The organism is Bradyrhizobium sp. USDA 327, from assembly GCF_041262065.1.
Taxonomy (GTDB): Bacteria; Pseudomonadota; Alphaproteobacteria; order Rhizobiales; family Xanthobacteraceae; genus Bradyrhizobium; species Bradyrhizobium liaoningense.
This window is the reverse complement of record NZ_JBGCCW010000001.1, coordinates 5446260-5560295: the sequence shown is the minus strand read 5'-3', so window position 1 is coordinate 5560295 and position 114036 is coordinate 5446260. Positions and strand designations below refer to the sequence as shown.

The following is a 114036-nucleotide window of genomic DNA, read 5'->3' as shown; positions in this document are numbered from 1 at the left end:
TCTTCCCGCTGGCGCCGTTCCTCTACGCCGAGTTCAAGGCCCGCGAGTGGCGCTGGTGGCTCGACGGCATCCGCATCGGCGGCGTCAGCCTGTCCTCGGATCTGCCGCACGACGCGTTCTACGGCCTGTACTGGAAAGTGGTCGGCTGGTGGACGCTGCTCTCGGCCGCGTTCGGTGCTTACATGGTCGGCGGTACCTTGCTCGTCGTCCAGCTCACCGGCGTGCCGGTCGATCAGGTTTTCGAATCTGGCGACGGCGCGAACAGCATCCCGGTGGTGGCAATGATGGTGATCGGCTATTTCGCCGTAGCGCTGGCCATCAACATCGTCATGCGCGTCTATCTCCAGCGCGATCTCTGGGCGAAGGTGCTGGAGACCGTCGAGGTGCACGACATCGCGGCCGCGGCGGATGTACGTGGTCGCGGCGAGCTTGCCGGCGCGCTTGGCGAAGGGTTTGCCGATGGACTGGATGTTGCAGGATTCTGAGCCGTGAGTGACGTGTCCACCGAGGTCCCGGCAGGGTCCTCAAAGCCGACCATCTTCTTCGACGGCGTCTCGAGCCGCAGGCGTCGGGTGATGCTGACGCTCGGCGATTCGCTCGAAATCGCCGAGGACGGCGAAGCACCCGTTCGCTGGGCCTATGCCGATATCCGCCGCGCCGACGGCCCGGCCGGCGTTTTGCGTCTGGCCTGCACATCGGCCTCGCCTCTGGCGCGGCTCGAGATCCGCGACGCGGCAGTGGCGGCAGATGTGACCGCGCGCTGCCTGCACCTCGACGAGCACCGGACCACGCGCCGCGGCACTGCAAAGATCGTGGGCTGGTCGGTGGCCGCCGCCGTCTCCATCGTCTGCGTCGTCTTGTTCGGCGTGCCGCTCGCCGCCGATCGTCTCGCACCGCTGGTGCCGAAACCGGTCGAACGGCGCATCGGCGATGCCGCCGAAGTGCAGATGAAAACGATCTTCGGCCGCAGCGTCTGCGAAGATGCCGCGGGCAAGGCCGCCTACACCAAGCTCGTCAACCGGCTGCGCGATGCGGCCGGCCTCGACGACACCATGACGGCGGGCGTGCTGCCGACCTCGGTGCCGAATGCCTTCGCGCTGCCCGGCGGCAAGGTGTTCGTGCTGAAGGGCCTGCTCGACAAGGCCGAGAATCCCGACGAACTCGCCGGCATCCTCGCCCACGAGCTCGGCCATCTCAAGCATCACGACAACATGCGCGGCCTGATCTACAATGGCGGCACCTCGTTCCTGATCGGCCTCTTGTTCGGCGACGTCACCGGCTCCTCGGCCGTGATCTTCGCTTCGCGCAGCCTCGTCGAGGCTTCCTATTCGCGCGAGGCCGAGACCGGCGCCGACACTTTCGCGATCGAGATCATGCACAAGCTCGGCCGCTCGCCCAAACCCGCGGCCGAATTGATGTTCCGCATCACCGGCAAGGAGGGCGGTTCCGGTCTCACCACGATCCTCGCCAGCCACCCGCTGACCGAGGACCGCCTCGCGCGCATGACGAAGGAGGATCGTCCCGCCAGCGGCCCGCCGCTGCTGACCGACAAGGAGTGGCAGGCGCTGAAGGGCATTTGCGGCAGCGGGAAGGTATGACGGCCCGCGCTCAGCGCATCACTTCGCAGGTGCAGCAGGTGGATTCGATCCGGTGGTGACGTTCGGCGCCGTATTCGGATCGGAGGTCGTGGTCTGTGGCCCCACCTGGCGCCCATTGTAGAAGAAGACGGTCGCGACCACGGCGATCACGAAGATCGCGCCGACCGCCCAGCCGACCGGGCTGTTGCGGCGTGCTCTGTCGGCCCTGCGGTCGTCATCCTGATAGGTCATCGTGCTCTCCATCGCAATGCAGGAGAACATCGCGCGACGGAAGCTGTTCCTAAGGCATGACCCGGAAAAGTGTGCAGCGGCTTTCCGAAAAGATCATGCTCGAACAATATAGGTGCGTGCAGCGCTTACCGCGTCCCGTAAGCGCGGTCGCCGGCATCGCCAAGGCCCGGCAGGATGAACCCGTTCTCGTCGAGACCTTCGTCCACCGCCGCCGTCCAGATCGGCACGTCCGGATGCAGTCCGCGCAGCCGCTCGAGGCCCTCCGGCGCGGCGATCAGGCAGGCGAGGCGGATGTCCCTGGCGCCGCGCTCCTTCAGCCGGTCGATGGCGGCGACGGCGGTGTTGGCGGTGGCGACCACCGGCGTCACCACGATCGCCAGGCGCTCGCTGAGATCGGACGGCGATTTAAAGAAATACTCCACCGCGGCAAAGCTGTGCGGCTCGCGGTAGAGCCCGATATGCGCGACACGCGCGGTCGGCACCAGATCCATCATGCCGTCGACGAAGGTGGTGCCGGCGCGCAGCATCGGCACGAACACGAGCTTCTTGCCGGCGATCTTGGCCGAGTGCATCGTCGCCAGCGGCGTCTCGATGACGGTGTCGGCGAGCGGCAGGTCGCGCGTCACCTCGTAGCACAGGAGCATGCCGATCTCCTTGATCAGCTCCCGAAACGATTTGGTCGAGATGGATTTGTCCCGCACCAGCGTCAGCTTGTGCTGTACCAAGGGATGATCGACGATCGTGACGCCTTCCATGATGGGATGCTCTCTTCTTCCCTTCTCCCCTTGTGGGAGAAGGTGGCGCGAAGCGCCGGATGAGGGGTCTGCTTCCACGAACTCAAGCGAGAGATATGCCCGCGGAGACAACCCCTCACCCGGCTTCGCTTTCGCGAAGCCACCCTCTCCCACAAGGGGAGAGGGTTAGAACACGGTACCGTCGCTGATCACCTTGAGCGGCGGCGAGCCGTCGGGACGGCGCGCGAAGGCGATGGCGCGGCCTGCGGCCCAACTGCCGCCTTCCAAAATGCTGGCGAGCGGCAAGGTCTCCGGCGTGCGACCGAGCTTGGCGCGAACCAGTTCGGCAAGACGATCCAGCAGCGCGACCGTCAGCGCGCGCCACTCCACGACGAGCAGCGAATCCACCGCATGCGCAAGCTCGGCGTCGGCGGCGTCGCGCAGGCGCAGCACCTCGTGATCGACGAACAGTCCGCCATTGCGATATTCGGCCAGCCCGGTCAGGCCGTCGATGTCGGTGACCGCGAAGCCGGCGCGCTGGAGCGGCTCGATCAGCGAATAGCTCAGCCATTGCGACAGCTTGTGCAAGGGTACGAGGCCCGCAGTTGCGTCGTCCGCCGTGATGGCGGGATGACGCCAGCAATCGCCGAGCGGAATGCCGGCGAGCTCGATCCGCGACGGCCAGATCGGTCCGAGCTGGGTCAGCACCGCCGACAGGATTGCGGGCGCGGCAATGGCGCCCTCATTCGCTTGCGCCGCGATGTGATCGAACAGGCCGCCCGGCCGCGGCGTGTCGTGCAGGCCGAACACGTCCGCACGCTCTTTCACCAGCTTGCCCAGTCGTCGCAGCAGATCGGTGCGCCCTTCGAGGCCGAGCAGCGGATTGGCGTCGCTCGCCTGAAAGGCGGATGTGAGTGCGGCGGGCGGCAGCATTGCGAGCACATCCGCATCGGCCCGGAATGGAGCACGCGCATCGCGCGAGAAGAGGCCGCTCGCGAACATGTCGAGACTTGCGATCGCAAGCCCCTCGGAGCGGCCGATGGCGTCGCCGGTCACGGCGTCGCGATATCGCCATGCAGCGCCCGCGCCGGCATCGAGCAGCACGCTGATGATCGCAAGATCGAACTCCGCGCGCGCCCGCGCGGCGCGATCCGGCCAGGACGCAGCATCGGCAAGCCGCGCCCAACGGTCGACGCCGCCAAGCACAAAATGCCGCCACCGCGCGTGGAAGGGGATATCCAGCGTCGGATAGGCCTTGCGCGTGACCGCAAGCACCGCCTCCGCGACGCCATCCATGCGGTCGAGATCGATCGTGAAATGTGAGAGCTTGCCGGCAAGGCCGAGATCGAGCATCTGCCCCGCCCGCGCGCGCACCGCCTTTGCGGTGAGCAGCGAGCGTGCCTGCAGTTCCAATGCGTCCGCCATCGCGCGATCAGTATTTTTCCAGCGAACGTCCGACCACGGCGTTCACGTCCTTCTCCGGCGCGATGTCGGCCGAGTAGTAACCGGCGGCCTTCTTCGCGGCGATCTCGACATAGGCGTCGGCCGGGATCAGCTCCGGCGGGATCGGCACGCGCTCGACGATGTCGATGCCCTGCGAAGTCAGCGCGTCGTATTTCATGTCGCTCATCGACAGGAAGCGGTCGATGCGCTTGAGGCCCAGCCAGTGGATCGTGTCTGGCATCAATTGCTGGAAGCGTGCATCCTGGACGCCGGCGACGCATTCGGTGCGCTCGAAATAGGCGGCGGCCGCATCGCCATCCTCCTGGCGCTTGCGCGCGTTGTAGACCAGGAATTTCGTGACCTCGCCGAGTGCGCGGCCCTCCTTGCGGTTGTAGACGACGAGCCCGAGCCCGCCGTCCTGGGCGCCGCGCGCGGATTCCTCGATGCCGTGGATCAGATAGGGCCGGCAGGTGCAGATGTCGGAGCCGAACACGTCGGAGCCGTTGCACTCGTCATGCACGCGGCAGGTGATCCTGGTGCGATGGTCCGGCAGCTTGGTGACGTCGCCGAACAGATAGACCGTGGTGCCACCGATCGGCGGCAGGAACACTTTCATGTCCGGCCGCGTTACCAGCTCCGGGAACATGCCGGCGGTCTGCTCGAACAGCGTACGCCGCAGCTCGGTCTCGCCGGTGCCGAAGCGCGTGGCAAGCCCCGGCAGGTACCAGACCGGATCGATCGCGATCTTCACCACGGAGACGCTGCCATTGGCATGCACGACCTCGCCGTCGGCACGGAGCCGCTTTGCGGCCAGCGCCTCGCGGATTTCCGGCAGGTCGAGCCGCGCCCGCGTCACCGCGATGCTCGGGCGGATATCGGCGCCTTCGGCGATCTCCTGGCGGAAGTTCTCGGCGACGAGATGCCCCCAGGGATCGAGCGCGACGATTTTGGCGGGATCGCTCCATTGCGGGAACGGCCCGATGGTCGCGGCGGGAAATGTGTTGGTGAGGTCGGGGCGCCGGATGGGATCGAGCGCGCCGGCGGAGACGGCGAGCGCGCGGTACATCGCGTAGGACCCGCCATGGCTGCCGATCACGTTGCGATCCCCGGTGCGCGACACCGTGCCGATGATCGGTCCGCGGGCGCGCGCGTCAGTGGCGCCCCAATGGATCGGAAAGGCGGCCTTCCTGCCCGGCTCCGGATGGGAGGTGAGGCGGATGTGGTCGGTACGGTTGGCGCGGCTCATGTCCAGGCTCCCAAAAAGCCAACGGCCCGCCGCTGGGACGGGCCTGGCTCGCTTGCGTTGCCTGACAGGAACAGCGGCGGCGCAAGCTCAATCCAACATATTGTAGCGGCCGGCGACGACAGACAAGTTAATCGTGTCGGGCGAGCACGGTGGTTTGCGACCAAATTCCCGTCATCACCGGGCCTGCAGAGTTCGCCTTGCGCGCCGGGCGCTCGCGCTGGCCGAGCGCGCCGCACTGCCGGCGGGATCGGCTAAGGAATTGAAGTATTTATACTTTTCATTTTTTCAAGGGGCTGTGTCGTTTCGCTCGGCCAGCGTCGAATCCTGGACTAAACGTGTCATCCGTTCCGATCGTAGAATCGTCCTTGTCTTGGAGACCCCAATGCCCGCCGCCAGCTACATCGACCCTCGCAACGGAAAACTCTATCCGCTGGACCCGCCGCGCTGGTGCTCGGACGAGCGCACGCCGCTGCTGGTGACGCCGGGTGCCGGCATCTCGCGCGAGGATATCGATAGCCGGACGCGGTCGCTTTGGCGCTACCGGGCGGCATTACCGGTCGAGATCGCCAATCCAATCTCGCTCGGCGAGGGCTGCACGCCGCTGATCCAGCAAGGTTGGGGTGACCTGCGGCCCTTCTTCAAGCTCGAATGGTTCAACCCGACCGGCAGCTTCAAGGACCGCGGCTCTTCCGTGATGCTGTCCTTCCTGCGGCAGATCGGTGTCGATGCCATTCTGGAGGACTCGTCGGGCAATGGCGGCTCGTCGATGGCAGGGCTGGGCGCCGCCGGCGGCATGCGCGTGAAGATCCTCGCGCCCGCCTCGACCTCGCCGGCCAAGATCGCGCAGGTGAGGGCCTATGGCGCCGAGGTGCAACTCGTCGAAGGGCCACGCGAGGAGTCGGAAGCCGAGGCCATCCGCCAGTCGAGCCAGACCTTCTACGCCAGCCACAATTGGCAGCCGTTCTTCCTCGAAGGCACCAAATCGCTCGCCTACGAGATCTGGGAGGATCTCGGCTTCCGCGCACCCGACAACGTCATCGTTCCCGTCGGCGCCGGCAGCAGCCTGCTCGGCTGCGCCTTCGGCTTCCGCGAGCTTTTGAAGGCCGGGCAGATATCGAAGCTGCCGCGCCTGTTCGCGGCGCAGCCGCTGAATTGCTCGCCGATCGATGCGAGCTTCAAGGCCGGCGTCGATACGCCCGTCGCGCGCGAGGTGCACAAGACCATCGCCGAAGGCACTGCGATCAAGAATCCCCTGCGCCTGCGCGAGATCATCGGCGCCTTGCGCGAGAGCGGCGGCGGCACCGTCGCGCTCACCGAGGACGAGATCGTCGCCGCCTTGCGGCGTCTCGCGCGCCAGGGCCTGTTCGCCGAGCCGACCAGCGCCAGCGCGGCGGCGGCACTGGACAAGCTCGCAGCCGCTGGCGGCATCAAGGCGACCGAGACCATGGTCGCGGTCCTCACCGGCACCGGGCTGAAGGCCGCGACGATTGTGGCTGATCTGGTGCAATAGGTCGGAGCGGGCGCCGTGCTTACCCTCCCCTGGAGGGGGAGGGTCGATCGCGCGCCAGCGCGAGCGGGGTGGGGTGATCTCTCCACTCGGGCAGTCCCCGTGAGGATAGATCACCCCACCCCGTCTCACATTTCGCTGCGCTCAATGCGAGCCGACCCTCCCCTCCAGGGGAGGGTAAGAACGACCTCACTCCTTCAGGTCATTCACCCGCTTCACCCAGGCGCGCACATCTTTGAGCACCGCGGGCAGCACCGCCTTGACCTCCGCCACGGTCATGCCCGCCTTGATGCGGGGGTCGTACAGCAGATTGAGGATGTACTGGTCGTAGACGTCGAAATAGCCCATCGAGACGTTGTCGTTGAACATGGTCCACGGCACGCTCGCGGTGTCGTTGATGGGCCCGAGCGATTGCAGGAGCTCCTCATAGGCGCAGTCGAGGAAGACGAAATCGCCGTTGTCCACGGTGAGGATGACGTCGGAATGCTCGATCTCGAAAGCGTCGTTCTTGCGGAAGCCGGACAGGCATTGCGGGTCGAGCGAGGTACGAATCTCGCGCGCCTTCTCGGCGCCGTAGAAGCTCGAGATTGTGCGGTAGAGGTCGCGGTCGCGCACCAGCTTCACCCGCACATTCGCCGCTTCGTTGGTGTCGATCATGGCGATGTCGAGATGCTGTACGCGCCTGCCGATGTCGGCCACGACCTTTGCGAGCTGCGTCTTGCGGTCGGCGCGGTCGCTCTCGGCGAACACGCGCACCGGCCCGTCGAACTTGCGAATGCGGTCGACGCGGCCGGCGAGGTGATATTCGGCGCCGAATGCCGTCTTCAGGAAGCCTTCGATGATCTCGCCGTCGGTGAAGCTCTTCTTCTCGGCGCGCTGGCGCGAGGAGACCGCGGGCAATTCGCCCGCGGCGGCCATGGAGGCGGTGTCAGGCACCAATATGAACGCGGCGAGCGCCAATAGGGCGAAGCGAAGGGCAGGCGAGGACGGAGTCAATGCGCTCATCGTTGCCCGACGCTGCCGCATTCGCCCCGCGCACACAAGTCCGCAAATTCACGCGCCCTGCGGTTCCGCCGCGTTCAAGCCCCCGGTCTTGCTTCAGTTGTTCAGCACCACCACCGTGGTGCCGACCGCGACACGGCTGTAGAGATCGGTGACGTCGTCATTGGTCATGCGGAAGCAGCCCGACGAGACCGCCTGGCCGATCGTCTCCGGCTCGTTGGAGCCGTGGATGCGGTACAGCGTCGAGCCAAGATACATCGCGCGAGCCCCGAGCGGATTGTCGACGCCGCCCTTCATGTGGCGCGGCAGGTCGGGCCGGCGGGCCAGCATCTGCGACGGCGGCGTCCAGTCCGGCCATTCCTTCTTGGCGGTGATCCTGTGCACCCCGCCCCAGCGGAAGCCGTCGCGGCCGACGCCGATGCCGTAGCGGAGCGCCTGGCCGTTCTGGAGCACCAGATAGAGCCGGCGCTCCCTGGTGTTCACCACGATCGTGCCGGGGGCGTAGTTGCCGTTGTACATGACGGTGGTGCGGGGAACGGGATTGGCGCCGGAACGGAAGAAGTTCGGGCCGCCGCCCATGATGTCGCGCGTGTCGAACTCTTCGGCGAACGCGCCACCCGCCGTGGCCGACAGCAGTGCGATGGCGGCAATCGGCGCGGCAAAAAACCGGATCATTGTCTCCCCCAGAAAGAAATCGATTCAATGAACGTCACAGGCCATATTTGCGGGGATTCCGCAAGCCACGGGCCCGTGAGGGCCGCCATGCTCGACGATCGGCGTTACCAAATCGGCAACCACAATTTGCCGAAAACCATTAGCCAAACCGGCGCATCGTCACGCGGGGCAGGGCGGCGATGCCGGCTATTGCTTTGACGGGACGCGCGAACAATGATTGATCGGACGGATATCTGGACATGGCCGGTTGCGGGAGCTTTGGGATGAACGGTGCGGAAAGCCTGGTGCGGACGATGGTCAAGGGTGGGGTGGACGTCTGCTTCACCAACCCCGGCACCTCCGAGATGCATTTTGTCGCGGCGCTCGACCGCGTGCCGGGCATGCGCTGCGTGCTCGGCCTATTCGAGGGCGTGGTGACGGGCGCTGCCGACGGCTATTTCCGCATGAAGGGAACGCCGGCCTCGACGCTGCTGCATCTCGGCCCCGGCCTCGCCAATGGACTTGCCAATCTGCACAATGCCAAGAAGGCCAATTCCGGCATCGTCAACATCGTCGGCCAGCACGCCGTCTACCATATCGGCTACAATGCGCCGCTGACCTCCGACATCGAGGGCCTTGCCCGGCCGATGTCGTCCTGGGTCCGCACCTCGCCGGATGCCAAATCGGTCGCCGCCGACGGTGCCGCGGCGATTGCCGCCGCCAAGAGCGCGCCGCCGCAGATCGCGACCCTGATCCTGCCCGCCGACACCGCCTGGAACGAGGCCGACGGCATCGCCGAGGTTCCGGCCGAGCAGCAACGCGCGAGCTATTCACCGCAGGCGGTCGAGCAGGCCGCAAGAATCCTGCATGGCGACGGCGAGGGCACGCTGCTCTTGATGACCGGCAGCGCGCTGAGCGAGCAGGGCCTGGCGCTTGCCGAGCGCATCGCCGGCAAGACCGGCTGCACCGTGATGGGCCCGACCTTCCGCCCCAAGATGGCGCGCGGCCGCGGCCGTTTCTCGATCGACCGCATCCACTACGTCATCGATCAGGCGCTGCCGATGCTGGCCAAGTTCCGTCACATCGTGCTGGTCGAGTCCGACGATCCCGTGGCCTTCTTCGCCAATCCGAACAAGCCGAGCATGCTCAAGCCGCAAGGATGCGAGGTCCATCGCATGACCTCCTGGGGCGAGAATTCGGTCGCGGCGCTGGAGGCGCTCGCCGGCGCGGTGAAGGCCAGCTCCAGGGACGTCAAGCCGCAGGCTTTGCAGGAACTGGTCAAGCCGACCGGCGCGCTCACCTTCGCCTCGATCGCGCAGGCGATCGCCTGTGCGATCCCCGAGAACGCGATCATGGTCGACGAATCCCTGACCACCGGCCGCGGCTTCTTCCCGCCGACGGCGGCAGCCGCCCCGCACGACTGGCTCCAGAACATGGGCGGCTCGATCGGCTTCTCCACGCCGCTGTCGATTGGCGCTGCGATCGCCTGCCCGGATCGCAAGGTGATCACCATGGTCGGCGACGGCAGCGCGATGTACACGATCCAGTCGCTGTGGACGCAGGCCCGCGAGAACCTCGACATCGTCACCATCGTGTTCGCCAACCGCATCTACCAGATCCTGCGCGGCGAGTTCGACAATGTCGGCGCGGGCGAGCCCGGCCAGCGCGCCAACGACATGCTCAGGCTCGACCGCCCGACGCTCGATTTCGTGGCGCTGGCCAAGGGCATGGGCGTGCCAGGCCGCGCCGTCACCAATGCCGAGGAGTTCAACAAGGCGCTGGCCGAAGCGGTCGCCGAGCCCGGGCCGCGGCTGATCGAAGTCCAGATGTAGGACATCAACAGACAGAGCGCCGCGAGCCCGGAGGCACGATGCAGACCGAGCTGAATAAGGTGATCGCGGCGCTCCAGGACTTCTACGCCCACGAGGGTTTCCTGTTTGAGAAGGACATCGGCGAGCGGGCGGTCACCCACCGCTTCGCCGTGCATCTGGAGAAGCAGTTTTCGGGCTGGTCAGTCGATTGCAACTACGACCGGCTCGGCGAGCGCACGCTGCATCTGCCGCACGGTACCATCATCTCGACCGACGACCATCTCGGCAAGTCGATCTACCCCGATGTCGTCGTGCATCAGCGCGAGATCCCGAACAATCTGCTCGCGGTCGAGATCCGCAAGGCGAACAATCATACGCCGCTGGAGCATGACGAGCACAAGCTTCGGGCGCTCACCGATCCGAATGTCTGGTTCGCCTACACGATCGGCGTGCTGCTGGTGCTGGATAGAACCGGCGTCATGTTGTCGGACGTCTATTTCGGCGGCGGGCCCGACCGGGCATTGGCGGTGTGGTTCGCCAAGCGGCTGAATGACGCCGGTCTTGCCGGGACCTCGTGAGGGCGCAGGCGAAGAGAACGAATCCTTGGTCCCTGTTGGTCGGGGCCCCGCTCTTCCTCGCTCAGAACTTGAAGCTGCTCTGGATGAAGGTGCCGTATCGGTCGACCTGATAGGTCTGCGCCTGCCCCGCTCCTCCGTTCGTAGGCTCGGTGAAGTCGTTGATTCCGGTGTGCCAGTACCGGGCGCCAATTCCGATATTCGCGTTGGGCGTCACAGCATAGGACATGACCGTCTCGAGCTGGAAGCCATGGCCGTAGCCGCGAGAGGGCTCGGTGCCGAAGGTAAAGTAGTGCGTGTCGAAAGCTCTCACGTCGGAATAGGTGTAGGCGGCATCGACGGTCAGCTTGAGCGCCGGCGTAAACCAGAGATCGGCAACGGCGCCGGCGCGTACGCTGTGCAGGATGTCTCGCTCGGTGATGACCTTGACGTTGCCGGCGAGGGCGTCGGCACCTTCGCAGATCTGACCGCCAGACACGGTCTGTCGACAGCCCCATGCATCGGCCAGTTCGCCGCGGTAATGGTAGCCGACGAAGGCACCCAGACGAAGGCGCGGCTCCGCATTGACCGGGTGGGACTCGTAAAAGGAATAGCCGATATCGAGGTTGGCGTAGGCCAGAAAACCGCGGGTCTGGCTCTCCGTCTTGGTGTACGGCCCGTTGAAGAACGGAGGAAAATCCTCGTCGTTCATGGTGCCGCCGGTCATACCTCCATATCCCCCGTAGCCCTTTACGAAGAACTTCATGGGGCTGTCGATCCGGAAGAAAACCTCTCCCGAATGCGTGCTCATGTTGTGATAGTCGAGCCGTGAGATGACCGGCGAAGATCGCGAGCCGCTGGTGTGCAAGTCGTAAGCGGTGCGGCCGATGCTGTACCAGTACCGTACGCCGACCTCGACCTGCCAAAGATTGAGTGGCTCGGGAGCCCTGACAGCCTTGATCGGCAAGTCGGCGGCGACTGCCGGAGCGACCAGCATGAAGAGGCCGGATGCGATGAATGCTGCCTTGTGCACGACGTCCTCAGCCTGCTTGTCTGGATATCCTGCGAATCGGAGTGAAACTTTGAGGCGGATTGTGGTGATTTGCTGCGAACGGAGCAATCCGAAATCGCGCCCGCGCCGCGGGTTCTCGGCCTATCGTAACAACTTTGCACCACACGCGAGAGGCCGGTGACGATATAGCCGCGCGAATGGGCGGCGTACTGCTGGACAGGCGCAACGTCACGGCGTCGGAGGTGTATGTCAGCGGTCTCGCTGATCAGCGCTCTCGCGCTGGGGCGCGAGGTCGACCTCGGCTCGGGTCGCGCAGTAGCAGGCGTACTCACATAAGGGCAGCTTTCGAGGCCGGCATCGATCGCAGCCTCACGCTGCAGCCGTTGTGGATTTATCCTTCTCTGTTTCTTGCCCCTGTTCCCTTGCCCCCGTCGCTTCGATGCACAGCCTGACGGCCTCGCCGATGCTCGTTGCAACGAGGTCAGCCTTGGCGCCCTCCCGCAGCAATTCCAGGGCCGCCGGATCAATGTCCTTGACCCAGCAACCCAGGATGATGGTTGCCTTTGGCAATTTCCGCCTCAGACGCCGGACGGAGTACCGCATGTGTGCCGCGGCGCGGGCATCGAGATAGACCAGGCAAACGATCGCCACGCCCGTCGTATCCAGACGAAAGACGTTCGTCGTGGACAGCGATGCTGCCCCTTCGACCCGCGCAGCGAGCCCGTGCTCAGTCGAGATCTGAGCCAGCATGATCGCGGCCGCCTCGTCGATCAGCGTGCGTCCGGCCACGCACAGGACGGGGTGTTCACCCTGCCAATCCGGCGGAAGAGTTTCTCTGCGGAGGTAAGGCAAATGTTCATTGGCGGCATTCTCTGCGACGCCTTCCACCGCGGACGATGCTTCAGCATCGGTGGTTGAACTGCTCCTCGCCGGCGGCCGGTCGTCCTGATCGGCAAGATCGGCGCCGAATTCGCTGACGGCGTCGCGAATCTTCGTAAGACGTTCCTGGTCGAGCGCATGGCGATCGGCGTCGGCTTGCGCCAGCTGCAAACCCTTCAGGGCGACCTCATCATAATACGAGGCCAGCGAACGCTCCTTCAAGAACTCTTCGGCCTTTTCGGCCGCTTCCGTGGGATCCCCCGCCAGCATCCGCTGATAGAATATTTCCGGAGGAGAAAGCGCCGGTCGGTCTCCGAACATCACGTCGAGAAATTCCAATCGCTCCACATGCCGCCCGAGCACCACCAGGCAAATCGTGAGGGGGGTCGCGAGGACGAGCCCGATCGGTCCCCAAAGCGCTGTCCAGAACGTTGCCGAAGCGACCACGGCAACGGGAGAAAGCCCCGTGCTGCGGCCGTAAACCATCGGCTCGACGACATGGCCCACGATCGGTTCAACGACGAGAAACAGAGCGAGAGTCCAAAGCAGCATCGACCAGCCGGGATCGATGGCTACCGCCAGCGCCACCGGGAATGCGGCCGCGATGACCGCGCCGACATAGGGGACGAAGCGAAGCGCAGCCGCGAGGATGCCCCAGAGAATCGCGCTTGGAATTCCGATGAGCCAAAGGCCGGTGCCGATCACCACACCGAATGCGCCGTTCAGGATGAGCTGGGTCAGAAACAGCTTGCTGAGGCGGCTCGCTGCATCGTCCAGCGCGGCCGTCGTTCGTTGCAGATCCGACGAGCCCGCCAGCCGAATGAAGCGGTTACGAAGATCCTCGCGTTGAATTAGAATGAATACGACGAAAATGATGATGATGCCGGTAGTCGCGAGCGGATGAATGAGCGGAGAAATCAAGGTTCGCAGACTTTCCAACGCGCCGGGATCGGGCTGGCGCACTTCGACCGGTACCGGTGGCGCGGAGGTATTCGAGCCCGCGATAATGCCGGGGCTACGCGCGGATGGGGCGTCTTTCGGCTTATCAAGTTCCTTGCTGAGGTCTTTCAGCATGTCGGAAGCGCGCTCCAGCGTGCCCCTGCCGGCCTTGGTATCCCGAAACGCCTGGATCTTTTCGCTGATCGTCGATTGATATCGGGGCAGGTCACCAGCGAGTTGCGTCAGTTGGGCGGCGAGAAGGCTTCCTATCGCGAAGATCAGCATGAACGCAACGACAACCACGCTCACGACGGACAATCCCCGCGGGACACGGATGCGCTGCAGTATCCCGACCAGCGGCGCCAGCACGAAGCTGAGGAGAATAGCCAGCGCAACGGGCACGAAGATATCCCGGCCGAAATAGAGCATCGAGATGATGATGACGGTCAGAATTGCAGTCGCTACTGCGCTGAGCAGCGCCATCAGTTCTTCGGTGGTGCGTGGTTTGAAGGGCTGTCGCGCTACAGGCCTCATTTGCTGTCCCTGTTCCATCGTCCGCTGAGCGTGCACCGATTTCAGCTGCAAGGGCGCAGGACGACACTGCAGAGGACAGCCGCTCAGGGCACTCGTCCATGCGGTCTTCGTGAGTGGCGGCCGTACTCCGGTCACGCCATCGCACGCCAACCGCTTCGCCCCCAAAAGGTTCCTGGTTGCGGGCTAGACGTGTGCAATGCACAGAATGGGACCGTCGCGAACATTGGTGCTTGCTCTCGCGCCGACGGCGGATCGTTAGACGCCCCTATTCGCGTGTCTGTCTTACGACCGTATCCTTGCCGGCGCCTGTCTGCCCGATAGCTCAACCCGGCGACATGGGTAACACAAGCCTGGTTTCGTTCAGTCTGTTCTGGACGGGGCTGTGGCGGCGCGCGCGTGGTGTGCGCGCCGCCTTCTCGTCAGTGATAATACGGCTGCGAGTAGGCGTAGCGCGGATTGATGCCGCAATAGGCCGACGTTCCGGAAGCCGTGGCGGCACATTGCTGATAGCTGGCGAACTGGCAATTGCCGGGATAGCCCCAGTGGCGGCCTTGCAGGCAATATCTGTCGTTTGCGGCCTGGGCCGGTGCCGCCGACAATGACGCGGCGATCAAGGTTGCGAACGATGCAAGCGTGAGGATGGTGCGACGCATTTCAATCTCCTTCGATTGGAACGGCCGTGCCTTGGCGTTCCCACTGGACTGTCTGATGCACGGTCATACCTGTGTTGGTGTCCGCGACGTCGGATGCGTTCAAGGTGAGATGCATCGTGACCGCGGCCGGTGGCGGGCAATGTGATCTCCACCACAGTTCGCGCGCGGGTTCCGAGCTATTCGACGAACTTGCACGCCTCGATCCCGCGGGACTAGGCTTGCCTTCATTCGGATCAGGCATTTTGGAGGTTCTGATGCAGAATTCATATCTGCCGGCTGCGACGGCCGCGCTGCTGCTCATGATGCAGACGCCGCTTGCGCTGGCGCAGAGTGCTCCGGCCGCCGGCGGAACCGCTACGCCTCCCGCGACAACCGCTGCGCCTGCGGCGACGACGGCAGCGCCAAGCGCAACCACCGACAGCTCCAGCCAGCCGACCGACGCCAGGAAGAGCGCGTCGAAGAAGCCTGCGAAGAAGAAGATGACCCGGCAGCAGGAGATCGATCATTCGATCGATACCGGCACCGTGCCGGCGCGCTATCGCAGCTCAGTGCCGAAGCAGTACCAGCAGTATATTCCGTTCGACAAGCGGTAGCGGATCGCAAGCGGCGTGACGCGACCCAACGTCGTGCCGCCGGTGCCATCGCCGGTGGTGGTCTGCGAGAGCAGTGCTAGAGTAGACCGAAGTCCCGGGGGGAGTAATGAATAACGAGGTGAAGGACGCTGGCCTTGTGGCGATGATCAGCGGCATCCTTGGAGGCAACAGGCGCGCAGACAGTTTTGCACCGCTCGCCGATGGTCCGCCGACTGTGCCGGCGGATGGATTGGAGCCGGGCGAGACGCTCAGCTCCGATCCGGTACCGGCCACAGCCGGGAATGCGTCCGATGACGCGCCGGCTGCCACGAAGCCGGTTGAGCCGCCCGCGCAAATCGCAACCACGCGGGACGGCAAGCGCCTGCTGCCGGCCGAGGCGATCGCCGATCTCGTGCTCGGCGAGCTGCGCAAGCTGGAGGGTTTCCCGAGTTCTGGCGTCTCGGTCACGGTCTATGGCTACCGGAACTGGAACGCCATGCTCACCTTCGCGCCGTTTTCGACCAGTTTTCAGAATGCAACGCGGTTCCGCCAGGCCATGCCGGACCTTGTCTTCAAGCTGCGCCGTTTCGTCGAACTTGAGATATAGTTCAGTGCAATCGGCGGCGCGCGGCGTCGCCATCCCAAACAGCTCGACAGGATCTTCAATTGAGCGTCGCCTTTACCAAGGAAGAGAGCGCCGAAACCGCGTCCGAGACGCTGTTGCCGGATCGCCCGATCTCGCCGCATCCAAACCTCGTGACCGAAGCAGGCTACAAGGCGTTGCAGACGCAGCTTGCCGAAGCACGCGAGGCCTATGAAGCCGCGCAACCCATCGATGACGTCAACGAGAAGCGCCGGCAGTCGGCCGTGCCCCTGCGCGACGTCCGTTATCTCACCGAACGCTTACGCACCGCGCAGGTCATGCCCGATCCGACCTCGACCGACGTCGTCGCCTTCGGTAGCACGGTAACGTTCAGCCGCACCGATGGCCGCGTGCAGACCTACCGCATCGTCGGCGAGGACGAAGCCGATCCGAAAGCCGGCTCGATCTCGTTCGTCTCGCCGGTCGCGAGGTCGCTGATGGGAAAGGCGGTCGGAGACGTCGTGGGTTCGGGCAGCCAGGAGATCGAGGTTCTGTCGATTGCGTAGCGGCGCTCAGGGTGAGGCGAGGATCGCATGAGCAAACGGCACTCGACAGGAGCGATCTCATTCGCCTAAAGCAGGACCCGAAGGACTGCGTTAGCGCAAAGCGGGAAGCGGTTTTCCGGAAATATCATGCGCAGGAAGCTGAGGCGCAGAGTCCATTCAACCTGATGTCCATCGCGCTAGAGCTGTCCGGAACGGAGACCATGGTAACTGAAGCACGAAGGAAGCAGAGCCCCGGCAGCCGTGCCGGAATTCGGCCTGCGAGACGTCTCGGTTGTCTTCTGTTGGGACCGGTGGTCTCCGCTGTGCCCGCCAAACAGAGCGCGATGGTTGGATGAGACGGTTTCTGGCGGGAGCGTTGCCGTTTTACGCGCTGGCTGGACTAGCCATATGCATGTACCTCGTCCTGTACAGGACGAACCTCTTCGACCTGAACGCCATCGTCCAGGGTGCGACCGGTTCGTCATGGTTTCTGGTCTTCATGTTCGCCTGCGTGCTCATGGAGTCGGTCTTCCCGTATTTCGGCTATTTTCCCGGAACAGCCCTCATCCTGATGTCCGTGGCGCTCAATCCGAAGCCCGCGGATGCCTTCGTCTTCGTCATGGCGTGGCTCGCGATCATCGTCGGCGCCGTCCTGAGTTACGGACAGGCTCGTTTTTTCAGACCGTTCTTGCAGCGGGTTGCCTCAAAAGCGGCTCTGGGTCGATGTGAGTCCCTCCTCCACGCCTACGGTCCTTACGCGCGCATTGCCCTGTTCGTTCATCCCAACGCCTGCGCGATGTATTTCACGGCACTCGGACTTCTCGGCGGCAACCTGACGCGAGAGCTTGCCCATCTTTGCCTGGGAGCAGCGGCCTCCGTGGGTGTGCTGTTCGTCATCGTGACCAGACTTGTGTCGTCCGTAGGCGCCACCGATGATGGACAATTGCAGCTTCTGCTGGCGGCAGGGCTGGTCGCCATCGGCACCCTCGTCGGTCTCTACGCGGCCTGGCGGGCGGAGCGGGCTGTTTGAGGCTTGCTCCGACATTGTAAGCGGCCCGTCCGCCATAGCGCGAAGAGCGACGGCGGAAGCGACGCAATCCAGTCCTCGCGGTGTGTGCCGTGCCGACGATCGCGTGCGGGCAGGTCATAGAGCCGAGCATCCTCGGTTTCGGCCTCGTCGAGGAAGCCTGCGTGCTTGGGCAGCTTGGGACGGAGTTGACCGGCGTCCTTGCCACTGCGCCTGTGCGGCCTCGGGATCGTCCTGGGCAAAACCCGTGCCCTGACGTGTCGCCGAATAATCAACTCGAGCCAAACGCAGGCATGGCCCATTCATATCGATGTCGTGTCAACGTCACAGCCGTTGGTTAACGGAGCGTTCGTGCCAGTACCAAGCCAAACAGCCAGGGAGCAAGCATGTCGCACCATCACCACGACGATCATCGCCACGTCGGTCCGTTCAAAAAGATCAAGTTCGGAACCAACGGAGACGACGCCATTCCAGGGTCGAACCACAGCGACATCATCCTTGGCTTCGGCGGCAATGATACGATCGCCGCCGGCCTCGGCAATGACATCGTTTTCGGCGGTCGCGGCAATGACTGGATCGACGGCGGCAAGGGAAACGATGCGCTGTTCGGCGAAAGCGGCAATGATGCCCTGATCGGCGGCGATGGCAATGACGACCTGCATGGCGGCCGCGGCCGGGATCTGCTGCTTGGCGGCGCGGGCCGGGATCATCTGAGCGGCGATGAGGGCAATGACAGGTTCCTGCTCCGCAAGGGCATGGGCGTGGACACGATCGAGCGGCTTGATGCGGGCGATCGCATCGACGTCCGCGACTTCGACATTCCATCCTTTCAGACGCTCATCAATTCCGCGCGCCAGGTCGGTCATCATGTGCAGATCAATCTCGGCAATGGCGACGCGCTGATCATCGAGCATGCCCGCATTTCCGATCTTCACGCCGAGCAGTTCATTCTTTCCAACGAGGTGATGGGCACCTCGAGCTCCCAGACGCCCTACCTGCTCAGCAGCAACTCGCACGTCTATACCGAGTCGCTGCTGACGACCGGCGACAGCGTGAACGGCTACAAGATGGCCGGCATCCCGGACGGCCTCGGCGCGTTCGACAACGGCGACGGCACCTTCACCGTCCTGATGAACCATGAGCTTCCCGGAACGGCCGGAATTGCCCGGGCGCATGGCGGCACCGGCTCGTTCGTGTCGGAGTGGGTCATTGACAAGACGACGCTGCAGGTCGTCTCGGGCAAGGACCTTGTCCATGACGTCTGGATGTACGAGGGCGGCACCTATGTCGACCACAACGCCGGCAACAGCCCGGTGACGTTCAACCGGTTCTGTTCGGCAGACCTTGCCGATTCGGGCGCGTTCTACAATGCGCAGACGGGGCTCGGCTTCGACGGCAGGCTGTATCTCACCGGTGAAGAGGGAGGCGTCGAGGGACGGGCCTTCGCTCACGTCGTCGGCGGCCCGCAGGACGGTAACAGCTACGAGCTGGCTTGGCTCGGCAACATGGCCTACGAGAACGTGGTCGCCAATGCGCATACCGGAGACAAGACCGTCGTCGCCATGATGGATGACGGCCAGAACGGCCAAGTCTACTTCTATTCCGGCACCAAGCAGGCGACTGGAAATGTCGTCGAAAAGGCCGGTCTGACCGGAGGCCATCTGCTCGGAATTCACGTCAGCGAGTTCGAAGGTTCCGCGAACAATGCGCCGAGCAGCACTAGTGCGCTGGGTACCGACGAGAAGTCCGCCTTCACCATGATTGATCTCGGCGACGTCAGCGGCAAGACCGGCGCGCAAATCGATGCGGACAGCGAAACTGCGGGCGTGACGAGCTTCCTGCGGCCGGAGGACGGCGCGTGGGATACACTCAACCCGAACCGCTTCTACTTCGTGTCGACGAATGCGTTCAACGCACCGAGCCAGCTCTGGGCGCTGGACTTCACCGACGCGTCGCACCCCGAGCTCGGCGGCACCATCAAGCTGCTCCTCAACGGCAGCGAAGGACAGAAGATGCTCGACAACATTGCCGTCGATTCGCACGGCAAGCTCATTCTGTCCGAGGACGTCGGCAACAACGCCCACCTCGGCAAGGTCTGGCAATACGATCCTGCGACCGACTCGCTCACACAGCTTGCCGAGCACGATCCGAGCCGCTTCGTTACGGGAGCTGCGAACTTCCAGACCCAGGACGAAGAGGCATCGGGCGTCATCGACGTCTCGCACATCCTCGGTAGCGCCGGGGAGAACGTCTACCTGATCGACACCCAGTCTCACCTCAATGTAGGAGGGGAGCTCGTCGAAGGCGGCCAGCTGCAACTGATCCACCAATATCTCGTCTGACGCCAGTCGCCGGACGAGGATATTGCTCAATGCGGAGGTGTCGGCTCCCCGGCCGGCACCTCTGTTGTTGTCAAACGGCTGTCATGAATCATCGACAGTTAGGAGCAGTTTTCATCGCTTCTTCGGTGAAGGGCGGTCGGTTCGGGACAATCACCTCATCGTAAGCCGCGGAGTAATTGCGTGTGATGTTGGCTACGCAAGCAGGCCCTTCCACGGATGCAGGATCGGAACTGCGTGCCGCCGTTCGATCGTGCCGCACGGCCCTTGTGGGCATTGCAGCGTTCAGCGGATTGATCAATATTCTCAGCCTGACCGGCTCCCTCTACATGCTGGAGGTCTATGATCGCGTGCTGCCTGGCCGCAGCGTATCCACGCTGGCGGGCCTGACGATCATTGCGGCCTTGCTGTTCATCTTTCAGGGCACATTGGAAGTGGTTCGCGGCCGTATGCTGGTTCGCATCGGGAACCAGATCGACTGGCGCATCGGCGACCGCATCTACGATCTGGTGGTTCGCCTTCCGCTTCGGACACGCGGCGGTGGAGACGGAATGCAGCCGGTTCGCGACGTCGACACCGTTCGATCGGTGATGTCGGGCTCCGGTCTGCCTGCGCTGTTCGATCTGCCTTGGCTGCCGTTCTACCTCGCCATCTGCTTTGCCTTCCATCCGCTGATCGGCATGACAGCGCTCGGCGGTGCACTCGTGCTGGTGATGCTGACGCTGGTCACCGATCGACTGTCGCGGCAATCCGTCCGAAAGGCGTCGAGCTATGCCGCCGCACGCAATCGCCTTGCGGAAGCCAGTCGTCGCAACGCGGAAGTCTTGATCGCAATGTCGATGTCGTCCCGGTTTCTGGAGCGGTGGCGCAAGCTGGGCGATGCGCATCGCAGGCAGCAAAGGATCGCCAACGATATCTCGGGAGGTTTCGGCGTCACGGGACGGATACTGCGCATGATGCTGCAATCGGCCGTGCTCGGAGTCGGGGCCTATCTCGTCATACGACAGGAGGCATCCGGCGGGATCATCATTGCCAGTTCTATCCTGACGGGTCGCGCACTTGCGCCCGTGGACGTCACGATCGGCAACTGGAAGAACTTCATCGCAGCTGCCCAAAGCTGGCAGCGCCTGACCGGGCTCATGTCGGCGTTGCCGGCGTCAGCCGACAAGCTGCCTTTGCGGCCGCCGGAACGGCTCCTCGTCGTGGACAAGTTGTCCGTCACGGCTCCTGGATCGGAAAAGCTCCTGGTTGCAGATGTCAGCTTTCATCTGAAGGCAGGCAGCGCGCTCGGCATCGTCGGCGCCAGCGGCTCGGGAAAATCCTCGTTGGTGCGCGCCCTGGTCGGCGCATGGCGGCCATCACGCGGCGTTATCCGGCTCGACGGCGCATCGCTCGAGCAATGGTCGCCTGACGCACTGGGAAATCATATCGGATACCTGCCTCAGGACGTCGAACTGTTCGAGGGTACCATCGCCGAGAACATTGCACGGTTTGCGCCTGATGCCTCGATGGAGCAGATCCTTGCCGCTGCCAATGCCGCCGGCGTCCACCAGCTCATCGTCAGCTTGCCCGATGGGTACAACACCCAGATCGGCGAACAGGGCGCACTATTGTCGGCGGGCCAGAGACAGCGCGTGGCGCTCGCGCGGGCGCTGTATGGAGATCCCTTCCTGGTCGTGCTCGACGAACCCAATTCCAACCTGGATATCGAGGGCGAAGAGGCGCTGACTCGCGCAATTCTCGCCGTTCGGGCCCGAGGCGGTGTCGTCGTCATCGTCGCACATCGCTCCAGCGCGCTGGTTGCCGTGGACTTCGTGATGACGATGTTCCATGGCCGGCAGCAGGCCTTCGGGCCCAAGGAAGAAGTGCAGTCGCTGCTAGCGAGGCGAGAAGCCGGGCCGCCTGCCGCGCCGTTCAAGGTCGTCGTCCCTCAACCGGCCGCATCCACATGACCGCCGCGATACAGGGCGAAGATCGCAGCATGCGCCATCATCTGCTTGCCGGAATCATTCTGGCGGCAGTGTTGACCGGCGGGATCGGCGGCTGGGCCGCGACAACCGAGCTGTCGGGAGCGGTCACCGCCGCTGGATCGGTAGTCGTCGATTCCAATGTCAAGAAAGTCCAGCATCTCACCGGCGGTATCGTCGGAGAGCTGATGGTTCGCGAAGGCGACCATGTCCGTGCCGGTGAGACATTGGTGCGGCTCGACGAAACCGCCCTGCGTGCCGGCCTCGCCATCTACACGAAGGGATTGGACGAGATGCGCGCCCGCAAGGCTCGTCTTGCCAGCGAGCGAGACGGTGCCGACCATCTCGTCGTTCCGCAGGAGCTGCTCGATAACGCATCTGCGGAGTTCGCCGCCGCGCTCGGCAGCGAACGCAAGCTGTTCGAGTTGCGCGCCACCGCGCGTCGCGGCCAGAAATCCCAGCTTCGCCAGCGAATCGCGCAGCTCGAGGATGAAATCCGCGGCTATGCTGCCTTGCAGCAGGCCAAGGCGGAAGAGATCGAATTGATTCAGCGAGAGCTGACCGGAGTGCGCGGCCTCTGGGAGAAGAATCTCGTCCAGATAAACCGTCTCACCCTCCTGGAGCGCGAAGCTGCGCGTCTCAAGGGCGAGCTGGCGCAGTCGATCGCATCCACGGCCCAGGTCCGGGGCAAGGTCACCGAAATCGAGCTGCAGATCCTGCAGATCGACCAGGACCTCAGCAGCGAGGTTGCCAAGGAATTGCGCGAGATCGACGGCAAGATTGGCGAATTCGTCGAGCGCAAGGTGACGGCCGAAGATCAACTGAAGCGGGTTGACATACGCGCTCCGCAAGCCGGCGTGGTTCATCAACTCAACGTCCATACGGTCGGCGGCGTGGTAAGCCCGGCCGACCCCGTCATGCTCATCGTGCCGGAAGCCGACCTGTTGATGGTGGAAGCCAAGGTTGCTCCGGCCGACATCGACCAGCTCTACGTCGGTCAAACGGCAAGCCTGCGGTTCTCCGCCTTCAACCAGCGCACGACGCCGGAGATCGAGGGGAAGGTCAGCCGTATCTCCGCCGACGTGACGCCGGATCAACGCACCGGTCAGAATTTCTACACCGTCCGTGTCTCGATATTGCCCGAGGAGCTGGCGCGACTCGGCAACGTCAAGCTCGTGCCCGGCATGCCGGCGGAAGTCTTTGCCAAGACCTACGATCGCAGCATCCTGTCGTATTTCACCAAGCCCCTCCTGGACCAGGTTGCCCGGGCCTTCCGCGAGCGTTGATGCAGAGCGATGCAATTGGCCCGCTAAAGCATGATCCGGAAAAGTGCGCAGCGGTTTTCCGAACAGATCATGCTTAAACAACAAACTAAAGCGCGATGACGATTCATCCTAATCGCATCGCGCCTTAGCTCCGAATATGGCGAGTGACCCGTTCAGGTACGATTGACCGCCCGGTGACCCTCTCTCCTGATCATGCCATCCTGCTCCTGTTTTGCCCGACAAGTCAAATTCGAATTCGGAAAATTCGTAACCCATTGATCCGACTGATGCCGTCTACTGTGCATGGGGTTGTTTTGCGATTTTTGATGCAACGCTCTCGGCAAGCCGCCAGCTGAGCCCGTCAACTGTCCGGGATAGTTCGATACTGCAGGGGGCAGGAAGATGAATGGTGGGCGCACAAGGGATCGAACCTTGGACCTCTCCCGTGTGAACCACAATCCGTAGACCCGAGCTAACCAAATCCGGCCATAGTTGAGGTGTAAAAACTCCTTAAATTAATGAGAGTTATGGCCTACTGCGGCTATAAGAGCCCATACCTGACCTTACTACATTTTGTATGCCCCCGTTGTGCCCGCCGCGGATATTCCCTTGGGGCACACAAACGGGGGAGGTCTGAGACCCGGTTCTGTTCGAGGCTCACCGCCCTTCTTGCGGGGCACACTGGGGCACAGAGAGAGGGAAGGAATCATGACGGAGCCGGCCAACCAGCTGACACTCACCGATGCGGTGATCCGCAACGCAACGCTGCCGCCGGGTAAGGCGCAGCATTATCTCCACGACGACAAGCTGCCCGGCCTCGCCTTGCGCATGCGCGCCACCGGCGGCCGGACCTGGGTCTACCTCTTCACCAAGCCGGGGGTGAGGGGGACCCAGCGCAAGACCCTCGGCGCGTGGCCCAAATATAATGAGAAGGCCGCCCGCAAGGCCGCCACCATCGCCGCAGGCGAAGTCGTCAAGGGCTTGGACCCGAACGACGCGAAGCGCGAGGCGAGGCGGCAACAGGCAGCCGAGAAGCAGCGCACCACGCTCGCGACCCTCATTGTTGAAGATGGTCCTTACCAGACGTCTATGACCGAACGTCAAGTCGTCAACTGGAAGCCAGCAATGTCGGCGCTGCGGCGCGGGCTCAAGGATCACGCCGAGAGCGGCGTGGGGGACCTGACGCGACGGCAGATCATGGCTGCGGTCGATAAGATTGCCAAGACCGGCAAGCGTGGTGCAGCCAAGGACTTGCGCAAGCACGTGCATACTTTGCTCGAATGGTGCGTCGGTGAGGGCTATGTCGAGCACAACGTGCTCGCCGGCTATCGCGCGCCCAAGGAAACCCGCGCGCAAAGGGTCGGACGCCGAACGAAGGGCCGCGCGCTGACCGATGAGGAAATCATCAAAGTCTGGGATGCATCCGGCAAGCTCGGGGCTTTTGGTCTCCTGGCTCGCATGTGCCTGCTCGGTGGCCCGCGCCGCAGCGAGCCTACCATGATCGAGTGGCGAAAGCACATCATGGATGACCGTATCACCTTCGATGCGGCGTGGACCAAGATGGGCCTGCACCACGACGTGCCGCGCACCCACCTCGCAAACGAGGTGCTCGCGGCCGCCAAACACTTCCAGCGCGCAACGTCCGACTATGTCTTCCCGTCACCAAAGACCGGCGGCCAGATGTCCGGGTTCACCAAGATGGTCAACCGCCTGGTCAAGGAAGCGGGTGTTGCCAAGTTTACCATGCATGACCTAAGGCGCAGCTTACGAACCGTCATGTCTCGCTGCGGCTACGACAACGAAATCCAGCGGCTGTGTGTCGGGCAAAGGCCAAGCGGAATCGATCAGGTCTACAATCACGACGAACAGTGGATCATCCGCAAAATGGCGTTCGAAGCGGCTCACGACTACATTGCGGAGTTGGTCGGCGCGAAACGGGTCGGCAAAATCGTGCGCCTGCAGCGGACGAATCCGCTTGACCCGATCAAGGCCGAGCTCCTCGGCCGTCTCCGTGAGCATTATGCGGCTGAGGCATCTTAGTGGTCTTATCGCACTTGGCCAGATAGTCGCGTACCGCATCGACACGATAGAGGGGGCGGCCATCGACGTAGCGCCATTTCAGCGGGTGGCTCGGATTGCGCCGCCACTGCTCCAACGCGCCGGGCGTACGCCGGATGACCGCGGCCGCCTCAAATGCCGTCAAATTAGAGCTGCCCGGCAGCGTATCGATATCGAACGTCGCGGGCGGCGGCATGCCACGGTTCTTGCGACGGCGATTCGCCCGCGGTATTTTGCTGGAACCTGCCGACCCAAATGCCTCGATCCCAATCTTTTCGTCTTTGCCGCGCATGCCTCCGCCCCGAACCATGATCGGTCTGGGCAATAAGATCGTAGGCTGCTCCGGCAAGAAAGAAACCAAGTGCGCAGGTATGGTTGCTGGGTAGCTGTGGCGTACAAATAGGACGAACCGGTTCCAGCCCGGCAGACCTTCGGCCTCATAACCTGAAGGTCATAGGTTCAAATCTATCCCCGCAACCAAATTTCTGATGTAATACAACGGGTTGGCGAAAGCCTAACCCTTTAATTTTTCGTAAATGGCCTAGCACGCGCCTAGCACAAAATTCGACTTTTTGGTTGCCTGCGCTAAAATGCACGTGGAGGTGCATGATGGCCAGGCACGAGCTTCTAGGTGGTCTGATTCAGGTATACCGGCGAAACGGCCGGTATTGGCACTGTTCGGCCTCCATCGACGGCCGCCAACACCGCAGCACGACCGGAGAGGAAGATCTCTCCCTCGCCAAGCAGTTTGCGGAGGACTCGTTTATCGGTCTTCGTGGGAAGGCGCGGGCGGGGCTGTTGGTGAATGAGAAGACCTTTCGCCAAGCCGCTGACCAATTCCTGAAAGAGTATGAGGTGATCACCGAGGGCCAGCGCAGCGAGCGCTGGGTCCAGGGTTACGAGATCAGGCTTCGCCTGCACCTGTTGCCGTTCTTCAGGCAAGGTGCAGGAATATCGCCTGCACCGGATCGCAACGTCTAAGACCGGCAAGGCGCCCGCGCGCAGCACTATCCACGACGAGGTCGTGACGTTGCGGCAGGTGTTGAAGACTGCCATTCGCCATGAATGGCTCGCGCACCTGCCGGACTTCTCTCCTCCTTATAAGACTTCGGGGAAGGTGGTGCATCGGCCGTGGTTCAGCCCCGAGGAATACAAGCAGCTCTACGAAACCACGCGGGCGCACGCGAAGGCCAGCCAGATCCACCACCGTTGGAGTGCCGAGCAATTGCATGATTACGTCCTGTTCTTGGCCAACACCGGCTTGCGGCCGGATGAGGCCAAGAACCTCCAGCATCGCGACGTGACCATTGTTGAGGACGAACGTAGCGGCGAGCGCATCCTGGAAATCGAGGTGCGCGGCAAGCGGGGCGTCGGCTACTGCAAGAGCATGCCGAGCGCGGTGCGACCCTATGAGCGGCTGCTAGGCCGCGCGAAATACGTGAAGCAGGGCAGAGCGCGGGTGCGGGCGAAGCTGCCGCCCTCTAACGAGCCGCCGCAGTTGCCCAAGCCGACCGACCACGTGTTTCCGGGCAATCACATCAAGATGTTCAATGCCCTGCTTGATAGGAGCGAGTTGAAGCTGGATCGGGATGGCAATCGGCGGACCGCATACAGCCTGCGGCATACCTACATCTGCATGCGCCTGATGGAAGGGGCGGACAGCTACTAGATAGCGAAGAACTGCCGAACCTCAGTGGAGATGATCGAGAAGTTCTATGCGGCGCACATCAAGAACAGGCTCGATGCTTCCGCCATCAATGTGCGTCAGGCCAAGCCCGCTCCTCGCAGGCAGTTGAGTGAGGTCTACCAAGCGCCGGTTGATCCTGAGGCGCAGGATTTTGTCTGAACCTAAATCAACATAAAGAAGCGCCGAAACCGCTGGTGGAGGCTCTAAATTCTTACTGGGCCGAAGGGCCCGATCTTTCTTACGAACCCGTTTAGCGGTTCGCCTTTGGCGCGCAGGCGCTCTCCCCTTGATCTTGAAGGCGATATTACGTCAGTATTGCAACCACTGCGTTATCCACATTGATTCCCTACTGGTACGCGTGGGCAGCACTGGAGCCCAAATTCGCGTCACGTTGCTGGTCACTCAATTCTATTTGGAACAAGGTTATATATGCGCCGCGATTACCGCCTTTACGAACTTAGCGAGAGCGAATTTGAAGAGCTTGTCGTCAAGATCTGCGTGAAGTGGCTCGGGGAAGGCGTCACACCGTTCGCGCCAGGCCGCGACGGAGGTCGTGACGGAAAATTCAATGGCAAGGCTGAGTGCTTTCCCAGTACCACGCAGCCTTTGGAGGGGGATGTCGTACTCCAGGCGAAGCACGTCGCCGTATTCGACAAGTCGTGCTCGGATAAGGACTTTGAGCGGCTCCTGAAAAAGGAGCATGCCAAAATCAAACGGCTGGGGAAGAAAGGATTGTGTGACCACTACATGGTCTTCACCAACCGCCGCTATACCGGCGGCGCCGACGAGAAGCTGATAGCTGGTCTTATGGCGCTTGGCGTGAAGAGTGCTCATATCATCGGGATCGAACGCTTGAATACTGCGCTGGATGATATGCAGCAACTCCGAGAGTGGCTGCCGAACAGGAAGGACACAATCCCATTCCGGTTTGAGCCTGACGACCTCATTGAGGTTATCGGTGCCGTTCACGACTATGCTGATGGCTCGGTGATGAGCGCCTTCAACAGCGCGCGCGACTTTGAGAAGCTCAAGCTGCGAGAAGAGAAAAACAAGATCAACGGACTTTCAGATGACTACTATAACCAGGTCATCGTGAATAACTCATTCCCGCACTTTTCGCGGATAGACCATTTCTTGAGCAATCCACGGAATACGGAGATTGCCGCTCTCTATCACGATAGCGCTGACGAGCTGAAGCAAAAGATTTTGGCCGCGCGCCCGCAGTTTGAAACCTTTGATAGCGTCTTTGCTTTTCTAATTGAGGAGATTCAAAAGAAACGTGTCGCTTTGAAGGGCAAGCGGCGTATGATCAGCGTGATGCTTCACTACATGTATGCCAACTGCGACATCGGATCGAAAAAACTTCCAACAACACCGATGACCGACAATGCTCACGCCTAGAAAACACCTCAACTTGGATGTCTCCGTGCTGCGAATCGCGGCCATCATGCTCCGTGAGCTTAAGAAGCGCGGCGTGATGGAGTTCGAGCGTCTGCGGGGCATTGTCATCAGGCGCGTCGGCGGGGATGGAGAAATCACATTTTTGCCTGCACTAAGCTTCCTATACCTGATGGGCAAGATTGAATATCACGCAAAAAACGACGTCATAGAGTACAGGGCGAACTGACATGCAGATCAGTCGCATTTACTCCAATAAGGATGACCTCTTTCATCCGATAGATTTCAATTTCGGCAAGCATGCTGATCGTCTCAATGTCATTTTTGGCGATGTTAAGAAGCCTAAGGACAAGAAGCGCGACTCCCACAACCTCGGCAAGACCACCCTTCTTCATCTTATCGAATTTCTAATGCTCAAGGGCACCGCTCCGGAGCAGTTTCTGGTCAAGCATCAAGACCGCTTTGCTGGCTATCAGTTTTTTATCGAGGTAGCCCTAAACTCAGGTGAGTTTGCTACCATTCGACGGGGTGCGGACAACCCCAACAAAGTTGCTCTGACAAAGCACGCCGAGAGCGGCAGGCGGTTGGTTGACCTGCCTGACGACCAATGGGATCACGCCGAGCTGAGTCGCGAGGAGGCCGTCAAGCTGCTGGACGGCTGGCTCGACTTGAAGGTCCTAAAGCCATACGACTACCGAATGGCCATCACGTATTTCTTGAGGGCCCAAGGTGATTTCAGCGATGAGCTTCAGTTACAGAAGTTCCAAATGGGTAAGGACGCACACTGGAAGCCGTTCGTTGCTCACCTCTTCGGCTTTAGTGAATCGCCGGTGCAGCGCAAGTACGAGCTTGACGACTCCATCGGCGCGCTGAAGCAGCGCCAGGCTGAACAGGCGGCAGAAGTCCAGTACCGGGAAGAGGACCTTCCAAAGCTCCAGGCGCAAATCTCTGTCTTGCGGCAGCAGGTGGAAGAACTTGAGGCTCAGCTTGACGCCTTTGAGTTCGACGCTGAAGAGCGCCGTATCATGAAAAACCTCGTCGATGAGGTTGAGGGTGAAATCTCAGATATCAACGAGCGCCTCTACAACATCAACTACGATGTTAGGCAGATTGATGTGGCGATGGAGCATAAGGACCGGTTCGATCTGGACGAGGTCGCAACCATATTCTCCGAATCCAATATTTTGTTCGCCGGTCAGGTGAAGAAGCAATACGAAGACCTGGTGGACTTCAATAAGAAGGTCACTCGCGAACGAAACGCCGCCTTGAGAACCCGCAGGACAACGCTCGACAAGGAGCGGGTGGAGCTAGAGTCTCGCAAGACCAGCTTGGATCAACGGCGCGAGCAGCAACTTCGAGTTCTGCGCAGCACAGACACGTTTGATAAGTTCAAAACCTTGCAGCGCGAACTCTCCGAGCAGAAAGCGCAACTTGTCTATCTCGATGAGCAACGCAAGAAGCTTGAAGTGGTGGCGGCCACCGCGCTGCAGGTGCGTGAGAGCGAGCGGGAGCGGGGCAGAGTAGTCGATGAAATCAAGGCGATGGTTGCTAGGCCGACGCCGATCTATGAAAACTTCAGCCGCGTCTTCAACGCTTACTGTCAGCGAGTGCTTAGTCACGAGGGCATTTTCTACTTCCATGTAAACTCAAACGGTAATTTCGATTACACCATCGGTCTCGGGACCCCAGGGCAAACCGGGAAGACGTCCAGCCAGGGAGAGGGGACCAGCTACAAAAAGCTGGTTTGCGCACTTTTCGACTTGGCGCTGCTAAAGGTTTATGAGGACGTTGGTTTCTTCCACTTCGTGTACCATGACGGTATCTTTGAAGCTCTTGATGATCGAAAAAAACTCGCACTGTTGGAGGTCGTACGCGAGCAAACTAGTACGATGAAGATCCAGTATATAATGACGCTGATCGCTTCGGACCTCCCGCGTATTGATGAGAAATCCCCACCGACGTTCGCAGAGGACGAGGTCGTGCTCCGCTTACACGACGATGGGGCCGATGGGCGCTTGTTCAAGATGGCCGAGTTCTAGTAATCTCCCGCTATAGAGCTAAGCTCCGTGTCCGGTGGATATTGGTACCAGTAGGGTATGGGAGCTGATCGACCATCCCCCATCTCTTGTTCAAGACTTTCTTTAGTTAGCGGAACAAGTCTTTCACTCACATGGAGATCATAGTTTCCGCTCCATATGGTGCATGGAATGGCGCCCCTTATATCTCCCGCGTCGAAGACAAACTGCGAAGCCATTTCTCCTTCTCCGATATAAACCATGCGCATCAACATTGGAGCCCGGAATTCAATCCTGGCCTGCTGAAGCTCAGGACTCTCCTCTGGTAACAAGGAGGCTTCCAGCTTCGTCAGGGGATCTCTGTCATCAGCGCGAAGCGGCCTGTCATCTTGAAGGCCGAAGTCTGGTGTTGACGGCTTCTCTGGCTCCTTGACCCCGACAGTCAGATCGTCGATCGGTCTGCCTTTCTTGAACACAAGATAATTTCTGCAGGCTTGAAGAAAGCCGGATCGCCGCGGCCAGGGAACGCGAATCTTTTCGAGATCGACGTTCCATTTGATTGCGTCCGCAACGGTATCGATTGATAGGAACTCATGGGGCTCTTTCAGGAGGATCTCAACGGCAAGGTGAGGCGGAAGCCGAGGACCAAGAACACGCAGCATTTCTCGAACTGCTTTTCTGCCTTCGGCAAACGTTCCCGGTCGCCGCCGTTGGGGATGCGGAGAATGAAAAAAGACAAATCCTCCAGGCTGCAGAATTCGGTGGTTGGTCACGTCCGAATATGGAACGCGGCTCTCGCCTGCCAGGAAGATAAACGCGCATGCGGACACACAGGAGCTTCCCTTCTTGACCACCGTCGCTATCCCATCCTCTCTAACAGCCGCGGCGATCTTTAAGGCCGCAGAGAGTTCGCCTCCGTTCTTGCTGTCCAATTCGAGCCGAATCTGCAAATAGCTGGGACCTGATATCTCGTAAATAAGATCCGGATTGTCTTTCTCGAACAGGGCTTTTTTTGCCGCTGCCAGTTTTTTCAGGAAGATGTCTCCATCTTCCGTCTCGATAAAGCCGGTCAAAGAGATGGTGATCGCGCCCACTGCGTCGGGCGCTCGATCCGGAAATGTGACGTCTATTGTCGCGGCTCTGACCACCGCGGACGTGATCAGCAGACTACCAACAACGAAGCCACGAAGCAGATTCCACGAGAATATGCGCATGGCCGCTTTCCCACTACGGAGCGAACTCCCAGTATTTGGGCGGCGGCGGGTTGGCCGGTACCGGTATGATCTGCCGAAGCCGCTTGTTTGGTGGCCGTACACCATCGAGCAGCAATCCCATGTCATCGATCAATGACCTGTTGGTGGCGAACGTGTCATGGTTCAGTCCAAACAACTCGTCGCCCATTCTGGTGACGTCGATTGAATCAATTCCCGGCAACGTTAGCGGCTTACCATACACATATCCCGCTCGCGGCACGTTTCTTGCCGCCTTCATAGATGCCAGAAGTGTCTTGTCTGAAGCCGATGCATACAACGTCACACCAGTGAGCAGCCCCTGAACGCCTGGAACGAACCGCATAAACTGGTCCTTATCGACGTCCGGCGCGGCCAGAATCCATTCACCGAACTTCTTACTGTCCTGAGAGGACGCTTGGCCTCGAAGCGCATTCAGCACAAGATAGTTGCCCATACTGTGGGCCACAATATTTACCCGCCTTATCCCAAGCTCATCACGAAGCAATCGGAGAAGCTCTAGAAAGCTATCGCTGTCAGTCAGGGCGCTATCTCGATCGTAGAGATAAGACCGCGCCAAATCGAGCGGGTTTCTCGCGTTACCCCAAGAAGGCCACGAGTACAAAACAGGCAAGCCCTTGTACTGGAGATCCCAGAAGACCTGAGCGGCTCTATATACGGCATCGTCAAAAGTGTTGTTGAAGCCGTGTACAAACACGAGCGCTTCGGTAGTGCGCGCCGCCTTAGCCGTATCAGACCACGTAGGCTTTCCGATAACGCCTTGCCTAGAAATTACAAAGTGCTTTCCAGGATCGAGTTTCTCTTCATAAGTTCCGATGAGTGCCTCGCGGATTTTCGGGACCCGTACGTTCCCCATCTTGTGGTCGTCCGGAATCCTAACACGAAGACCGCCGAATGTGATGGTTGTGCCTCGCTTTTCGCTAAACGACTTCTGCTCACGTGCTCTCGTCGTCGCAAACAAAAAGTCGATCGTGCGCGGATCAGGATCTGGGCCTGTCGCTAACGCGGCACCTGCACTAACCATTGGCTCTTCCCGCAGATTACTCCCAAATGCGAGATTTGGTCGGTTACTTTCGAAGATTCGAAAGTCGATTCGGAAAGCGAAGGCGTCTATCAGGCCGACCTCCGTATTGTAGCCGATGAGATAATAGCTCCGTTGGCCTCCAGCGGCGACAACTGCGCCCGGATCACCGCGCAGCAGGTCATGAGTCAGCTCTACTTCAAAAAAGTACCTTGGTTTCACGTACCCGCTGGCAATGACTGAGGCTTTTCGGGGCAAGGACAAGTCTTGGACTTGTTCGGAAAGCTTGTCGCCATTCACCGACAGATGCTCGAATATCTTTGACTCAAGAACCGGCCTGAAAGCAGTTAAGTCATTGGATCCAAAGGCCAAGAAGATATCCGTTGCAACCTGCACAGGATCTGCTGCACCCAAGTCGGGACTTTGACTTCCTTGGGTCGCAAGGGCCAGAGGCGCGGGCGCCTGCGGCCATGCCGGTGAACACACGAGGTAAAAAAAACTCAATACGGCTAAAACCGGAATACGGCACTTGATCATGATGGCCTCGAAGCGATTTTTGAGAGACCCGGAATTCCCGGACGATCAATGCGAGTGAGGCCAATTTTGCTCTATGGGAGACCGGTTGTATATCTCTCTATAAACAATCTTTTTCCTGGCTATATCTCTCCCAAGCGTTTTCTGCGATTGCGAGATGTTCCTTGCGGACGGCACTCGGCCCCGCATCCCGCCTTCGGCGCCGCTATACTGTTGCTCCTCTCCAGCAGCTCGAGGGTGAGCACGTCCGCCCCGGTACTCCCCACGTCATTGTAGCCACCTGCCCCATACCAGGGAGCGAACAGCCACCGACCGCGGAAACCGTCCAGGGTTGGTTGAGGGACGGCCTCGCGCATGTCGCATTTAGAGGGCACGCGGTGCTCTACGATGGCGGGAGGCGCCACCCTCTCACTGTCGAAGAATGGCAGGAGCAGCACTGCCGAGCCGCCGAAGGGCCGTCCCTGCATTGATGTCGACCAGCATGGCATCTATGGGCATGCGGCAATCATCCTCACGGGTTGTCAACCTTTGGCGAACATGGTGGAAGCACTGTAGGAGAGCACGCACATGACGACACTTTTCACCGTTGGATACGAAGGTTGCAAGCCATCCGACCTGTTCGCGAGCCTTCAGAAAAATGGCGTCAAGCTGCTGATCGACGTCCGAGACGTGCCGATTTCGCGCAAACCGGGCTTCTCGAAAACTGCCCTTGCGCAGGGATTGGATAAAGCCGGTATCCAATATCTGCACCTTAAGGGGCTTGGCGATCCGAAGCCCGGGCGGACGGCCGCCCGGGAGGGCCGGTTTTCTGATTTCCGCCGAATATTCGCGGCACACATGATGACTACTGCGGCGCAGCAAGCTTTAACTGATGCTCTCTCGGCCGCCTCGAAATCCGTTGCATGTTTGCTTTGCTTTGAACAGGATCACACCAATTGCCACCGCTGCATCGTCGCTGATTCGATGGTGAGGCGCGGTAAGTTTAAGCTTGTTCATTTGAGCGCAGCACCGTTAGCCGGTCACAAAGTGCCGAGGGGCCGAATTTCCTCCGATGACAGGACACCCGCCCACATGGGGTAGCACCGAGGCAATAGTGATGGTGAAGGCGGCGCCGCAGGTCGGCCGACGTCATGGTGAAACGGTCTGCTGTGCTGGGATCGATCTATACGGCAATTGGCTCAGATTGTATCCGGTGTCCTTTCGAACGCTCGAGCAGTCGAAAAAATTTGGCCGCTGGGATCGAATAAGGTTCAACTGGCGACTGCCTAACGATGATAGGCGGGTCGAGAGCCGCCGAGTGGATCAGCAGTCAATCGAGATTGTCGGCAAGCTGAAGAAATCGGAGCGAGCGGCGTTTCTTGCAAAGGCCGTCGTGACAAGCTTGGCGCGGGAACGCGAGGCCGGCAGAAGCTTTGCGCTTCTCAGGCCCGAGATCATTGCATTCAAGATCGAAAAAAAGGATGCAGCAGAAGTCAAAGTGGAAAAAGAGCTATTCGATTCAATCCGCGCGCAAGATGACCTTTTCGCGAAGCAAGTGACCAACAACTACAATCCCTGTCCGTATAATTTCAAATATCGCTACCGAACTGACGACGGTATTCGCGAAGGTACGTGTCAGGATTGGGAAATCGAGGCCACGTATCATAATTGGTCGCGCGACTATGGTGATCAGCGAGCGCTTTCCGACATGGAGCGAGTGTTCGGGAAAGAGTATCCGGAGAAAGGAATGCTCTTGGCGATGGGTACCCACTCACTCCATCAAGACACATGGCTCATCAACGGAGTGGTGCGCCAAGACGATATTGACCAAGGTTCAATGTTTTAACTCACTCTTGGATTCGACATCGGCCTGACCTCATGGTTGTATGGCCAATGGCACCTTCGGCACACGCACGCCACGCTACTGAGGGGGCAACCCTTCTAGCGTTTATTGCATTCCGCGTAGTAGCCACCGTTGTCTTGGATCCACAGCATGCCTCCATTCGAACCGGTAGCCTTGTTGGCCACATACTGATCGCGACAAGTCAGCATTCGAGCTTGTCCGGGTTCCTCCGACGAGTAGCTGGGCGAAACGTCCTTTGGGAAGACGACCGGTGAGCGGAACGTTTGTGGGCTGACCGGGGGTGCGGCCGGCGGCTTGCTCTCGACAGGGGTTACCGGTTGACCCCATGCCGAAAAGGCGGATGCAAAGACGTCCGCGCCTGACGGTCCCTTCTCGATCGCTAAAATGGCACGGCGCTGCGTCTTGTATTGGAGCGGCATGTCGAACCAAGAGCGGTCGTTCAGCAGCTGTAGTTCCGGGAGCGGTCGGCATCGACGTTTGACAGTCCGACGAGGAAAAAGCCGTCGGTGACTTTGACAGCTAATCCGTCGTTCGTGAAGAACGTCCCTGAGCACCGTTTTACGCAAGGTGTGGTTGCGATAGGTGGCGACAGAGTATCCATAACAGGCCGCATAAAAGTTCGGTGAGCCAGCGGCGGAGCAGGCTGAAGTTGTAGCCGGCGGCGGCGAGCACGGCGTTGGTGCGGTCGCCGTCGCGACCCTTGAGATGGTTACGGCGCATTCGGTGGTCGTCCTTGAGATGGCCGATCACAGGCTCGACGGCGGCGCGACGCCGCATCTCGCGGCGGATGGCTTTGGTGACACGGCGAACCTGGCCGCTGATCCAGACCTTGAATCGGTCAGGATAGTTGTGGCCGCGGTAGCCCTTGTCGCCGTGGATGCGGCGCGCTGCAACACCAGTGAGCTTTTCGAGGTCGGCGATGACGGGACCGAGCGTGTGGCCGTCATAGGGATTGCCGTGCAGGGCCTTGGCATGCAGTACGAACTGCCCGCCTTTGGGCGCGGTGGCAGGCGTGGCAATCGAGACTTTGCAGCCAAATTCGTAAGGTGCCCGGGCCTTGCCTTTGCCGATGCACTCCACCTCGGGGGCGTGCAACGAGTAGACCTTGGGACCGCGCTGACGCTGCTCTTGATGGCGAACCCGGTGGGCGAGATCGAGCAGCGGACCAAAGCGATCCTCAAGCGCAGGGTCGCCCTCGATCTTGCGTCTGATGTCACGGATGATGCGGCCAAGCCGGGTGCGCAGGAATTTGAGCTCTCGCCGGGCACGCTTGAACTGGTGGGCATGCGTGTAGCGTCCCACCATGATGGCGGCGCGCCTGGCCACGCGCAGATAGCTTTGGCGCAGTTCGACGCTCTCGCGTTTGGCCAAACCGACCAGCTTCTCGATCGCCCGGTGCATGAGCCGCGCATCGCTCGGATGCGCGATCGACTTCTCCTGTACGGTGGTATCCACAACGAGCCGCTCGAGATCTTTGGTCTCGATTGCCCCAGTTCGATGCGCCACCGAGAGGCTTTCTTGCAACAGCGCGGCGATCTGCTCCTCACCCAGCCGCTGGCGCCAGCGGGTCAGCGACGAGCGATCGAATGGCAAGTCGTGCCGGAACACCACCTCGCCGCAGAAATACTGAAAATACGGGTTCTCGACCCCCGCACAGCGCCTCGTCAGAGAGATTGTGCATGTGCTTGAGGATGAATAGTCCGGCTACCAATCGTGTCGGCAACGGTGGCTGCCCCGGACCGAGGCGACAGACCGAACTGAAGCGTCCCGCCAGGAAGTCCCAATCGATCTCCGCCGCCAGACGCACCAACGGATGGCGAAGGTTGATGATCTTCTCCAGAGATGGACGAAACAGATCGTCCTGACGATCGTCGCGCGGATGGCTCATGGGTTCTCCCCAACAGCGAATCTCGCCGTCAAAGGAATCACGAAGCCGCCCAATCCGGAATCCAAAAACGCAAGAAAACCAGGACCTACCCACGGCTTTCTTGCAAAATCGAATACTTGCTCGCGTCAAATCACTGCGACAGATCAATCGCTTCCGAATTCTTCACGGGCGACTAATCCGGCCAGCGGGGTCGCAGTCAGCGTCTTTAAGAACCCAAGAAGCCATAGGAACGTTGACTTGTCGAATCCGAAAGGGCGGCCGAGATGTTGATAATCGCCAGCCACCTCCTGCGGATCGTGAGCAGCCGGCGAGGTCAGTCGGATTTCTAGCGATGCCCTCTCCCCGGCAATGCCTGAGAAGCCTACGCGCGGAATTGGCGTCAGAGCTAGTTTCGCTCAAATAGGCCAGAAAATGAAACATCTACCAAAAGGTTAACGCGCCCCGGCGCCGGCCCCCCGACTTGAGGCGGCCGCGAATCAGTCTTTGCGTTGCCGTGCCGCAGCTCCAATTGAACGTCTTGACAAAGCACGACTTTAGATTCCGTGACCGCCGAGTCGCGATATGATATGGTCTTCGTCATAGAGGCCAAGATGAACATTCAGGATGCTTGCGACTACATCATTGTGAGGCTTACGGAGGACGGCGGATTTCTGAACGTCCTGAAGTTGCACAAATTGCTTTACTACTGCCAGGCTTGGAGCCTGGCCTTTGGTCGTGGTCCGCTGTTTCCTCAAAACAGTTTTCAGGCCTGGGTTCATGGGCCCCTAAGCCGCGCCGTCTATGACCGGTTCGTTCAGACGAAGGCGATGTATTCGTCGGTCGGGCTTCCTGATGTCCGGCAAGGTTTTGATCCGATGGGCCTGACTGAGGCTGACCGCGCCTTTATCAACTCCGTGCTCGAGGTCTACGCCCCGCTTTCCGGCGACCAACTCGAGGAAATGACACACCGAGAAGAGCCGTGGATCGAGGCCCGTGCTGGAGTCTCGGCGTCATCAGCGACTTGGGTGAGCTCCTTGAAGCAACGATCGATAGCCTGACATAGAGTCGGAGTTACCCGGCCCGCAGGCCAGTGATCCGATACGTCCAGGAGCGCTTCGCCGCGGAGACAGGGGGGAGATTTTCAAAGCGTATCGCATACGAGCTGAAGGAACGTAACTGCTTGGGCGGGACTGAAACTGATGCCGAGGCGTCCTTCTGACCGACAACGCGACAAGTGGCTTCCCGACAGTCCGTGAGGATTACTTGGAAAAAGATGGTGGCCAAGGCGTCGTTGGTCGTTCGCTACAGTCCCGCTCAGGATAAGGTCTCCCATCCCGTAGCTGGCCGGCCCGAGCTTTACTTCGCTCAACGTGAGATCGGCCTCCTTGATCGCCGTAGCGGCAAAGTACTCTTGAGCTTGTGCGAGCGAGCTCGGCGCGGACCTCCTTGCCGGATTTCCAGCCTATGTTGTAACGCTTGGTCGTGGATCGAGCAGCTTCAAGAACAGCGATTGCGGCATCTGTGAAGCCGCCGCTGGTCCAGAGCTCGAAATGAACTTGAGACGAGTTGAGGCGCTCTTCTGCTTTTGTCGCCTTGTAGACCCTTCTGGACCAAGATCGGCGCGCGGCCTGGCAACAGGACGGCAAGGGCTTCAACATCCAGTTGAGCTGCCTGCCATTGAACGGCCGCCTCGTGGTTCGCGAACCCAAGGCCGACGCGGAGGCGGGGCAATGAGCCCAGCCGCCACGCGGGGCTACGACGTCGGCTTCAAAAGCTGGATGACATACGAAACCCTCGTGCTCGCCAGCAGCGAGCACGAGGCCATCGCCAAGGGCAAGGCCATTTACGGCCTCGCCGGCCTCGGCGATTTTTCGTTCAGCGATTGCGGCGAAGGACTGGCTCGCCTAGGTTCATGAGCCGGAGGCGCATTCATGAACGTCGTCCTCAAGCCGGGTACGCGTTGACGATAGATCTCCGACATATTCATCCGAAGTCGATGGCAGCAGCGCGACGCCTGCCGCATTCAGGCGGTTGCCTCAGCTTCCGGCAGCAGGAGCCAAGCTCAAGACGATTGCTCAGAAAACCGCCTCTGTGCAAGACCATGGGTCCCTGTACGCGCAATAAGAGGAAACCGCGCTGTGACACTCTCTCTTGACGGCGAAATTCGAGACGGACGGCATTACATGCAGGTCCGCGTCTATTTCGAAGATACCGATTCCGGCCAGATTGTTTATCACGCGAATTTTTTGCGTTTCATGGAACGTGGCAGAACGAATTACTTGCGCCTGCTCGGCACCAATCAGCAAGCGCTGCTCGAGGAAACGCGGAACGATGCGCCGGGCTTCGCCTTCGTTGTCCGTTCGATGACAATCGATTTTCTAAAACCGGCAGTCTTGGACGACCTGCTTGACATTGTCACGGTCCCGCAAGAGGTGAGAGGCGCGTCGATTGCCTTGCTGCAGGAGTGCAGGCGCGGGGGTGATCTCTTGGTCTCGGCGCGTGTACGGGTCGCGTTTATCTCAGGCGGAAAAGCGCAGCGCATCCCAAAGGCTCTGAGGCTTGCTATGGAAGAGCACAGATAAATCTGCCTTTCGTTCACGCTTTAACGCTCCAGCGACCCAATGAAATCAATGCGTTGGCCTTTTGTTGCGATATCGTCAAGTCAGAGTTCTCGGGGATCGTCTATCACGCCAACTATCTGCGCTACATGGAACGTGGACGCACCAATCATCTCAGGCTGATGGGCGCCGAGCAGCAGGCGCTGTTCGAGCAGGTCGAGACGGAGGGCGCAGGCTTTGCCTTCGTCGTCCGCTCGATGCATCTGGATTTTCTCAGGCCCGCGCGAATGGACGACGTGCTCGACGTCGTGACCTGGCCGGTCGCGGTGAAGGGGGCGTCCATCATGCTGGCGCAGGAGGTGCGGCGCGGCCACGATGTGCTGGTGAAGGCCGAGGTCCGCGTTGCCTTCATCAGCGGCGGTCGCGCCCAGCCGATTCCGAAGTCGATACGCACGCTGATGAAGGCTGATCTGATTTCGTGATCGCCCGATAAGTGATCGCCTGATTTGTGGTGGCCTATCGACTCCGCCAATCGGGGCGATAAATTCACGGCCCGATCAACCGATGAGGCCATCATGTCGCGCCCGCCGCTTCCACCCTTCACAAGAGAGACCGCCGCGCAGAAGGCGCGCATGGCCGAGGACGCCTGGAATTCACGCGATCCGGTGCGTGTGTCGCTCGCCTATACCGAGGACAGCCGCTGGCGCAATCGTTCCGAGGTGTTTCAGGGCCGCGAGGCCATCGTCGCGTTCCTCACCCGCAAATGGGAGAAGGAGCAGGACTACCGGCTGATCAAGGACCTCTGGGCCTTCGACGGCAACCGCATCGCGGTGCGCTTCCAGTACGAATGGCACGATGCCGGCGGCCAGTGGTATCGCTCCTACGGCAACGAGCAGTGGGAGTTCGACGAGCACGGCCTGATGAAGCGGCGTGAGGCTTCCATCAACGACATCGCGATCGCGGAGAAGGATCGCCGGTTTCACTGGCCGGCGCCGGGGCCAAGGCCGGCCGATGTGGCGGGGCTGGGCAGCGAGCCGTTCTGAGTGACTCTCGCCCCTCATGGTGAGGAGCCGCCCGCCTTTGGCGGGCTCCTCAGGATGAGGGGATGGATTTGCGCGCCAGGAACTGCGTGATCGCGCCGCCGAGCTTCGCGCTGTCCAGCGGCTCGGCCAGCGACGCTCTTGCTGTGGCGACGACATCCTCCGGCGCCTTGCCGTCGCGTAGATCGCAACACACCTGTGCAAACTCCACATCGAATTCCGGATGCGACTGCACGGTCAGCGTCGTGCCGTTGGCGTAGAGCAGGCCGGCATGCGGGGTGAAGTCGGACGAGAGGATCGTCAGCGCGTCGCTCGGGGCCTCGATCACCTGGTCCTGGTGCGAGCAGGGAATGGCGATTGTTTCGCCGTCGATCACGCCGTTCTCCGGCAGCACCTGATAAACGTGCCGGCCGATGCCCCAGCCCTTCTCCGATTTTCGAACGACGCCGCCGAGCGCCTGCGCGATCAACTGATGGCCGAAGCAGACGCCGACCATCGGTGTCTGGTTGACGTAAGCTTTGCGCACGAAATCCTCCAGCGGCGCCATCCAGGCCAGCTCGTCATAGACGCCGGCGGCCGCGCCGGTGATCAGGATGGCCTCGACCTTGCGTGGGTCGGGGAGCGCATCGCCATTCGGGATGCTGATCACGTCGACCGTGGCTGTGGGGTCCGCGGCGCGGATCATGCGCGCGAACATGTCGGGAAACGAGCCGTGGCGTTCGCGATGCTCTCGAGGAACGAGCCCAGTCTCGATGATCGTGATGCGTGCCATGTGCGCCTCGGGTAGAAGGTTGCGCGTGTGATCGCAAGCTCAGTCGCTTTCTGCCCCATGTTGCTGGTGCGGCGCTGTGCGCTCGAGCAGCGCGCTCTCCTTGCGGACCTCGTTGAGAAAGGCCTTTGCCAGACGCGACAGCGGCTCGGCTTCCGACCACAGCATATAGGCGACCGCCTGCGTCGTCGGTGTGAACGGACGAACGACGAGGCCGCTGCCGCCGTTCTGCCGCGGTGAGAACGGATCGACCACCGCAGCGCCGACGCCGGCGGCCGCGAGCACACAGGCCGTGTTGCAGTAGCGCACCTCGACAGTCGGACGGAACGGCGCACCGGCGCGGGCAAAGCTGTCGCGCACGGCTTCGCCAAGCCGCGTGCCGCGCTCGAGCCCGATGAAGGGCAGGCCGGAAAGATCGGACGCGGATATCACCGGCCTGTCGGCGAGCGGATGCTGCGGCGGCACCACGCACACCATCTCGCCGGTATGCACCACCTCATGCGCGATGCCGGGATGATGCGTCAGCCCGAGGGCGAAGCCGAGCTCAGCGACGCGGCTGAGCACGCCTTCGATGATGCCCTCGTAGCGGCGCACGTCGAAGAACACGCGCGTCTCCGGGCGACGGCGCAGGAAGCCTGACAGCGCGGAAGGGATGATGCTGTAGGCGAGCGGCGGTGTCGCCACGATGGCGAGATGTCCGGAGCGGTTCTCGCGCAGATCGCGCACGCGGTTCTCGAGCTTTGCGTGCAAGGCGAAGATCGCTTCGCTCTCCTTGTAGAGCGCCATTGCTTCGGCGGTCGGAAACAGCCGGTTGTTGACGCGCTCGAACAGCGCGAAGCCGGCCTGCGCCTCCATCGTCTTCAGCGCGTTGCTCACCGCGGGCTGCGACAGCGCCAGTTCGTCCGCCGCCGCAACCGTGGTGCGGTGGCGGATGACGGCGCGCAGAATCTCGAGCTGACGCAGGTTCATATCACTGCCGATTATACTCAGGGCCAAAACATCATAGCAGAGCGAATTGATTTTGTAGCCCCGCTCGCCCGTAATGGCGGCGGATCTGCGCGTCGTATCAAAGGGTTCATTCGCCCATTGAGGCAGCACTGCGCATAGATTGGAGGCAAACTTGGTTCGTGTCCTTCGCGCCGCCGCCGCTCAGATGGGGCCGACGCAAAAAGCCGATACGCGCGAGCATACGCTGTCGCGGATGCTCGACATGCTGGAGGAGGCGGCCGGCCGCGGTGCGAGCCTTGTGGTGTTTCCCGAGCTTGCCTTCACCACTTTCTTCCCGCGCTGGCTGCTCGAAGGCGAGGCTCTCGACCAGTATTTCGAGCGCAGCATGCCGAACCCGGCGGTGGCAAGGCTGTTCGAGCGGGCGCGTGCGCTCCGCGTCGGCTTCTATGTCGGCTATGCCGAGCTGACGCCGGACGGCCGGCGCTACAACTGCTCTATCCTGGTCGATCGCGACGGTGAGATTCTCGGCCGCTACCGCAAGGTGCATCTTCCCGGGTCGGTCGAGCCGCGTCCGGGCGCGCGCTACCAGCAGCTCGAAAAGCGCTATTTCGAGTATGGCGATCTCGGCTTTCCCGCCTTCCGCGCCGGCTCGTCCTGGGCCCACGCCATCATGGGCATGATGATCTGCAACGATCGGCGTTGGCCGGAATCCTGGCGCGTGCTCGGCCTGCAAGGCGTCGAGCTCGTCTGCATCGGCTACAATTCGGCGGCCTATGATCCAAATGGTGGCGCCACCGAAGACGGCGCGTTGCGTACCTTCCACTCGACGCTGGTGACGCAGGCCAACGCCTACATGAACGCGACCTGGGCGATCTCGGTGGCCAAGGCGGGCGAGGAGGACGGCTCCGGGCTGATCGGCGGTTCCTGCATCGTCGATCCCAACGGCCGCATCGTCGCGCAGGCCCAGACGCTCGCGGACGAGGTGATCGTCGCCGACATCGACCTCGACCTCTGCCGCCAGGGCAAGGACAAGATGTTCAATTTCGCCGCCCACCGGCGGCCCGAGCAATACAGGGTGATTACCGAGCGCGCCGGCGTCATCGAGCCGGCCGTTCTCGACGCGGATTGATTTCACACGGTCGATCGCGGCGTTGGCAAAGGAGCTGACATGACACGCCTCTCGCATTTGCTTGCCTTCGCAGCGTTGGCTGCCGTGACGTCGGCGCAGGCGACCGAGCTTCCGGCGGAGATCAAGCAGGCCGGCACGCTGAAGCTCACGGTCAATTCCACCTACGCGCCGATGGAATATCGCGATCCCGCGACCAGCGAGCTGGTCGGGCTAGATATCGATCTCGCTAAAGAGCTCGCCAAGCGGCTTGGCGGGCTGAGGATCGTCTGGAGCGAGACGCCGTTCGCCGAGCTGATCCCCTCGCTCCAGACCAAGCGCGCCGATTTCATCATCTCCGGCATCTCCGATCGCGCCTCGCGGCGCGAGACTGCCGATTTCGTCGACTACCTCGCAACCGGGCCGCAGTTCTTCGTGATGGCCGAGAGCGGGGCCAGGGATGCGACCGATCTCTGCGGCAAGAAGGTCGGCACCACCCGCAGCACCAGCTTCCCGGTCGAGATCGAGAAGTGGAGCAAGCAGAATTGCGAGCCAGCCGGCAAGCCGGCGATCCAATATGTTCCGGGCGAGAACTCGATCGACGTCCGCAACCAGCTCAAGCAGGGCCGCATCGACGCCGCCGTGCAGGGCAGCGAGACGCTGCCCTACGCGCAGACGCAGGAGCCCGGGAAATACCGCGTTGTCGGCGAGCCCTTCGCAAAGGGCTATCAAGGCATCATGTTCCGCAAGGACGATGCGGCCCTGCGCGAGGTCGTGACGGAGAAGCTCGCGACGATGATCGCCGATGGCACCTACAAGGCCATTCTCGACAAATGGGGCTTAGGTGCCAACGCTGTCGCCCAGCCCATGCTGAACGCGGCGCCGCAATGAAGCCGGCTCCGGCACTCGCGGACGGATTTCCCGATCTGTCGGGAATGCAGATCGCGCGCGAGCCGCACTGGTTTCGCTGGTTCAGCGCGGCCCTGATCGTCCTCGTGCTGGCGGCGATTGCGCGCGCGTTCGCGGCCGGCCAGATCGAATGGTCCTATGTCGGCCGCTTCCTGACCGCAAAGGTCATTCTCGAAGGCATCGTCAACACCATGGTGATGGCGGTGCTGGCGATGGCGCTCGGCATCGTGCTCGGCATCGTCGTCGCGATCATGCGGCTGTCGCCCAATCCGGTGCTGAAGACGGTGGCGGCCGGCTACACCTGGCTGTTTCGCGGCACCCCGCTGATCCTGCAATTGCTGCTGTGGTTCAATCTCGCGCTGGTGTTTCCGACCATCGGCATCCCCGGCCTGTGGTCCGCACGCGCCGTCGACGTCATGACGCCATTTCTCGCCGCCTTGCTTGGGCTCGGCATCAACCAGGGCGCCTACACCTCGGAAGTGATGCGCGCCGGCATGCTGTCGGTCGATATCGGGCAATATGAAGCGGCGCAGGCGATCGGCATGGGGCGGCTGCGCGCGCTGCGCCGCATCGTGCTGCCGCAGGCGATGCGCGTGGTGATTCCGCCGCTCGGCAACGAGTTCATCGGAATGGTGAAGGCGACCTCGCTCGCGAGCGTGATCCAGTATCCCGAACTGCTCCACAACGCCGAGAACATCTACTACGCAAACTCCCGCGTCATCGAGCTCCTGATCGTCGCCGGGCTCTGGTACCTGCTCGTGGTCTCGATCCTGACCCCGCTCCAGATGCTGCTCGAACGCCGCTTTGCGCGCGGCACATTGCGGCTTGCGCGATGACAAGACCCCTCGTCGCGATCCGCTCCGTCAGCAAGAATTTCGGGGAGTTCCAGGCTCTCAAGAACGTCTCGCTCGACGTCTGGCCCGGCGAGGTGATGTGCCTGATCGGCGCCTCCGGCTCCGGCAAGACGACGCTGCTGCGCTGCATCAACCAGCTCGCCACGATCGATGCCGGCGGCATCTGGCTCGAGGGCGAGCTGCTGGGCGTGCGCGAGCAGGGCGGACGGCTGCGTCGACTCACCGAGCGCGAGATCGGCCGGCAGCGGCTGAAGACCGGCATGGTGTTCCAGCGCTTCAATCTGTTTCCGCACAAGACCGCGCTGGAGAACATCACCGAGGGCCCGATCCAGGTTCAGGGGCGCAAAGCCGATGAGGTGCGCGCGGAAGCGATCGAGCTGCTCCGTCGCGTTGGGCTTGCGGCCAAGGCGGGCTCCTATCCGGCACAACTCTCCGGTGGTCAGCAGCAGCGCGTCGCGATCGCGCGGGCGCTCGCCATGAAGCCGATGCTGATGCTGTTCGACGAGCCGACCAGCGCGCTCGATCCCGAACTCGTCGGCGAGGTGCTCGCGGTGATGAAGGAACTGGCGAAGAGCGGCATGACCATGATGGTGGTCACGCACGAGCTCGGCTTCGCGCGCGAGGTCGCCGACCGCGTCGTCTACATGGACCAGGGCGCGATCGTCGAGCAGGGGCGTGCGTCCGACGTATTGGGCGCACCGCGCGAGGAGCGCACCAGAGCATTTCTTTCGGCTGTGATCTGAACATGGGGGCTTGGTGATGAAGAGACTTTTGGTTGCGACGGCGTTCCTGGGCGCCATGCATGCGTCGGCGATGGCGGCTGAATTGCCGGCGGAGATCGCCAAGCGCGGCAGCCTCAAGGTCGCGCTGGTGCCGAACTATCCGCCGATGGAGTTCCGCGATCCCGCCACCAACGCCCTGTCCGGCTTCGACATCGATCTCGGCGAGGCCATCGGCCGCAAGCTCGGCGTCAAGATCGAATGGCAGGAGACGAGCTTTGCCGAATTCATGCCGTCGATCTCGACCGGGCGGGTGGACGCCGTCCTGTCCGGCTTCACGGACTATGCCAGCCGGCACGAGGTCGCGTCCTTCGTCGATTACTTGCGAAGCGGTCCGCAGTTCTTCGTGCAAGCGTCGCGCAAGGCAGAATTCAAGGATGCGGTGGCGCTCTGCGGCAAGAAGGTCGGCGCCAGCCGCCGCACCATGTTTCCGGCGCAGATCGCGGCCTGGAGCGAGAAGAATTGTGGCAGCAATCCGATCCAGTTCGTCGGCACGGACGGCTCGGCCGACGCGCGCACCCAGCTCAGGCAGGGCCGCATCGATGCCGCCGCCCAGGGCAACGAGACGCTGCCCTACATCATGGACCTCGAGCCCGGCACCTACGCGACGGTGGGCGAGCCCATCGCGCAGCAATTCACCGGCATTGCCCTGCCGGCAAAAGAGAAGGCATTGCAGCAGGCCATGCTCGAAGCGGTCGATGCGCTGATCGCTGATGGCACCTACAAGACCCTGCTCGCCAAATGGAAACTGACTGATAACGCACTCGAAAAGGCGACCATCAATGCTGGACAGTAAGGCACTCCGGAGCATCCCGCTCGTTCCGGCCAACACTGCGGATTCCGCGCCGGAATATCCCTGGCCCGAGCCGTACACATCCGCGATGTTCCTGTCGTTCGACGTGGACGCGGAGAGCGCCTGGACCAGCAAGGACGCGATGCATGCGCAGCGGCTGATCACCATGAGCTATGGCGGCTTTGAGGCGCGCGTCGGCACGCCGAAGCTGCTGGAGCTGCTCGACCAGCTCGATCTCAAGGCGACGTTCTTCGTCACGGGCTGGTCGGTCGACGCGCATCCGGCGATGGCCGAATCGATTTTGAAGGCCGGTCACGAGATCGGCCATCACGGCTATCATCATCTCCTGCCCGACCCCGGCGATCCCTGGATCGAGGAGGAGCTGGAGCGTGGCTTCGAGGCGCTGAAGCGCCGGCTCGGCGTCAGGCCGACCGGCTATCGCGCACCCTACGGCGAGTTCACCGAGGAGCTGCGCGTCGCATTGGTGCGCCACGGCATCGTCTACACGTCCTCGTTCCGCGACGACGTCAGGCCCTATCGCCATCGTCTCGCCGACGGCAGGCCCGGCACGATCGAGCTGCCGGTGACGGCGAGCTATGACGATTGGATGCACGGCCTGTCCGCGCGTTTCAGCCCGCGCTCGATCTTCCCGAAAGAGCATGTGCTCTCGATATGGAAGGACGAGCTCGACGAGATCCGCGACTGGGGCGCGATGGTCACGACAGTGCTGCATCCGCAATGCAGCGGCCGTCCGATGCGGCTGCGGCTGCTGCGTGAGTTCCTGACCTACGCAAAGTCGTGCCCGGATGTCTGGATCACGACCGGCGAGAAGATCGCGGAAAACTTCCTGCGCCACGAGGCTGGCAACCGTTGACCTGCATCCTCGTCATCAATCCGAACTCCTCCGCGTCGGTGACGGCGGCGATCGACGACGCGGTCGCGCCGCTGCGTATAGCCGGCGGACCTGAGATCGAGGTTGTCGGCCTTGCCGAGGGGCCGCCGGGCATCAGCTCGCAGCGCGATGCCGACAGCGTCGTCATGCCGCTGGTGAACCGCGTCACGCGCGACGATGCCAATGCCTTCGTGCTCGCCTGCTTCAGCGATCCCGGCTTGCATGCGGTGCGCGAGGCGGCCGGCGGGCGCCCGGTGCTGGGTATCGCCGAATGCGGCATCTTTCGCGCGCTGATGCTGGGCGAACGTTTTGGCGTCATCGCGCTGTCGCCGTCGAGCATCCGCCGCCAGCAACGCATGGTGCGGGTCATGGGCGTCGACAGCCGCTATGCCGGGAGCTGGTCGGTCGGCGCGAGCGCGGCGGAGACGGCGGGTGCGGACATCCGTGGTCGCCTGATCGAAGCCGGCCGCGCCCTGGTCACGCAATGCCGCGCCGACGTCGTTGTGATGGGCTGCGCCGGCATGGCCTCGCACCGTGCGGCGATTGCGGAAGCGATCGGCGTGCCTGTGGTCGAGCCGGCACAGCAGGCCGTCGCGGCCGCGTTGGGCGCGGTCTTGTTGAACACGTGAGAAGAAACGATGCAGTTCGACTTTTTCACATTGCTCGGGCCACGTACTCGCTGCACCTCTCCCGCGCGCGGGAGAGGTCGGCGCGTAGCGCCGGGTGAGGGCTCTTTCCTCTTGGGGGTCCTCGCTTGCGGAGACACCCTCTCCCCAACCCTCTCCCGCAAGCGGGAGAGGGAGCGCACCTCCGCTATGGTCAAATCAGGAGCTCTCAACTAGTGCCTATCTCCCGCCGTTCGCTGCTCAAGGCAGCCGCCGCCGTGCCGGCGCTTTCATTGCCGGGCCTCGTTCGCGCAGAGTCCCAGACAACGCTGCGCTTCATTCCCGTCATCGATCTCGCTTTCGTCGATCCGATCTATTCTACCGCGCAGGTGTCACGAAACCACGGCTTCATGGTTTACGACACGCTCTATGGCATGAGCTCCTCGCTCCAGGTCTCGCCGCAGATGCTGTCGGGCCATGTCGTCTCCGCTGACGGGCTGCAATGGGATCTCACATTGCGCGACGGTCTGGTCTGGCACGACGGCGAGCGCGTGCTCGCGCGCGACTGCGTCGCCAGCATCCGCCGCTGGGCGGCGCGCGACGGCTTTGGCGGCGAATTGTTGGAGGCGACGGCCGAACTGCTGGCTGCCGACGACCGCACCATCCGCTTCCGTCTCAAGCGGCCGTTCCCGCTGCTGCCGCAGGCGCTCGGCAAGGCCGCGATCAATGCCTGCTTCATGATGCCGGAACGGCTGGCCAGCCAGGATCCGTTCAAGCCGCTGACCGAAGTGATCGGCAGCGGCCCGTTCCGCTACCTCGCCGACGAGCGCGTGCAGGGCGCCCGCAACGCCTATGCCAAATTCGAGCGCTACCAGCCGCGCACCGACGGCAAGCCGGATTGGACGGCGGGTCCGAAGATCGTGCACTACGACCGCGTGGTCTGGACCACCACGCCTGATGCCGGCACCGGCGTCGCCGCGCTCCAGACCGGCGAGCAGGATTGGCAGGAGACCACACCGCATGATCTGTTGCCGGTGATCAAGGCTGCCGGCGACATCGAGACGCGCATCCTCGATCCCCGCGGCTACGCCTGCATGCTGCGCCTCAATCACCTGCAGCCGCCGTTCGACAATCCCGCCATCCGGCGCGCCCTGCTCGGTGCGATCGACCAGTCCGCGTTCATGACCGCGGTCGCCGGCACCGATTCGGCCTTTCAGGTCTCGCCGATCGGCTACTTCGCGCCGGGAACGCCGATGGCGAGCGAGGTCGGCCTCGACGTGTTTCGCGGTCCGCGCGACTACGCCAAGGTCAAGGCCGATCTCAAGGCCGCCGGCTACAACGGCGAGAAGATCGTGGTGCTGGTTCCCACCAACTCGCTGGCGCAGAAGCCGCTTGGCGAGATCGCGGTCGATAGCTTGCGCAAGGCGGGCATGAACGTCGAATATGCCGGGCTCGATTTTGCGGTGGTGCTGCAGCGCCAGCTCAAGAAAGATCCGATTGGGCAGGGCGGCTGGAGCGCGGCGGTCGGCAACTGGCAGGGCATCGACTGGCTCAACCCGGCCGGCAACACCAACATCCGGGGCGAAGGCAAGGTCGCCGGCTGGTACGCGAGCGAGAAGATGGGACCCTTGCGCAGCCAGTGGCTGGCGGCCTCCGAGCTAGCCGAGCAGCAGCGCATCTGCCGCGAGATCCAGGCGGTCGCGTTCGAGGAAATCCCCTATATTCCGATCGGTCTGTACAAGCAGCCGACCGCCTATCGCAAGACCATCACCGGCATTCTCGACGGCACCGCCGTCTTCTGGAACGTACGCCCCGCATGAGCACCACGGCAATTTTCGGCAGCTATGTGCTGTCACGGAAGGACGGCGCGCAGGACGTGCTGCGTGACCATTGGGTCCTGGTCGAGGGCAAGAGGATTGCGGCCGTCACGCGCGACAGGCCAAGCGCTGACCAGGTCTACGATCGTCCCGGCCGGTTCGTGCTGCCGGGCCTCCTGAACCTGCACAATCACTGCTTCTCCGAGGCGGTCGCGCGCAGCCATACCGAGGACGGCAATGGCCGCCGCAACAACCAGAGCATCGTCTATACGGTGCTGCTGCCGCTGACCAAACGCGGCGCCGACATCCTGTCGGCGGAAGAGCGGCTCGCGGTGGCACGGCTCGGAATTCTCCAACTCCTGAAGGGCGGCGCCACCACGGTGATGGAGCCGTTCCGCAATTCTATCCCGGAGATGTTCGACGCCGCGGAGGAGATGGGCATCCGCTTCTACGGCGCGCCCTACCTCTTCTCCACCTCCGATGCCAAGGCCGGTGCGGACGGCGTGGTCCGCTATTCCGGCGACGACGGCACCGCCGACATGGCGACATGGGATGCGCTCTACCAGCGCTGGAACAACCGCGGCGACGGCCGCATCAGCCTCGCGATGAGCCCGCATGCGACCGACACCTGCGGCCCCGATCTCCTGAAGGCCTGCGCGGCGCGGGCGCGCGAACTCGGGGTGCCCATCACGACGCACATGGCGCAGAGCCGCGCCGAGGTCGAGACCATCGGCAAGCGCTATGGCGGCCGCACGCCGGCGCAATATCTGGACTGGCTCGGCCTGCTGGCGCCCGACCTCATGGCGGCACATTGCATGTTCAGCAGCGACGACGACCTCAAACTGATGGCCACGCGTGGCATGACCGTGCTGAACTGCCCGCGCGTCTTCGCGCGCGCCGGCGTCACCGCTGCCTTCAGCCGCTTCACCGAGCACGGCGTACGCACCGTGGTCGGCACCGATGGCTACAACATGGACCTGCTCGGCGAACTCAATGCCGCCTCACTGATCTCGAAGATCACCTCGGCGCGTCCCGACGTCGCGAACTCGCCGGAGCTGATCGAAGCGAACACAGCTGTCGCCGCCGATGTCATCAAGCGCCCGGATCTCGGGCGCATCGAGCCGGGCGCCACCGCCGATCTCACCGTTGTCGATCTCACCCATCCGCATCTGCAGCCGCTGTTCGATCCCCGCCGCGCGCTGATCGCGCTCGCCAACCGCGCCAATATCGATCAGGTCATGGTCGACGGTCGTGTGCTGATCGATGCCGGCCGCTATCTCGGCTCGGATGAGGCGGCGATCATCTCGGCCGGCACCGCCGCGATCGGCAAGATCTGGGACCTGCCGGAAGCGCAGGCCGCGTTCAACGGCTGATCGCTTTTTTGGCGCATGATCGTCGCCCCGAGGAAAGTGCGCTCCCTCTCCCGCTTGCGGGAGAGGGTGGGGGAGAGGTTCTCTCAGCACAGGGGCACTCCCAATGAGGAGAGAGCCCCACCCGGCGCTCCGCGCCGACCTCCCCCGCACGCGGGAGAGGTTGCATCGAGCCCGGGGCGAGAGTGATTCAACTCAATGCATCTCGGCGGTGTCCTCGAATTCAATCAGCGCCTTGCGCATGGTTTCGACCAGATCCAGCGCCACCGGCGACGGACTGCGCTGTGCCGGAAAGACCGCCGAGAATTCGAAGTCGATGCGCGGCAGGAAACGTCTCACGACAACACCGCGCGTTGCAAACTCCTGCGCGGTGAAGGGATCGCAGATCGACACACCGAGTCCCGACGACACCATGCCGCACATGATCTCCGACAGTGTGGTCTCGACCCTGAGCACGCGACGGACGTCGTGGCGGTGGAAGACCTGGTCGACGAGGTGCCGGCTCGACGACCCCGCCGACAGCGAGATGAAGGTCTCGCCCTCGAAATCGCGCGGTTCCAGCACGTCCTTCTCCGCGAGGCGATGGCCGGTCGGCAGCACTGCGACGCGCGCCAGTGCCGGCAGCCGCTGGCTCGGCAGGCCGGAATGGGCAATCGGCACCTCGGCAAAGCCGATGTCGCATTGGTTGTTCAACACCCAGTCGACGACGATCGGCGAGATCACGCCGAAGAAGGCAAGGTTGAGGTTGGGCCGCTCCATCAAGAAATGCCCCGCGAGCCGCGGCAGATAACCGTTCGACAGCGCCGGCAGCGCGGCGATCCGCAGCGAGCCGGTGCGCCGGCCGCGGATTTCTTCGGCAGCAGCGGTGATGCGCTCGAGACCGACGAAGGAGCGCTCGACCTCGGTATAAAGCGCCATCGCCGCCGCGGTCGGGACCAGTCCGGTGCCCCGTCGTTCGAACAGCTCCATCTTGAGAAGCGCCTGGAAGTCGCGCAGCAGCCGGCTGACCGCAGGTTGTGTCACCACCATCAATTTTGCCGCCTCGGTGACGCTGCCGGTCAGCATCGTTGCCCGGAAGGCCTCCACCTGCCGCGAATTGATCCGCGCCATCCCCACAATCCAATCATAACATTTCGGCATGCAGAGGGTGCCATTATTCATTGGACGATGGAAGTATAGGTTGCGATCTTTTTCATCAGAGCTGGAGACAGCCCGCTTTTTCGGCAGATTGGAGGGGTTCAAACCTCCAGATCGCGCCAAAACCCGCCGAGCAGGGGCCGGAGCCCTGATCGGAGGAGATTTGCGCGGAAGGAAATGCGGCAGGCGCTTCGGCCGGAGACTTGTCGGCACGTCACCTCATTCCGGTATTGGAGATCGGTCCATATGAAGACTCTTCGCCTTCTGACAGCGGTCAGCATCGCGGCGCTCGTTGCCGCCCCGTCGGTCGCCTCGGCCCAGCAAAAGACCCTCTATGTTGCCGGCTACGGCGGCTCGTTCGAAAAGACGATCCGCGACGAGGTGATCCCGGCCTTCGAGAAGGAGAACGGCGTCAAGGTCGAGTACGTCGCCGGCAACTCCACCGACACGCTGGCCAAGCTTCAGGCGCAGAAGGGCAATCAGCAGATCGACGTCGCCATCGTCGATGACGGACCGATGTACCAGGCGATCCAGCTCGGCTTCTGCGGCAAGCTCGACGGGCTGCCCGCCGATCTCTACGACACCGCCCGCTTCAAGGACGATCGCGCGGTCGCGATCGGCATCGTCGCGACCGGCCTGATGTACAACACCAAGGTGTTCAAGGAGAAGGGCTGGGCGCCGCCGACCTCGTGGAACGATCTGAAGGACACGAAATACGCCAAGCAGCTCGTCATCCCGCCGATCAACAACACCTACGGCTTGGAGGCGCTGGTGATGCTGTCGAAGATGAACGGCGGCGGCGAGACCAACGTCGATTCCGGCTTCAAGATCTTCAAGGAGCAGATCAATGCGAACGTGCTGGCCTATGAGCCGTCGCCGGGCAAGATGACCGAGCTGTTCCAGTCGGGTCAGGCCGTGATCGCGGTGTGGGGCACTGGCCGCGTGCAGAGCTTCGCCAACACCGGCTTTCCCGTCGACTTCGTCTATCCGAAGGAAGGTGCCGCGACGCTGCTGACGACGGCTTGTCCGATCAACAAGCCCAACGCTTCGCCGCTCGCTGCGAGCTTCATCAAGATGCTGCTCGATCCAAAAATCCAGCTCGTGCTGCTGAAGGATTACGGCTACGGCCCGGTGCTGAAATCGCTGGTGATCCCGCCGGAGCTCGGCAAGATGGCGCCGATCGGCGAGCGCGCGGCCAAGCTCTACAATCCCGACTGGACCGTCATCAACGAGAAGCGTGAGGAGTGGACCAAGCGCTGGAATCGCGAGGTCGAGCGCTGATCGGTCGCGGCGGAGACAGCGTCATGGCCTATCTCGAGCTCGATCGGGTCGCAAAGCAGTTCGGCGCGCAGACTGTGGTCGACGACTTCAGCCTGTCGGTGGGGAAGGGGGAGTTCATCTCCTTCCTTGGCCCGTCCGGCTGCGGCAAGACCACGACATTGCAGATGATCGCGGGCTTCCTCGATCCCACGCGCGGCGCGATCCGCCTGGAGGGCAAGGACCTGACCGCGGTTCATCCGGCCAAGCGTGGCCTCGGCATCGTGTTCCAGAGTTACGCGCTGTTTCCGCACATGACCGCGGCGGAGAATGTCGCCTTTGGCCTCGAGATGCGTGGCGTGCCGCGAGGCGAGCGGGCCGATCGCGTTCGGGCCGCGCTGGCAATGGTGGGGCTCGCCGGCTACGAGGACCGCCATCCGCGCCGCATGTCCGGCGGCCAGCAACAGCGCGTGGCGCTGGCACGCGCGCTGGTGATCAAGCCGAGCGTGCTGCTGCTCGACGAGCCGCTGTCGAACCTCGACGCAAAATTGCGCGAGGAGATGCAGATCGAGCTGCGCCAGATCCAGCGCACCATCGGCACCACCACGATCCTGGTCACGCACGACCAGAACGAGGCGATGTCGCTGTCCGACCGCATCGTGGTGATGAGCCAGGGCAAGATCGAGCAGATCGGCACGCCGCAGGAGACCTATGAAAAGCCGGCCTCGGCTTTCGTCTCGCAGTTTCTCGGCAAGACCAATGACTTTGCCGCAACCATCGACCGGACCGCGACGCCGGCGCGGCTGGTGGCGGGCTCCTGGAGCGCGCCGGCGCCGGCTGGCTTCAACGGTGTCGTCACCGTCAGCATCCGCCCGGAGCGCATCGGTTTTGGCGATGTGGGGCTCAGTGCCAAGATCATCACGCGCATCTTCCAGGGTAATCATTGGCTGTTCCAGTGCGAGAGCGAATGCGGCCCGGCGATCGTGATTCGCCAGAATGACGGCAAGGCCCAGCCTGGCGAGGGCGACGCCGTTCGCCTGTCCTGGCGTTCGGAGGACATGAGCGTGCGCGCGGGGGCTGGCGCATGAGCGCGGTCGCGCAGGAACGCAGCGCGCGTGCGCCATGGGCACTGACGGCGCCCGCCTTGATGCTGTTCGTCGGCGTGCTGCTGATTCCGCTGGCGATGACCGTGATGCTGTCGTTCCACGATTGGGGCCAGTACAAGGGCATCGAGCCGGTATTCATCCTGAAGAATTGGCACGAGATCGCGACCGATCCCTACTATGCAGAAATGTTCTGGCGGACGTTTCGCGTCGCGATCCTGACGACACTCCTCACTGCCGTGTTGGGCGCGCCCGAAGCCTACATCCTCAACCGCATGAGCGGCCGCTGGAAGAGCTTTTTCCTGCTCGTCATCCTTGGGCCGCTGCTGATCTCGGTGGTGGCGCGTACGCTCGGTTGGGCGCTGCTGTTCGGCGGCAACAACGGCCTCGTCAACAAGCTTCTGATGTCGCTCGGGGTCATGCGCTCCCCCATCCCCTTCATGTTCACCGAGACGGGAATGATTGTCGCGCTGGCGCATGTGATGATGCCGTTCATAGTGCTGTCGGTGTGGGCCGCACTCCAGCGCCTCGATCCGCAGATCGAGAACGCCGCGATGTCGCTCGGCGCCGGCCCCGTCACCATCATCCGCCGCATCATCATGCCCCAGATTCTGCCGGGCGTGCTCTCGGGCGCCATCATCGTGTTCTCGCTCTCGGCCAGCGCCTTCGCGACGCCTGCGATCATCGGCGGCCGACGGCTCAAGGTCGCGGCGACGCTCGCCTATGACGAGTTCCTCAACACGCTGAACTGGCCGCTCGGCGCCGCGGTCGCAACGCTGCTGCTGGTCGCGCTGGTACTGATCGTCGTCGGCAGCAACGCGCTGATCGAGCGCCGCTACGCGGAGGTGTTCCGATGAGCCGGAACGGCCCGCTGGCGCTGATCTTCCATGCTTTCTTCGTCATCGTCATGGTGGCGCCGATCCTGGTGGTCTGCCTCGTCGCCTTCACGCCGGAAGGCTTCCTCTCGTTGCCGACCAACGGCTTCTCGCTGCGCTGGTTCAGGACGATCGCGAATTATCCTGAGTTCATCCACGCCTTCTGGGTCAGCCTCGGACTCGGCGCGCTCTCGTCCCTCGTCGCGCTTCTGTTCGCGGTGCCGGCGGCGCTGGCGATCGCGCGCTATCGCTTCCGCGGCCGTGATGCGCTCGCGGCACTGTTCCTCTCGCCGCTGATGATCCCGCATGTCGTGCTCGGCATTGCCTTTCTGCGTTTCTTCACATCAGTTGGCCTCGGCGGCAGTTTTGCCGCGCTGATCATCGCGCATGTCATCATCGTGTTTCCGTTCGCGCTGCGGCTGACGCTGGCGGCGGCAACCGGCATGGACCGCACGGTCGAGATGGCCGCGGTCTCGCTCGGCGCCGGCGGTTGGACATTGTTCCGCCGCGTGACGCTGCCGTTGATCCTGCCCGGCGTCATCAGCGGCTGGGCGCTCGCCTTCATCCAGTCCTTCGACGATCTCACCATGACCGTCTTCCTCGCGGCACCCGGAACCGAGACGTTGCCGGTGCGCATGTTCCTTTATATCCAGGACAACATCGATCCGCTGGTGACGTCGGTCTCGGCCTGCGTGATCGCGATCACCATGACCGCCCTCATTCTGCTCGACCGCTTCTACGGGCTCGACCGTGTGCTCGCAGGCAAGGGCGATACGGGACGATAGGAGAATTCATGTCTAAAGCGTTTTCGAGCGAAGTGGACGCCGGCTCGCGTGAAGAAAACGCGTCAGAACGAAAGTCTGAATACGACGTCGCCGTCGTCGGCGGCGGACTGCTCGGCTCCGCCATTGCCTGGGGCCTCGGCCGCCTCGGCAAGAAGGTCGCCGTGCTCGACGAAGGCGATATCACCAAGCGCGCCTCGCGCGCGAATTTCGCGCTGGTGTGGGTGCAGAGCAAGGGCTTGGGCATGCCGGCTTATACGGTCTGGACGGTGCGGGCGTCGGAGGCGTGGGGCCGGCTCGCGTCCGAACTGAAGCAGCAGACCGGCCTCGATGTCTGCCTTCAGCAGAACGGCGGCTTTCATCTCACGCTTGGCGAGGACGAATTCGGCCAGCGCACCGAGCTCGTCAAGCGCATGCACAACCAGGCCGGCGCCGCCGACTATAAGATGGAGATGCTTCCCGCATCCGAGGTGAAGAAGGCGCTGCCGCTGATTGGCCCGGAGGTCTCCGGCGGCAGCTATTGCCCGCTCGATGGCCACGTCAATTCGCTGCGCACGTTCCGCGCCTTTCACACCGGCTTCAAGGCGTTCGGCATCGACTATTTTCCGGAGCGTCCCGTCTCGGCGATCAGCAAGAGCGGCGGCGAATTCCGTCTGACCACGCCGAGGGGCGAGCTGCGCGCCGCCAAGATCGTGCTGGCCGCCGGCAATGCCAACCAGACGCTGGCGCCGATGGTCGGTCTCTACGCGCCGATGGGGCCGACCCGCGGCCAGATCGTGGTGACCGAGCGGACCATGCCGTTCCTGCCGCATCCACTGACCACGATCCGCCAGACCGACGAGGGCACGGTGATGATCGGCGACAGCAAGGAGGACGAGCTCGATGATCGCGCGTTGAAGCATTCGATCAGCGCCGTGATGACGGATCGCGCGCAGCGGATGTTTCCGCATCTGTCGCGGCTCAACGTCGTCAGGAGCTGGGCCGGCATCCGCGTGATGCCGCAGGACGGCTTTCCGATCTACGACCAGTCGAAGACGCATCCCGGCGCCTTCGTGGCCTGCTGCCATTCCGGTGTGACGCTCGCCTCCAACCACGCCTTCGAGATCGCGGGCATGGTGGCGCAAGGCGCGCTCGAGCCGGAGCTTGTCGGCGCGTTCTCGGCCAGCCGCTTTGGTGGCGCAGGCGTGGCGAACAATAGCGGCTATTGAGATGCGAAGAGTTTGGGTTGAACCGATGGCAGCTAAGGACTCAGATCACCTCTCCCATAGGGAGAGGTCGGAGCGCATCGCAAGATGCGCTCCGGGTGAGGGGTTACGGCCTCACCTCGTGCTGCGGCCCCTCACCCGGATTGCTACGCAATCCGACCTCTCCCCGTCGGGGAGAGGTGAAGCCATCGCCGCCGTACCTGACTTTCCTATGCTCCACCGGGTTCAGAGAAGGAGCCGCGAGGCATCCCATGTTTAAGAGATCCGAACAGGACAAGCGTCCGCAAGTGCAGATCTTCGTCGACGGCGTCGCCGTCGCGGCGCGCCAGGGTGACACCGTCTCCGCCGCGCTGCTGGCCTCCGGCGTTGACGCACGGCGTTCCACCGCAGTGAGCGGCGCGCCGCGTCTGCCTTATTGCATGATGGGCGTATGCTTCGACTGCCTCGTCACCATCGACGGCGTCGGCAACCGGCAGGGCTGCCTCGTGCCCGTCGCCGAGGGCATGCAGGTCGAAATCCAGAAGGGCAAGCGGGAGATCGGAAAATGACTGTGGCTCCCAAGCGTGAAGCGTATGATGTGGCGGTGATCGGCGCCGGGCCGGCGGGACTGGCTGCTGCCGCGACATCCGCCGAGGCTGGCCTGTCGACGCTGCTGCTCGACGAGAACATCGGCCCCGGCGGCCAGGTGTTCCGCGCGATTTCCTCGACGCCGGTCACCGAGCGCAATCAGCTCGGCGCCGATTATTGGGTCGGTGCCGATCTCGTGCAGGCGCTACGTGTGAGCGACGCCGAAATCATCCATCGTGCGACGGTCTGGAGCCTCGACCGCAATCTCGAGATCGCCGTCTCGGTCGGCGGCGCATCCGCCTTCGTCAAGGCCAAGCGCGTGATCCTTGCGACCGGCGCGCTTGAGCGGCCGTTCCCGATTCCCGGCTGGACGCTGCCGGGTGTGATGACGGCCGGCGCGGCGCAGACGATGCTGAAATCATCGGCGCTGGTGCCTGATGGACGCACGGTGATCGCGGGGCAGGGGCCGCTGCTCTGGCTGCTCGCTGCGCAGATTCTCCGCCTCGGCGGCCGTATCGACCGCATTCTCGACACCACCGAGCGCGGCAATTATTTCGCGGCGCTGCCCCATGCCTTCGCGTTCCTGACTTCGCCCTATTTCGCCAAGGGCCTGTCGATGATGCGCGAGGTCAAGGCGAAGGTGCAGGTCGTCTCGGGTGTCACCGAGCTTGCGGCCTCCAGTGATGGCCAGCTCGCCAGCGTGAGCTATGTCGCGGGCGGCAAGCGCGAGACCATCCCTGTGGATCTGCTGCTGCTGCACCAGGGCGTCGTTCCCAACGTCAATCTGGCGATGGCGGCTGGCGTCGAGCATCGCTGGGACGATCTGCAATTGTGCTGGTCACCGGTGCTGGATGAGAACGGTTCGTCGTCGGTCGCTGGCATCGCAATCGCGGGCGACGGCGCCGGCATCGGCGGCGCGAATGCAGCCGTGGTTCGCGGCCGCATCGCGGCGCGTGCGGCAGTGGAAGCGCTGGCGCCCGCGGCCGCTGCGAAGCTTCCCCCGATGGCAACGCTCCGAGCCGATCTCGCCAAGGCCGAGCGCGGCCGCGTCTTCCTCGACACGCTGTTTCGTCCCGCGCGGCAGTTCCGCATTCCCTCGGGCGATACCATCGTCTGCCGCTGCGAAGAGGTGACGGCAAAGGACGTTCTCGATTCCGTCGCAATCGGCGCGACCGGCCCGAACCAGCTCAAGGCCTATCGCCGCACCGGCATGGGTCCGTGCCAGGGCCGGCTCTGCGGCCTCACAGTCACCGAGCTGATGGCGCAGGCGCGCGGCAAGTCTCCGCAGGAGATCGGCTATTACCGGCTGCGCGCGCCGGTGAAGCCGATCACGCTCGCCGAGCTCGCCGCCGTTCCCAAGAGCGAAGCCGACGTCAAGGCGGTGGTGCGAGGATGACCAGGAATGTGGATGCGATCGTCGTGGGCGGCGGCATCCACGGATGTTCGACCGCGCTGCATCTGTGCCTCGCCGGCTTGAAGCCGGTGCTGATCGAGAAGGACTACGCCGGCCGCCATGCCTCGGGTGTCAATGCTGGCGGAGTCCGTCAGCTCGCACGGCATGTCCCCGAAATCCCGCTCTCGATCCGCTCGATGGGGATCTGGGAGAAGATTTCCGAGCTCGTTGATGACGATTGCAGCTTCGAGAGCTACGGCCAGGTGCTGGTCGCGGAGAACGAGGACGAGCTCGCGATCTGCCGCGCGCGTGTCGCCGAGCTCAACGCGCTCGGCTTCACCCATGAGGAGCTGATCGACGCGACTGAACTACGGCGCCTCGTGCCGGCCGTCGCCGAGACCTGTCCCGGCGGCGTGGTCTCGCGCCGTGACGGAGCCGCCAATCCGGCGCAGACGACGACGGCATTCCGTCGCAAGGCCGAGCAACTCGGCGCGACCGTGCGCGAGGGCAGGGCCGCCGGCAACATCCGCTACAACGACGGGCTCTGGCACGTCGACGTCGGCTCGGACACCTATGCTGCGCCGGTGCTCGTCAACGCTGCGGGCGCCTGGGCCGGGAGGATCGCAGCCGCGCTCGGCGAACCCGTTCCGGTCGAGACGGTGGCACCGATGCTGATGATCACCTCGCGCGTGCCGCACTTCATCGATCCCGTCGTGATCCTGCGCGGGCGCAAACTCTCCTTCAAGCAATTCAAGAACGGCACCGTGCTGATCGGCGGCGGCCATCTGGCGACGCCCTACCAGGAACGCAACGAGACGGTGCTGGACTGGAAGAGTCTTGCGACCAGCGCGCAGACCGTGTTCGAGCTGTTCCCGGTGATGCGCAGCGCCACCATTGTCCGCGCCTGGGCGGGCATCGAGGCGAAGATGAAAGACGATCTGCCCGTGTTCGGCCCGAGCAGCCGACACAAGGGTCTCTATCACCAGTTCGGCTTCTCGCTGCACGGTTTTCAGCTCGGCCCCGGCGCCGGCGCCGTGATGGCAGAACTGATCGTCAACGGCGGCAGCCAGACCCGCGTCGGCGATCTCGGCATCGACCGCTTCCATCCTTCCACGCTCTAGAGACAAGAGGACATCATGAGCATCACCCGCAGCATCCGCACGCCCATCATGCACCGCGCCGTCGAGGCCAACGGCTTCGTATTCCTCGGTGGCACCATTGCCGACGACACGTCGGTCTCGATGGGCGAGCAGACCCGCAACATCCTCGGCAAGATCGCCGGCTATCTGAAGGAGGCCGGCACCGACAAGTCTCGCGTCGTCAGCGCCTCGATCTTCGTCACCGATCTCTCCAAGAAGAAGGAGATGGATGCGGCCTGGACCGAGTTCTTCGGCGACAATCTCCCCACCCGCGCCACCGTCGGCGTCGCCGATCTCGGCGGCGGCGCGCTGATCGAGGTGGTGGTCACCGCTTTGAAGGGTTGACCGCGCACGGCGACGAAGGGCGACGGCGCCTCCCGCGCTGTCGTCCCCTTGCGCCCTGCCTTGATCTCGCCCTTCGATGGGACTACTTGGAGACCTCCTCAATCAGGATACGTGCAGCCATGGATATGACCCCGATCGCAAAGCCCACCTGCCTTGCTCACGGGGAATTCCATGTCTGCTTCGATCATTCTGTCGAACCTGTCGCTGTCCACGCCTGACGGCCGTTCTCTTCTCTCCAGCGTCGATCTGACATTCGCGGCCGAGCGGACCGGTCTCGTCGGCCGCAACGGCGTCGGGAAAACGACGCTGCTTGCGTCGATCCTAGGGGAACATGTGCCCCAATTAGGGCGCGTTCTGATCAACGGCACCATCGGCTTGTTGCGCCAGGATGTGCAGGTGCTTGCCGGCGCGACCGTCGCCGACCTGTTCGGCGTGCGGCAGGCGCTGGAGCTGCTTCGCCGTGCAGAGCGAGGCGATGCTTCAGCCGATGAGATCGCTGCGATTGACTGGACGCTCGAGACGCGGCTTGAGGTCGCGCTGGTGCGCCTGGGGTTCGATCCGTCTCCCGACACGGAGCTGTCTTGCCTGTCCGGCGGCCAGATCACGCGGCTTCGGCTCGCCGCACTCATCTTTGCCGCGCCCGACTTCCTGCTCCTGGACGAGCCCACCAACAATCTCGACCGGGACGGACGCAAGGCGGTGACTGATCTGCTCGCCACCTGGCGTGGCGGCGCGATCGTCGTCAGCCACGACCGGGGCCTGCTGGAGACCATGGATGCGATCGTCGAACTCACCTCGCTCGGAGCCACGCGCTACGGCGGCAATTGGAGCCGGTATCGCGAGCAGAAGGCCGTCGAGCTTGCCGCCGTCAGGCATGACCTCGCCCATGCCGAAAGGCGCCTGTCCGAGATCGACGGCAAGGCACAGGAGGTTGCGGAAAGAAAAGCGCGCAAGGACAGCGGCGGAAGGAGGAGGCGCGCCAAGGGCGACATACCGCGGATCCTGGCCGGTGCACGCAAGGATCGTAGCGAGGATAGCGGCGGCAAGAGCGCACAAATCGCCGAGCGGCGGCGCGCAGAGGCCATCGATGCCGTGGACACGGCGCGCCGGCGTATCGAGATTCTTCAGCCACTGTCGGTCGGGTTGCCCGCGACCGGCCTGCCGGCGGGCAGGGAGGTGCTTTGGCTCGACGGCGTCTGTGCAGGCTATCGGCCGGAGCGGCCGGTCTTCCGCGATCTGTCGCTCACGATCGTCGGTCCGGAGCGCGTCGCGCTGGTCGGACCCAACGGCTCCGGCAAGACGACGCTGCTGAAATTGATAGCGGGCGAGCTGCGGCCGCTCTCCGGCACCGTGCGGGTCAGGCCGGACTTCGCGCTGTTCGACCAGAAGGTCAGGCTACTCGATCCTGCGATCTCCATCCTGGACAATTTCGGGCGTCTCAATCCGAAGGCGGGTGCGAATGAATGCCATGCCGCACTGGCGCGGTTCATGTTTCGCGCCGATGCGGCCTTGCAGATCGTCGGAAGCCTGAGCGGCGGGCAGTTGTTTCGTGCAGGCCTTGCCTGTGTGCTTGGCGGGGTGACTCCGCCGTCCCTGCTGATTCTCGACGAGCCGACCAACCACCTGGATGTCGAGTCCATCGAAACCGTCGAGGCAGGTTTGAGAGCCTATGACGGCGCTCTGCTCGTCGTCAGTCATGACGAGGCATTCCTGCAGGCAATCGGGATCACGCGGCGGCTCGATCTCGCCGGCGAACGTGATTCCACGCGCTCATCATTCGAATAACAAAAACCCGAGGCCCTGCCCCCAGCGCGTCGGGTGGAAAAAATGAGTATCAATCCGTGATCGCAGTGCCGGTGTTGTGACGCTTATCTCGCCGGTTTTCTACTCCGGGAAACTACCGCGTCGGAAACTGAACTTCGCCTGCCTTCGATCTACCCGCCTCCGCCCGGTTCCAGCGCCTCGCCGATCTCCAGCGGGTGGGCCATGGTCTCGTGCAGGGCGTCGCGATCGAGCTCGCCTTCGGAGATGCTGATGACGACGCAGGCGACGCCATTGCCGATCAGATTGGTCAGCGCGCGGCACTCGCTCATGAACTTGTCGATGCCGACCAGGATCGCGATCGACTGGATCGGAATATCAGGCACGATCGAGAGCGTCGCGGCGAGCGTGATGAAGCCGGCGCCGGTGACGCCCGAGGCGCCCTTCGAGGTGATCATGGCGATGCCCAAAATGCCGAGCTCCTGCCAGATGGTCAGATGCGTGTTGGTTGCCTGCGCCAGGAACAACGTCGCCAGCGTCATGTAGATATTGGTACCATCGAGGTTGAAGCTGTATCCCGTCGGAATGACGAGGCCAACCACGGAACGCGAGGCGCCGAGATGCTCCATCTTCTGGATCATCTGCGGCAGCACCGTCTCGGAGGATGAGGTGCCGAGCACGATCAGGAGCTCGTCCTTGATGTAGGCGATGAAGCGCAGGATCGAGAAGCCCGCCAGCCGCGCGATCGCGCCGAGCACGACCAGCACGAACAGGATGCTGGTGAGATAGAACGTGCCGATCAGCGCCGCGAGGTTGAGCAGCGAGCCGAGGCCGTAGGCGCCGACGGTGAACGCCATCGCGCCGAAGGCGCCGATCGGCGCGACGCGCACGATGATGCGGATGATGCCGAAGAACATCTTCGCGGCCTTGTCGATCGCGTCCGCAATGGGCTCGCCGGCCTTGCCGAGGAAGGCGATGGCGAAGCCGGAGAGGATCGAGATCAGCAGCACCTGCAGGAGGTCGCCGCGCGCGATGGCGCCCAGATAGCTGTCGGGGATGATCGCCATCAGATGGGCGACGATGCCCTCTTCCTTGGCCTTGGTGACGTAGGTCGCGACCGATTTCGGATCGATGGTGGCGGGATCGATGTTGAAGCCGTGCCCGGGCTGGAGAATCTCGCCGACCAAAAGTCCGACCGCGAGCGCGACGGTCGAGACCGTCTCGAAATAGATCAGCGACTTCAGCCCGACCCGGCCGACGCGCTTGAGGTCGCCCATCGAGGAGATGCCGTGCACCACGGTGCAGAAGATCACCGGCGCGATCATCATCTTGATCAGCGCGATGAAGCCGTCGCCGAGCGGCTTCAAGGCCTTGCCGAGATCAGGATAGAAATAGCCGATGAGCACGCCGAGCGCGATCGCGATCAGCACCTGGACGTAGAGGATCTTGTACCAGGGCTGGTGCCGGCGATGAATGGCTGGCTGGATCGCGATTTGTGTCATGGAGTGTGCCCCGGAACGCATTGATCATGCATGATCTGAATCATGCATGACTTGCATCATGTGATGGCCGCCGCCGAAGCGACAATCACATTTTTGTCTGTTAGCACGATGATCGATCGCGCCGCTGCAGGCGCTTGTTGTCGATCGCAGCCACCACGGCGCCGGTGACGGCCAGCGGCAGCAAGCTCTCGTGGGTCGGGCTCGCGACCGTTCCGATGATCGGAGTGCTCGCCTTTGCAGCTCCAGGCCGGTGGCGCCGCCTGGTGTTCGCGAACGGCCTCGCCTCGGCATGCCGATCGACTTCACCCCGCTATAGGCCGCGCCGAGTCCAGGGGTGCGTGCAGCGTATGCACAACCGGGTGGAACAAAACGCCGGTTCCAGCCATGATGACGCATCTGGAGAGAAGCCATGCCGCAAACCGAACACTCAGCCTCATTTCCTTCGCGCCTCGTCGGTCAATACGCGCTGGTGACCGGTGCCTCACAAGGCATTGGCCGCGCCGTCGCCGTCCGGCTCGCCCAGGAAGGCGCAACCGTCGCCATCAACTATTTCGAGAACGTGGAGCGGGCGGAGGAGACGCTCGCGCTCGCTCGGGCAGCTTCGCGCTCGCGCGGCCACGGCGAGCCCGATCATTGCATCGTCAAGGCCAATGTCGGCGATGAGCAGGACATTGCTGCGATGTTCGAGACGATTCTTTCTCGCTGGAAACGTCTCGATTGTCTTGTCAACAACGCCGGCTTCCAGAAAGAATCGCCGAGCGAGGCGCTCGACGTCGAAACCTATCGCCGCATCATCGACGTCAATCTCAACGGTGCCGTGCTCTGCGCGCAGAAGGCGCTCGCTCACTTCGTCGCACGCGGCGGAGGTGGCAGCATCATCAATTGTTCGAGCGTCCACCAGATCATTCCAAAGCCCGGCTATCTCGCTTATTCGATCAGCAAGGGAGGCATGGCCAATCTGACGCGCACGCTGGCGCTCGAATTTGCCGGCCGGGGCATCCGCGTCAACGCGGTGGGGCCAGGCGCGATCGACACGCCGATCAATACGGCATGGACCGGCGATCCCGAAAAGCGCGGCGTCGTCACCAGCCATATTCCGCTGGGCCGCGTCGGCACGCCGGAAGAGATCGCCGCCGTGTTCGCCTTCCTCGCCTCGGAGGATGCGAGCTATATCACGGGGCAGACGATCTATGCCTGCGGGGGCCTGACGCTATTCCCTGAATTCCGGGAGAATTGGGCGAGCTGAACGTCAGCTCGGACCATCCGCATCGGCGGCCGCCAGTGCCCGCGCGGAGAATCAGGACTGGTTGGGGGCTGCGGCGCCGTGTGCTATCGACCGTGGACGACGCGGCCGCTATTGGCAAGCGCCGACACAAGACGGGCTCGTGACCACAACCATCAACATCAATGCCTATAGCGACGCGCTCGTGGTTCTCGGCACCGCCGGCGTGGTGGTGCCGATCGTGCGCCGCTGGGGCATCAACCCGGTGCTGGGCTATCTCGGCGCGGGCGCCATTCTCGGTCCGCTCGGGCTTGGTTCGCTCGTTCAGAATCTCCCGTTCCTGTACTGGTTCACGGTGACGGACGCGCAGAATGTCGAGGGCATCGCCAATCTCGGCATCGTGTTCCTGCTATTCCTGATCGGGCTCGAACTGTCTTTCCGGCGGCTCGTCACGATGCGACGGCTGGTGTTCGGGCTTGGCGGCCTGCAGGTGCTGGCGACGTCCGCCATGATATTTGGCGCGGCGCTCCTCTCCGGGCAGAGTTCCGATACTTCCGTTATCATTGGCGCGAGCCTTGCGCTGTCCTCGACGGCCATCGTGCTCGAGCTTCTCTCCGCCGAGAGGCGGCTTGCGACCACAGCCGGGCGCGCGAGCTTCTCGGTCTTGCTGGCCCAGGACCTCGCCGTAGTCCCTATTCTCGTCTTCGTCTCGGTGCTCGGTGCAGGCAGCGGTGGCTCGGTCGTGACGCACATCTCCAGTGCGATCCTGAAGGCGGTCGTGGCGGTCGCCTTTCTCATTCTGATCGGACGGCTGCTGATGCGTCCGCTGTTCCAGACAGTTGCGGGAACCCATTCGACGGAGTTGTTTGTCGCGGCGACCTTGTTCGTCATCGTCGGCGCAGGGCTTGCCGCACACCAAGCCGGGCTGTCGATGGCGCTCGGGGCATTCGTTGCAGGACTGATGCTGGCGGAAACGGAGTATGGAAAAGCCATCGAGGCTACCGTCGAGCCGTTCAAGGGCCTGCTGCTCGGCATCTTCTTCTTCACCGTCGGCATGGCCATCGACTTCCGCGTATTCATGCGCGAGCCCGGTTGGCTGCTCGCTGCCGTCATCGGCATTCTCGCCGGCAAGGCGATCGTGCTCATCATTCTGGGTCGCCTCTTCAGGCTCTCATGGCCGGCGGCGATCGAGATCGGCTTCCTGCTGGGGCCCGTCGGCGAGTTCGCCTTCGTCAGCATCGGCATGGCGGCGGCCGCCGGTCTGATCGAGCCTCGCGTGTCGAGCTTCGTCGTCGCCATTACGGCCGTGACGATGGCGCTGACGCCGCTCTTGGGCGCGCTCGGACGACGACTGGCCGCCAAGCTGGCTGACGAGCGCATCCTCGATCCCGAACTGACGGTTCAGCCGCCAAGTGACCGAACACAGGCGATCGTGGTCGGCTACGGCCGTGTTGGAAAAGTGGTCTGCTCGCTGCTTACCACCCATGGCGTAGACTACATCGCGGTCGATCACGATCCGATCGCCGTGGCGCGCGACCGCCGCGACGGCCATAAGGTCTTCTTTGGCGACGCGACAGAACCGGGCTTTCTCGAAGCTTGCGGCCTGATGCAGACGACCGGTGTGATCATTACGATTCAGTCGCGAACGGCGATCGATGCCGTCGTCGAGCGGACCCGTGCGGTGCGGCCGGATGTGTTGATCGTTTCACGTGCGCGCGACGCTGATCACGCCCGTCACCTCTATGCAATCGGCGCAACTGACGCGGTGCCGGAAACCATCGAGGCAAGCCTGCAGCTTTCAGAAGCTGCGCTGGTCGGCCTCGGGGTCGCGGTCGGACAGGCGATAGCCTCGGTGCACGAAAAGCGCGATGAGTTTCGGCGGACGTTGCAGCAAGCCGCCCACACGGCAGACCAGGAGAAATCTCACCCATCGTCTATCGCAGGGCGTCCGTCCCGCCGACAGTGATCTGGAAAAGGCCGGCCTCGCGACCTACATCTGGTGCCATGTCAAACCCTCCGCTCCAGGATTTCGTCGACCGGCACGAACGTCTGTTCGTGTTGACCGGCGCCGGCTGCAGCACCAATTCAGGCATTCCCGATTACCGCGACAGCCAGGGCAACTGGAAGCGGACCCAGCCGGTCAATTTCCAGGCCTTCATATCGGACGAGCACACGCGCCGGCGCTATTGGGCGCGCAGCCTGATCGGCTGGCGGCGGTTCGGCCAGGCGAGGCCGAACGATGCGCATCATGCGCTGGCCCGGCTCGAGGCGAACGGCCGGTGCGGGATGCTGCTGACCCAGAACGTCGATCGGCTGCATCAGTCGGCCGGCCACCGGCAGGTCATCGACCTGCACGGCCGGCTCGATCTGGTCCGCTGCATGGGTTGCGGCCGCAAGACGCCGCGCGACGAGTTTCAGCACGACCTTGGCCGCGCGATTGCGGCGTGGCTGACGCTCGATGCCGCGGATGCACCTGACGGCGACGCCGATCTGGAGCACGAGGATTTTTCCTCCTTCGAAGTGCCGCCATGCGAAGCCTGCGGCGGCATCCTCAAGCCGGACGTCGTCTTCTTCGGCGAGAACGTCCCGCGCGAGATCGTCGCCACCGCGCAGGATCATCTGGCGCAAGCCGACGCCATGCTGATCGTCGGCTCCTCGCTGATGGTCTATTCCGGCTTCCGCTTCGTCCAGGCCGCGGCGCGCCGCAATATTCCGGTCGCGGCGGTCAACCTCGGCCGCACCCGCGCCGACGATCTCCTGACGCTCAAGGTCGAGGAGCGCTGCGAGACGGCGCTTGCATTCCTGCTCTGATCGCGCAGGCGGCGCACACGCCTTGCCTATTGCATAGGTGCCAAGCAGAATAGCCGGGCGCGGCATGCATCTCGTCGTCCATGGCATGGAAATTGCTGCGCTTTTGACCCCAGTCTTGACGACCAGCACGGAGAATTTGGAATGCTTGAGGGAGCCGAGGTGCGGCTTGCCGTTGATATCGGTGGCACGTTCACCGACATCGTGCTGGACGTGGGGCAAGATCGCAGAACCCGCAAGGTGCTGACCACTCCGCAGCGCCCCGAGCAGGCTGTGCTGGACGGCATGCGCCTCATTCTTGCCGATGCACGTGCGCATATCAGCGACATCGATGTCTTCATCCATGGCACGACGCTCGCGACCAATGCCATCATCGAGCGCCGCGGGGCCAAGACCGCGCTGATCGCGACCGAGGGCTTCCGCGACGTGCTCGATATCGGCACCGAAAGCCGCTACGACCAATATGATCTCGGCATCGACAAGCCGAAGCCGCTGGCGCCGCGCGGCCTGCGCTTCACGGTGCCCGAGCGCATTGACGCCCACGGTGCCGTTCGTCTCCCGCTCGACGAAGCGGCGGTGCGCGCACTCGCGCAGAGATTGCGTGAGCTGAAGGTCGAGAGCGTCGCGATCGCGTTCCTGCACTCTTATGCCAATTCCGAGCATGAGCGCCGCGCGGCCGCGATCATCGGTGATGAAATGCCCGGCATCTCCGTGACTGTATCGTCGGCAGTGTGTCCCGAGATCCGGGAATATGAGCGCACATCCACTGCGGTCGCCAACGCCTATGTGCAGCCGCTGATCGATGGCTATCTTGCCCGCATGGCCGACGCCCTGCAGGTCGAGCAGTTTCGCGGCGCCATTTATCTTGTTACCTCCGGCGGAGGCGTGACTTCGATCGAGACCGCGCGACGCTTTCCGGTGCGCCTCGTCGAATCCGGTCCCGCCGGCGGCGCGATCTTCGCGGCCCAGATCGCGGCGCGTCTTGGCGAGAGCAGGGTGCTCTCCTTCGACATGGGCGGCACGACCGCAAAAATCTGTCTGATCGAAAAGTACCAGCCTGAGACCTCGCGCGTGTTCGAGGTCGATCGCGCCGCGCGTTTCCTCAAGGGCTCCGGCCTGCCGGTGCGCATTCCCGTCATCGAGATGGTCGAGATCGGCGCCGGCGGCGGTTCGATCGCGCATGTCGACGCGATGAAGCGCGTCACCGTCGGTCCCGAGAGCGCCTCCTCGGAGCCGGGGCCCGCCTGCTATGGCCGCGGCGGTCAGCGCCCGGCCGTGACGGATGCAGACGTCGCGCTTGGCATGATCGATCCCGATGCGTTTGCGGCCGGCACGATCAAGCTCGACCCGGAGCTGTCGAAGCAGGCGCTGCTGCGGGACGTCGGCGAGCCGCTTGGCCTTACCGCGGAAACCGCGGCCTATGCTGTCCACGAAGTCGTCTGCGAGAACATGGCGAGCGCGGCACGTGTGCATGCGGTCGAGCGCGGGGAGATTATCGGCCAGCACACGCTGATCGCTTTCGGCGGTGCCGCGCCGCTGCATGCGGCCCGTGTCGCCGAGAAGATCGGCGTCTCTCGCGTGATCGTGCCATCGAATGCCGGTGTCGGCTCGGCCGTCGGCTTCCTGGCGGCGCCCATCGCCTATGAGCTGGTGCGCAGCCGTCATGTCCGGCTCGATGACTTCGACACCGAGGCCGTCTCTGACCTCTTGCAGGAGATGGTGACCGAGGCGCGTGCGCTGTGGAGCCCGGTGCAGCCGGTGCTCCGGTGCGGGAGCGCCGCGCCGCCTTCATGCGCTATGTCGGCCAGGGCCACGAGATATCGGTCGAGCTGCCGAACCGGCGGCTGGCGACCGCCGATCTCGCCGGCCTGCGCCGGAAGTTCGAGGCGGATTATTCCGCGATGTTCGAACGGCCGATCCCGGGGGCTGCCATCGAGGTGTTGAGCTGGTCGGTGCTCGCCACCACCGAGGCGCGCAATCCCCCGACCGTCGCTTCCGTCGCACGCATGCCTGCGGCCAAGGCGTCCGGCAGCCGCAAGTTCTTCGACGGCCGCGCGGGCGAAGTGATCGATATCCCGCTCTATCGCCGCGAGGACATGGCGCCGGGCGCGACGATTGCGGGTCCCGCCGTCATTGCGGAAGACGAGACCTCGACCTTCGTCTCCAACAGTTTTGACGCCCATATAGACGGTGCCGGCAGCATCGTCATGGAACGGAAGGCGGCCTGATCATGAGCAAGGCAAATGGCGCGAGCCTGATCGACCTTCAGATCATGTGGCACCGGCTGATCGCCGTGGTCGAGGAGCAGGCGCAGGTGCTGCTCCGCACCGCGTTCAGCCCGATCGTGCGCGAATGCGGCGACCTGTCGGCCGGCGTGTTCGACCTCGAGGGGCGCATGCTGGCACAGGCGGTGACGGGCACGCCCGGCCACGTCAACTCGATGGCGGAATCGGTCAAGCATTTCATCACTCACTTCCCGATCGAGACGATGAAGGAAGGCGACGCCTACATCACCAACGACCCCTGGATGGGCACGGGCCATCTCAATGACTTCGTCGTCACCACGCCGTGCTTCAAGGATGGCAAGCCGGTGGCGCTGTTCTCCTGCACCAGCCATCTCATGGATATCGGCGGCATCGGCTTCGGGCCCGACGCCACCGACGTGTTCATGGAGGGGCTCTACATCCCCATGCTGAAGCTGATCGACCAGGGCGTCGTCAACGAGACGCTGATGGCGATGATCCGCACCAATACGCGACTTCCGATCGACACCGAGGGCGACACCTATTCGCTCGCCGGCTGCAACGACGTCGGCTGCGAGCGCTTGGTCGAGATGATGACCGAGTTCGGCATCGACACGCTGGACGAGCTCGGCGACTACATTTGCGACCGCTCGCGCGAGGCCGTGCTCGCCGAGATCGCCAAGCTGCCGAAGGGCAGCTGGCGCAACACGATGGTGGTCGACGGCTATGACGCGCCGGTGACGCTGGCTGCGACCCTGACGATCTCGGACGAAGGCATACACGTCGATTTCGACGGCACCTCCGCCGCCTCGAAGTTCGGCATCAACGTGCCCTTGTCCTACACCACCGCCTACACGGTGTTCGGCCTCGGCTGCGTCGTCGCCTCGCAGATCCCGAACAATGCCGGCTCGCTCTCGCCGCTGACGGTATCGGCGCCGGCGGGCGCGATTCTCAATGCGCCGAAGCCGGCGCCGGTCGCCTCGCGCCACATCATCGGCCAGATGCTGCCCGACGTCGTGTTCGGCTGCCTGCGCCAGATCATTCCCGAGCGCGTGCCTGCGGAAGGCACCTCGTGCCTGTGGAATCTCAACGTGCGGGGGCAGACGCGAAGCGGCGTCGGCGGCAATTACGGGTTCTCCATGGCGGTGACCTCCAACGGCGGCACCGGCGCGCGCTTCGGCAAGGACGGGCTGTCCGCGACCGCCTATCCCAGCGGCGTGCGCGGCACGCCGGTCGAGATCGCAGAGACGCAGACGCCTCTGATCTTCTGGCGCAAGGAGCTGCGTCCGGATTCCGGCGGGGCAGGGCGCACCCGCGGCGGCCTCGGTCAGATCATCGAAGTCGGCAGCGGCGTCGACGCGCCGTTCGACATCTTGGCGGCGTTCGACCGCATTGATCATCCGCCGCGCGGCCGCGATGGCGGCCGGGACGGCGAGGCCGGCTATGTCGGTCTCAAGTCCGGAAAGAAGCTGCGGGGGAAAGGCTTTCAGCAGGTGCCGCCGGACGACCGGCTGGTGGTGCTGACACCGGGCGGCGCGGGCATCGGCGATCCCGCCAAGCGCGAGCGCGCGGCGGTCAATGACGACGTCGAAAGCGGACTCGTGTCCGTCGACAAGGCGGTCGCAGTTTATGGGTACTCGCGGTGACGCCTCAGGCGTCGTGCGCGTAGCAAACGGAGGGGTGCAATGATCACGCGACGGAACTTCACCGCGGGCGCAGCGACGCTGCTCGCCGCCGGCCACATCTCCACCCGCGCGCGGGCGGCGACGGTAAGCTGGGACATGTCGACGGTGTGGCCTGACGGAAATTTCCACACCCAGAACGCTTTTGCCTTCGCCGAGGAGGTGAAGAAGCAGAGCGGCGGCACGGTCAACATCACCGTGAAGGCGGGTGGTCAGCTCGGCTTCAAGGGCCCCGAGCACTTGCGCGCCGTGCGCGACGGCCTGGTTCCGCTCGCCGACGTCCTCAACATCCAGCAGGTCGGCGACGAGCCCTTCATGGGCGTCGAGAGCATTCCCTTCCTCTGCGGCTCGGTGGAAGAGCTCAAGGTGCTGCACAAATATGTGCGGCCCGAATACGAGAAGATCGCTGCGCGCAACAACCAGAAGATCCTCTACATCGTGCCGTGGCCGACGCAGTATCTGCATCTGAAGGCGAAGGTCGCCGATGTCGAGGGTCTGAAGAACATCAAGATCCGCGTGCCCGACAAGAACGCGGTCGACATGCTGAATGCGATCGGTATGGCGGCCGTGATGATCCCCTGGGGCGAGACGATTCCCGCGCTCGCTTCCGGCGCGGTGGCCGGCGTCTCCACCTCGTCGGTGTCGGGCGTCGACGGCAAGTTCTGGGAATTCCTGAAATACGTCTACCCGACCAACCACGTCTGGTCGTCGCAGATGCTCACCGTCAATCTCGATTCCTGGAAGGCTCTCTCCGCCGATCAGCAGAAGCTGGTTGCGGATATCGCGGCGAAGATGGAGCCGGGCTTCTGGGCCAACTCGCTCAAGGCTGATGTCGACAGCCTCAACCGCCTGAAGGAAGGCGGCATGGAGGTGGTGCCGGTCTCGCAAGCCATGATGACGGACATCCGGGCCAAGACCGCGCCGCAGCTCGACGCCTTCCTCAAGCGCGTGCCGGCAGCCGACAAGCCGGTGCGGGCCTATCTCGCCGAAATGAAGCGTGGCTGAGGATGACGTCGTGGTGAGCATCTCGCCCGAAGCTCCGCAGAGTCTGAATGCAGCGGCGCCGGCGCCGCTGCGCATCCTGCTCGACGGAATCGATCGCCTCGGCCGGCTCGACGGCTGGATTGGCGGCGGCTGTCTCTTGATGCTGACGCTGCTGATGCTCTGCGAGGTCGCAACCCGCTTCCTGTCGAACTTTCTGCCGTTCTTCCCGCCCAGCATCTCGATCGCGTGGGAATACTCTTCTTATCTCATGGCGGCGTCCTTCACTTTCGGCGCCGCCATGACGCTACGTGTCGGCGGCCATATCCGCGTCGTGCTGCTCCTGAAGAACGTGCCGGCGCCGGTGCAGCGCGCGCTCGAGATTCTCTCGGCGGCGGCCGGCTTCGTCTTCATGGCGTTCCTGACCTCGGCAATGGCGAAATTCGCCTGGGGCGCGTTCGTGCGCGGCCAGGTCTCCACCTCGAGCGACACGCCGTTGTGGTTTCCGGAGGCCGTCGTCACCTTCGGCATGCTGCTGCTGACGCTCCAGTTCCTGGCGCGCGCGATCCAGGCCGCGCTCGGCCTGCCGCTGGAGGATCATCGCATGAAGGCCTCGCCCGTCGAATGACCGCTTTGCTCGCTCCCGGATTCAAGATCGCATGACCATCGAAGTCGTCGCCCTGTTCGCGATCCTGTTTGCGCTGCTGGCCTGCGGCGTCTGGATCGGCCTGACGCTTGCGCTCACCGCGACGCTGCTGCTCGCGATGTTCCGCTCGATCCCGCTCGACAAGCTGCTGCCTCAATATGCCTGGAACATCCTGACCACGCAGGAGCTGCTCGCGCTACCGCTGTTCATCCTGATGGGCGAATTGTTGTTCCGCACCCGCCTGTCGCGCTCGCTGTTCCAGGGACTGGCGCCCTGGGCCGGGCTGCTGCCCGGCCGCCTGCTGCATGTGAACGTGATCGGCTGCACCATCTTCGCGGCGATCTCGGGCTCGTCGGCCGCGACCACACAGGTGATCGGCCGCATGTCGCTCAACGAGCTGCTGCGCCGCGGCTATTCCCGCGACATCGCAATCGGCTCGCTCGCCGGCGCCGGCACGCTCGGGTTCCTGATCCCGCCGTCAAACATCATGATCATCTATGGCGTGCTCGGCGATGTCTCGATCCTGAAGCTGTTCACGGCCGGGGTGCTGCCGGGATTCCTGCTGGCCGCCACCTTCATGGCCTGGGTGATGCTGCATACGAGCCTCAATCCGAGCATGGTGCCGGAAACGGAAGCCAAGCTCTCGCAGGTGCCATGGAGCGAACGCTTCGCCGCTCTGAAGGACCTCGCCCCGGCGCTGTTCCTGATCGCCTGCGTGCTCGGCTCGATGTATGGCGGCCTCGCGACGCCGTCGGAGGCTGCAGCCGTCGGCGTGCTCGGCGCGGCCCTGGTTGCCTGGGCGCAAGGCGCGATGTCGCAACAGGTCATGCGCGACGTGCTGATCGGCTCGGTCGTGACCTGCTCGATGATCGCGCTGATCGTGCTCGGCGCTTCGATCCTCGGCAATGCCGCAGCCTTCCTCGGCATCCCGCAGGCGGTGGCCGCCTTCGTCAAGGGGCTCGGCCTGTCGCCGTTCATGCTGATCGTGACGCTGATCGTCTTCTATCTCGTTCTCGGCTGCTTCCTCGACGGCTTCTCGATGATCGTGATGACGCTGCCGATCGTGCTGCCGATCGTGAAGGGCGCAGGCTTCGACGAGGTCTGGTTCGGCGTCTTCCTCGTGCTCGCCGTCGAGATGGCGCAGATCACCCCGCCGGTCGGCTTCAACCTGTTCGTCATCCAGGGCCTGACTGAGGACGGCCTCGGCTACATCGCCCGCGTGACGATGCCGTACCTCATGATCATGATCGGCTTCGTGCTGCTGCTGACGCTGTGGCCCGGCATCGTCACGATACTGCCGAAAGTGCTTTACGGATAAGCCACTTCGCTCAGGGATTGGCCGATCGAGGTCGAAACGGTCAGTGCCGCTGCCGTTTCAATTCGGCCCGTGCGTCAAAGTCGTCTCCTGCGCGCGTTCCGTGTTTGCACGCCCTGTGATCCGTCGTAAGCTGCAGCGGCAAGCAGAAGTACAACAGCAATCACACTAGTGAAGGTGGCTCCTTCGGCGCTATCCGCCGAAAGAGGGGATATCTGTTGGCGACTCGGTCCGACGGAGGACGATCGACGCGTACTGAACTGCAAATGCCCCCTCGCGGCCGCGCTCACGAGACGCAATCAACAAACACAAGAGCGGGAGGAAGTGCAAATGAGAAAGCAGTGGCTCAGCTCGGCCTTGCCTGTCGTCGTCGTTGCGACACTTGCAGCATCGGCGGCGTCGGCACAAGCCGTGGATACGGCCCGCATCGAGGCCGCCGGCCAGAACGATTGGCTCACCTATCACGGCTCGTACAAGTCCTACCACTACAGCCCGATCGCGCAGATCAACACGAACAACGTCGCCAATTTGGGCGTAGCCTGGATGCACATCCCCGGGCGATCGACGCGCGGTCTGCAGTCCATGCCACTCGTGGCTGACGGGGTGCTCTACTATTCGGGCTCTTACAGCCGGGTCTTTGCGCTGAATGGCGCAACCGGCGAGGTCATCTGGTCGTTCTTTCCGGAACTGGACGAGGCGCTCATCAGCCGGCAGACCCACTCTCCCTACAACCGCGGCGTAGCTCTCGGTGAGGGCAAGGTGTTCGTGGGCACGATGGATGGGCGTGTCTTCGGGCTGGATTCGAAGACGGGAAAGGTCCTCTGGGAGACCAAGCTGATCGACTCGCAGAAGCTCACTGTCGGCTTTACCGGCGCGCCTCTTTACGCGAAGGGGAGCGTGATTATCGGCGCGCAAGGTGGCGAATGGCCGGGCCGCGGCCCGATCTTCGCTCTCGATGCCACGACGGGAAAGAAGAAGTGGGAATTCCTGACGGTCGCGGGCACCGAAGAGGCCATGAAGACCTGGGGCAACGACTCCTGGCGCACCGGCGGTGGTGGCGGCTGGATGCCGGGCACCTATGATTCCGAGACCAACACCATCCTGTGGGGCACCGCGAACCCTGCGCCGCTCTACGATTGGTCGGGCGCCGACTACAAGACGCAAGGTGCACGTCCCGGCGACAATCTCTATACGACTTCGGTGATCGGCCTCGATATCGATACCGGCAAGCTGAAATTCTATCATCAGGAACTGCCGCACGACGCCTGGGACTTTGACAGCTCCGTCGGCGAGTTCGTGATGCTCGAGCGCGACGGTCAGAAATACGTGGTTCATCCGAACAAGGGCGGCTTCGTCTTCGTCTACGACCGCAATCTCAAGGTGAAGAACGTCTGGCGGCTGGTCGAGAACATCAACTTCGTCAAGGATATCGACCCCAAGACCGGCGCGCTGATCGGCCGCCGCGATTTCTCCGTCGGGAAAGTCACTGAACCACCTCTGTGTCCGTTCATCGGCGGCGGCATCAGCTGGAACGCCGGCTCATACAGCCCGAAGACCGGTCTCTACTACAAGATCGGCCAGGAATGGTGCATGACGCTGGACATCCAGAAGACGACACCGGTTACGACGCCACAGGTCCAGCTCAACATCGGCGCCGATTTCAAGATGGTGCCTCCTCCCGGCGGCGAAATCTATGGCCATCTCGACGCGCGGGACCCCATAACGGGAGCGAAGAAATGGGAGGTCCGATATCCCGAGCCGCCGCTTGGAAGCGTGCTGTCGACGGCGGGCAATCTGGTCTTCGTGCCGGACTCCCGCGGTGTCCTTCACGCCTACGATGCCGAAACCGGAGCCGAACTGTGGAAGCACAACAACGGCACCGGTCACCAGGGCGGCATCGTCAGCTACTCCGTCGGCGGCAAGCAATATATCGCCGTGACCGCGGGCTTTGGCGGCATGCTGGCTGACGAGTATGCGCCGAACTTCGGCGGCGTCTACAAGAGCATGCCGCGTGACGACGGCGCGCTCGTCGTCTTCAGCCTGAAATAGTTGCCGCAAACGATCTGCAGGAGCGGGTGCAAGCCCGCTCCTTGCCGATCGCGACGGCCACCTGCTTCAGGAACGGAGTGGACGTGTTGAAGCTGTATTTGAGGACAGTTCCGGTGGGCGCCTCGTTGCTGTGCGCTGCAATGGCTCAAGCACAATCCGCGGCGCCTGCGCCCGAGAATGCGCCGTTCGAGGTCGAGCAGGTGTTCGCGGGAACTTGCGGGTTTTGTCACTCCGACGGCGGCCGGGCCGTCGGCAAGGGTCCGCAACTGATGAATTCGCCGCGCGACGACGACTTCATTCGCAATCGCATCAAGCACGGCAAGCAAGGCGCGATGCCGGCATTCGATGGCGCTTTCACCGACGCGCAGATCGACCTGATCGTCAAGTACATCCGCGCCTTGAAACCACGCGAAGGCTGAACCAGACGCGCGATGCGTCCAGATGAGGGTGTGCAATGAAGACGATCGTGCCGGTCATCGTCGCTGCCGCCATCGGGCTGCCGGGACCGGCGCAGGCGCGAACCCTGGACGCGATCCGTGCGAGCGGCGTGATCGGGCTGTGCGCGCATCCCAACTCGCTTCCCTTTGCCCGCAAGACCGGCGAGCCGCCCGGTTTTCAGGTCGAGCTGGGACAGGTGATGGCCCGCGAGCTCGGTGTGGCGCTGAGGCTCGACTGGATCATCACGCAGTACCAGATGCGCAGCGCCGGCTGTGACATTCTCCTGGACGTCATCGCCGACCGCGAGGCGCAAGGCGAAACACGTTTGCGGATTTCGAAACCATATTATCGCACGGGCGTCGCGCTCGCGGTGCCGTCATCCAGCCCGCTCACCTCGTTCAAGAGTCTCAACGAAAGGACCAAGGTGGGAGTGCAGGTCGGATCGATCGCCGCCATGATCATCGGCCAACGGCACGTGCCCCTGTCGACGTTCGGCTTCGAGAGCGACAGCCTGGAGGCCGTGTCGAACCGTGAGATCGATGCCGCCGCGGTCACGCCCACGGCGGCGAGCTATTTCAATCTGACGCATCCGGACAATCCGCTCCGGATCCTGGATCGTGATGAGAGCATCGCCGATCTCAACTGGAATGTCGCCGTCGGCATGATCCGCCCGGATGATGCGTTGCGCGAGGCCATCGACCGGGCCCTGGAACGGCTGCGAGGCGACGGCACGATCGACCAGATCTACCGCCGCTATGGCATCGTGCTGCAGGCGCCGAAATAGTCGATCTGCACTCCGGAACGGCTTTCGTTGAATCGATTGCCGCGGCTCGTTCACCTCTCCCGCTTGCGGGAGAGGTCGCGCCGGAGGCGCGGGTGAGGGCTTTCTCCTCTTGGGGGTTGTCCCATTGGAGAAGCACCCTCTCCCGCAAGCGGGAGAGGGAGCGCACCACCGTCGTTGCAGCGATCAAGCCTCATTTCATCGTGTTTTACGCCGCGGCCTTCTTCCGCGCGAGCTCGGCCTTGTACAACTCGAACTCCTCCGCGATCGCCCTGGCGATCGACGGGCGCTGGCGCAGGCGTTCGTAGTAGGCCTTCACGTTCGGCCATTTCGCAAGCTCGATCGGCGGCGTCGCCATGGTCCAGTTGATGACCGTGACAAGATAGGCATCCGCCACGCTGAAATGGTCGAGCAGGAAATCGCGGCCCTTCAGATAGTTGTCGAGATAGTCGAGCCGCGACAGGTTCTTTTCCAGCGCGTAGGCTTTGGTTTCCTGCGGCGCCTTGCGGTCGAGCACGGGGATGAACAGGCCCTTGTGCAGCTCGGTGCCGATGAAGCAAAGCCATTGATGCAGCCGGGTGCGCTCGATGCCGGCGGCGGCACCGAGGCCGGATTGCGGAAAGCGGTCGGCCACATATTGCAGGATCGCGGCGTTCTCGGTCAGCACCACGCCCTCATCGGTGCGCAGCGTCGGCACCAGGCCGATTGGATTGACCGCCCGGAAGTCGGAGCCGTCGCTCAGCACTGTCTTGGTCGGCGGATCGACTTCGAGATAGTTCGCCTCGGCGCCGGCTTCATACAGCGCAACGCGCGTCGCCATGGAGCAGGCGAGGGGCGAGAAATAGAGATCCATCTGTAGCCTCCTTGGGCAATTCTCTGGAAGTTTCGCTCAACCTGGCCAGATTGATTTTTGTACTGTGTTGCATAATATATCCGCGGTCAAGGATTAAGTTGCGAAATGGTACAAAAATCGAAGCTGCCAACTGCTGCCGGTCAGCCCAAGCGCCGCGGCCGTCCCCGCGCCTACGAGCCCGATGTCGCGCTCGGCAAGGCGCTCGACCTGTTCCGCAGGCAGGGCTTTGCCGCGACCTCGCTCGACGATCTCAGCGAGGCCACTGGCATGAATCGCCCGAGCCTCTACGGCGCCTTTGGCGACAAGCGCGAGCTCTACATCAAGAGCTACCAGCGCTACCGTGAGGAAGCGCGGGCCTCCATGGCAGCGATCTTTCGCGAGGAAATGCCGCTGCGCCAGCGCCTGGAGCGAATCTTCGCCTCCGCGCTGAACATCTATCTCTCCGGCGAGACCGGCCCGCGCGGCTGTTTCACTGTGGTGACGGCGGCGTCCGAGGCGGTGAGCGATCCCGAGATCCGCGCCATGGTGCTCGACGGACTCACCGAGCTCGACAAGGCTTTTGCCAGTTGCTTCCGCCGTGCCAAGGAGAAGGGCGAGTTGCCGGAGAGCGCCGATCCGGCGGTGCTGGCGCAGATCGCATCAGCTACCGTGCACTCCATCGCCGTTCGTTCGCGCGCCCGCGTCCCACGCAAGGAGCTGGAGGCGATCGTGAAGGGCGCGATCGATATGATGGTGGGCGCGAAAGCGTAGGCTGCCGTCGCCGGCAAGCGGAGCGCAGCTCCGGACCACGGAAGACGTTCGGCGAAGACCCGGAGTTGCCCGCTCGCCTTACGATTTCTGCCCGTGGGTATGGATCCCCGCGTTCGCGGGGATGCCACCGGGCCTGAAGCGCCAGCGTTCGCGAAATCCGGGGGCTTAGTAGCCCCTTGCCCGATCCACCACATTCTCCAGCACTCCGCCAGCCTCGAACCGTCCGATCTGCGCGGCGACATAAGCCGAGATCGCGTCCGCGTCGGTGTCGGCTGCGTTGTGCGGCGTCAACACCACCTTGGGGTGGGTCCAGAAGCGGCTGTTCGCCGGCTGCGGCTCCTGCACGAAGACGTCGAGCGAGGCGGCGCCAAGCGTGCCGTCGTCGAGGCAGGCCAGAATATCGGCTTCGTTCTGAAGGCCGCCGCGACCGGCATTGATCAGCACGGGCGCGCCGAGCGGGCTGTTGCGGTTGAGCTTCGTGAAGACGTCGCGGTTGAGGATGCCGTTTGTGTCAGGCGTCAGCGGCAGCAGGCAGACCAGGATGTCGGTCGTGCGCAGGAAGGCATCGATCTGCGCAGTGCCGTGGAAGCACGCGACGCCGTCGATCGTCCGCGGGCTGCGGCTCCAGCCGGCGACGCGGAAGCCGAGCCGCCGCAGCACATTGGCCGCATCGGCCCCCAGCGTGCCCAATCCCATGACGCCGACGGTGATCGCGCTCGCCGGCCATTGATATTTTGGCTCCCAGCGTTTTTCGCGCTGCGATTGCCTGAGGTAAAGCTCCTGGCGGTGGTGCATCAGCACGTGCAGCACGACATATTCGGTCATGCGATTGGTGAGATCGGGCACGGCGACGCGCACCAGCGGCACATCGGGCAGGCTCTTGTCCGCCATCAGCGCGTCGACGCCGGCGCCGAGGTTGAAGATCGCGCGCAGATTGGGGAACGCACCGAGATCGCCCGGCACCGGCTTCCACACCGCGGCATAGTGCACCTCCGCCGGATCGAGCCCGGCGTCCGGCAGCAGCACCACGCGACGGTCCCCGCAGACCGCTTCGAACCGGGCCTTCCAGCGCTCCGGCAGCCAGTTCTGCTGCGTGCTGTTGATCAGGACGGCCAGTGTACCCAGGGTCATTCGAAGTGCCTCGTCGGTTCCGTTTGAGAAGGCCCTCCTTGGCACGATCTGCCGGATTTTTCTTGCAAATTTTTTCCGCAGCCATGTCGGCGCGGGGCATATTGGCGCGTCTTCAAAGCAGACGAGGAAAGTGTCGCCTATGCTTTACGCCATTCTTTGCTATCACGACGAGGATTTCGTCGGCTCCTGGAGCAAGGAGCAGGACGAGGCCGTGATGAAGAAGCTCGCCGTGGTGCAGGAGAAGCTCACCAGGCAGGGCCGGCTCGGACCGGTGGCGCGGCTGTTGCCGACGACCGCGGCGGCGACCCTGCGCAAGGAGGACCCGCCACTGGTGCTCGACGGTCCCTATGCCGAGACCAAGGAGCAGCTGCTCGGCTTCTACATCGTCGACTGCAAGAATCTCGACGATGCGCTCGACGTCGCGCGCGAGCTGGGCGCTGCCAATCCCGGCGGTGCCTACGAGGTGCGTCCGGTGGGCGTGTTCCGGCCCGGAGGAGCTCTCACGTGAGCGAGACCGACACCGCCTGGATCGAGACTGCGCTGACCTCGGCGCGACCCCAGGCGGTGGGCGCGCTGCTGCGCTATTTCCGCGATCTCGACACCGCAGAGGAGGCTTTTCAGAACGCCTGCCTGCGCGCGCTCAAGTCCTGGCCGCAGAACGGGCCGCCGCGCGATCCCGCGGCCTGGCTGATCATGGTCGGCCGCAACGTCGCGATCGACGAGGTGCGCCGCGCCCGCAAGCAGCAGCCCCTGCCGGAGGACGACCTGGCCATCTCGGATCTCGATGATGCCGAGGGGAAGCTGGCCGAGCGGCTCGACGGCTCGCACTATCGCGACGACATCCTGCGGCTGATGTTCATCTGCTGCCATCCGCAGCTGCCGGCGACGCAGCAGATCGCGCTCGCCTTGCGCATCGTCTCAGGCCTCACCGTCAAGCAGATCGCACGCGCCTTCCTGGTCTCGGAAGCCGCGATGGAGCAGCGCATCACGCGGGCCAAGGCAAAGGTCGCCGACGCGGGCGTCCCCTTCGAAGCGCCCGGCGCGGTCGAGCGTTCCGAGCGGCTCGCCGGCGTCGCCGCCATGATCTACCTGATCTTCAACGAAGGCTATTCGGCGAGTGGAGACACTGCGGAGATCAGGAAGCCGCTGTGCGAAGAGGCGATGCGGCTGGCGCGGCTGCTGCTGCGGCTGTTTCCGAGTGAGCCCGAGATCATGGGCCTGACGGCGCTGATCCTGTTGCAGCACGCCCGCAGCGCCGCGCGCTTTGCCGAGGACGGATCGCTGATCCTGCTGGACGATCAGGATCGTTCGCTGTGGAACGGCACCATGATCGCGGAAGGTCTCGCGCTGATCGACAAGGCGATGCGTCACCACCGCAGCGGTCCTTATCAGATCCAGGCCGCGATCGCCGCGCTGCATGCGCGCGCAGCGACCCCGGAGGAGACCGACTGGACGCAGATCGATCTGCTCTATGGCGCTCTGGAAGTGGTGCAGCCGTCACCGGTGGTGACGCTCAATCGCGCGGTCGCGGTCTCCAAGGTGCGCGGGCCGCAGGCCGCGCTCGAACTGATCGAGCCGCTGGCACCGAAGCTCGCCAACTATTTCCATTTCTACGGCGTGCGCGGCGCCTTCCTGATGCAGCTCGGCCGCAACGACGAGGCCCGCGTCGCCTTCGACCGTGCCATCGCGCTCGCCAACACCTCGGCCGAAGCCGCCCACATCCGCATGCATCTCGATCGCCTGATCCGGGACAGCCAGCCGAAGACGGCCAATGGCGGCGCCAGGCAGGGCGCGAAGGCGAAGTAGGCCCGCCTGCTTCCACGTCGTCATGCCCGAGCTTGGTCCAGGCTTGTCCCGGGCATCCCCGGTCTTTCCCTCCGCGCCAAGAACGTGGATGGCCGGGACAAGCCCGGCCATGACGTGGGGTGGGCAGTGCGCCAAAGAATTCCTGTCCCATTGTCGGCCGGGGCCTCCCGCGTTCGTCCTAGGCTCCGTATCCCGGGGAGCCATTCATGCTGAAAGCCCTTGCCGTCATCGCTATCGTGCTCGCCGTCGGCATAGCCGCGGTCCTGGTCTTCGCATTGACAAAGCCCGACACGTTCCGCGTGGAGCGCAGTCTCGCCGTGAAAGCTCCGGCCGATGCGATCTTTCCGCTGGTTGCTGACTTCCATCGCTGGACCGCCTGGTCGCCCTATGAGGAGCGCGATCCCGCCATGAAGCGGACGTTCGGCGGAACCGCGGCGGGAAAGGGTGCCACCTATGCCTGGGATGGCAACAACAATGTCGGTGCCGGCCACATGGAGATATTGGAGGCGAACGGGCCCTCCAGGCTTCGCATCAAGCTCGATTTCGAGCGGCCGTTCGAAGGGCACAACACCGCCGAGTTCACCTTTGTGCCGCAAGGCGATGCCACTCTGGTCACGTGGGCGATGTACGGTCCGGCCCCGTTCCTGTCGAAGGTCATGCAGGTGTTCGTCAACATTGACAGCATGATCGGCAAGGATTTCGAGGCAGGTCTCGCCGGCCTGAAGAAGCTCACCGAGAAGCAATAACCTCACTGCAAGCGAAGAGGAGACAATCGATGCTTAATCCCTATCTGTTCTATCAGGATACTTGCGAAGCGGCGTTCAACTATTACGCCAAGGTTCTCGGCGGCAAGATCGATGCAATGATGCGGTCATCGGACGCGCCGCCGGACGTGCCGGCCGCTCTTGGCCGTGAGAAGATGATCATGCATGCACGGATGTCGCTGCCCGACGGCAGCGTGCTGATGGCTTCCGACGCGCCGGCCGAGCACTTTCACAAGCCGCAGGGTTTTTCGATCTCGCTCACAGTCAAGGATCCCGCGGACGGCGAGCGCAAGTTCAACGCGCTCGCCGACGGCGGCTCGGTCACGATGCCCTTCAGCAAGACGTTCTGGGCCAAGGGCTTCGGCATGTGCGTCGACAAGTTCGGCATTCCCTGGATGGTGAACTGCCCGGCGGAGGGAATGTGACGGGCACGACCGCGCCCATGATCCGTTGAGTTGCGATCCCCTCTCTCCAATGCTGCGGGAGAGGGGACACGCATGGACTCCTCACCTCACGCGCCGATCGGCCGTTTGTCCTCTCACCGGATCGATCCGGTGACGTTCTCGCTCGGCGGCGACGACTCCATGCAGCGAGGGCAGATCACGAGCTTGCTGCCGAGCCGCCTGTCGTTCTCCGCCTGTATTTCGTCATGGACCGCCCACCACGCCTGGGAATAGGGCTGCAAGGTGCCGAGCACGCGTTCCCGCTCCTGATTGGGATCCGGCGCCGCGGGCGCGGGATTTGCCACGCGCCGTTTCGCGACGTGAGGACCGTTCGGATCCTTGCCAAGTCCATCCCACGCGATGGGGCGGCGTTCCTGCGCTGGAGCGCCTGCGCAAGCCATCAGCGCTGTGCAAAAACTGAGCAAGATGAAGCTGTATCGAATCATGCCGGGGCCTTTGCTGCGTATGCGACGCGCAATCCGCGTGAAACACTTCGCGTCACGTCAATCTAATGGAACTCAACGCAAACGGACCAGCCGGCATGGCCGAATACGAATCGGAATTTCACATCACTTTGCTCGCGGAGTGAGGCCGCTTCGTGAAGCCGACTGCACCGCACAACAATTGGCGCAATATTGGGCTGTGATCTGCACACCAAAATCGCTAACTTTGCTTCATAAAATCTACAAATCAGGGCGGGGCGACTTGGAAGGGAGCGACCGATGGCGGCGGCGCTACAAATCAACTTTGCTCTTTGGGGAATGGTCATTTGCGTGAGCATGAAGCTCGTGCCGGTGGTCCAGACTTTGTTCTAGACGGCGAGTTCTCTGACGAGGTCGTGCAGCGGTTCCGACAACAATGGTTGTCAATGTCGGTCGCGAGACTATCAACGACGGCTTCGTCACCGACATCGCGGATAGATCGCGGCGAGGTCGCGCCCCTTCAACAGCAGCAGCCGTGAGCTCAGGCCGCCACGGCGGCTGATCCAGTCGCGCACCGGGCCGGGATAGGCGGCGAGCACCGCGACCGATGCTTCCGGCTCGGCATAGAAGCGCCCGCGCCGGTCCACAGAGCGCGCGGCGTGGAAGCCCAGCACCGCGCGCTTGGTGACGCAGATGCGCTCGCCCGGCACGATGCTCAGCACCAGCGTGCAGGCGGACAGGCAGGGGCCGTCGATCACCACGCGCTCGCCGCTCTCGCGCACTTTCTCGAACAGATCGAGGAACGGCCCGACCTGTCCGCCCGGTGACTGGATGATGCGGATCTCGGCCGCCGCGGGCGTGACGCCGAGCAGCGCGGATGCAAGCATCAGGGCTTTGAGGCAGGTGATACGTCGCATGAAGCTCTCCACCAACTCGCTCTTGTAGGGTGGGCAAAGCGTAGCGTGCCCACCATTGTCGCCTCATATCTGGAGAAGTGGTGGGCACGGCGCTTGCGCGCCTTTGCCCACCCTACACGGCTTACCCGTTTCGTCGTTGCCCGCGCAGCGTTGGCAGACCGATACCCGCCGCATCGAAGCCGCCATCAACGGCTAAAATTTGTCCGGTGATGTAGCTCGCGCTCGCCGAGCACAGGAAATAGATCGCTTCCGCGAGCTCCTCCTCCAGGCCGTAGCGGTTGAGCGGAATGGCGTCGTGATAGTCGGCGCGGATCTCCTTGGTGTGAACCTGCTTCGCCATCGCGGTGTCGACTGGTCCCGGCGCGACCGCGTTGACGCGGATGTTGAGGGAGGCGAGCTCGACCGCGAGCTGCTTGGTGAGGTGCGCAAGGCCCGCCTTGCTGGTGCCGTAGGCCGAGCGCAGCGTCGAAGCGCGCACCGCCGAGATCGAGGTGATGTTGACGATGGCGCCGCCATTGCCGTCGCGCATCAAGGGAACCGCTGCCTTGGTGCAGAGGAACGGTCCGGTGAGGTTAACCTCGAGCACGCGGCGCCAGTCAGCCTCCGACGTCTCCATCAGCGGCGCGAACACCGCGATGCCGGCATTGTTGACGAGGGCATCCAACCGGCCGAACCGCCGCTCGATCGTCGTCATTGCAGCACTGACCGCGGCTGCGTCGGAAACGTCGCAGGTCAGCGCCAGCGTCGCCTCGCTCTTGCCGATTTCGGCGACCGCGCGGCCGAGCAACTCGCCCTCGATGTCGAGCAGCGCCACGCGCCAGCCCTCGGTCAGGAATTTCTTCGCGGTCGCAAGCCCGATGCCGCGTGCAGCTCCGGTGACGAGGGCAACTTTCTGCGGGGCTTGCGGCATTGGCTGATCTGTCCTGTGTCGGGGAGGGGCGCGCGAGCGCCGGCCCCTTTTACTTCGCTTTGGTTCAGGCATGAAAGGCCCCCGCGCCGCGCCAATCGAGCCCGATTCGGCCCCGAATGCGCCTGCCGCAGTCGCGCTTGCGCGCCTCCAAATAATTCCCGCCCTGCTGTCGGCTCGGCAGAAGGTCGTTCGTCTTAGAGGGGAACGCGGGCCGGATGTTCCCGCCCGCAGGATATATCACGGAGCAGGTCGATGCGTTTCATGGTGATCGTCAAGGCAAGCCAGGATACCGAGGCCGGCAAGATGCCGACCACGGAGATGCTGGCTGCGATGGGCAAGTTCAACGAGGAGATGGCCAAGGCCGGCGTCATCGAAGCCGGCGAGGGCCTGCATCCGACGGTGAAGGGCGCCCGGGTCAGATACTCGGCGTCCGGGCCAGGCGTCACGCGCGGTCCGTTCAGTCTTTCGCCCGACCTGATCGCCGGCTTCTGGCTGATCAAGACTGCCTCGCTGGACGAGGCCCTTGACTGGATGAAGCGTGCGCCGTTCGAGCCAGGCTCGGAGATCGAGATCCGGCAGGTGTTTTCGGCCGAGGATTTCGGCGAAGCCCTCACCCCCGAGCTGCGCGAGCAGGAAGAGCGCACGCGCGCGCATGCGACGAGGAAGTAGCTCTCCGCCGCCGCCATTTCCGGGGCGCGCATGGCGCGGCTCTGAAGCGCAATCGCGCATCGGAGAATTCACCGGGACCGGCGGCAATATGGATCAACGGATTCCGGGCTCGCGACCTTGTCGCGCCCGGAATGACAGCAAGCGACGAGGTAATCCCATGCGATTCATGATGCTGATGATCCCGCTCGGCTACGAGGCGGCACCGCCGGACGTTCAACTCGATCCCGAACGTGTCGCGGCGATGATGCGCTACAACGAGGCGCTGAAGGACGCCGGCGTGCTGATCACGCTCGACGGCCTGCATCCGCCATCAATGGGCGCGCGCGTCTCCTTTGCGACCGGCAAGCCCATCGTCACCGACGGCCCCTTCGCTGAAGCCAAGGAAGTGCTGGGCGGTTACTGGATGATCGAGGTCGCCTCGCGCGAGGAAGCGATCGCCTGGGCGAAGAAGTGCCCGGCCTCGGCCAACGAAATCATCGAGATCCGGCAGGTGCAGGAGGTGGCCGACTACCCGCCTGAAGTGCAGGAGGTCGTGGCCGGATTTGGCGACCTGAAGAAGTAGACAGCCGCCAGACGATTTTCCCATCAATCAACCAGAGGAGATATCCATGAGCGACGAACACCAATTTCTCGCCGTCTATCTCGGCAGCACGACCGGAACGAAGATGGCGGCCTGGCGCGCCCTGCCGGAGGCCGAGCGGAAGGCGAAGGAGCAGGAGGGCATGGCTGCCTGGCACGGCTGGGTCGAGAAGCACAAGTCCGTCATCGTCGAGATCGGCGGCCCGCTGGGCAAGACCCGCAGGATCGACGCGAGCGGCATCGCCGAGGTCAGCAATGCGCTGACCGGCTTCACGGTGGTACGTGCCGCCTCGCAGGAGGAAGCTGCCAGACTGTTCGAGAACCATCCGCATTTCGCGATCTTTCCAGGCGAGGCGATCGAAGTGATGCCCGTCCTTCCCATTCCGCGGATGTAGCTTCGGTGCGAGCTCGTTCCGGGCTCAATGCCGACGCATCGGCCCGGGCATGACCGTGGAAGTACGGGGTTAATCCTGCCTCATCGCCGCTAGTGACCTTCACGCCCGGCTCATGTAAAGGTCGTTCACATGAGCTGGCGCAAGGAGCAGGGCCGCGCCGAGCGCGGCTATCACCACGGCAATCTGAAGGAAGCCTTGTTGCAGGCCGCTCTCGGGTTGATCGCCGAGAAGGGTGCGGCCGGCTTCACCTTCGCCGATGCCGCGCGCATGGCCGGCGTCAGCGCGGCGGCGCCCTATCGGCATTTCCGCGACCGCGACGAGCTCCTGTCCTCGATCGCCCAGCGCGGTTTCGAGCAGTTCGAGGCGCGCCTGACCGCGGCCTGGGACGACGGGCGCCCCGATACGGTCACCGCGTTCGAACGCGTCGGCAGGGCCTATCTCGCCTTCGCCCGCGAGGAGCCGGCCTTCTACAACGCGATGTTCGAATCTGGCCTGCCGGTCGATGCCAATCCTGCCTTGATGGCAGCGGGCGAACGCGCATTCGGCGTCATCCGCGCCGCCGCCGAGCGCCTCGCGGCGCTGACGCCGCCCGGCACACCGCGTCCGCCGGCGATGATGATGGCGCTGCACATCTGGTCGATGGCCCATGGCGTCGCCTCGCTGTTTTCCCGCGGCGATGCCGCGCGTCGCAAATTACCGATGTCGCCGGACGAGCTGTTAGAGGCCGAGGTGCTGATCTATCTGCGTGGCCTCGGTTTCCCGACCGACCGCCGTCCGGCCACGAAGGGGGCCGAGCCGCCGCCGGTGCCGCCGGAGGCTTCCTCCGGTTCGGGCGTGCCGCCGGGCGGACCCTGGGGCAAGCCGAAATAAAGTTGCTCAAATAATTGCGCGGGCCTGTCTGGCGGCCGGCTTGACAAAATCGCGGGATGGTCTAGCTATGTAAATGTTATTTACATTCACAACGGCGCAGGTGCCGTGATGGAGATGGGAAATGGCCTACACCGCTGATGTCAATCGATGGCGCGGCCCTTCGGACCAACACCAACAGTACGAGCGTCCCCGCATGCTCGATACGCCCTGGCATCCGGGCTGGATCGCCGTGACCATCCTCGGCTTCATCATCTGGTGGCCGATCGGACTTGCCCTTCTCTTTTTCACACTCGGGAGCAGAAGAATGTCGTGCTGGAACCATCAGGATCGCTGGCAGAACAAGATGGAGCGGATGCAGTACAAGATGGACCGCATGCGCGGCCGCATGGAGCGCAGTGGTTTCGGCTTTGGCTTCGGCCCGCCGTCTTCCGGCAACCGCGCCTTCGACGAATATCGCTCTGAAACGCTGCGGCGTCTCGAGGAGGAGCAGGTCGAGTTCAGGAACTTCCTCGACCGCCTGCGTCACGCCAAGGACAAGGAAGAGTTCGACCAGTTCATGGCGCAGCACAAGACGCGTCCGACCCCGCCGCCCACCGACCAGCAGCAGGGCTGACATCCAAGCCTGACGCCTCTCAAAGCCTTCAGGCGCATGCCCCCAAAGTCCTGATGGCCCCGAGCCGCCCGCCTGCGCAACCGCAGGCGGGCGGTTTGGCTTCGGCGTGTTCGCGCTAGCGGGAGAGGCCGGATAGCCGCGCGAGAGGACGCGCATCCCGTGGACATCGCTGGCGCCTTGATCCGGACCGCCTATATTCGCCGTCACAGATGCACGCGGATCGGAGGCGACAATGCCGGAAGCTGCGATAAACGCGAGCGACGACCTCTGGCAGGCGATCCGCCGCGAGGCCCAGCGTGCGGCAGATGCCGATCCATTATTCGGCAAGGCTCTCACCGCCGCCATCCTCACCCATGACGATTTTGCCGCGGCCCTGGCCGATCTGATCGGGCGGCGGCTTGGCAGCAGCGCCGAACGCGCGCGCTTCACGTCCTTTTCTCGTGACGCCTTTCGCGACGAGCCGGACCTGATCGAATCTGCCAGCCGGGACCTCGCGGCCATCGCGCGCCGCGACCCCGCTGTCACCGACCTGCTGCCGCCACTGCTGCACTACAAGGGTTACCTCGCGCTGCAAGCCTGGCGCGTGTCGAACTGGCTCTGGCGCCACGACCGTCGCGACGCGGCGTTGCTGTTTCAGAACGAGGCGTCGAACGTGCTCCAGGTCAGCATTCATCCGGCTGCCAGCATCGGGGCCGCCGTGTATCTCGACCACGCCACCGGCATCGTGATCGGCGCCAATGTCGTCATCGGCGACGACGTCACCATCCTCCAGAACGTCAGCATCGGCCGCAGCAGTGAGCTGCCGGCGCGCTCGCCGCGCATCGGCTGCGGCGTCTACGTCGGCGCAGGCGCGAGCATCCTCGGCGACATCAGCATCGGCGATCTTGCAAAGATCGGCGCCGGCACTGTTGTGACGGGCGACGTGCCCGCCGGCTGCACGGTAGTCGGCAATCCTGCCCGGCTGACGAACTGCCCCAAGACGGTCTCGGCCGCCTGACGCGCCCTCGCTTAGAGCATGCGTTCCCACGGCTCTCGCACGTCAGGTCGCACGGCAAGATGTTTCAAACCGGGCTCGCTTTGACGCTTTCTCTGCGCCTGTTGACGTGAATCAAGCCGCGCGCATCGCGAACGCGATGTAGTTCGCCAGGCGGAGGCGAGGAGCACGACGATGGCGAACGCAAGGATACTCGTGGTCTATTATTCCCGGACCGGCACGACGCGCAAAGTTGCTCAATCCCTGGCGGCTGCGCTGTCCTGTGACAGTGAAGAAATCGCCGAGGCTGGTAGCCGCAAGGGGATATTCGGTTATCTGCGCTCGGCCGTGGAAGCGCGACGGCAGATCCCATCGCGCATCGCCGCCACCGTCAGGGATCCATCTCTCTACGATCTCGTTGTGATCGGAACCCCGGTCTGGGCCTGGTCGCTATCTTCGCCCGTCCGTGCCTACTTGCTCGCAAACAGGTCGAAACTCCCTGCGGTGGCGTTCTTCTGCACGCTTGGCGGGGCCGGCAGCGATCAGGTCTTCGGCCAGATGCGGGAGCTCGTCGGCAAGCAGCCTCTTGATTGTCTTTCCGTCACCGCGCGCGACGTGGCATCGACGAACTACGCAGCGCGGCTCGCCACGTTCGTCGAGGCAATACAGCGGGCAATTGGGAACGGGCGCAGCGGTGCAGCGACGAACGCGGCCTGAGGGATTGCTCGTCCAGCGCTCTGGAAGATCTCTCTGCATCAGGAAGCGGTCTTTTGGGGGGTGCGGAGTGACGGTCGTGCAGAGCTCGAAACCGGGTTCCCGGACGCGGGCTTGGTCCTCGATTTTCCGGCCAGATGCCGCCGCCCGGGGCTGCCGGGGCCAAATCCCTGGCCGGCCTGCCTTTCCGGCGACCAAATTCGCCGCCGGTAACCCCGCATTAACCAACGCCGGGCTCTGGTAATTGCGGACAGTCGCGCCCAAAGCCGTGTCGAGGCCCATAGTTTTGACATCTTGGCGGGGAATGCAGGCGGCCGGCTTGGACGAGCCCTGCACCCCAGAAAGACAAGGCTTTGAGCGGGCTTGCCGGCCGCGCCGATTCTAGCGCGGCTGTTGGGGAACGGCCATTTCGTTGGCCAGGACATCAGGTAACGATCGCCTTGAGAGGATACTGCTTATGAATCCGGCCGACGTGGCTCAGTCAGCCCTTCCGGTTGCCGCCTCCGCCGACGTGTCGCTGATTGCGCTGTTTTGGCAGGCTCACTGGATCGTGAAAGCGGTGATGCTGGGACTTCTGTCCTGCTCGGTCTGGGTCTGGGCGATCGCCATCGACAAGATCTTTCTTTACGCGCGCACCCGGCGCTCGATGGACCGGTTCGAGCAGGCGTTCTGGTCCGGCGAGTCGATCGAGGAGCTCTATCGCACGCTGTCGGCCAAGCCGACCCACTCCATGGCAGCCTGCTTCGTGGCGGCGATGCGCGAGTGGAAGCGTTCCTTCGAAAGTCATGCGCGCTCGGTCGCGGGCCTGCAGATGCGCATCGACAAGGTGATGAACGTCTCGATCGCGCGCGAGGTCGAGCGGCTGGAACGGCGCCTGCTGGTGCTGGCGACCGTCGGCTCCGCCGGCCCCTTCGTCGGCCTGTTCGGCACGGTCTGGGGCATCATGTCGAGCTTCCAGTCCATCGCGGCGTCGAAAAATACCTCTCTGGCGGTTGTCGCCCCCGGTATCGCGGAAGCGCTGTTTGCGACCGCCGTCGGCCTTATCGCCGCCATTCCTGCCACTATTTTCTACAATAAGTTCACGTCCGAGGTGAACCGGCAGGCCCAGCGGCTGGAGGGCTTCGCTGATGAATTTTCAGCCATTCTCTCGCGTCAGATCGACGAGCGGGGCTGACGGACGGCATGTATAGTGTGAAGGGCAATTTGGGCACCAGACCATGGGCATGAACGTCGCAAGTTCATCCGGAGGCGGCGGACGCCGCGGCCGGCGCAAGCCCGTTGTGGCCGAGATCAACGTCACGCCGATGGTCGACGTGATGCTGGTGCTGCTCATCATCTTCATGGTCTCGGCGCCGATGTTGACGGTCGGCGTGCCGCTCGACCTGCCCCAGACCCAGGCCAAGAGTCTCGAAAACAACGACCAGAAGCCGATCCAGATGTCGGTCGACATCAAGGGCAAGGTCTTCATCAATGATGCCGAGATCGCGCTGAACGAGCTGGTGCCGAAGCTCAAGGCGATCACGGATGCGCGGGGCGGGCTCGAGGAACGCATCTACCTGCGCGCCGACAAGAAGGCGGATTACGGGACGGTGGCCAAGGTCATGGGCCTGCTGTCCGGCGCCGGATTCAAGAAGCTGGCCCTCGTCACCGAAGCGGATCAGGGGTAAGCGGTGAAGGTGAACGTCGACAAGACACTCGTTGCGTCGATTGCCCTCCATGTCCTCGTGCTTGGATGGGGCCTCGTCACCTTTAGCAGCAAGGCCTATGTGGCGCCGGAGGAGTCGCTTCCGGTCGACATCATCTCCTCAGATCAACTCGCGAAGATGATGGCGGGGCAGAAGACCGGCGACAAGAAAGAGCCGAAGCCCAAGGTCGAGAAGATCGCGGAAGCCAAGCCCGAGGAAGACGCCGTCGGCAAGGTCACCGAGAAGAAAGAGCTGATCAAGACCAACTCGACGCCGGAGCCGCCGCCGAAACCCGTCGAGAAGCCGGTCGAGAAGAAGCCCGAGCCGCCGAAGCCCGTGGCCGAGGCGAAGCCGAAGGAAGAGCCGAAGCCGCAGGAAAAGAAGCCTGATCCGGCCAAGGAAGATCCGATCGCCGAGCTCCAGAAGAAGCTGGACACGAAGAAGCCGCCGCCGAAGCCCGTGGAGCAGAAGGTCGCGGCAGTGCAGCCGCAGCAGCAACCGAAACCCAAGGAGCGCACCTTCGACCCCGCGCAGATCCAGCGCGACCTCGACAAGCGTGCCACGACACGGCACGAACTGACTGGATCGGCGCTGAATGCGTCGGCGTCGCTGGGATCGAGCACCGGCACGGCCGTCGCCAACGTCGCGACCTGGCGCGGTGCTTTCCAGGGCGCGGTCAAGCGCTGCTTCACGCCGACCTATAACGGGCAGGATGCCGACCAGTACGAAGCCGACATCGACATTCCCATGAAGATCGACGGATCGCTGGCCGCCGAGCCGATCGTCGTCGCGGTGCGGGGACCGTCGCGGTCGATCGCGCAGGCGGTGGCGGAGAGCGCCAAGCGCGCCATCGTGCAGTGCCAGGTCTATTCGTTCATGCCGAAGCAGCAGTACGAGAGCTGGAAGCTCATTCCGATGACTTTCGGTCTGAAAGATATGTTGTGACATCCGAACAAAAGAATTTTGCGATGAATGACGCCCGATCGATGAACCGCCGCCGCTTCATGACCCTGACCGGGTCGACGCTCGCGATGCTCGGCGGCGGACACGCCTTCGCTCAGGGGCAGCCGCGACTGCGCATCGATCCCACCGAGTTTCAGCCGGTCCCGATCGCGATCACCAATTTTGTGCCGGGCTCGCCCTCCGACGGCGACGTCGGCAACGGTGTCACCCAGGTCATCACCAACAATCTGAAGCGCTCGGGCCTGTTCGCGCCGATCGACCAGGCCGCCTTCATCGAGCGCATCAGCAACATCGACGTCGCGCCGCAATTCCAGAACTGGAAGACCATCAACGCGCAGGCCCTGGTCACCGGCCGCATGACGCGGCAGCCGGACGGCAGGCTCAAGGCCGAATTCCGCCTGTGGGACGTGGTCTCCGGCCAGCAGCTTGCCGGCCAGCAATATTTCACCTCGCCCGAATATTGGCGCCGCATCGCCCACATCATCTCCGACCAGATCTACGAGCGGATGACCGGCGAGAAAGGCTATTTCGACAGCCGCGTGGTGTTCGTGGACGAGACCGGGCCGAAGGAGCGCCGCGTCAAGCGGCTCGCGATCATGGACCAGGATGGCGCCAATGTGCGCTATTTGACCCGCGGCTCCGACCTCGTGCTGACGCCGCGCTTCTCGCCGAACTCGCAAGAGATCACCTACATGGAGTTCGGCCAGGGCGATCCGAAGGTCTATCTCTACAACATCGAGACCGGCCAGCGCGAGATCGTCGGCAACTTCCCCGGCATGACCTTTGCGCCGCGCTTTTCGCCGGACGGCCAGCGCGTCATCATGAGCCTTCAGCAGGGCGGCAATTCCAACCTGTTCGTGATGGATCTGCGCTCGCGCTCGACCACGCGCCTCACCGATACGCCGGCCATCGACACCTCACCGTCCTACTCGCCCGACGGCGCCCGCATCTGCTTCGAGTCCGATCGCGGCGGCCGGTCGCAGATCTACGTGATGGCGGCGGGCGGCGGGCCGGCGCAGCGCATCTCCTTCTCCAAGGACGATACCAACGCAACCTATTCGACGCCGGTATGGTCGCCGCGCGGCGACTACATCGCCTTCACCCGGCAGGGCGGCGGACAGTTCGCGATCGGGATCATGAAGCCGGACGGCAGCGGCGAGCGGCTGCTCACCTCCGGCTTCCACAATGAGGGCCCGACCTTCTCGCCGAATGGCCGCGTGCTGATGTTCTTCCGCGATCCCGGCGGCAATGGCGGGCCGTCGCTGTACACGGTCGACATCTCCGGCCGCAACGAGCTGAAGGTGCCGACACCGGGCTTTGCCTCGGACCCCGCCTGGTCGCCGCTGCTGTCCTCGACGTCGGGCTGACAAGCGTGCAGCTAAGACATCGCGTGTTGCGCGATGTTTCCGAAAAGCGCGCCGATTTGTCGAGTTCGTTGCGCAAGGCAAGACTTCCTTCACCTTGTGCGCGGCAGGACTTGCCTAGTTGCTTGATATTTAAGCGAAAATCGGTCCGCTATTGCGGAAAAACAACTCGACTTTAACGATGTTCCCTCAGAAAGGCTTCATCTCAGCTGGGGTAGAACTACGCGCTTAAACAGGACGCGCGTACAAACCAACATGCAGTTCGCTAGCCAGAGCGGAGAGCAGGACGAACAGGCCTCGCCGACGATTTCGGCGGCGCTGACCGATTCGCTGTTCGAGGCGCCCGGCACGGTGCTTACCGGCATAGTCTTCTCGGCGTTCTCCGCCTCCTTGACCGCGCTCAAGACGGGACAGACGCTGCTTTGGGGATTTGTCCCGCTGCTCATTCTTGCGGGAGCCATACGTGCCTTCGATTTGAGCCGGTACCAGGCCAGAAAATCGGTTCTGAACGCGGAGCAAGCGGCGCGTTGGCAGCAGCGCTACCAAATCGGAGCACTCATCCAGGCCGCCGTGATCGGTCTATGGTGTTCCACGACCCTGTTGAGCAATGACGACGCCATCGCTCACATGATCGCCCTCTCGGTCACCACCGGAATCGTGGCGGGAGGAGCGGGGAGAGCTTACGGACGGCAGTGGATATTTCGTCTGCAAGCCACCTTGATATTCGGCCCGGCCGTGATCGCGCTGGCGCTGCACGCTACACCCTATTACGTGGCGATGTCGGTCGTGTGCGCCGCGTTCCTCTTCTCGGTCATGCGGCTCTCCGGCAACCTGCACAGGATATTCTTGCGCGCCGTTGTCGCACGCGAGCGCGAGGCCGCACTCGCCGGCCAGTTCGACACGGCCCTCAACAACATGCCGCACGGGCTCTGCATGTTTCGCATCGACGGCCAGCTCGCGGTGATGAACCACCGCTTCGGCGCGATGATGAATCTGCCCGACAATCTCACCCAGAGCAGCACGACTGCGCGCGACATCATCGCCGCATGCGTCGAAGCGGGATCGATTTCGGCGGCCAGCGGCGAGGCGATCATCTCCGACATCGAAACCGCGCAGGCGAACGAAATCGTCACCGCCGACCCCGATCCGCACAGGAATCGTTCGCTGTCATGGACCGTCCAACCGATGGCTGATGGCGGTGCGGTTTTGCTGCTCGAGGACATCACGGAGCGCCGCAACGCTGAGGCCAGGATCAGCCATCTGGCCCGCTACGACGATCTCACGGCGCTGCCGAACCGTGTCAATTTTCGGGACGAGATCGAGCGTTTGCTCGCGGTCGCGCGCCATTCGGAGCGTCTGTCGGCTCTGCTCTTCGTCGATCTTGACCAGTTCAAGCAAGTCAACGATACGCTGGGTCATCCCTGTGGCGATCAGCTTCTGTGTGCGGTCGCCAACCGCCTGCGCGAGATGCTGCGCCCCGAGGATTTCGTCGCCCGCTTCGGCGGCGACGAGTTCGTCGTCTTCCAGCAGAACATCTCTTCACCGGAGGACGCCGCGGCGCTTGCCCGCCGTATCGTCGAGCGGCTGAGCGAGCGCTATCGTATCGAAAATCATCTGGTCGAGATCGGCGCCAGCGTCGGCATCGCGCTGACCTTCCCGGGCGAGATTAGCGCCGATACACTGCTCAAGAACGCAGACATGGCATTGTACCGAGCCAAGGCCGACGGCCGCGGCACCTTCTGCTTCTTCCGCGACGAGATGGCGGCGACCGTCGAGGCCCGCCGCATCCTCGAGCTCGACTTGCGCAAGGCGCTCGCCAACGAGGAATTCGAGCTGTTCTACCAACCATTGGTCAATCTGAAGTCCGGCAAGATCACCACCTGCGAGGCGCTGCTGCGCTGGAATCATCCGGTGCGCGGCACGGTCTCGCCGGTCGACATCATCCCGGTCGCCGAGGACATGGGCCTGATCGTCGATCTCGGGCGCTGGATCCTGCGCCGCGCCTGCATGGAATGCATGAAGTGGCCGGACGGCGTCAGCGTTGCCGTCAATTTCTCGCCGCAGCAATTCCATCAGCGCGACGTCCTGAGCGAAATCCGCTACGCGCTCGAAGTGTCGGGCCTGCCGGCACATCGACTGGAGATCGAGATCACCGAGTCATCGCTGCTGCGCAACACCCAGCTCACTCACGACATCCTGTCGCAGCTGCGCGCGCTCGGCGTGCGCATCTCGCTCGATGATTTCGGCACCGGCTATTCCAGCCTCAGCTACCTGCACAATTTCCCGATGCAGAAAGTGAAGATCGACCGCTCCTTCCTCGAAGGCATCGATACCGACCGGCCGCTGACGCTGTTGCGCGGCGTCGCGCGGTTGTCCGCCGACCTCGGCATGGCCGTCGTGGTCGAAGGTATCGAGACCAACGAACAGCTCGAGCTGATCAGCGCCGACGGCACCGTGACCGAAGGGCAGGGTTACCTGTTCAGCCGGCCCGTTCCGGCGGTGCGCGTCCGCCAATTGCTCAATGCCTCGCATGGCCGTCGTATGCCTGACGACCAGCTCGCCATCGCGTCGTCGCGATCGGCCTGATCCTTCCTGGCAGCTCCTCCATTGCAATCGGCTCCCGCCAGCACCGTAATATTGCGGACCCCAAAAGGTTAACCCTAACAGTTCTAATGCTTTGCAATTTCGTTAAGGAACCATTAATCTGCTACTACTCGCGGAAGTTGCTTGGAGTTTAGAGGTAGCAGATGAAGTCCGGAGCCGAACCGAGCGCGGCGCTCCTTCCACGCGGCGCCGCGTTGTTTGACCGTATCGATTACCGACTCATCGAAACTCCCGAGGACAAGGACAACCTGTACTTGATGCGCTACCGCGCCTATCTGCAGGCCGGACTGATCCCGCCGTCAGAGTCGCAGCGGGTGACGGACCGTTTCGACGACGCGCCCAACGTCTGGAATTTCGGCGTCTACGTCGACGACGAACTCTGCAGTTCCGTTCGCATCCACGTTCTGACGGCCGAATGCCGGATGTCCTACACCACGGAGGTGTTCGGCGACGTCCTGCATCCTCGGCTGGACCGCGGCGAGGTCTTTGTCGATCCGTGTCGATTCGTTGCCGATCCCGAAATGCAACAGCGGTTCCCCGAACTGCCCTATCTGACTGTCCGGCTTCCCTTCGTTGCCTGCGAGCATTTCAATGCCGATGTCGGACTCTCGATGGTGCGGACCGATCATCAGGCGTTCTACCGCCGCGTGTTCCTCTCCGAGACTCTCACCGAGCCGCGTTCATTTCCGGGCTGGCCGACGAAGAAGGCCGTGCTGATGGCCTCGGATTATCCCAAGGTCCGGGAAAAGATCCTGACGCGTTTCCCGATCATGCGCTCCAGCGCGTTTGAGCGGCGCATGCTGTTTGCGCGCAGCACGCCGCGCCAGGCTGCCACGCGGCCGGCGCTGGTGACCACGCCACGGAACCGGGATGTGGCGGCTCCGGCAGTCGGTTCGGCCTACTAAAGCGCGATGCGATTAGGATCAATCGTCATCGCGCTTTAGGTTGTTGTTTAAGCATGATCTTTTCGGAAAACCGCTGCGCACTTTTCCGGATCATGCTTTAGGGCGGTCCCTCTTCTCGATTCGGCCCAAAATTCCAGCAGAAGCCGGCGTTTTTGCCGGCCGACGCGGCTTGCCTTCACCCTCGCGCCACATTTACAACTCATTAACCATCACGGTTGCTTTTCGCTGATTGGGGGCATTTGAGCGGCTGAGGCAAGGTTCCGTCAAGGTTGACGGAACGTTCGCTTAACCAACCCCCTGTAGACCGGACAGCAGTGGACTAACGTGAGCGTGGAGGCTCCGGAATGAAACATCCTATGCGTATCCTCCAGGGATTGAAGCTGGCCGCGGTGCTCGCCGTCGCGCTGTCGATGGGCGCCTGCGCCAACAAGAATGCCGCGACGGATGCGATGGCCAATGCGGCGACGCCCGGCAGCCAGCAGGATTTCGTCGTCAACGTGGGTGACCGCGTGTTCTTCGAAAGCGACCAGACCGATCTGACCCCGCAGGCGATCGTGACCCTGGAGAAGCAGGCGCAGTGGCTCCAGACCTATCCGCGCTACAGCTTCACCATCGAAGGTCATGCCGACGAGCGCGGTACCCGCGAATACAACATCGCGCTCGGCGCCCGCCGCGCCCAGTCGGTGCGCTCGTTCCTCGCCTCGCGCGGCATCGATCCGAACCGCATGCGCACGATCTCCTACGGCAAGGAACGGCCGGTCGCCGTCTGTAACGACATCTCCTGCTGGTCGCAGAACCGCCGCGCCGTCACCGTCTTGAACGCGAGCTCCTGACGCTTCAGTCAGCCGCCGTTCAGCTTCGGAAATGGACTATGCCGGCGCCCTCTCGGGCGCCGGTTTCATTTCAGCATTCTGTGACAGAAACCGCTTTGTAGCAGTCACATTTTTGGCGTACTCCACTTCAATGTGGGGCGCGCCGAATGTTCCGTCGCAGGCCATTTCGCTTTTGTCGTCAGGGCAAGATGTCATCCAGAATTAAGGTCTTTACCGGCACCGTGGCGACCGCCGCGCTGCTCTCTTTGTGCTCGCCCGCACTGGCGCAACCGGTCTTTGCGCAGTCGGATGATGCCGACCCCGAGATGCGGATCGAGCGGCTGGAGAACCAGCTGCGCCAGCTCACCGGCCAGAACGAAGAGCTGCAATATCGCAATCGCCAGCTCGAGGAGCGGCTGCGGGCGCTCGAAGGCGGTGCGCAAGCCGCGCCCGCGCAGGCGCCGAACGTTGCGGCGATGCCGCCCGCCCAAATCGCACCAACCCAGGCCACGCCGGGCTATCGCCAGCAGCAGCCGGCCGCGCAGCCGAATTACGAGCAGCCGCAGATCGCCGCCCCTGCGCCGATCGTTCAGGAGCAGCCGGCACCCGGCGCACCCGGCGCGCGCCGCCGCGGCGATGCGTTCGATCCGAACCAGAACCCGAACGCGCCGGGCGCGCCGCGCGCGCTCGGCGGCGGGCCGCAGCCGTTGCCGGCGGGAGCCGGCACCGGCGGCCGCAACCCGGGCGAGCCGCTCGACCTCGCCAACACCAGCCCCCGCTACCAGCAAGGTGTGCCGCCAGCCGCACAGCCCGGCTATCCGCCGGCCCAATCCGGCTATCCCGCGCCGGCCGGCGGCGCTGGCCTGACCACCCTGCCGCCCTCGGCGACGCCGCGCGACGAGTTCGACCTCGGCATCGGCTACATGCAGCGCAAGGACTATGCGCTTGCCGAGCAGACCATGAAGAATTTTGCGCAGAAATTTCCGAGCGACCCGCTCGTCGGGGACGCGCAATACTGGCTCGGCGAGAGCTACTTCCAGCGCCAGCAATATCGCGACTCCGCGGAAGCCTTCCTCGCCGTCACCACCAAATACGAGAAATCGGCCAAGGCGCCGGATGCGCTGCTGCGGCTCGGCCAGTCGCTCGCCGCGCTGAAGGAGAAGGAGGCCGCCTGCGCCGCCTTCGGCGAGATCGGCCGCAAATATCCGCGCGCCTCCGCCGGCGTCAAAGCGGCGGTCGATCGCGAGCAGAAGCGGGTGAAGTGCTGACGCCCGGCGTTTATGTCCTGACAACGCGGATGGTGCTGCGCTAAACATTGCGATCATCCGCTGATGATGCTGGGCCGGGCCATGTTAGACGACGATTCTCCGATCTCGGCGCGCGAGGCGAAGCGACTCTTCGCCGACCTGAGAGCTGCGCCGGCGCTGGTGCTCGCGGTCTCGGGCGGGCCCGACTCGGTCGCGCTGATGTGGCTCGCGGCGCGCTGGCGGCGCAGCCTCGCGCGCGGTCCGCTTCTCACCGTCGTCACCATTGATCACGGCCTGCGGCGAGAGGCGCCGCGCGAGGCGCGCGAGGTCAAGCGGCTCGCCGCCGGGCTCGGGCTGCCGCACCGGACCCTGCGCTGGCGCGGCACAAAGCCGAAGGCGGGGCTGCCTGCGGCAGCGCGCGAGGCCCGTTACCGCCTGCTCGCCGACGCCGCGCGTGCCGCCGGCGCGAGCCATGTGCTGACGGCCCACACCCGCGACGACCAGGCCGAGACGCTGTTGATGCGCCTCTTCCGCGGCAGCGGACTTGCCGGGCTGTCGGCCATGGCACCCCTCAGCGAGCGCGACGGAATCGTGCTGGCGCGTCCGCTGCTCGATGTTCCGAAGTCGCAGCTGATCGCGACCTTGAGGCGGGCGAAGGTCGGCTTTGCCGAAGACCCCACCAACCGGGACACCGCCTTCACCCGGCCGCGGCTGCGCGCGCTGCTGCCGCTTCTCGCGGCCGAGGGCGGCGATGCCCGCAACCTGGCGCGGCTCGCGGCAAGGCTCGCGCGGGCCAATGCGGCGGTCGAGGTGCTGGCCGACGGCGCCGAGCGCTTCCTCCGTTTGCGGGATCGCGGCGTTGCGCCGCAGGCGGGGGTCCGAAGCTTCGAGGCCTCGGCCTTTGCCGCCCTGCCGGAGGAGGTCCGGCTGCGACTTCTGCTGCGGGCCATCAACGCGCTCGGACATGAAGGGCCGGCGGAACTCGGCAAGGTCGAAACCCTGATGTCCGCATTGGACCAGGCCGTGGCCGCAAGTCTCCGCGCCCGCGCGACCGGCCGGCCGGTCCTGAAGCAGACCCTCGCGGGAGCCTTGATCAGCCTTGCCGGCGGGCGTATCCACATTGCGCCGGCACCGGCCCGGCGGCGCACCGGGAGATGAGCACGAACGAATACGGGCGGATCATGGCACCGGCCATTTCGCATCCGCGCCGTCAGGCCACCTTAACCAGGCCGGAAAAACCGCCGATCGGACGCCATTATTTCCGCGGGAATCGCTCTAAGATGGGATAAATAGTCCCATCTCGTTCCCTTGGCAGCGACCGGGGCGGCACCTAAATTGTATCCGTCTAACGATGAGGATTCCTTGGGGTTTCCTCGCATTGACCAAAGCCACTGCCCAAGGATCAGGGTCGCGATCCGCGCGACCACGAAGGAAGATCGATGAACGCCAATCTGCGCAATTTCGCCCTCTGGGTCATCATTGTTTTGCTGCTGTTGGCGTTGTTCACGCTCTTCCAGAATCCGGGTCAGCGGGCCTCCTCGCAGGACATCGCCTTCTCCCAGCTCCTGAGCGAAGTTGACCGCGGCAATGTGCGCGACGTCGTGATCCAGGGGCCTGATATCCATGGCACCTTCACCAACGGCTCGAGCTTCCAGACCTACGCGCCAAACGACCCGACGCTGGTGAAGCGCCTCTACGACAGCAAGGTGCAGATCACCGCGAAGCCGCCGGGCGACAACGTGCCCTGGTTCGTCTCGCTGCTGGTCTCCTGGCTGCCCTTCATCGCGCTGATCGGCGTGTGGATCTTCCTGTCGCGGCAGATGCAGGGCGGCGCCGGCAAGGCGATGGGCTTCGGCAAGTCGCGCGCCAAGATGCTCACCGAAGCGCATGGCCGCGTCACCTTCGAGGACGTCGCCGGCGTCGACGAAGCCAAGCAGGACCTGCAGGAGATCGTCGAGTTCCTGCGCGACCCCGGCAAATTCCAGCGCCTCGGCGGCCGCATTCCGCGCGGCGTGCTGCTGGTCGGCCCTCCCGGCACCGGCAAGACCCTGATCGCCCGTGCGGTGGCGGGCGAAGCCAACGTGCCGTTCTTCACCATTTCCGGTTCGGACTTCGTCGAAATGTTCGTCGGCGTCGGCGCGAGCCGCGTCCGCGACATGTTCGAGCAGGCCAAGAAGAACGCGCCCTGCATCATCTTCATCGACGAAATCGATGCCGTCGGTCGTCACCGTGGCGCCGGCCTCGGCGGCGGCAATGATGAGCGCGAGCAGACGCTGAACCAGCTGCTGGTCGAAATGGACGGCTTCGAGGCCAACGAGGGCGTGATCCTGATCGCCGCGACCAACCGTCCCGACGTGCTCGATCCCGCGCTGCTGCGTCCGGGCCGCTTCGACCGCCAGGTCGTGGTGCCCAATCCGGATGTCGTCGGCCGCGAGCAGATCCTCAAGGTTCACGTTCGCAAGGTGCCGCTGGCGCCGGATATCAACCTCAAGACCATCGCGCGCGGCACCCCGGGCTTCTCCGGCGCCGACCTGATGAACCTCGTCAACGAGGCTGCGCTCACCGCCGCCCGCCGCAACAAGCGGATGGTGACCCAGGCCGAGTTCGAGGAGGCCAAGGACAAGGTGATGATGGGCGCCGAGCGCAAGTCGCTCGTCATGACCGAGGAAGAGAAGCTGCTGACGGCCTATCACGAAGGCGGCCACGCCATCGTCGGCCTCAACGTGCCCGCGACCGATCCGATCCACAAGGCGACCATCATCCCGCGCGGCCGTGCGCTGGGCATGGTCATGCAGCTTCCGGAGCGCGACAAGCTGTCGATGTCCCTGGAGCAGATGACCTCGCGGCTCGCCATCATGATGGGCGGCCGTGTCGCCGAAGAGCTGATCTTCGGCCGCGAGAAGGTCACCTCGGGTGCCGCTTCCGACATCGAGCAGGCCACGCGCCTTGCCCGCATGATGGTGACGCGCTGGGGCCTGTCGGAAGAGCTCGGCACCGTCTCCTATGGCGAGAACCAGGACGAGGTCTTCCTGGGCATGTCGGTGTCGCGCACGCAGAACGCGTCCGAAGCGACCGTCCAGAAGATCGATTCCGAGATCAAGCGTCTGGTCGAGGAGGGCTATCAGGAAGCGACCCGCATCCTCACCGAGAAGCGCGCCGACCTCGAAGCCCTCGCCAAGGGCCTGCTCGAATTCGAGACGCTGACCGGCGACGAGATCGTCGACCTGCTCAAGGGCAAGAAGCCGAACCGCGAATCCGTGCTCGAGCCCACGACGCCGCGCGCCTCCGCCGTGCCTCCGGCCGGCAAGTCGCGCCCGCGGCCCGATCCGGATCCCGGCCTGGAGCCGCAGCCGCAGGCCTGATCGCAAGCGGCAGACCGAATTTAAGAACGCGGCGGAAACGCCGCGTTTTTTATTGACCGAACGCGCGTTCGCGAACTGGCATTCCGCTGAATCCCTCCAGCGGAGTGAGCACCGCCGAATCGGTGCATTCCCGCTCCCGCCGGCCCCTCATTCGAGCCTTGGCCGTTTTGCCACAGCCTACGCGGCTGAACCTGTTGCGGTGGGTCAAGAAGGGGGACCTCGACAGCGTTAGGCTCGAATCCTCAAGGAGGGAAACATGGCTTTCAAGGATGTTCTGCTGACCCTGATGAGCTATCCGGAACCGACGCCGGTCTCGGTGATCGACGATGCGGTTTCGCTGGCCGCCGTCCTGGATACGCACCTCGCAGCCATTTCCTGCGAAGTGCATTTGGAAGTGCGCGGGAGCTTGCTTGGGAATGCGATCATCGACATCCCTGCGATGATCGCGCGCGAGGCCGCCAGGAGCCGCCAGAATGCGCAAGCGCTGCTCGCGGCGTTCGAAGCGGCGGCCGAAAAGTCCGGCATTCGGCATGAGACCATCTTCGAGCAATGTGCAACCCAAAGCGAGCCGGGGCTGCTGGTCGACTATGCAAGGCTTCGCGATCTCACGATCATGCCGATGCGGGAATCCCACGAGCGGTGGGATGCCGAGGAGGTGATCTTCGAATCCGGCAGGCCGACGCTGATCCTGCCGACGGCGCCGCGATCGCGTCCATTCCGGCTCGATGCTGCTTGCGTGGCCTGGGACTTCAGCCGCACCGCCGCCCGAGCGGTTTCCGATGCGATTCCTTTGCTTGAAAAGGCGAGAAACGTGCGCGTCGTTACCGTCACGCATGAAAAGGCCCTGGATTCCAAACGTTCCGCCGAAGAGCTGGCAAAGAACCTGGCCCGTCACGGCATCGAGGTCGTGCTGGACAAGGTCGACGCCGAAGGCAAGCCGATCGGCGAGGTCCTCGAAGCGTACGTGCTAGCTCACGGCATCGACGTGCTTGTGATGGGCGCGTACGGAACGCCCAGGTGGCGCGAATTCGTGCTTGGCGGTGCGACGAGAAGTCTGCTGTCCAAGCCGCCGATCCCGATTCTGTTTTCGCATTGACGTTGGTCCATGCAAGAGGTGAGAACAGATGCTGCCACTCATCGACCGGGCAGCACGACAACGCCGCACAAGTCTTCAAAGCTGGTCAGATCGCTCACGCTGACGCACGCGGTGCTCTACGGGCTCGGCGTCACGATCGGCGCGGGAATCTACGTCCTGGTGGGGGCGGCCGCCGCACGGAGCGGGATGCACGCGCCTCTGGCGTTCCTCGCTGCTGCCGTCGTGATGGGCATCACAGCCGGGACCTTTGCTGAACTGGGCACGCGGCTGCCGGTTGCGGCGAGCGAGGCGGCCTATGTTGAAGCCGCATTTCACCGCAAATGGCTCGGCGGTGTCGCAGGATTGCTCGTGGTGGCGGCGGCGACGATTTCAGGGGCCACCATCACGGTCGGAAGCGCCGGCTACATCGGCGTATTTCTGCCGCTGCCTGCCGCCTGGATCATCGCCGGCGTCGTGCTTGCGATGGGAGCGATCGCCTGCCTGTCCGCGGTTCAGTCCATCAGCTTCGCTGGACTGATGACAGTGGTGGAAATCGGAGGATTGATCCTCATCATCGGGGCCGGCCTATTCGAGGGTGAATCTCTGGTCTCTCGGCTGCCCGAATTGTGGGCTCCCACGAACGACCTGGCAGCCTGGACCGGGATCGCACAGACCTCGCTGCTCGCCGTGTTTGCGTTCATCGGGTTCGAGCACCTGGTCAACATCTCCGAGGAAATGAAGAATCCTTCGCGGACTCTGCCTTGGGCCCTCTTCATTACCCTCGGCGTGACGGCGCTCCTCTACATGGCGGTTACCTGGATTGCGGTGGTCGCCGTGCCGCCGGCCGAGCTCGGGCATTCATCAGCCCCTCTTGCTCTGGTATTTCAGCGTCTGACCGGGCTTCCCCTTTCGGTTCTGAGCGCGATTGCGGTCGTGGCGACAATCAATGGAATCATCGTTCACATGATCATGATCGGACGTGTGCTGTACGGCCTTGCGGACCGGGGCAGCCTTCCGGCTCTTCTCGCGCGGGTGGATGCCAGAAGCAGGACGCCGGTCGTCGCGACCCTCCTCGGCGTCGGCGCCATCCTGATCCTCGCGCTCGGCGTTCCGCTGACGGGATTGGCGGAATGGACCTCGCGATTGACGCTTGGGATTTTCGCCTTGGTCAATCTGGCACTGCTTCGAATCAAGGCAAACGAATCAAAGCCTCCCGCCGGCGTGTTCGTCGTGCCCGTTTGGGTGCCGGTTGCAGGGCTGTGTACAAGCGCCGCATTGCTCCTGGTCGATCTCTTCGGATGACGTCGCGGCTTCAGGCGCGCTCTCGCGCTCTCGCGCTCTTACGCTCTCACTTGCGCACGCGCCAGACCGTCCAGCCGGGTTTCGACATCGCTTCGACCGGCTCCAGATAATCTGGTGCTTCACCGCGGCCGAGCTGCGCGGCGAGGCCCTCCGGCGCGATGCGGACAAGGTCCCCCTGATCGGCAGAGCCGTTGCAGGTCAGGATGTAGTCGACCTGCCGTGCGCGGAGCATTGCGCGCGCGGCTTCCGGTGTCGCCGTCATCGTGTGCACCATGACGAGGTTGCCGTCGTTGTTGCGATGGTAGGGACCGGCGAACACGGAATGGTCCGTCGCAGCCAGGATCGCAGGACCCGAGTCGATCGGCGCCATCACGCGCCCGGGCGGCAGCGCGGCGAGCGGCACTATGCTGGAGATGGTCTGGCAGGACATGTTGCGATCGGGCATCGCGATCTCGTGGCCGCTCGTTCCCGCGGCGAATGCCGGCCAGATTGCAAAGCCAACGCCGCCAAGGGTGGCGGGCGATACGAGGAGTGCGGCACGCAGCAGCCCCCAATTGGTCGCGCCACCCCTGCGAAGCGCCGCGATTCCGATGACGCAGAGCGGAGCCGCGACGATGTTGGCGGCGGCGGCGCCGCGCAATTCCCATAGGCTGATGCCGAAGAGCGCTGCGAGCGTGACGGTCGAGACGATCCAGCGAAAGCGCGTCTGCGGCGTGTCGCGGATGATGGCGGCGAAGCAGAGACCGAGCGTCAGCAATGGAAACCCATAACACTCGAGCAGCCTCTGCGGCTGCATCCGCGCCAGTTCCGTCACCGACATGGTCTCGCCGACCCGCTCAAGCCAGAAACTGACGAGCAGGGGATCGACTTGCGCATAGGGCGAGGCGACGCAGCTCGGATACGATTTGAAGAAGGCGCTCAGCAGGAACGCACCGGCAAGCGCGGCCGCCGCGAACCGCATCCAGATGGACCGGCGGAGATGGCTGACGCCGGCCACCACATGCAGCGCGACGCCGCCGCCCGCAGACAACAGCAGGATGGGGCCGCCGAAGGCATCGCAGACCGGCTTGGCAAGACTGTTCGGCGGGAACAGTAGCAGTGCCAGCAGCAGCGACGACCCGGCGAGGCCTGCACCAAAAGCGCAGGCGGAGCGCAGGACTTCATTGCCCTTCCAGATCAGCAACCCCATCACGGCCGCGCTCGCCACGGCGATCGCGGGCAGCATTTCCAACCCGATCGCCAGCGACAGCGCCGCGAGACATCCGGCCAGAGCCGCCTTGGCCGCAGAGTGTTCGACGTCGGTGATGCAGAGCACGAAGCCGAGCAGCAGCACGATCTGTACGTTGTGATGGTCGATCGCGCCGGCGCGAAAGTGGATCAGGGCAGGGATCGACAGCGCCGTGACCAGAATCGTCGCGAGCCGCATCCGCGGACGGTCAGCCGGGGCGCTGGCCTGACTTGCGATCGTCGCTGTGAGCCAGAGTGCGGCGCCCATCAACAGCGAGGGCCACGCGACCAGCGTGAGCGCTTCGGAGGCGTGCTGGCCGAGCAGGGGGCGAAGCAGGAGGATCAGCAGGGCCAGCGGCGCATCGACGATGCGGGACCAGTGCATCGCGATCCCGGGGGGATCGAGCCGGTATTGGGTCAGGTCGAACCAGCCCTGGCCGGCCAGGAGATCGCGCACCTCGACCAGCCGCATCGCGTCGTCGGTCGACAGTGCGTCGAGCACTCCCGTCTTGATCGCGGGAAACCCGAGCGCAACCACGATCGCTGCCCAGGTGATCGCGAGCACGATCGCAGGGTTCGGCGCAGCGGTGGATCCTCGCTCGGTCGGCAGGACGCGGGGCGACATCGTCCGGCGCCTCAATTCGATGCTGCGGGCGTGGCCGCGCTCTGCCCGTCGTCCCGCACATGGATCACCGCAATGTCGTCCGCATAGATCCGCTTCCAGCCCTTGAGCTGGTCGAGGATCTGCGGGCCCGGCGCGTCAGCCACCAACAGCGTCGCGTCGATCTTGTACTCATCCAACAAGCGCGGCAGCAATTCGGGCTTCTTGCCCTCCGTCGCCTTGAAGAAGTCCATGACGAACTTCTCGCCATAGAGCTCGGCGCGGCCGTCGACGAAGACAGGGATATCGCGCGAAATCAGATAGCCGCCGAACTGGTAGGCGTTGAAGATGCGCCGCACCTTGCGTTGCGCGAGCAGGTCGACCGCCGCAACCGGCGTCTGCGTCATCGTGAAGGTGAAGCGGTGGTGCCCCAGATAGAGCGACGTCGAGGTCCAGCTCGCCGCCACGATCATCAGCGCGCCGATCGCAGTGACATGGCGGGCCGGCCAGCGGTCGGCATCTGCGGCGTCGGGCGCCGGGCGCGGGAACATCTGGCCGAGCGGCTTTGCCAGCACCAGCGGCACCAGGAACGCAAATGCCTCGATGCTTCTGACGTGGGTCAGCGCGCTCCAGGTCAGGAACAGGATCAGGAAGATCCGGGGCGCCGACAGCACGAGGCCCCGATAATAGCCGAACGCGATCAGGCCGAGCAGGGCGCCTTCGAACGAGGTGAACGTGGCGAAGTTCGCCGGCATCCATTCGAAGATCAGCGACAACAGCTCGCCGAGGCTGAGGATGTTGGTCGCGCCTTGCAGCGTCCGCCAGCCGTAGGGTGTGCAGCAGCTCGCGATCAACGCACCGATTCCGAACAGCACCCAGCGCATGAACAGGGCAAGCCGCCGCCCCTTCTCGGCATGCTCGACCGCCTCGAGCGAGATCGGACCGATCAGCGCGAGGCCCAGCACGAAGCCGCCGTGCAGGTTCGCCCAGAGCGCCATCAGCGGCAGCCAGGTCCAGGACGGCGAGCTCTTGCGATCGGCGGCGGCCATCAGCAAGCCGACCCACGCCACCATGACGGGCAGCGCCAGGATATGCGGACGCGCCAACACGTGATGGATCGACAGCAGCAGCGCCAGCATCGCGAACAGCACAGCGCGCGGTGCCTCGATCTGCGCGTCGAGGAAATGGACCAGGATGGCGACGGTGAGCGCGACACCGATCGAGGTGATGATGACGGGGCCCGCCCAGCCCCATTGCGTGTAGGAGAAGGCGAACAAGACTTGCGACAGCCACGATGTCGAGATCCAGGCCTCGCCGGTGCGCGTGAAAGAGTAGAAGTCGGTGTATGGCATGGCGCCGTGATCGAGGATCCATTGCCCGATCTTGATCTGCCAGAACGAGTCCGAATCCTGAAGCAGCGTGTCGCCGAGATAGAGGAAGAACAGGTACGCGCCGGCACCGACGCACAGGGGCACCAGAGCCCGCGCGCGGCTCTGAACCGCGATGCTGTTGGCAAGGGAAAGGGACATGCCGCCTCGTCGTCCTGTTGTTCTCGCCGGGCCGAGCATGATCCGGAAAAGTGTGTAGCGGTATTCCGAGAAGATCACGCTCAAACAATAACCTGAAGCGAGATGAACGATTCACCTCGTCGCGCTTCGGTCCGAGCGGGTGGCATTGGACCATGGCGGTCATAACTTCGGGTAAATCGGCCGCGCCGGGCCGGCGTCATGTCCCGACAATTTAACAGATTGTTTTGGATTCCGATTTACCATCGGCGAATACTCGCAAACCGCTCGATGTTTACGTAGTCGGATTAACTGCGGCGCAATTCTTTGCCTCTACGTTCGGTTCCATGGTCGGGCGGCGCTGGGAAGCCGAAAAGACCAGATCAGTTGTAAGCCTCGTGTACCCATTTGGAGCACTCTATGAAGAACCTCGTTGCGCGTTTCGTGAAGGATGAATCCGGCGCCACCGCCATTGAATACGGCCTGATCGCTGCCGGCATCGCGCTGGCGATCATCACCGTCGTCAACAATCTCGGCACCACGCTGAACTCCAAGTTCAGCTCGATCTCGACCAGCCTCAAGTAAGGCCGGAACGAGCGGCGAATTTTCGAGAGCCCCGTCCCTGGCGGGGCTCTTTTTCGTATGGGGCGCCTGCAGCCGGAGGACCGGTCGAGGTGCATGGTTCAAGACGTTCGCTTTGGCAGACGCCTCGCGATGAGCCCCGGATATCCCGCTGCAAAAGCGACCTGAGAGCCCGCCGCACCCAGGTGCCGCGAAGGATGGCTCCAGGCGAGCTTTGCCTCGGCGAAGGCCTGCGAGAGCTACAGCATGATCCGGACAAGTGTGCACCGGTTTTCCGAAAGATCATGCTCAAGCAATGACCTGAAGCGCTATGACGATTCGTCCTAATCGCATCGCACTCTAGCGGCCTTGTTTTGGCTCACCGTGATGCGGAAGGCGGCGGCGTCGGCGCGGCGTCGCGGACGTGAACCACGGCGATATCATCCGCATAGAGCCGCTTCCATCCTGGTAAATGGTCCATGATCCTGGCGGCGGGAATGGTGGTGTTCAGCAGCGTCGCGTCGATCCGGTAGGTCTCGAGCAGGCGCAGCAGGGTGTCCACGTTCTTGCCCTCGACGGCATCGAAATAGTCGAGCACGAACTGCTCGCCATACAGCTCGGCGCGGCCATCGATGAAGCTCTTGATGTTGCGGGTGATCAGGTAGCCGCCGATCGGAGCGGTGCTGAAGATCCGCTGCGCGTGCCGTTTTTCGAGCAGGTCGACCGCGGCCGCAGGCGATTGATTGCCGATGAACGCATACCGGACCGGCGTGGCATAGGACCGCGTGATGCTCCAGCCGGCCGCGACGATGGCCAGCGCCGCGATTGCGGTCAGGGCAAAGGAGGGCCGCGCCTCGCTTCCCTTCAGCGCGGGCGCTCTCGTCACTCCGAAATGTTCGGCGAACGGTTTGGCCAGCACGAGGGGCGTCAACAGCGCGAAGGCCTCGATGTTTCTGACGTGGTTGAGTGCCGCCCAGATCAGCCCGAGCAGCAGGAAAATGCGGGTCCATGACAGCACCACCCCGCTGCAATAGCCGATGGCGATCAAACCGAGCAGACTGGCGCCAAACAGATCGAGCGAGCTGAAGTCGGCCGGCATCCACTCCCAGATCAACGAGAGCAGCTTGCCGAGGCTGAGGATCTTGGTCGACGCCAGGAGCGTGTTCCAGCCATAGGGCGTGCAGCAGCTTGCGGCGAGCGCGGCAAGGCCGAACACGGCCCAGCGCGCCGCCAGTGCAACCCGGTCCTTGCGATCGCAGGACGCGATCGCATCGAGGCCGATGGCTCCGATCAGGGCCAGGCCCATGACGAAGCCGCCGTGAAGATTGGCCCACAGCGCCATCAGGGGCAGCAACAGCCAGGACGGCGCGCTACGCCGATCGGCGGCCGCCAGCAGCCCGCCGACGAAGGCCACCATGACGGGCAGCGCCAGCATGTGCGGGCGCGCGAGAAAATGACCCATCGACATGAAGAGGAGCGGGGTGACGAGCACGAAGGCGCGTGCCGGCTCCAGATAGGGCTCGAGCAGGTAAACGAAGATCGCCGCGGTCGCGCCGATCGCGAGCGATGTCAGGATGACCACGCCCGACCAGTTCGATGGCTCGTAGACCAGTGCGAACAGGACTTGCGACAGCCAGGAGCTCGAGATCCACGCCTCGCCGGCGCGCGTGAACGAATAGATGTCGGTGTAGGGCATTGCGCGGTGTTCGAGGATCCACTGCCCGATCTTGATCTGCCACAGCGTGTCCGAATCCCGCAGCATGATGTCGCCGACGCCCAGAAAGAACAGGTAGACGCCGACGCCGATGCAGACCGGCAAAAGCCAGCGCGCAACGCCGCGGACGGGAACGCTGCTGATGACGGAAATCGACATTGGAGTCTCGGGGTTGGGCGACCGCGCGCAACGGCATCTGAGCACGACCGCCTTTAAGCTCGGGTAAGCGAACCTACAAGTTTATAATCGTAGCGCACTCCCAGGCGGAATACTCACAGGCGGAACAGCGACCACTGAACTCAAATTGTGAACTGGCGGTCCAAGCCCTCGAAGAACGCGTTCGGCCGCGCGATGGGTTTGTTGCACATCGAACGGACTGGCCAAGTGTGACGTTGATCCCGCGCTGCTCCGGGCAAACTCCCAGCGTTTGGACGGCGGCCTCGACAAAATGCCGTCGATGCAGGCTTGGCGCCTCCGTCCGCTCGCAATGACGCTTCACGCATTTCCCATCTTGTCATTCACCCTGAATAGTTGTTCAGTCCTTGCGGGGCGATTTGCATCTTTCGACGTGACGAAGCGTTTGGCCGCAGGGGCGTGTGGCCGGCGTGTGGGACAGGAAGCGCGCCATGGTTTATCGGCGGACGCATCAAGTGGTGAAGCGCCTTGCGGCGCGGCGGAGCGCGATTCTGGCGGCGGCGCGGGATGCGGCCGCGGAAGGCGGAATGGCGGCGGTGCAGATCGCGCCCGTCGCGGTCCGGGCCAATGTCGCGGCCGGCACGGTCTACCGCTACTTCCCCTCCAAGGCCGACCTGATCTCCGAGCTCATTGCCGAGGTCTCCCGCGACGAGCTCGCGGCGATCCGAAGGGCCGCCGACGCCGCGCCGGGGCCGTCCTCGGCGCTGGCGGCGGCCGTGACCACCGTGGCGGTCCATACCCTGTCGCAGCGCAGGCTGGCCTGGGGCATCCTGGCCGAGCCTGTCGATGTCGATGTCAGTGCCTCGCGCCTCGCCAGCCGGCGCGAGATCGCGGGCGAAATCGCCGCGCGAATCGATGCCGCCGTGCGCGCCGGCCACCTGCCGGCTCAGGATACAGCGCTCGCCGCCACCGCATTGCTCGGCGCGCTGCACGAGGCCCTGGTCGGGCCGCTCGCGCCCGACAATCTCGATGATCCCGTCAAGATGCGCGATGCGGTGCAGACCGTGACGCTGCTGGCGCTGCGCGCGGTCGGCGTCATGGACGCCCGCGCCCGCGGCCTCGTGGTGCAGCAGACGCTGCTGCCGACGACGAAGGCGCTGGTGGGGGCGTAAAATCGGCCACGCGACGAGGTGGAGACCTGATCGCACTCAGGCCGTTGCTCGGGCTCGCCTTTTCGAAGAACCGCAGCACGCGCGCCGAAGTCGCCGTCTACTGTGCATGGGGTTGTTTTCGCACTTTTTGTTGGAGCGGCCGGAAATCACATGTTGGCGTCGCCTTCGGGGCCGACCGAGGCGATGCGCACCATGTTGGTGGTGCCGGGAATGCCGAGCGGCACGCCGGCGACGATGATCACGCGCTGGCCGGCGCGGACAAATCCGTCCCGGAACGCGATCTGGCCGGCGCGGCTCACCATGTCGTCCTGGTCGCGCGCGTCTTCCGCCACCACGCAATGCACGCCCCAGACGACTGCGAGCCTGCGGCCGGCAGCGATGTTCGGCGTGATCGCCACGATCGGCGGTTTCGGCCGCTCCCGCGCAACACGCACGGCGGTCGAGCCCGAGCTGGTCCAGCAGATCAGGGCAGGCAGGTCGAGCGTCTCGGCGATCTGCCGGGCGGCGTCCGCGATGGCGTCGCCCACGGTGGATTCAGGAGCGGGGCGCTGAGCC

106 protein-coding genes and 3 pseudogenes (2 of these 109 running past the window's edge) are annotated in these 114036 nt (G+C 63.5%); 83 read left to right on the top strand and 26 right to left on the bottom strand.

The features are described from left to right. Both ABIA42_RS26220 and ABIA42_RS26215 read left to right on the top strand, forming a co-directional pair. Window positions 1–485 carry the 3' portion of a YjgN family protein gene (locus ABIA42_RS26220; RefSeq protein ID WP_370123909.1) on the top strand. Its footprint begins 661 nt before the window's first position, so 485 of the gene's 1146 nt are visible here — the last part of the coding sequence; the start codon falls outside the window, past its left edge; the stop codon is at window positions 483–485. Between the two features lie 3 nt (window positions 486–488). Further along, window positions 489–1598 (top strand): M48 family metallopeptidase, encoded by a 1110-nt coding sequence (locus ABIA42_RS26215; RefSeq protein WP_370119722.1) that lies wholly within the window; start codon window positions 489–491, stop codon window positions 1596–1598. Window positions 1599–1616: 18 nt separating this feature from the next. Here the strand turns inward: ABIA42_RS26215 and ABIA42_RS26210 are convergent, their stop codons facing one another. From ABIA42_RS26210 to ABIA42_RS26195, 4 genes are all read right to left on the bottom strand, one after another. Then, window positions 1617–1829, bottom strand: coding sequence for a hypothetical protein (locus tag ABIA42_RS26210; protein WP_271527711.1), 213 nt, complete (start codon window positions 1827–1829; stop codon window positions 1617–1619). A gap of 125 nt (window positions 1830–1954) precedes the next feature. Then, entirely contained in the window at window positions 1955–2584 is a 630-nt protein-coding gene (gene upp / locus ABIA42_RS26205; RefSeq protein WP_028179165.1) for a uracil phosphoribosyltransferase, read from the bottom strand. A gap of 165 nt (window positions 2585–2749) precedes the next feature. Continuing rightward, a complete protein-coding gene (locus tag ABIA42_RS26200; RefSeq protein WP_370119726.1) occupies window positions 2750–3988 on the bottom strand; it encodes a URC4/urg3 family protein in 1239 nt (412 codons plus the stop codon). Between the two features lie 7 nt (window positions 3989–3995). Continuing rightward, window positions 3996–5252: a GTP cyclohydrolase II gene (locus ABIA42_RS26195; protein WP_370119729.1), complete on the bottom strand. Its 1257-nt coding sequence runs from the start codon at window positions 5250–5252 to the stop codon at window positions 3996–3998. 382 nt (window positions 5253–5634) lie between these two features. Between ABIA42_RS26195 and ABIA42_RS26190 the strand changes: the two genes are divergently transcribed. Next, window positions 5635–6762 (top strand): pyridoxal-phosphate dependent enzyme, encoded by a 1128-nt coding sequence (locus ABIA42_RS26190; protein WP_370119732.1) that lies wholly within the window; start codon window positions 5635–5637, stop codon window positions 6760–6762. A gap of 186 nt (window positions 6763–6948) precedes the next feature. Here the strand turns inward: ABIA42_RS26190 and ABIA42_RS26185 are convergent, their stop codons facing one another. Next, the gene (locus ABIA42_RS26185) at window positions 6949–7764 is read right to left on the bottom strand and encodes a DUF2927 domain-containing protein (protein ID WP_370119735.1); all 816 of its coding nucleotides are present in this window, start codon (window positions 7762–7764) and stop codon (window positions 6949–6951) included. A gap of 93 nt (window positions 7765–7857) precedes the next feature. Continuing rightward, complete coding sequence (locus ABIA42_RS26180) at window positions 7858–8436, bottom strand: L,D-transpeptidase (RefSeq protein ID WP_271527705.1); 579 nt, start codon at window positions 8434–8436, stop codon at window positions 7858–7860. A 263-nt stretch (window positions 8437–8699) separates the two neighbouring features. Between ABIA42_RS26180 and ABIA42_RS26175 the strand changes: the two genes are divergently transcribed. Next, on the top strand, window positions 8700–10247 hold the full coding sequence (locus ABIA42_RS26175) for an acetolactate synthase large subunit (RefSeq protein WP_370119739.1): 1548 nt from the start codon (window positions 8700–8702) through the stop codon (window positions 10245–10247). A 38-nt stretch (window positions 10248–10285) separates the two neighbouring features. Next, entirely contained in the window at window positions 10286–10804 is a 519-nt protein-coding gene (locus tag ABIA42_RS26170; protein WP_271527703.1) for a hypothetical protein, read from the top strand. A gap of 61 nt (window positions 10805–10865) precedes the next feature. On the opposite strand, the gene ABIA42_RS26165 is transcribed toward ABIA42_RS26170, so the two are convergent. The 3 genes from ABIA42_RS26165 to ABIA42_RS26155 form a co-directional block, all read right to left on the bottom strand. Continuing rightward, window positions 10866–11813: a hypothetical protein gene (locus ABIA42_RS26165; RefSeq protein WP_370119742.1), complete on the bottom strand. Its 948-nt coding sequence runs from the start codon at window positions 11811–11813 to the stop codon at window positions 10866–10868. A 348-nt stretch (window positions 11814–12161) separates the two neighbouring features. Further along, window positions 12162–14093 (bottom strand): AI-2E family transporter, encoded by a 1932-nt coding sequence (locus ABIA42_RS26160; protein ID WP_028182142.1) that lies wholly within the window; start codon window positions 14091–14093, stop codon window positions 12162–12164. Window positions 14094–14563: 470 nt separating this feature from the next. Beyond that, the gene (locus ABIA42_RS26155; RefSeq protein ID WP_130219155.1) at window positions 14564–14797 is read right to left on the bottom strand and encodes a DUF3551 domain-containing protein; all 234 of its coding nucleotides are present in this window, start codon (window positions 14795–14797) and stop codon (window positions 14564–14566) included. 254 nt (window positions 14798–15051) lie between these two features. On the opposite strand from ABIA42_RS26155, the gene ABIA42_RS26150 reads away from it, so the two are divergent. From ABIA42_RS26150 to ABIA42_RS26110, 9 genes and pseudogenes are all read left to right on the top strand, one after another. After that, on the top strand, window positions 15052–15390 hold the full coding sequence (locus tag ABIA42_RS26150; RefSeq protein WP_370119745.1) for a hypothetical protein: 339 nt from the start codon (window positions 15052–15054) through the stop codon (window positions 15388–15390). A gap of 106 nt (window positions 15391–15496) precedes the next feature. Next, window positions 15497–15976: a hypothetical protein gene (locus ABIA42_RS26145; RefSeq protein ID WP_271527699.1), complete on the top strand. Its 480-nt coding sequence runs from the start codon at window positions 15497–15499 to the stop codon at window positions 15974–15976. A 59-nt stretch (window positions 15977–16035) separates the two neighbouring features. Further along, window positions 16036–16518, top strand: coding sequence for a transcription elongation factor GreA (greA, locus tag ABIA42_RS26140; RefSeq protein ID WP_370119748.1), 483 nt, complete (start codon window positions 16036–16038; stop codon window positions 16516–16518). A 331-nt stretch (window positions 16519–16849) separates the two neighbouring features. Further along, window positions 16850–17527: a hypothetical protein gene (locus ABIA42_RS26135; protein WP_271527697.1), complete on the top strand. Its 678-nt coding sequence runs from the start codon at window positions 16850–16852 to the stop codon at window positions 17525–17527. Between the two features lie 383 nt (window positions 17528–17910). Beyond that, window positions 17911–18213 (top strand): annotated as a pseudogene (locus ABIA42_RS26130) (calcium-binding protein); the annotation flags it as partial. A 180-nt stretch (window positions 18214–18393) separates the two neighbouring features. Beyond that, window positions 18394–19866 carry an alkaline phosphatase PhoX gene (locus ABIA42_RS26125; RefSeq protein WP_370124107.1) on the top strand — a complete coding sequence of 491 codons (1473 nt, stop codon included), beginning with the start codon at window positions 18394–18396 and terminating at the stop codon, window positions 19864–19866. A 185-nt stretch (window positions 19867–20051) separates the two neighbouring features. Beyond that, the gene (locus ABIA42_RS26120; protein ID WP_370119750.1) at window positions 20052–21815 is read left to right on the top strand and encodes a type I secretion system permease/ATPase; all 1764 of its coding nucleotides are present in this window, start codon (window positions 20052–20054) and stop codon (window positions 21813–21815) included. Beyond that, complete coding sequence (locus ABIA42_RS26115; protein ID WP_370119753.1) at window positions 21812–23116, top strand: HlyD family type I secretion periplasmic adaptor subunit; 1305 nt, start codon at window positions 21812–21814, stop codon at window positions 23114–23116. The genes ABIA42_RS26120 and ABIA42_RS26115 overlap by 4 nt, the downstream gene beginning before the upstream one ends. Window positions 23117–23803: 687 nt before the next feature. Further along, entirely contained in the window at window positions 23804–25135 is a 1332-nt protein-coding gene (locus ABIA42_RS26110; RefSeq protein ID WP_014492323.1) for an integrase arm-type DNA-binding domain-containing protein, read from the top strand. Here ABIA42_RS26110 and ABIA42_RS26105 read toward each other — a convergent pair. After that, complete coding sequence (locus ABIA42_RS26105) at window positions 25080–25445, bottom strand: hypothetical protein (protein WP_014492324.1); 366 nt, start codon at window positions 25443–25445, stop codon at window positions 25080–25082. The genes ABIA42_RS26110 and ABIA42_RS26105 overlap by 56 nt on opposite strands. Window positions 25446–25762: 317 nt before the next feature. Here ABIA42_RS26105 and ABIA42_RS26100 point away from each other — a divergent pair, with 317 nt between their 5' ends. The 6 genes from ABIA42_RS26100 to ABIA42_RS26075 all read left to right on the top strand — a co-directional run bounded on the left by ABIA42_RS26100 (window position 25763) and on the right by ABIA42_RS26075 (window position 30277). After that, complete coding sequence (locus ABIA42_RS26100) at window positions 25763–26134, top strand: hypothetical protein (RefSeq protein WP_074077759.1); 372 nt, start codon at window positions 25763–25765, stop codon at window positions 26132–26134. Beyond that, window positions 26097–26822: an integrase gene (locus ABIA42_RS26095; protein ID WP_011089949.1), complete on the top strand. Its 726-nt coding sequence runs from the start codon at window positions 26097–26099 to the stop codon at window positions 26820–26822. Before ABIA42_RS26100 ends, ABIA42_RS26095 begins: the two co-directional genes overlap by 38 nt. A 30-nt stretch (window positions 26823–26852) precedes the next feature. Beyond that, complete coding sequence (locus ABIA42_RS26090; RefSeq protein ID WP_018641673.1) at window positions 26853–26999, top strand: hypothetical protein; 147 nt, start codon at window positions 26853–26855, stop codon at window positions 26997–26999. 270 nt (window positions 27000–27269) lie between these two features. Further along, entirely contained in the window at window positions 27270–28241 is a 972-nt protein-coding gene (locus tag ABIA42_RS26085; protein ID WP_018641672.1) for an ABC-three component system protein, read from the top strand. A 25-nt stretch (window positions 28242–28266) separates the two neighbouring features. After that, complete coding sequence (locus tag ABIA42_RS26080; RefSeq protein ID WP_131234200.1) at window positions 28267–28467, top strand: ABC-three component system middle component 8; 201 nt, start codon at window positions 28267–28269, stop codon at window positions 28465–28467. 1 nt (window position 28468) lies between these two features. Continuing rightward, on the top strand, window positions 28469–30277 hold the full coding sequence (locus ABIA42_RS26075) for a DUF2326 domain-containing protein (protein WP_018641670.1): 1809 nt from the start codon (window positions 28469–28471) through the stop codon (window positions 30275–30277). On the opposite strand, the gene ABIA42_RS26070 is transcribed toward ABIA42_RS26075, so the two are convergent. Further along, entirely contained in the window at window positions 30274–31467 is a 1194-nt protein-coding gene (locus tag ABIA42_RS26070; protein ID WP_028159538.1) for a hypothetical protein, read from the bottom strand. The genes ABIA42_RS26075 and ABIA42_RS26070 overlap by 4 nt on opposite strands. Window positions 31468–31480: 13 nt before the next feature. After that, entirely contained in the window at window positions 31481–33061 is a 1581-nt protein-coding gene (locus ABIA42_RS26065) for an alpha/beta hydrolase (RefSeq protein ID WP_049826435.1), read from the bottom strand. 564 nt (window positions 33062–33625) lie between these two features. Between ABIA42_RS26065 and ABIA42_RS26060 the strand changes: the two genes are divergently transcribed. Continuing rightward, on the top strand, window positions 33626–34138 hold the full coding sequence (locus ABIA42_RS26060; RefSeq protein ID WP_018641667.1) for a DUF488 family protein: 513 nt from the start codon (window positions 33626–33628) through the stop codon (window positions 34136–34138). A 16-nt stretch (window positions 34139–34154) separates the two neighbouring features. Beyond that, window positions 34155–34883 (top strand): hypothetical protein, encoded by a 729-nt coding sequence (locus ABIA42_RS26055; protein ID WP_131234201.1) that lies wholly within the window; start codon window positions 34155–34157, stop codon window positions 34881–34883. Window positions 34884–35459: 576 nt separating this feature from the next. Here the strand turns inward: ABIA42_RS26055 and ABIA42_RS26050 are convergent. Then, window positions 35460–36789 (bottom strand): annotated as a pseudogene (locus ABIA42_RS26050) (IS5 family transposase). 590 nt (window positions 36790–37379) lie between these two features. Here ABIA42_RS26050 and ABIA42_RS26045 point away from each other — a divergent pair. The 5 genes from ABIA42_RS26045 to ABIA42_RS26025 all read left to right on the top strand — a co-directional run bounded on the left by ABIA42_RS26045 (window position 37380) and on the right by ABIA42_RS26025 (window position 40369). Continuing rightward, complete coding sequence (locus tag ABIA42_RS26045) at window positions 37380–37826, top strand: Panacea domain-containing protein (protein WP_035665968.1); 447 nt, start codon at window positions 37380–37382, stop codon at window positions 37824–37826. A 672-nt stretch (window positions 37827–38498) separates the two neighbouring features. Continuing rightward, window positions 38499–38684: a hypothetical protein gene (locus ABIA42_RS26040; protein ID WP_018641664.1), complete on the top strand. Its 186-nt coding sequence runs from the start codon at window positions 38499–38501 to the stop codon at window positions 38682–38684. A 222-nt stretch (window positions 38685–38906) separates the two neighbouring features. Further along, window positions 38907–39350, top strand: a complete 444-nt coding sequence (ybgC, locus tag ABIA42_RS26035; RefSeq protein WP_011089947.1) for a tol-pal system-associated acyl-CoA thioesterase — start codon at window positions 38907–38909, stop codon at window positions 39348–39350. Window positions 39351–39394: 44 nt separating this feature from the next. Continuing rightward, window positions 39395–39808 carry a YbgC/FadM family acyl-CoA thioesterase gene (locus ABIA42_RS26030; RefSeq protein WP_370123912.1) on the top strand — a complete coding sequence of 138 codons (414 nt, stop codon included), beginning with the start codon at window positions 39395–39397 and terminating at the stop codon, window positions 39806–39808. A 93-nt stretch (window positions 39809–39901) separates the two neighbouring features. Further along, on the top strand, window positions 39902–40369 hold the full coding sequence (locus ABIA42_RS26025; RefSeq protein WP_370119763.1) for a DUF1348 family protein: 468 nt from the start codon (window positions 39902–39904) through the stop codon (window positions 40367–40369). Between the two features lie 49 nt (window positions 40370–40418). Here the strand turns inward: ABIA42_RS26025 and ABIA42_RS26020 are convergent, their stop codons facing one another. Continuing rightward, window positions 40419–41138, bottom strand: a complete 720-nt coding sequence (locus tag ABIA42_RS26020; protein WP_370119766.1) for a type 1 glutamine amidotransferase — start codon at window positions 41136–41138, stop codon at window positions 40419–40421. A gap of 39 nt (window positions 41139–41177) precedes the next feature. Then, window positions 41178–42104, bottom strand: a complete 927-nt coding sequence (locus ABIA42_RS26015; RefSeq protein WP_135165624.1) for a LysR family transcriptional regulator — start codon at window positions 42102–42104, stop codon at window positions 41178–41180. Between the two features lie 151 nt (window positions 42105–42255). Between ABIA42_RS26015 and ABIA42_RS26010 the strand changes: the two genes are divergently transcribed. From ABIA42_RS26010 to ABIA42_RS25970, 9 genes are all read left to right on the top strand, one after another. Continuing rightward, window positions 42256–43212: an N-carbamoyl-D-amino-acid hydrolase gene (locus tag ABIA42_RS26010; protein ID WP_271529701.1), complete on the top strand. Its 957-nt coding sequence runs from the start codon at window positions 42256–42258 to the stop codon at window positions 43210–43212. Window positions 43213–43251: 39 nt separating this feature from the next. Then, entirely contained in the window at window positions 43252–44079 is an 828-nt protein-coding gene (locus ABIA42_RS26005) for an ABC transporter substrate-binding protein (protein WP_370119771.1), read from the top strand. Next, a complete protein-coding gene (locus tag ABIA42_RS26000; RefSeq protein ID WP_239627195.1) occupies window positions 44076–44933 on the top strand; it encodes an amino acid ABC transporter permease in 858 nt (285 codons plus the stop codon). Before ABIA42_RS26005 ends, ABIA42_RS26000 begins: the two co-directional genes overlap by 4 nt. After that, a complete protein-coding gene (locus ABIA42_RS25995) occupies window positions 44930–45694 on the top strand; it encodes an amino acid ABC transporter ATP-binding protein (protein WP_370119774.1) in 765 nt (254 codons plus the stop codon). The genes ABIA42_RS26000 and ABIA42_RS25995 overlap by 4 nt, the downstream gene beginning before the upstream one ends. A gap of 16 nt (window positions 45695–45710) precedes the next feature. Then, window positions 45711–46526: an ABC transporter substrate-binding protein gene (locus ABIA42_RS25990; protein WP_370119777.1), complete on the top strand. Its 816-nt coding sequence runs from the start codon at window positions 45711–45713 to the stop codon at window positions 46524–46526. Continuing rightward, window positions 46513–47397, top strand: a complete 885-nt coding sequence (locus tag ABIA42_RS25985) for a polysaccharide deacetylase (RefSeq protein ID WP_370119780.1) — start codon at window positions 46513–46515, stop codon at window positions 47395–47397. Before ABIA42_RS25990 ends, ABIA42_RS25985 begins: the two co-directional genes overlap by 14 nt. After that, window positions 47394–48044 (top strand): aspartate/glutamate racemase family protein, encoded by a 651-nt coding sequence (locus ABIA42_RS25980; RefSeq protein WP_370119783.1) that lies wholly within the window; start codon window positions 47394–47396, stop codon window positions 48042–48044. Before ABIA42_RS25985 ends, ABIA42_RS25980 begins: the two co-directional genes overlap by 4 nt. A 212-nt stretch (window positions 48045–48256) precedes the next feature. Beyond that, window positions 48257–49840, top strand: a complete 1584-nt coding sequence (locus ABIA42_RS25975; protein ID WP_370119786.1) for an ABC transporter substrate-binding protein — start codon at window positions 48257–48259, stop codon at window positions 49838–49840. Next, window positions 49837–51210 carry an amidohydrolase family protein gene (locus tag ABIA42_RS25970; RefSeq protein ID WP_370119789.1) on the top strand — a complete coding sequence of 458 codons (1374 nt, stop codon included), beginning with the start codon at window positions 49837–49839 and terminating at the stop codon, window positions 51208–51210. Before ABIA42_RS25975 ends, ABIA42_RS25970 begins: the two co-directional genes overlap by 4 nt. A gap of 192 nt (window positions 51211–51402) precedes the next feature. On the opposite strand, the gene ABIA42_RS25965 is transcribed toward ABIA42_RS25970, so the two are convergent. Beyond that, window positions 51403–52317: a LysR substrate-binding domain-containing protein gene (locus tag ABIA42_RS25965; RefSeq protein ID WP_370123916.1), complete on the bottom strand. Its 915-nt coding sequence runs from the start codon at window positions 52315–52317 to the stop codon at window positions 51403–51405. A 273-nt stretch (window positions 52318–52590) separates the two neighbouring features. Between ABIA42_RS25965 and ABIA42_RS25960 the strand changes: the two genes are divergently transcribed. From ABIA42_RS25960 to ABIA42_RS25915, 10 genes are all read left to right on the top strand, one after another. After that, window positions 52591–53625, top strand: a complete 1035-nt coding sequence (locus ABIA42_RS25960) for an ABC transporter substrate-binding protein (protein ID WP_370119792.1) — start codon at window positions 52591–52593, stop codon at window positions 53623–53625. A 23-nt stretch (window positions 53626–53648) separates the two neighbouring features. Then, window positions 53649–54689 (top strand): ABC transporter ATP-binding protein, encoded by a 1041-nt coding sequence (locus ABIA42_RS25955; protein ID WP_370119795.1) that lies wholly within the window; start codon window positions 53649–53651, stop codon window positions 54687–54689. Beyond that, window positions 54686–55561, top strand: a complete 876-nt coding sequence (locus tag ABIA42_RS25950) for an ABC transporter permease (RefSeq protein WP_370119798.1) — start codon at window positions 54686–54688, stop codon at window positions 55559–55561. The genes ABIA42_RS25955 and ABIA42_RS25950 overlap by 4 nt, the downstream gene beginning before the upstream one ends. Continuing rightward, on the top strand, window positions 55558–56364 hold the full coding sequence (locus ABIA42_RS25945; protein ID WP_370119800.1) for an ABC transporter permease: 807 nt from the start codon (window positions 55558–55560) through the stop codon (window positions 56362–56364). The genes ABIA42_RS25950 and ABIA42_RS25945 overlap by 4 nt, the downstream gene beginning before the upstream one ends. A gap of 8 nt (window positions 56365–56372) precedes the next feature. Next, window positions 56373–57569, top strand: a complete 1197-nt coding sequence (locus ABIA42_RS25940; protein WP_370119803.1) for an NAD(P)/FAD-dependent oxidoreductase — start codon at window positions 56373–56375, stop codon at window positions 57567–57569. A 248-nt stretch (window positions 57570–57817) separates the two neighbouring features. Beyond that, complete coding sequence (locus ABIA42_RS25935) at window positions 57818–58114, top strand: (2Fe-2S)-binding protein (protein WP_061880887.1); 297 nt, start codon at window positions 57818–57820, stop codon at window positions 58112–58114. After that, window positions 58111–59529: an NAD(P)/FAD-dependent oxidoreductase gene (locus tag ABIA42_RS25930; RefSeq protein WP_370119806.1), complete on the top strand. Its 1419-nt coding sequence runs from the start codon at window positions 58111–58113 to the stop codon at window positions 59527–59529. The genes ABIA42_RS25935 and ABIA42_RS25930 overlap by 4 nt, the downstream gene beginning before the upstream one ends. Continuing rightward, the gene (locus tag ABIA42_RS25925; protein ID WP_370119808.1) at window positions 59526–60647 is read left to right on the top strand and encodes an NAD(P)/FAD-dependent oxidoreductase; all 1122 of its coding nucleotides are present in this window, start codon (window positions 59526–59528) and stop codon (window positions 60645–60647) included. The genes ABIA42_RS25930 and ABIA42_RS25925 overlap by 4 nt, the downstream gene beginning before the upstream one ends. Before the next feature lie 15 nt (window positions 60648–60662). Next, a complete protein-coding gene (locus ABIA42_RS25920; protein ID WP_028138431.1) occupies window positions 60663–61010 on the top strand; it encodes a RidA family protein in 348 nt (115 codons plus the stop codon). 171 nt (window positions 61011–61181) lie between these two features. Next, complete coding sequence (locus tag ABIA42_RS25915) at window positions 61182–62795, top strand: ABC-F family ATP-binding cassette domain-containing protein (RefSeq protein WP_370119810.1); 1614 nt, start codon at window positions 61182–61184, stop codon at window positions 62793–62795. A gap of 149 nt (window positions 62796–62944) precedes the next feature. Here ABIA42_RS25915 and ABIA42_RS25910 read toward each other — a convergent pair whose 3' ends face one another. Next, a complete protein-coding gene (locus ABIA42_RS25910) occupies window positions 62945–64273 on the bottom strand; it encodes a dicarboxylate/amino acid:cation symporter (RefSeq protein ID WP_028178988.1) in 1329 nt (442 codons plus the stop codon). A gap of 409 nt (window positions 64274–64682) precedes the next feature. On the opposite strand from ABIA42_RS25910, the gene ABIA42_RS25905 reads away from it, so the two are divergent. From ABIA42_RS25905 to ABIA42_RS25855, 11 genes and pseudogenes are all read left to right on the top strand, one after another. After that, window positions 64683–65519, top strand: a complete 837-nt coding sequence (locus ABIA42_RS25905) for an SDR family oxidoreductase (protein ID WP_370119813.1) — start codon at window positions 64683–64685, stop codon at window positions 65517–65519. Window positions 65520–65658: 139 nt separating this feature from the next. Next, window positions 65659–67461 (top strand): cation:proton antiporter, encoded by a 1803-nt coding sequence (locus ABIA42_RS25900; protein WP_370119816.1) that lies wholly within the window; start codon window positions 65659–65661, stop codon window positions 67459–67461. A gap of 38 nt (window positions 67462–67499) precedes the next feature. Continuing rightward, a complete protein-coding gene (locus ABIA42_RS25895) occupies window positions 67500–68306 on the top strand; it encodes an NAD-dependent protein deacetylase (RefSeq protein WP_370119819.1) in 807 nt (268 codons plus the stop codon). A gap of 141 nt (window positions 68307–68447) precedes the next feature. After that, a pseudogene (locus tag ABIA42_RS25890) lies at window positions 68448–70531 on the top strand (hydantoinase/oxoprolinase family protein). 2 nt (window positions 70532–70533) lie between these two features. Then, window positions 70534–72192 (top strand): hydantoinase B/oxoprolinase family protein, encoded by a 1659-nt coding sequence (locus ABIA42_RS25885; protein ID WP_370119822.1) that lies wholly within the window; start codon window positions 70534–70536, stop codon window positions 72190–72192. 39 nt (window positions 72193–72231) lie between these two features. Beyond that, window positions 72232–73233 carry a TRAP transporter substrate-binding protein gene (locus ABIA42_RS25880; protein ID WP_028178994.1) on the top strand — a complete coding sequence of 334 codons (1002 nt, stop codon included), beginning with the start codon at window positions 72232–72234 and terminating at the stop codon, window positions 73231–73233. Between the two features lie 10 nt (window positions 73234–73243). After that, window positions 73244–73837 carry a TRAP transporter small permease subunit gene (locus tag ABIA42_RS25875; protein WP_370123918.1) on the top strand — a complete coding sequence of 198 codons (594 nt, stop codon included), beginning with the start codon at window positions 73244–73246 and terminating at the stop codon, window positions 73835–73837. 31 nt (window positions 73838–73868) lie between these two features. Continuing rightward, a complete protein-coding gene (locus tag ABIA42_RS25870; protein WP_370119825.1) occupies window positions 73869–75173 on the top strand; it encodes a TRAP transporter large permease in 1305 nt (434 codons plus the stop codon). A 327-nt stretch (window positions 75174–75500) separates the two neighbouring features. After that, window positions 75501–77219 carry a pyrroloquinoline quinone-dependent dehydrogenase gene (locus tag ABIA42_RS25865; RefSeq protein WP_370119828.1) on the top strand — a complete coding sequence of 573 codons (1719 nt, stop codon included), beginning with the start codon at window positions 75501–75503 and terminating at the stop codon, window positions 77217–77219. Window positions 77220–77359: 140 nt separating this feature from the next. Then, on the top strand, window positions 77360–77638 hold the full coding sequence (locus ABIA42_RS25860; RefSeq protein ID WP_271529676.1) for a cytochrome c: 279 nt from the start codon (window positions 77360–77362) through the stop codon (window positions 77636–77638). A 35-nt stretch (window positions 77639–77673) separates the two neighbouring features. After that, the gene (locus ABIA42_RS25855) at window positions 77674–78441 is read left to right on the top strand and encodes a substrate-binding periplasmic protein (RefSeq protein ID WP_370119831.1); all 768 of its coding nucleotides are present in this window, start codon (window positions 77674–77676) and stop codon (window positions 78439–78441) included. A 205-nt stretch (window positions 78442–78646) separates the two neighbouring features. On the opposite strand, the gene ABIA42_RS25850 is transcribed toward ABIA42_RS25855, so the two are convergent. Further along, complete coding sequence (locus ABIA42_RS25850; RefSeq protein WP_271529674.1) at window positions 78647–79291, bottom strand: glutathione binding-like protein; 645 nt, start codon at window positions 79289–79291, stop codon at window positions 78647–78649. Window positions 79292–79396: 105 nt separating this feature from the next. Here ABIA42_RS25850 and ABIA42_RS25845 point away from each other — a divergent pair, with 105 nt between their 5' ends. After that, a complete protein-coding gene (locus ABIA42_RS25845; protein WP_035674277.1) occupies window positions 79397–80041 on the top strand; it encodes a TetR/AcrR family transcriptional regulator in 645 nt (214 codons plus the stop codon). A gap of 165 nt (window positions 80042–80206) precedes the next feature. Here ABIA42_RS25845 and ABIA42_RS25840 read toward each other — a convergent pair whose 3' ends face one another. Next, window positions 80207–81172 carry a 2-hydroxyacid dehydrogenase gene (locus ABIA42_RS25840; protein ID WP_370119834.1) on the bottom strand — a complete coding sequence of 322 codons (966 nt, stop codon included), beginning with the start codon at window positions 81170–81172 and terminating at the stop codon, window positions 80207–80209. Between the two features lie 139 nt (window positions 81173–81311). Between ABIA42_RS25840 and ABIA42_RS25835 the strand changes: the two genes are divergently transcribed. The 4 genes from ABIA42_RS25835 to ABIA42_RS25820 all read left to right on the top strand — a co-directional run bounded on the left by ABIA42_RS25835 (window position 81312) and on the right by ABIA42_RS25820 (window position 84167). Then, window positions 81312–81680 carry a YciI family protein gene (locus ABIA42_RS25835; RefSeq protein ID WP_271529671.1) on the top strand — a complete coding sequence of 123 codons (369 nt, stop codon included), beginning with the start codon at window positions 81312–81314 and terminating at the stop codon, window positions 81678–81680. Next, window positions 81677–82978: an RNA polymerase sigma factor gene (locus ABIA42_RS25830; RefSeq protein WP_271529670.1), complete on the top strand. Its 1302-nt coding sequence runs from the start codon at window positions 81677–81679 to the stop codon at window positions 82976–82978. The genes ABIA42_RS25835 and ABIA42_RS25830 overlap by 4 nt, the downstream gene beginning before the upstream one ends. Before the next feature lie 206 nt (window positions 82979–83184). Next, the gene (locus tag ABIA42_RS25825) at window positions 83185–83724 is read left to right on the top strand and encodes an SRPBCC family protein (RefSeq protein ID WP_370119839.1); all 540 of its coding nucleotides are present in this window, start codon (window positions 83185–83187) and stop codon (window positions 83722–83724) included. A 29-nt stretch (window positions 83725–83753) separates the two neighbouring features. Beyond that, window positions 83754–84167 (top strand): VOC family protein, encoded by a 414-nt coding sequence (locus ABIA42_RS25820; protein WP_370119842.1) that lies wholly within the window; start codon window positions 83754–83756, stop codon window positions 84165–84167. 113 nt (window positions 84168–84280) lie between these two features. Here the strand turns inward: ABIA42_RS25820 and ABIA42_RS25815 are convergent, their stop codons facing one another. The 3 genes from ABIA42_RS25815 to ABIA42_RS25805 all read right to left on the bottom strand — a co-directional run bounded on the left by ABIA42_RS25815 (window position 84281) and on the right by ABIA42_RS25805 (window position 86434). Beyond that, a complete protein-coding gene (locus ABIA42_RS25815; protein ID WP_370119845.1) occupies window positions 84281–84631 on the bottom strand; it encodes a hypothetical protein in 351 nt (116 codons plus the stop codon). A gap of 455 nt (window positions 84632–85086) precedes the next feature. After that, a complete protein-coding gene (locus ABIA42_RS25810; RefSeq protein ID WP_028180149.1) occupies window positions 85087–85524 on the bottom strand; it encodes a hypothetical protein in 438 nt (145 codons plus the stop codon). A gap of 121 nt (window positions 85525–85645) precedes the next feature. Beyond that, window positions 85646–86434, bottom strand: a complete 789-nt coding sequence (locus ABIA42_RS25805; RefSeq protein WP_370119848.1) for an SDR family NAD(P)-dependent oxidoreductase — start codon at window positions 86432–86434, stop codon at window positions 85646–85648. Window positions 86435–86686: 252 nt separating this feature from the next. Here ABIA42_RS25805 and ABIA42_RS25800 point away from each other — a divergent pair, with 252 nt between their 5' ends. From ABIA42_RS25800 to ABIA42_RS25710, 19 genes are all read left to right on the top strand, one after another. Continuing rightward, window positions 86687–87103: a YciI family protein gene (locus ABIA42_RS25800; protein ID WP_370119851.1), complete on the top strand. Its 417-nt coding sequence runs from the start codon at window positions 86687–86689 to the stop codon at window positions 87101–87103. A 157-nt stretch (window positions 87104–87260) separates the two neighbouring features. Further along, window positions 87261–87665 carry a YciI family protein gene (locus ABIA42_RS25795; RefSeq protein ID WP_370119853.1) on the top strand — a complete coding sequence of 135 codons (405 nt, stop codon included), beginning with the start codon at window positions 87261–87263 and terminating at the stop codon, window positions 87663–87665. Window positions 87666–87711: 46 nt separating this feature from the next. Then, window positions 87712–88077 carry a YciI family protein gene (locus tag ABIA42_RS25790; RefSeq protein ID WP_271529663.1) on the top strand — a complete coding sequence of 122 codons (366 nt, stop codon included), beginning with the start codon at window positions 87712–87714 and terminating at the stop codon, window positions 88075–88077. 129 nt (window positions 88078–88206) lie between these two features. Next, window positions 88207–88947, top strand: coding sequence for a TetR/AcrR family transcriptional regulator (locus ABIA42_RS25785; protein WP_370119856.1), 741 nt, complete (start codon window positions 88207–88209; stop codon window positions 88945–88947). A 121-nt stretch (window positions 88948–89068) separates the two neighbouring features. After that, on the top strand, window positions 89069–89560 hold the full coding sequence (locus ABIA42_RS25780; RefSeq protein WP_370119859.1) for a DUF2852 domain-containing protein: 492 nt from the start codon (window positions 89069–89071) through the stop codon (window positions 89558–89560). A 232-nt stretch (window positions 89561–89792) separates the two neighbouring features. Then, window positions 89793–90557, top strand: coding sequence for a serine acetyltransferase (locus ABIA42_RS25775; protein ID WP_370119862.1), 765 nt, complete (start codon window positions 89793–89795; stop codon window positions 90555–90557). 171 nt (window positions 90558–90728) lie between these two features. Then, window positions 90729–91250, top strand: a complete 522-nt coding sequence (locus ABIA42_RS25770) for a flavodoxin family protein (RefSeq protein ID WP_370119864.1) — start codon at window positions 90729–90731, stop codon at window positions 91248–91250. A 454-nt stretch (window positions 91251–91704) separates the two neighbouring features. Continuing rightward, the gene (tolQ, locus tag ABIA42_RS25765; RefSeq protein WP_028180156.1) at window positions 91705–92421 is read left to right on the top strand and encodes a protein TolQ; all 717 of its coding nucleotides are present in this window, start codon (window positions 91705–91707) and stop codon (window positions 92419–92421) included. 43 nt (window positions 92422–92464) lie between these two features. After that, on the top strand, window positions 92465–92914 hold the full coding sequence (gene tolR / locus ABIA42_RS25760; protein ID WP_124159110.1) for a protein TolR: 450 nt from the start codon (window positions 92465–92467) through the stop codon (window positions 92912–92914). A 3-nt stretch (window positions 92915–92917) separates the two neighbouring features. Further along, window positions 92918–93877, top strand: coding sequence for a protein TolA (locus tag ABIA42_RS25755; protein WP_271529657.1), 960 nt, complete (start codon window positions 92918–92920; stop codon window positions 93875–93877). Window positions 93878–93918: 41 nt separating this feature from the next. After that, window positions 93919–95262 (top strand): Tol-Pal system beta propeller repeat protein TolB, encoded by a 1344-nt coding sequence (gene tolB, locus ABIA42_RS25750; RefSeq protein WP_370123921.1) that lies wholly within the window; start codon window positions 93919–93921, stop codon window positions 95260–95262. Window positions 95263–95514: 252 nt separating this feature from the next. After that, window positions 95515–97845 (top strand): bifunctional diguanylate cyclase/phosphodiesterase, encoded by a 2331-nt coding sequence (locus ABIA42_RS25745; protein ID WP_271529655.1) that lies wholly within the window; start codon window positions 95515–95517, stop codon window positions 97843–97845. Between the two features lie 161 nt (window positions 97846–98006). Next, on the top strand, window positions 98007–98768 hold the full coding sequence (locus ABIA42_RS25740; RefSeq protein ID WP_271529654.1) for a hypothetical protein: 762 nt from the start codon (window positions 98007–98009) through the stop codon (window positions 98766–98768). A 344-nt stretch (window positions 98769–99112) separates the two neighbouring features. Next, complete coding sequence (gene pal, locus ABIA42_RS25735; protein WP_018641585.1) at window positions 99113–99601, top strand: peptidoglycan-associated lipoprotein Pal; 489 nt, start codon at window positions 99113–99115, stop codon at window positions 99599–99601. A 188-nt stretch (window positions 99602–99789) separates the two neighbouring features. Next, entirely contained in the window at window positions 99790–100848 is a 1059-nt protein-coding gene (ybgF, locus tag ABIA42_RS25730) for a tol-pal system protein YbgF (protein ID WP_271529653.1), read from the top strand. Between the two features lie 81 nt (window positions 100849–100929). Continuing rightward, window positions 100930–101985, top strand: coding sequence for a tRNA lysidine(34) synthetase TilS (tilS, locus tag ABIA42_RS25725; RefSeq protein ID WP_370119871.1), 1056 nt, complete (start codon window positions 100930–100932; stop codon window positions 101983–101985). Between the two features lie 281 nt (window positions 101986–102266). Then, complete coding sequence (ftsH, locus tag ABIA42_RS25720) at window positions 102267–104189, top strand: ATP-dependent zinc metalloprotease FtsH (RefSeq protein WP_028180163.1); 1923 nt, start codon at window positions 102267–102269, stop codon at window positions 104187–104189. Between the two features lie 256 nt (window positions 104190–104445). Beyond that, on the top strand, window positions 104446–105285 hold the full coding sequence (locus tag ABIA42_RS25715; RefSeq protein ID WP_370119875.1) for a universal stress protein: 840 nt from the start codon (window positions 104446–104448) through the stop codon (window positions 105283–105285). Between the two features lie 111 nt (window positions 105286–105396). Continuing rightward, window positions 105397–106566 (top strand): APC family permease, encoded by a 1170-nt coding sequence (locus ABIA42_RS25710; RefSeq protein ID WP_370119878.1) that lies wholly within the window; start codon window positions 105397–105399, stop codon window positions 106564–106566. A 46-nt stretch (window positions 106567–106612) separates the two neighbouring features. On the opposite strand, the gene ABIA42_RS25705 is transcribed toward ABIA42_RS25710, so the two are convergent. Together ABIA42_RS25705 and ABIA42_RS25700 are read right to left on the bottom strand one after the other, a co-directional pair. Beyond that, window positions 106613–108418, bottom strand: coding sequence for a hypothetical protein (locus tag ABIA42_RS25705; protein ID WP_370119881.1), 1806 nt, complete (start codon window positions 108416–108418; stop codon window positions 106613–106615). Window positions 108419–108429: 11 nt separating this feature from the next. Continuing rightward, on the bottom strand, window positions 108430–109923 hold the full coding sequence (locus ABIA42_RS25700; RefSeq protein ID WP_370119884.1) for a hypothetical protein: 1494 nt from the start codon (window positions 109921–109923) through the stop codon (window positions 108430–108432). Between the two features lie 396 nt (window positions 109924–110319). Here ABIA42_RS25700 and ABIA42_RS25695 point away from each other — a divergent pair, with 396 nt between their 5' ends. Further along, the gene (locus tag ABIA42_RS25695; RefSeq protein WP_271529647.1) at window positions 110320–110484 is read left to right on the top strand and encodes a Flp family type IVb pilin; all 165 of its coding nucleotides are present in this window, start codon (window positions 110320–110322) and stop codon (window positions 110482–110484) included. Between the two features lie 355 nt (window positions 110485–110839). On the opposite strand, the gene ABIA42_RS25690 is transcribed toward ABIA42_RS25695, so the two are convergent. Next, window positions 110840–112333 (bottom strand): hypothetical protein, encoded by a 1494-nt coding sequence (locus ABIA42_RS25690; RefSeq protein WP_370119887.1) that lies wholly within the window; start codon window positions 112331–112333, stop codon window positions 110840–110842. A 467-nt stretch (window positions 112334–112800) separates the two neighbouring features. On the opposite strand from ABIA42_RS25690, the gene ABIA42_RS25685 reads away from it, so the two are divergent. Then, a complete protein-coding gene (locus ABIA42_RS25685; protein ID WP_028180633.1) occupies window positions 112801–113481 on the top strand; it encodes a TetR/AcrR family transcriptional regulator in 681 nt (226 codons plus the stop codon). 146 nt (window positions 113482–113627) lie between these two features. Here the strand turns inward: ABIA42_RS25685 and pyk are convergent, their stop codons facing one another. Beyond that, window positions 113628–114036: the end of a pyruvate kinase gene (gene pyk, locus ABIA42_RS25680; RefSeq protein ID WP_271529643.1), read on the bottom strand. 1028 nt of this gene lie beyond the right edge of the window; the window shows 409 of its 1437 coding nt (coding positions 1029–1437); the start codon falls outside the window, past its right edge — the gene reads right to left on this strand; its stop codon occupies window positions 113628–113630.

Excerpts from the sequence above, each read along its gene's own strand:
- ABIA42_RS25825 (WP_370119839.1), top strand. The coding sequence starts at position 83,185 with ATGCTGAAAGCCCTTGCCGTCATCGCTATCGTGCTCGCCGTCGGCATA.
- ABIA42_RS25870 (WP_370119825.1), top strand. The coding sequence starts at position 73,869 with ATGACCATCGAAGTCGTCGCCCTGTTCGCGATCCTGTTTGCGCTGCTG.
- ABIA42_RS26070 (WP_028159538.1), bottom strand. The coding sequence starts at position 31,467 with ATGCGCATATTCTCGTGGAATCTGCTTCGTGGCTTCGTTGTTGGTAGT.
- ABIA42_RS26090 (WP_018641673.1), top strand. The coding sequence starts at position 26,853 with ATGATCGAGAAGTTCTATGCGGCGCACATCAAGAACAGGCTCGATGCT.
- ABIA42_RS26115 (WP_370119753.1), top strand. The coding sequence starts at position 21,812 with ATGACCGCCGCGATACAGGGCGAAGATCGCAGCATGCGCCATCATCTG.
- ABIA42_RS25880 (WP_028178994.1), top strand. The coding sequence starts at position 72,232 with ATGATCACGCGACGGAACTTCACCGCGGGCGCAGCGACGCTGCTCGCC.
- ABIA42_RS25965 (WP_370123916.1), bottom strand. The coding sequence starts at position 52,317 with ATGGCGCGGATCAATTCGCGGCAGGTGGAGGCCTTCCGGGCAACGATG.
- ABIA42_RS26185 (WP_370119735.1), bottom strand. The coding sequence starts at position 7,764 with ATGAGCGCATTGACTCCGTCCTCGCCTGCCCTTCGCTTCGCCCTATTG.
- ABIA42_RS26025 (WP_370119763.1), top strand. The coding sequence starts at position 39,902 with ATGTCGCGCCCGCCGCTTCCACCCTTCACAAGAGAGACCGCCGCGCAG.
- ABIA42_RS26000 (WP_239627195.1), top strand. The coding sequence starts at position 44,076 with ATGAAGCCGGCTCCGGCACTCGCGGACGGATTTCCCGATCTGTCGGGA.
- ABIA42_RS25930 (WP_370119806.1), top strand. The coding sequence starts at position 58,111 with ATGACTGTGGCTCCCAAGCGTGAAGCGTATGATGTGGCGGTGATCGGC.
- ABIA42_RS25805 (WP_370119848.1), bottom strand. The coding sequence starts at position 86,434 with ATGCCGCAAGCCCCGCAGAAAGTTGCCCTCGTCACCGGAGCTGCACGC.
- ABIA42_RS25905 (WP_370119813.1), top strand. The coding sequence starts at position 64,683 with ATGCCGCAAACCGAACACTCAGCCTCATTTCCTTCGCGCCTCGTCGGT.
- ABIA42_RS25790 (WP_271529663.1), top strand. The coding sequence starts at position 87,712 with ATGAGCGACGAACACCAATTTCTCGCCGTCTATCTCGGCAGCACGACC.
- tolR (WP_124159110.1), top strand. The coding sequence starts at position 92,465 with ATGGGCATGAACGTCGCAAGTTCATCCGGAGGCGGCGGACGCCGCGGC.
- ABIA42_RS25940 (WP_370119803.1), top strand. The coding sequence starts at position 56,373 with ATGTCTAAAGCGTTTTCGAGCGAAGTGGACGCCGGCTCGCGTGAAGAA.
- ABIA42_RS25895 (WP_370119819.1), top strand. The coding sequence starts at position 67,500 with ATGTCAAACCCTCCGCTCCAGGATTTCGTCGACCGGCACGAACGTCTG.
- ABIA42_RS25915 (WP_370119810.1), top strand. The coding sequence starts at position 61,182 with ATGTCTGCTTCGATCATTCTGTCGAACCTGTCGCTGTCCACGCCTGAC.
- ABIA42_RS25785 (WP_370119856.1), top strand. The coding sequence starts at position 88,207 with ATGAGCTGGCGCAAGGAGCAGGGCCGCGCCGAGCGCGGCTATCACCAC.
- tilS (WP_370119871.1), top strand. The coding sequence starts at position 100,930 with ATGTTAGACGACGATTCTCCGATCTCGGCGCGCGAGGCGAAGCGACTC.
- ABIA42_RS25695 (WP_271529647.1), top strand. The coding sequence starts at position 110,320 with ATGAAGAACCTCGTTGCGCGTTTCGTGAAGGATGAATCCGGCGCCACC.
- ABIA42_RS26135 (WP_271527697.1), top strand. The coding sequence starts at position 16,850 with ATGAGACGGTTTCTGGCGGGAGCGTTGCCGTTTTACGCGCTGGCTGGA.
- ftsH (WP_028180163.1), top strand. The coding sequence starts at position 102,267 with ATGAACGCCAATCTGCGCAATTTCGCCCTCTGGGTCATCATTGTTTTG.
- ABIA42_RS25985 (WP_370119780.1), top strand. The coding sequence starts at position 46,513 with ATGCTGGACAGTAAGGCACTCCGGAGCATCCCGCTCGTTCCGGCCAAC.
- ABIA42_RS25955 (WP_370119795.1), top strand. The coding sequence starts at position 53,649 with ATGGCCTATCTCGAGCTCGATCGGGTCGCAAAGCAGTTCGGCGCGCAG.
- ABIA42_RS25690 (WP_370119887.1), bottom strand. The coding sequence starts at position 112,333 with ATGTCGATTTCCGTCATCAGCAGCGTTCCCGTCCGCGGCGTTGCGCGC.
- ABIA42_RS26210 (WP_271527711.1), bottom strand. The coding sequence starts at position 1,829 with ATGACCTATCAGGATGACGACCGCAGGGCCGACAGAGCACGCCGCAAC.
- ABIA42_RS26060 (WP_018641667.1), top strand. The coding sequence starts at position 33,626 with ATGACGACACTTTTCACCGTTGGATACGAAGGTTGCAAGCCATCCGAC.
- ABIA42_RS26200 (WP_370119726.1), bottom strand. The coding sequence starts at position 3,988 with ATGGCGGACGCATTGGAACTGCAGGCACGCTCGCTGCTCACCGCAAAG.
- ABIA42_RS26045 (WP_035665968.1), top strand. The coding sequence starts at position 37,380 with ATGAACATTCAGGATGCTTGCGACTACATCATTGTGAGGCTTACGGAG.
- ABIA42_RS26180 (WP_271527705.1), bottom strand. The coding sequence starts at position 8,436 with ATGATCCGGTTTTTTGCCGCGCCGATTGCCGCCATCGCACTGCTGTCG.
- ABIA42_RS26040 (WP_018641664.1), top strand. The coding sequence starts at position 38,499 with ATGAGCCCAGCCGCCACGCGGGGCTACGACGTCGGCTTCAAAAGCTGG.
- tolQ (WP_028180156.1), top strand. The coding sequence starts at position 91,705 with ATGAATCCGGCCGACGTGGCTCAGTCAGCCCTTCCGGTTGCCGCCTCC.
- ABIA42_RS25835 (WP_271529671.1), top strand. The coding sequence starts at position 81,312 with ATGCTTTACGCCATTCTTTGCTATCACGACGAGGATTTCGTCGGCTCC.
- ABIA42_RS26020 (WP_370119766.1), bottom strand. The coding sequence starts at position 41,138 with ATGGCACGCATCACGATCATCGAGACTGGGCTCGTTCCTCGAGAGCAT.
- ABIA42_RS25740 (WP_271529654.1), top strand. The coding sequence starts at position 98,007 with ATGAAGTCCGGAGCCGAACCGAGCGCGGCGCTCCTTCCACGCGGCGCC.
- ABIA42_RS25815 (WP_370119845.1), bottom strand. The coding sequence starts at position 84,631 with ATGATTCGATACAGCTTCATCTTGCTCAGTTTTTGCACAGCGCTGATG.
- upp (WP_028179165.1), bottom strand. The coding sequence starts at position 2,584 with ATGGAAGGCGTCACGATCGTCGATCATCCCTTGGTACAGCACAAGCTG.
- ABIA42_RS26075 (WP_018641670.1), top strand. The coding sequence starts at position 28,469 with ATGCAGATCAGTCGCATTTACTCCAATAAGGATGACCTCTTTCATCCG.
- ABIA42_RS25885 (WP_370119822.1), top strand. The coding sequence starts at position 70,534 with ATGAGCAAGGCAAATGGCGCGAGCCTGATCGACCTTCAGATCATGTGG.
- ABIA42_RS26055 (WP_131234201.1), top strand. The coding sequence starts at position 34,155 with ATGGTGAAGGCGGCGCCGCAGGTCGGCCGACGTCATGGTGAAACGGTC.
- tolB (WP_370123921.1), top strand. The coding sequence starts at position 93,919 with ATGAACCGCCGCCGCTTCATGACCCTGACCGGGTCGACGCTCGCGATG.
- ABIA42_RS25960 (WP_370119792.1), top strand. The coding sequence starts at position 52,591 with ATGAAGACTCTTCGCCTTCTGACAGCGGTCAGCATCGCGGCGCTCGTT.
- ABIA42_RS25920 (WP_028138431.1), top strand. The coding sequence starts at position 60,663 with ATGAGCATCACCCGCAGCATCCGCACGCCCATCATGCACCGCGCCGTC.
- ABIA42_RS25845 (WP_035674277.1), top strand. The coding sequence starts at position 79,397 with ATGGTACAAAAATCGAAGCTGCCAACTGCTGCCGGTCAGCCCAAGCGC.
- ABIA42_RS25800 (WP_370119851.1), top strand. The coding sequence starts at position 86,687 with ATGCGTTTCATGGTGATCGTCAAGGCAAGCCAGGATACCGAGGCCGGC.
- ABIA42_RS26195 (WP_370119729.1), bottom strand. The coding sequence starts at position 5,252 with ATGAGCCGCGCCAACCGTACCGACCACATCCGCCTCACCTCCCATCCG.
- ABIA42_RS26145 (WP_271527699.1), top strand. The coding sequence starts at position 15,497 with ATGAATAACGAGGTGAAGGACGCTGGCCTTGTGGCGATGATCAGCGGC.
- ABIA42_RS25795 (WP_370119853.1), top strand. The coding sequence starts at position 87,261 with ATGCGATTCATGATGCTGATGATCCCGCTCGGCTACGAGGCGGCACCG.
- ABIA42_RS25700 (WP_370119884.1), bottom strand. The coding sequence starts at position 109,923 with ATGTCCCTTTCCCTTGCCAACAGCATCGCGGTTCAGAGCCGCGCGCGG.
- ABIA42_RS25990 (WP_370119777.1), top strand. The coding sequence starts at position 45,711 with ATGAAGAGACTTTTGGTTGCGACGGCGTTCCTGGGCGCCATGCATGCG.
- ABIA42_RS25950 (WP_370119798.1), top strand. The coding sequence starts at position 54,686 with ATGAGCGCGGTCGCGCAGGAACGCAGCGCGCGTGCGCCATGGGCACTG.
- ABIA42_RS25970 (WP_370119789.1), top strand. The coding sequence starts at position 49,837 with ATGAGCACCACGGCAATTTTCGGCAGCTATGTGCTGTCACGGAAGGAC.
- ABIA42_RS26015 (WP_135165624.1), bottom strand. The coding sequence starts at position 42,104 with ATGAACCTGCGTCAGCTCGAGATTCTGCGCGCCGTCATCCGCCACCGC.
- ABIA42_RS26120 (WP_370119750.1), top strand. The coding sequence starts at position 20,052 with ATGTTGGCTACGCAAGCAGGCCCTTCCACGGATGCAGGATCGGAACTG.
- ABIA42_RS25850 (WP_271529674.1), bottom strand. The coding sequence starts at position 79,291 with ATGGATCTCTATTTCTCGCCCCTCGCCTGCTCCATGGCGACGCGCGTT.
- ABIA42_RS25715 (WP_370119875.1), top strand. The coding sequence starts at position 104,446 with ATGGCTTTCAAGGATGTTCTGCTGACCCTGATGAGCTATCCGGAACCG.
- ABIA42_RS25865 (WP_370119828.1), top strand. The coding sequence starts at position 75,501 with ATGAGAAAGCAGTGGCTCAGCTCGGCCTTGCCTGTCGTCGTCGTTGCG.
- ABIA42_RS26085 (WP_018641672.1), top strand. The coding sequence starts at position 27,270 with ATGCGCCGCGATTACCGCCTTTACGAACTTAGCGAGAGCGAATTTGAA.
- ABIA42_RS26160 (WP_028182142.1), bottom strand. The coding sequence starts at position 14,093 with ATGGCGCTGCTCAGCGCAGTAGCGACTGCAATTCTGACCGTCATCATC.
- ABIA42_RS26170 (WP_271527703.1), top strand. The coding sequence starts at position 10,286 with ATGCAGACCGAGCTGAATAAGGTGATCGCGGCGCTCCAGGACTTCTAC.
- ABIA42_RS26175 (WP_370119739.1), top strand. The coding sequence starts at position 8,700 with ATGAACGGTGCGGAAAGCCTGGTGCGGACGATGGTCAAGGGTGGGGTG.
- ABIA42_RS25935 (WP_061880887.1), top strand. The coding sequence starts at position 57,818 with ATGTTTAAGAGATCCGAACAGGACAAGCGTCCGCAAGTGCAGATCTTC.
- ABIA42_RS25810 (WP_028180149.1), bottom strand. The coding sequence starts at position 85,524 with ATGCGACGTATCACCTGCCTCAAAGCCCTGATGCTTGCATCCGCGCTG.
- ABIA42_RS25705 (WP_370119881.1), bottom strand. The coding sequence starts at position 108,418 with ATGTCGCCCCGCGTCCTGCCGACCGAGCGAGGATCCACCGCTGCGCCG.
- ABIA42_RS26155 (WP_130219155.1), bottom strand. The coding sequence starts at position 14,797 with ATGCGTCGCACCATCCTCACGCTTGCATCGTTCGCAACCTTGATCGCC.
- ABIA42_RS25770 (WP_370119864.1), top strand. The coding sequence starts at position 90,729 with ATGGCGAACGCAAGGATACTCGTGGTCTATTATTCCCGGACCGGCACG.
- ABIA42_RS25745 (WP_271529655.1), top strand. The coding sequence starts at position 95,515 with ATGCAGTTCGCTAGCCAGAGCGGAGAGCAGGACGAACAGGCCTCGCCG.
- ABIA42_RS25775 (WP_370119862.1), top strand. The coding sequence starts at position 89,793 with ATGCCGGAAGCTGCGATAAACGCGAGCGACGACCTCTGGCAGGCGATC.
- ABIA42_RS26110 (WP_014492323.1), top strand. The coding sequence starts at position 23,804 with ATGACGGAGCCGGCCAACCAGCTGACACTCACCGATGCGGTGATCCGC.
- ybgF (WP_271529653.1), top strand. The coding sequence starts at position 99,790 with ATGTCATCCAGAATTAAGGTCTTTACCGGCACCGTGGCGACCGCCGCG.
- ABIA42_RS25925 (WP_370119808.1), top strand. The coding sequence starts at position 59,526 with ATGACCAGGAATGTGGATGCGATCGTCGTGGGCGGCGGCATCCACGGA.
- ABIA42_RS25995 (WP_370119774.1), top strand. The coding sequence starts at position 44,930 with ATGACAAGACCCCTCGTCGCGATCCGCTCCGTCAGCAAGAATTTCGGG.
- ABIA42_RS25685 (WP_028180633.1), top strand. The coding sequence starts at position 112,801 with ATGGTTTATCGGCGGACGCATCAAGTGGTGAAGCGCCTTGCGGCGCGG.
- ABIA42_RS26105 (WP_014492324.1), bottom strand. The coding sequence starts at position 25,445 with ATGCGCGGCAAAGACGAAAAGATTGGGATCGAGGCATTTGGGTCGGCA.
- ABIA42_RS25855 (WP_370119831.1), top strand. The coding sequence starts at position 77,674 with ATGAAGACGATCGTGCCGGTCATCGTCGCTGCCGCCATCGGGCTGCCG.
- ABIA42_RS25780 (WP_370119859.1), top strand. The coding sequence starts at position 89,069 with ATGGCCTACACCGCTGATGTCAATCGATGGCGCGGCCCTTCGGACCAA.
- ABIA42_RS26150 (WP_370119745.1), top strand. The coding sequence starts at position 15,052 with ATGCAGAATTCATATCTGCCGGCTGCGACGGCCGCGCTGCTGCTCATG.
- ABIA42_RS26005 (WP_370119771.1), top strand. The coding sequence starts at position 43,252 with ATGACACGCCTCTCGCATTTGCTTGCCTTCGCAGCGTTGGCTGCCGTG.
- ABIA42_RS25910 (WP_028178988.1), bottom strand. The coding sequence starts at position 64,273 with ATGACACAAATCGCGATCCAGCCAGCCATTCATCGCCGGCACCAGCCC.
- ABIA42_RS26100 (WP_074077759.1), top strand. The coding sequence starts at position 25,763 with ATGGCCAGGCACGAGCTTCTAGGTGGTCTGATTCAGGTATACCGGCGA.
- ABIA42_RS26190 (WP_370119732.1), top strand. The coding sequence starts at position 5,635 with ATGCCCGCCGCCAGCTACATCGACCCTCGCAACGGAAAACTCTATCCG.
- ABIA42_RS26065 (WP_049826435.1), bottom strand. The coding sequence starts at position 33,061 with ATGATCAAGTGCCGTATTCCGGTTTTAGCCGTATTGAGTTTTTTTTAC.
- ABIA42_RS25820 (WP_370119842.1), top strand. The coding sequence starts at position 83,754 with ATGCTTAATCCCTATCTGTTCTATCAGGATACTTGCGAAGCGGCGTTC.
- ABIA42_RS25860 (WP_271529676.1), top strand. The coding sequence starts at position 77,360 with ATGGCTCAAGCACAATCCGCGGCGCCTGCGCCCGAGAATGCGCCGTTC.
- pal (WP_018641585.1), top strand. The coding sequence starts at position 99,113 with ATGAAACATCCTATGCGTATCCTCCAGGGATTGAAGCTGGCCGCGGTG.
- ABIA42_RS25840 (WP_370119834.1), bottom strand. The coding sequence starts at position 81,172 with ATGACCCTGGGTACACTGGCCGTCCTGATCAACAGCACGCAGCAGAAC.
- ABIA42_RS25945 (WP_370119800.1), top strand. The coding sequence starts at position 55,558 with ATGAGCCGGAACGGCCCGCTGGCGCTGATCTTCCATGCTTTCTTCGTC.